The sequence below is a fragment of the Enterobacter cloacae complex sp. P12RS genome, assembly GCF_014895875.1.
Classification (GTDB): Bacteria; Pseudomonadota; Gammaproteobacteria; order Enterobacterales; family Enterobacteriaceae; genus Enterobacter; species Enterobacter bugandensis.
In genome coordinates, this window is the sequence record NZ_JADBQO010000009.1 from 56,536 (window position 1) to 170,798 (window position 114,263).

Sequence of the window (114,263 nt, forward strand, 5' to 3'; positions counted from 1 at the left end):
CGTTTAACCTGCTGGGCGATGGCCTGCGCGACGTACTGGAGCCACAGCATGACTGAACACCGCGTTATCGTCGATGCGCTAAATATCGACTACCCCGCCGCGCGCGTGGTCAACAACCTGAGCTTTCGGCTTGGCAACGAGCGGCTGGCGCTGGTGGGAGAATCCGGCTCCGGTAAGTCGATGTCCGCCCGCGCCCTGATGGGTCTGGTGCGTAAACCCGGTATCGTGAGCGCGAACCGGCTTAACGTGCTTGGCAACGATCTGCTGACCCTGAACGCCCGCCGCTGGCAGGCGCTGCGCGGCAACGGGATTGCGATGGTCCTGCAGGACCCGCGCTACGCCCTAAACCCCGTGAAAAGCGTCGCCGCCCAGCTTGATGAGGCGCTCACGCTGCATCAGCGCCTGACGCGCCCGGAGCGTGCGGCGCGCATTCACGACATCATCCGCGCCGTCGGGCTGAACGAGAACGTGCTGTCACGCTATCCCGGCGAGCTTTCCGGGGGCATGGGCCAGCGGGTGATGATTGCGATTGCGCTGATCAACAACCCGCAGGTACTGATTGCCGACGAACCGACCTCCGCGCTGGACGCCCGCCTGCGCAATCAGATCCTCGAGCTGCTGGTGCAGCAGTGCGAAGAACGCCAGATGGCGATGCTGTTAATCAGCCACGATCTTCCGCTGGTGGCGGAGCACTGCGACCGCGTGCTGGTGATGTATCAGGGTGAAAAGGTCGATGAGATGGCGGCGAACCGGCTCCCGCAGGCGACGCATCCGTACACGCGCACCCTGTGGACCTGTCGTCCAGACGCCCATACTTATGGACAGATGCTGCCGACGCTCGATCGTTCGCAGCCGTGGAAGGAGGCCAGCGATGGCGCTCGTTGAGGTTAACCAGGTGCAGGTCACCTTCGGGGAAAAAACGGCGGTCTCTGCCGCCAGCTTTAGCATAGAGAGAGGCGAGACGTTCAGCCTGATTGGCGAATCCGGCTGCGGCAAATCGACCCTTCTGCGCGTGCTGGCAGGGCTACAGCGCGAGTGGCGCGGCAGTATTGCCCTGCTGGGGGAAACGTTAACGCCAGGGCGCCGCTTTGAAGGCAAGCTTCGCCGCAACGTGCAGATGGTGTTTCAGGATCCGTGGGCCTCGCTGCATCCAAACCACACCATTGCGCGCACCCTGTCGGAGCCGTTAAGCCTACACGGCGAAACGCAGGTTGCGGAAAAGGTGGCGGATGCGCTGCAGCAGGTGGGACTTTCCGCCGACGCGGGCAGGCGCTACCCGCACCAGCTTTCCGGCGGCCAGCGCCAGCGCGTTGCCATTGCCCGGGCGCTGCTGCTGCGCCCGCAGCTTCTGCTGCTGGATGAACCGACCTCGGCGCTGGATATGTCGGTGCAGGCGGAAATCCTGAACCTGCTTAACCGCCTGAAGGCCGAGCATGAGATGACCTATCTGCTGGTGAGCCACGACGCGGACGTGATTGCCCATATGTCCGACCGGGCAGCGTTTATGGCGCACGGGGCGATTCAGAAGGTGTTTGACCGTGAGGCGATGTTACGGGGCGAGCACAGAATGGGTTAAGTTTTGCAAGCCGGGCAAGGCATCGCCGCCACCCGGCATAAAATTACTTCAGCAGCTTAACCGTGGCGTCGATGTCGATTTCATCTTCGGTAAAGATCATCGTCGTGTTCTGGAAGGTGGTGATCGCCAGCTTCTTCACCGTGCGCATTTCGCCCGGCTTCTTGTCGGATTTTGGTTTGATGCTGTTCATCAGCAGACCCACCGACAGCACCGCGTTCTCTTTGTCGATTTTGGTCTCAACGGGCTCTTCTTCGCTGAATACCACGAAGGATTTGATCGAGGTGAGCTTCACGCGCTCGCCCGCGATATAGAGATGCTTGCTCTCCGGGATCACCTTCACCGCATACGCGGAAAGGCCTTTGGTGTTGGTGGTTGGCTCGAAGGTCACCGCAGCGTCTTTTTTAATCAGATCGGGGTTCGCGACCTTAATCACATGAAAATAGCGGTTGTCGCCGTTTTCATCTTTGATAAATCCGAAGCCTTTATCTTTAAACCACGTTGTGATTGTACCGTTCATCGCTGTTACCGCCTGTCAGATCGTAATGACTAAAGTTTTGCAGCGCGCAGTGTAATGCACAATGGCGGAGGAGACAAAAAAAAGCCCCTGCTCGGAGGCAGGGGAAAACTCATGTCAGAGCTTATTAGAATTTAGTTGAACACCATCCCACCATCGATGAGCAGAGACTGGCCGGTCATATAGTCAGAGTCTGGCCCGGCAAGATATGAAACGCAGGCGGCAACATCTTCCGGTTCGGACAGGCGGCCAAGCGTAATGCGTTTGGCAAAGGTCTCGGTCCCGTAGCCGAGCGGTTTACCCGCCGCCTCGGAGACCTGACGGTCGATCTCCGCCCACATCGGCGTTTTAACGATGCCCGGGCAGTAGGCGTTAACGGTGATCCCCAGCGGAGCAAGATCCCGTGCGGCGGTCTGGGTTAAGCCGCGCACCGCAAATTTACTGGAACTGTAGACGGCCAGCTCCGGGTTGCCGGTGTGGCCCGCCTGGGAGCAGGCGTTGATGATTTTGCCGCCGTGCCCCTCTTTGCGGAACGCGTCAATCGCTGCCTGAATGCCCCAGATCACCCCTTTCACGTTGATGTTGTAGACCTTGTCGACAATCTCCGGCGTGATGGATTCGATCGGCGTGGACGGCGCCACCCCGGCGTTGTTGACGATAACGTTGAAGCCGCCCAGTTCGGTGCGGGCTTTCTCCACGGCCGCAAACACCTGCTCGCGGTCAGAGACGTCGACCTTCACGGCGACGGCCTTCCCGCCGCTGCGGATGATTTCATCGGCAACCGCTTTCGCCGTCTCTTCGTTGTAATCGGCGATAGCGACGGCAAAACCATCCTTCACCAGACGAAGCGCGATCGCTTTGCCAATCCCCTGGCCTGAGCCGGTTACGAGAGCCACTTTTTGCATTTCTCTGTCCTTATGTTGATTCACAAAATCTGGCTGAGATGGAGCTGGCCCATCAGCAGCGGGTTATCGCTGTAGTCGACGGGAATGGCCACCACGGCCGGGCCATCGACATCCATTGCGGCACGCAGCGTCGGTTCGAGCGCGTCGGCGCTCTCGACGGCGAAGCCCTTAGCGCCGAACGCGTCGGCATAGGCTTTGAAATCGACCGGGCCGAACTCCACGCCGGAAAGACGCTGGTATTTTTTCTCTTCCTGAATGGCAACCATGTTGTAGGCGTTATCCACCCAGATGATGTGCAGCACGTTGGCGTTGAGGCGCACGGCGGTTTCCAGCTCCATGCTCGACTGCAAAAAGCCGCCGTCGCCGGAGACCGACACCACTTTGCGCCCCGGGTTGACCAGCCACGCGCCAATCGCCCACGGCAGCGCCACGCCCATGGTCTGCTGACCGTTGGAGATCATCACCTGACGCGCGCGGAAGCTATAGAGGTAGCGGGCAATCCAGATGTGGAAGCTGCCCATATCGACGGTAAGCGTCACGTCGTTGTTCACGATGTCCTGCATGGCGCGCACGATGCGAAGCGGATGCAGGGCAAACTGGTTAAGCGATGCGCCGCGGCGGTCGAGGAGGTCCCGCTGATGCTGGCGATCGACCAGAATTTCCGAGGCGCGCTGGCTCAGTTCAAGCTTGTGCTCAATGCGGCTGGCGAGCAGGTTCAGCGTGGCGGCGATATCCCCCACCAGCTCCAGATCGGGAACATACTTGCGCTCCTCATAGGCGGGCAGCACGTCAATGTGCACCAGCGTGGCGTCGCCGCTGTTCCACATAGAAGGCTCGTACTCCACCGGGCTGTAGCCGATGCAGATAATCAGATCCGCCAGATGCAGCAGCCGGTCGCCCGCCTGGTTGTTAAACAGGCCGACGCGTCCGGCAAAGCGGGTGAAGTGCTCCTGATTGACCGCCCCGGCGGCCTGGTAGGTGCTGGTGACCGGGATACGGCTTTTCTCCAGCAGCTTGCGCAGCGCGGCGCTGTTGGCGGGCTGGCTGGCCATCAGGCCGAGTAAGATGACCGGGTTTTTGGCCTTTTCAATAAGCTTCGCCACGTCGTTAATGGCGGATTCCGGTGCCGGCCCCATCAGCGCGGGACCGCTGGCGGGCAAAATCGCCCCCGTGGTGGGCTGGTCGACAATATCCTGCGGCAGGCTGACAAACGCCCCGCCCGGCCTGCCGTGCTCGGCGGCGCGAAACGCGTTGGACACCACCTCGGCAATCGCGTCCGGGGAGTTCACTTCTACGGCGTATTTCGTCACCGGGCTGAACATTGCGACGGTGTCCATGCTCTGATGCACCAGCTTCGCTTTGTCTGCCCGCTTCACCGCCCCGCCCAGCGCGACCACCGGGTCGCCTTCGCTGTTGGCGGTGGCAATACCGGTGATCAGGTTTGAACAGCCCGGTCCGGAGGTGACCAGCGCCACCCCGGCTTTGCCGGTCAGACGCCCCACTGCCGCCGCCATAAACGCCGCGTTGGCCTCGTGGCGTACGGGAATGATCTCGATGGAGGAGTCCAGCAGGGAGTCAAAAACCTTGTCGATTTTTGCCCCCGGGATCCCGAACACCTGCTTCACGCCCTGCGCTTCCAGCTGGCCGACAACCATATCGGCGCCGTGCGCCCACTGACGTGACTGTTTCTCACTGTTCACGGTAGTTCTCCTGTTAGTTTTCGACGGCGCGGATAGCCGCATCAAGGTTGCTGGGGTGCAGGTTGGCCTGTAAAAACGCGCTGTCGGCAGGCAGGTCGATCATCAGCTTGTGAATTTCACCGAAGGTGAGTACGCCGCTCTCCAGCTGGTAATCGAGCAGATGGCCGCCGCCCTGTCGGTCGTCGGTGATGAAGTGTTCGTGATAGCCCGCCACGTTGATGCCCTGCATATGCTGCGGGGTACGGAACCCCACCAGCACGCCCTCGCGCTGGTTAAAGCGGAACACCGGCTGGTCGTCCAGCACGTCGGTCATCGCCCGGTACGGAGGCGTCTGGCGCGGTACGGTGCGGGTGTGCGCGTGGCGGAAGTTGCCGTCGATGCGCAGCGCGCAGAACAGGTTATCGGAGGGGATCTGCTGGTCGATCACGTCGTGGATCTGCTGACGGCTGACCGGCCCGTCGAAGGTTTTGCGGTATTGGGGCTGGAACCAGGTCATCACCGCGAACGGCGTTTTCTGCTCCGGCTTCGCGGCGCGGGCGCTGCCGTCGGCGCGCAACTGGTAGACCTGGCTGCTGAAGGCAATCATTTCGCCGTCCAGCTCGTTAAAGGTGCCGAGGCCAAAATCGCCGTGTGCCAGCAGGTCGGCGATGGTGGTCTCCCCTTCGTAGACGCCGCTCAGCAGGGCGCTCATTAGCGATGTCTGATAGATCACGCTGTCAGGATGTTGAGCCGAGAACCCGCGCAGGGTCTCGCATAAACTCGCCTCACAGTCGCATGCAGATGAATGCATCATCATGCTCGTCCTCTTCAACTTTATTTATAAAGGTTAAATAAATGTTGACCCGATTCAGCAGAGAGTTCCAATATAGAATCCATGCTGGTTTGAGACGTTTTTGATATGGAACTTCGTTATCTGCGCTATTTTGTCGCGGTAGCACGCGAGCGACACTTCACCAGGGCGGCCAACGCGCTGGGTATTTCACAGCCTCCTCTGAGCCAGCAGATCAAACGGCTTGAGGAGGAAGTGGGCACGCCGCTGTTCAGGCGCCTGACGCGGGGCGTGGAGCTGACCGAGGCGGGAGAAGCCTTCTATGAGGACGCCTGTAAAATCCTGGCGCTGAGCGACGCCGCGCTGGAGAAAGCCCGGGGCATCGCGCGCGGGCTGAACGGCAGCCTGTCGATTGGCATTACCAGTTCGGATGCTTTTCATCCCAAAATCTTCGCCCTGATCCGCCAGTTTCAGGTGCAGAACATGGCAGTGCAGGTTCACCAGGTGGAAGCCAACATGTCGTCGCTGACCACGATGCTGGCGGAGGGTGAACTGGATATCGCCTTTGTGCGCCTGCCGTGCGAAAGCAGCAAGGTATTCGAATTAAAAATCCTCGACCGGGAGCCAATGGTGGTGGCGCTGCATCGCGATCATCCTCTGGCGACGTGCGGCGATCTGGCGCTGGAGGAACTTCGGGATACGCCGGTGGTGTTGTTCCCGCAGGAGGTCGCGCCGGGGCTGTATGACCGGGTTTACGGCTGCTGCAAGCGGGCCGGAATAAACGTGCAGCGCGCGCTGCAGTCGTCGCAGCTTTCCTCTTCCCTGAGCATGGTCTCCGCCGGCGGCGGGTTCGCGCTGGTGCCGAAATCCATGGCGGCCATTTCACCGCCGAATGTCACCTACCACGCGCTGCGCTCGCCGGAGCTTTATACCGATATCGCGCTCTGCTGGCGGCGCTTCGAACGTTCGCGGACGGTGAAGCGGTTTCTGGCGATGATGAGCGAGGATTAATGGTGCGGCGGTGCCCGGAAATGCCGTTCTGGAAGCCGCCTCGCAAACCTGCAAGCAACCTTATGTAATTCAGGGTTATCCCTTTTCATCCCTTCTCCGCGGTCGTAAAGTGCCTGCGTTGCGGCACAACCGTAACCGGGCGTAGGAACCCGTTAGCATAACATGACGTTTTTTTAGACAAAGAGGATGCTAAATGGCTACTACCCCAGGATTTTCTTACGCGCTCTCTGAAGAAAGCGCTGTTCATCACCTCATCAACGCTTCAATTTCCGATTCTGCGGATCTTTTTGAACTGGTCGATGCCTGTACCGCGTATGTCAGCGTACTGGTGGAAAATGACGACGCAGTGACCTTTGCCACGCTATGCGAGCGACTGCTGGCTGCGCTGAAACGGCTGCGCGAGTGCTGTGACTCAGAACTTCCACCGTATCTGGTGGAACGGCTCATTGCCGGGGAAAAGATCGCCTCCTGCGTGCCGGAATGCTGGCAAGAAACGGCGCTACAGGTGGATTATGCCGTGGCGTTAACGCTGGCAGTAATGGGCGGGACATTACCTGCGAGCGTGGCGAAAGAACTCACCGGGCTGTTGCATGATATGGTCTGGCTGCTGGCGGAGTTTGTGAAGGAGCCTTATATAACGGCGCACTGAGGCGGGTGATGGGTGGCCGGGGTTCTGCTGGGGTAAAAAGCAGGACTTTGGCCTTACTCAAAGTACAGAGTAGTTTGTTGAATGTCCGTTAAGAGCGAAATGCGGAAGTTAGCGCTTATTCTATTAATCTTAAAGATGGCTGCCAAAGTTGTGGTGTTTCACCTTTGATGAAAGTTTTTCATTCTGGAAAATACCATTGGCTTATGCATTCCTGTGAACGTATGTTGAAAACAACTAAAAGCGTGAATATGAATTCATTTTAAAACATGGAATTAGAGGTCGTGGTGAGAAGACGTTATGTGATTGCAGATGTGTTTACTGATAAACCTTTTTGCGGCAACCCGGTTGCAGTCGTTCTGGATGCCAAGGGACTGACTACTGAGCAAATGCAACTGCTCGCCTTAGAATTTGGCTACAGTGAAACGACCTTCGTCTTACCACCCGAAGATTTATCAAATACAGCCCGGGTACGGATTTTTACCCCATCGCGTGAAATACCTTTCGCCGGTCATCCCAATGTGGGGACGGCTTTTGTCCTGGCAAACCAGGCTGAACTCAATGGCATATCGCTGCCTGAAACGTTACTTTTTGAAGAGGGTGCCGGGCTGGTGCCAGTCAGAATTATTAGAGAAAATAAAATGGTCACAGGAGCAGAGCTTCTGGTGCCAGAAGCATTATCCTGCTACTCCGAGGTCAATCCAGAAAAAGTGGCCACCTGCCTGTCTCTGGAAACTAGTGATATACGTACAGAAATACATATGCCTCTCGTTGCCTCAGTTGGCTTACCATTTTTGATTGTAGAGCTCGCAACGCGGAACGCGCTTCGCAGTTGTGTCCCGAATTTGCAGGGTTTCCGGGCCATTCTGCCACTAGACGGTGCGGTTTCTGTTTATGCCTATACGCTGGAAACTGATCCTGAAAACCAGTGTGATTTGCAGGCCCGTATGTTTACGCCACGAATGACCGAAGATCCAGCAACAGGTAGTGCGACAGCGGCAGTTACTGCCCTGTTGGCACAGCTTCGCAATGAAAAAGAACTTTCGCTCTGTGTAAGCCAGGGCGTAGATATGGGACGGGCCAGCATATTGTTTTCAGGCTACGATGGCACGTCAGAAACACCATCCGTCAGGGTGGGAGGGAAAAGCGTTATTGTCATGGAAGGCTCGTTTACTTTGCCTTGAAGCATGTGCGTTTAGTCCGCTCTGAGCGAGGAGCGGACATTCGCCCCTCTGTCGTATGTCCTTAAAGAGCGCACACCAGATATAAAAGAATTGCGTTAGTGTACCTTCCTATTTTGACGGGATGTTGCATATGTCATCACTACCGCCCCCAGTAGTAACAAACCACTTAAACCAAATGCACTTCTCCATCCCAGACTGTCGAATGCCAGACCTCCAGCCGTTGAACCAAGCGCAATCGATAGCTGGATCACCGCAACCATGAGGCCACCACCCCTCTCTGCATCTTCGGGTAACGCTCGTGCTATCCATGTCCACCATCCTGTTGGCGCAGCCGTCGCAAGTAGCCCCCACAGGCTTAATAATACGGCAACGGCCCAGATGTGGTGTCCGACCAGCAGTAACGCACCAGTAATCGCGGCCATAAGCAACGGGATCATGATTAAGGTCTTGTAAAATTTGGCGTTCAGGAATGTTGAGACGATCATTGTGCCGACAAAACCTGCTATGCCTATTGCAAGCAAAATCAGAGAAAGGTTAGAAGGTCCCACTCTGGTGACGCTCTCCAGAAAGGGGCGCACGTAGGTAAACAAAGCAAACTGTCCCATAAAGAAGAGCCCGCAGGCAAGCATTCCCGTTGGTACGATGGCAACGCTGAACAGACGAAGCACAGACCCCTGTGGTTTTTGTGTTTTATCGCTTTCCATCGAAGGCAGGCTGAACCATTGCCAGATGAACGCAGCTATCGCAAGAGGGACGAGACATAAAAAGGCCCCACGCCAACCGACCGTTGTCCCCAGATAACTACCAAGCGGCGCAGCCACAACGGTGGCCAGCGCGTTACCGCCGTTAAAAATTGCCAGTGCGCGGGGAACCTGGTGCTGTGGCACGAGCCGAATGGCGGTTGCAGCCGACATTGACCAGAACCCTCCGATGACGACGCCAATCAGAGCCCTCCCCAGCATATAAATCGGATAGTCAGGCGCCATGGTGATAACTAACCCTGATATGGCCATTAAGACCGTTAGCCCAAGCAGAAGATATTTACGATTCAGGTCTCCGGCAATATGGGATATAGTCAGACTGGTCAGCACTGCCAGTGCGCCAGAGACGGCAATTCCTTGCCCTGCCAACCCTTCGGTAACGTGCAAATCGCGGGCAATGAGCGTAAGCAGGCTGACTGGCATAAACTCAGAAGCGATCAGCACAAACACGCAAAGCGTCATGGCAAATACGCCGCTCCAGTATGCATGCTTTTTTTCGTATGATGGTTTTAGACTTACAGTGGACATTATTAGCATCCCTTAATATCGAACCAGCCAGATTCAGGCGCAGTCGGGTCAGAAGTTATTCAGGGAATAACGACAAAATAGGTGGGTGAGAATATGGGGCGATGTGACATATTCTGCGTCACACCAGGCAGGTAAAAGCCACCCGTTTATGACAGGTGGCCTGGTAAACCTTTCGGGTTACCTTAAGTTTGCTTTGAAAAATTGCTCAAATTTGCCAAATGGGATCTTACCCGCAACGTTGTCGTACAGATCAACATGGTTTGCCCCAGGGACAATCACTAACTCTTTCTCTTTGCTGCCGATTGCCTTAAAGGCATCTTCAGCAAAATAGCGTGAATGGGCTTTTTCGCCGGTCACGATGAGTGTAGGGATAGTAACTTCATTGGCGTAACTCAGCAGCGGCATATTCATAAATGACAGCGGCATGGTTGCATTCCAGGCACCGGTTGAGTTGACCGAACGCTCATGGAAACCACGCGGCATGCGGTAATAATCAAAGAACTCTTTCAATACTGGGTTAGGATTCGCGGGCAGAGTTTCCGGCAGAATACGATCGGAAGCGGTGACGTTGCCCTTCTCATCAACATAAATGTCATGCCCGCCTGGCGCGAAAGCGCCATTTTCCGCATCCTTCCAGCGCTGCGTGTTCAGATACTGCAATACGGCACGACGATCGGCAGTGGTATAGCGGTCTTTGCCATCGCCCACGCCATGCCCCATCGCACGGCTCATGTCATACATCACGCTGGTCGCCACCGCCTTGACACGCGTGTCCACCGCGGCGTCGTTTAAGGCCATGCCGCCCCATCCGCAGATACCGAGCAGCCCGATACGGTTGCGATCCACCTCTTTTTGCAGGCCTAAGAAATCAACCGCCGCGCTGAAATCCTCGGTGTTGATATCCGGAGATGCGACGTTGCGCGGGTAGCCGCCGCTTTCGCCCGTGTATGAAGGGTCGAAAGCCAGAGTGACAAATCCCTGTTCAGCCAGCGTCTGCGCATACAGGCCGCTGGATTGCTCTTTCACCGCCCCGAAGGGGCCGCTAACAGCAATAGCTGCCAGCTTGCGATCCCCACGATCCTTCGGGATGTAGAGATCCCCGACTAAGGTGATCCCGTATCGGTTCGGAAAGGTCACCTTACGGTGATCAACTTTCGTGCTCTCAGCAAAAGTTTTATCCCATTTCTCGACCAGCGAAACGGGCGCGTTCGGATTGGCTGTATCAGCGTAACTCATATTTGTGACTCCACTTAATGATGCGCATAACAACAGGGCGGGTATCGCAGTTGTCAATTTTTGGGTGAAAGCAGTCATCAAAATCCCCTTCATAAAACGTGCCAGAAACAGGTTTCATACGGACAACGCTGCTGTGCTTTGTTGCAATGCGCACATTATAGTTAGCAGAAATAGTACTGATTAGAGGGTGAAAAATGCTAAGATTGATAACATATTGTTCTGAATTGTGATGCGGCAGCAGGGGAAGGATGATGGCGAAACGGGAAAACTATAACGATCTCTATCTGTTTATGCAGGTCGTGCGAGAAGGGAGTTTTACTGCCGCCGCGCAGAGGCTTGGCCTGGCGCAGTCAGGAATTAGTCGTGCAGTGCGCGAGTTGGAAGAACGACTGGGCGTGCAGCTTCTGGTGCGTACCACGCGCAAGTTATCGCTCACCCATGCCGGCGAGTTGCTCTATCGAACCGTCGAATCTGGATTTGACGCTTTAGATATGGGGCTTGCCACGCTGGCCCATTATCGCCATACCCCATCGGGTACGGTCCGTATTAATGCCAGTCAGCACGCCATTGATAAAGTGCTGCTGCCGAAGCTGGCGGTGTTTAAACAACGCTACCCAGATATTCGGCTGGAGCTCATCAGCGAAAGCCGGTTTGTCGATATTATTGCTGAGCGCTTCGATGCCGGTATACGTCTGGGCTCGGAAGTAGGTAGCGGTATGGTCGCGGTGCGCATTTCGCCCGATATGGAGATGGCCGTTGTCGGCACGCCCGAGCACTTTCGTCGCTACGGATTTCCGCAAACTCCCTCCGATTTAGTGGTTCATCCCTGCATCGCTTACCAGTTTGGAGACGGCAGCCTGTATGCATGGGAACTCAATCAAGACGGTAAAAAGATAACCCATCAACCTCAGGGACAATGGGCCTTTGCTGACAGCTATATGGAAGCCAAAGCCGCCCGGCTAGGCCTGGGACTGGCTTATGTTCCGGAGGAATTGGTTTCTGATGATATAGAACAGGGGGCGCTGATCAGAGTTTTGCAATGCTACAGTCAGCGCCTGGAAGGTTCATATATCTATTATCCGCACCGCAATGTGTCACCCGCTCTAAGAGCGGTTATCGATACATTGAGAATTTAAGGGATAAAGATGAGGTGGTTCGCAGGCCTGGGTAATAGTTGAAAAACAACGTCCGCTCCTGGCACAGGGCTGCTGTTGCAGCCCTGACAACCTTAGACTTCAATCGATTCAGAGATCTCTAACGCATCATCGACTTCGATGCCTAGATAACGGACAGTGCTTTCCAGTTTCTTATGGCCCAACAGAAGTTGGATCACCCGGAGATTCTTGGTTTTCTTGTATATCAGGTAAGGTTTTGTTCTTCTCATGGAATGTGTGCTGTAAAGCGAAGCTTCGAGACCAAGCTTTTCTACCCACCCATGAAAAATTCGGCTGTATTGTCGGGTTGATATGTGCCGGTTAGTTCCGATCCGAGACCGAAACAAGAAGTCTTTACTGTGCAAATTGCCAAGCTTTATCAATGCAGCAACAGCTTCTCTTGTCCCTTTGGTTATCTCAAATTGCACAGGGCTTCCGGTTTTCTGTTGCAGCACCGTTGCTCTGCTTGAAACCGAGCTACCATATGCAACATCAGATACTTTGAGGTTCACCAGATCGCAGCCTCGTAGCTTACTGTCTAAGGCCATATTGAACAGAGCTAAATCACGCGTTTTACCTTCCAGTTCAAGCCGGATTCGGATCCCCCAGATATGAGATATCTGAAGTGGTCTTTTTTGGCCTATGATACGGTCTTTATTCCACGGTGACGTGTTCATACTCAAATCTCCTGCAATGTGGGAGATTTGAGTATGGTTGTCTCTTATGAGCGAAAAGCGGAAGTTAAATGGTTAGACGTTAGCATCGACTTACATAGGTCTAACCCAATGTGGCAGCTTTATATTTGTAAAATGCTCTTCCTCAACGACAAACGCCAGGCTGTAACGAGCTCGGGTAATGGCCACGTACAGCTTGTTTCTAGATTCCTCCGTTTTATCTTTATCGAACACGTCAAGGTCGCCACCCAGATACTTGAGATGTTTCTCCGGTGAAATAATTAGTACGCGGTCAAAACCGAGACCTTTACAGGAGCCGAAAGTGTGACAGGTGATACCTGGTGGCAAATAGCCTTTTCCCATGGGCGATGACCATCGCAAAACTTGAGGCTTGAATATATTGAGATAATCGTTCACCTGAGATGGTTTTATGAGAAAACAGCCGCAGTGATGGGCCATCTCAGCAGGAACTTCTCCCACCTCTGATTGCGTTTGTTCATAAATACCGGGATGAATGGTATCCGCGAGATCGCAGATTTCCTGGATACATCTGCGATTCTTCGCCAGCGAGAACGGACTAAAATTGAGGTCTTTGAAGTATTGAATCTTTTGCTCAGGTGTTTCCGGTGCCTTGTGGCCGAACGTGGTCGTGTAAATAGTTTGACGAAAATCGCCTACACAGCAAATAGAGTTATGCATTGCCTTACTGAGTGCTTTGATAACGTCAAAATCCCATCCAACCAAATCCTGAACCTCATCAAAAAAGATCCTCTGATAAATCTCTTTCAATCTGCTAGCGGGGGCATTCTTTGTTGAAGCGGAGATTTTTGTTGCCAGCTTCGCCAGCAGTCCAGTGTAAGCTTTGGTTTTGCACGGCGTCAGATAATGAAGAGGATTCAGCGCCCCATTAATTTTTTCCCCTCTTTTGGAATGCCATTTCCTCGTACCAGGTATCAGGTGAGGGTTATGCTCGGTGAACATTGTAGAAGTGATTCGATCTGGAAACATGGCCGTTTGATAAGGTCTCACTAAGTCTTCTAGGTAAAATGAAAACAGGCCTTTCACAACAAAATCATCGCTGTGTTTGCCGTACAATTCCACAAAGCGAGAACGGAGCTCTGCCTGGTTGTTCATGGTGTAGGTGACGACCAATACGCGTCCGCCCGCCTTTATGACTTCAATGGCATCCTCAATGACTTTTTGGGTTTTTCCTGATCCTGCACCGGCAATCCAGAATTCATTAGGCAAAGTCGAACACCTCATCGAGGAAAGGTGGATACCTGAAATTCAGAGTGCCATCGAACAGCTTGATAGCTGAATCGACTTTGCGAGCGCCCTTACCGTTTCCCTGGACGCTTCGAAACCAATCGATCAGAAAGTCGCGTCTCTTATCTAAGTCGACTAATTTATCGTAGAGGTTAAACGTCTGTGTCGATAACACCACTTTGGCGAAAGCGTCCAGCGTAACCAAGTCGGTTGCATTGGCATATATCATCGCGGGTTCAAGCGAAAACTCCTCATTTTTGGCAGAGGAGATAAGCTTGATATTGGGATAGGCCGCATAATCGGCACGCACTTTCACGACGTTTTCTTCATAGTCGCCATCGTTATCTCTGAGGACGTTTATTCGGGTACCAATTTCCATACCTACGGAGATGAACGTATCAAACCCGACTCCGCGCACGACGATGATATCAATACCATCCTGCTCGGGCAGGCGGTTGTGCTTGCGGTGGTAAATCTTCTTGAGTACTAACTCGTCTGACGGTCCCTCGACAAGGATGACTTTGTGCGAGAGTGCCACGCGCAATGTGTCATAGCCCGGTAAGCGCTTTAAGGTTTTGACCACTGCAGGGGCAAGCTTATGCAGACGTTTGTATCCCGACTGAACCAGGCAGATTTTATCAATGCTCAGCTTGTTGAGCACATACGAGCTGTGAGTGGTAAGGAAGAGTTGTTTGTCGCCCCGCTGATTTTCAATGTAGTGAACCAGCTTATTGAGGTTAGTGTGAGAAAGGTGATTTTCGGGCTCCTCCATCATCACCAAATCGATATCCTTCGACTTGTTCTGAATCGCGAGCTTGATCTGCACATTACTCTGCTCACCCTTGCCAATGAACTGGAAAGGGACATCATCTACTTCAAGTTGAAGGCTGGTCTGAATAGAGCCCGCTGGTAAAGTGCTTGCGGCAATGGACAGCTTTTTTTCTGTGATCAAGTGGTCCGTATCCAGACCGGTATTGACTGTCCTGACCTCACCTGAGTTGTTAAAAACCTGCTGATTCTCACGATAATTGAGGGTCAGCTTAACCAGTTCCTCTTTCTTTAAAGCGGTATTAAGTATGGTAGAGATGTACTGATTCTTACCCAGAGTGGGGTGGATACGAGTTGGGTCGATGTATAACGCCCGGAATTTCTTCGCTACGGCTTTAACAGGATTCCATCCGAAATCCAGCCATTCCAGCTTGTAGAATTCGATCGGGATACTCGTAATGTGTGGGTTTGTCAGTAAGTGGTCGGCGTAAACGTCCTTGAGCGTGTCATCAAAGCGCACCAGCACCGTGATACCTTGAGCATCGGCTTTAAGGAAATTATTTGTACCCCGGTATTCAGGCACTCCCTCAATGAATGCTTCTATTGCCAAGACAGGCAAGTGCATGGCCGATTTATCAGAAGCCAAAAAAAGCTGCACTGCATCCTTATTAAAAATGTCTGGCGTAAACTCGCTGTTGAAGGGGCGGCCCCGATAGCTGTAATTCAGTACGATTTCCAGGGCTTCCAGAATAGTACTTTTACCGGCGTTGTTATCACCTACAAAGATATTTACGTCATCGTTGAATTCAAAATATTCATCTTTGAATTTCTTGAAATTGGTAAGCTTAATCGATTTAACCCGCACTCTAAGTCCCTCAAGATACTGTCAAATGATACCCCTTAAAGACATTAACTCACCGATATACCTGTGTCCACATGCAGGCTCGTTGTCCCCTTAAATCCTGCAGGCACTGAAGCGGTGGTCGACATAAATAGGCCAAGATATGAGAGCTGTTCTTGGACAACTTAAAGTCTGCTTTTGGCACAAAGTGTTACCAACGGTGCAAAACTGATCCACCCCAGCGGTTGAAAATTGATCCAGGGGTTAATCTGCTCCTCTGAATACAGGGGAGCTTATGATCACTTTTGAGATTCGTATGGAAATTAAAGTCCTGCACAAGCGGGGAATGAGTATCCGGGCCATTGCCAGGGAACTGGGTATTTCGCGCAATACTGTCCGCAGCCACCTGAAAGCCAAATCTGAAAAGCCGCAGTATTCACCACGCCCGACATCATCATCACTGCTCGATGAATACCGCGATTACATATCGAAGCGGATCAGCGATGCGCATCCCTACAAAATCCCGGCTACCGTTATTGCCAGGGAAATCATGGAGCTGGGTTATCGTGGAGGGCTGACTATCCTGAGAGAGTTCATCCGTTCGCAGACACTCCCCGTACAGGCAGAGCCGGTCGTTCGCTTCGAAACCGAGCCCGGACGGCAGATGCAGGTTGACTGGGGGACCATGCGAAACGGCAAGTCCCCCCTGCATGTGTTCGTTGCTGTTCTGGGGTACAGCAGAATGCTTTACATCGAGTTCACCGACAACATGCGCTACGACACGCTGGAAGCCTGTCATCGCAATGCGTTCAGCTTCTTCGGCGGTGTACCGCGGGAAGTTCTGTACGACAATATGAAAACGGTGGTGCTCCAGCGAGATGCTTATCAGACCGGACAGCACCGGTTCCATCCTTCCCTGTGGCAGTTCGGCAAAGAAATGGGCTTCTCTCCCCGGCTGTGCCGCCCCCTTCAGGGCACAGACTAAAGGCAAGGTGGAGCGAATGGTGCAGTACACCCGCAACAGCTTCTACATCCCGCTAATGACGCGCCTGCGCCCGATGGGGATCACCGTCGATGTTGAAACCGCAAACCGTTACGGCCTGCGCTGGCTGTACGATGTGGCCAATCAACGGAAGCATGAAACTATCCAGACCCGCCCCTGTGATCGCTGGGTGGAGGAACAGCAGTCCATGCTGGCACTGCCACCGGAGAAAAAACAGTATGACGTGCAGGTCGACGAAAGCCTGGTGACCTTCGACAGGCAGCCGTTGCATCATCCGCTGTCCATCTATGACACGTATTGCAGAGGAGCCGCATGATGGTCGAACTGCAACATCAACGGCTGATGGTGCTTGCCGAACAACTCCAGCTGGACAGTCTTATCGGCGCAGCACCGGCGCTGTCGCAACAGGCGGTGGAGCAGGAATGGAGCTACGTGGACTTCCTGGAGCACCTGTTACATGAGGAGAAACTGGCCCGGCATCAGCGTAAACAGGCGATGTACACACGGATGGCAGCCTTCCCGGCGGTAAAGACGTTCGAGGAATACGACTTCACCTTCGCCACCGGCGCACCTCAGAAGTAAATCCAGTCGCTGCGTTCCCTGAGCTTCATCGAACGTAACGAAAACATCGTGTTACTGGGCCCCTCGGGCGTGGGAAAAACACATCTGGCGATAGCCATGGGCTACGAAGCAGTACGGGCGGGCATCAAGGTTCGCTTCACAACAGCTGCGGACCTGCTGTTACAGCTGTCGACATCCCAGCGTCAGGGGCGTTACAAAACGACACTCAATCGCGGTGTTATGGCCCCAAAACTGCTCATCATCGACGAAATAGGTTATCTGCCGTTCAGTCAGGAGGAAGCCAAGCTGTTCTTCCAGGTCATCGCCAAACGTTATGAAAAGAGCGCGATGATCCTGACCTCTAACCTGCCGTTCGGGCAGTGGGACCAGACGTTCGCCGGTGATGCAGCCCTGACCTCGGCGATGCTGGATCGGATATTACATCACTCACACGTAGTCCAGATAAAAGGAGAGAGCTATCGGCTGAAGCAGAAACGAAAGGCCGGGGTTATAGCGGAAGCTAATCCTGAGTAAACAAGGTGGATCAATATTAGACCGTTGGTGGTGACGGTAAGTGGATCACTTTTTACCCGTTGTTGACACAAAGCGGACATCCCTCCCTCATGAGCTTTTACTGCCGTCAGTTAACCCAGTCTTCCGGCACCAGACCCGGCACCCGCTCAAACTCCCTCACATTATTCGTCACCAGAATGGCGCCGGCCGCAATGGCATGCCCGGCTATCGCCGTGTCGTTCAGACCGATCGGCGTTCCGGCGAGGCGCAGCGCCACCTTAATCTCCGTGTTCGCGTCCACCGCGGCGCGGTCCCCGGGCAGGATGCCGTCGAGGCGGGCGCAGAACGCGTCAACCAGCTGCACGTGGCGCGGGGAGGCCTTCAGACCGGTGGCGCCGAAGCGCATCTCGGAGTAAGTGGTAGCCGAGATCGCAGACAGCACGCAGTTCTGCGGACAGGTGAATTTCAATGAAATCCCGGGCAATATCAGGTTGCATCTGGAACTGTATGAACGTGCCATAGTGGGGAGCGTTTGCACTGTTTTTTCTTCATCAGCCCTGGCTCTGAAGAATGAGCCAGATATGCCATCACACCCCGGAAAAAGCTAACTTTAGCGGTGAACGAAAGTGCCATCCCTTCCGGGGCCCTGGTCATGCCGGTCTGTGTCTTACTGATCAAATAATGGGCGTAAGCTCAATAAATTCAATGGCATGCATTGTCCCATGAAAATGAAAAATTCAGTTCATCTTTAATTAAAATACCTTGATCGCTAAATAACGGGATAGACGGTTTGATTAATCGAGCCCTTGTAACAGCATCAACATCTACAGCATACAGTTTGAAACCCATTTTTTTGTAAAAAGCAATGGCACCCACGTTCTCATTTGTCGTTGTGAGTTTAATTTGAAACTTTCCCTGAGCCTCGGCATAGCGTTTGACTTCACCGATGAGAATACGACCAATCCCTTTCCGGGGTCTTAATGCATTCAGCGCAACAATTTCAATATATTTTTCGTTTTCTTTAAAAATGCAAAAACCGTGGACCTCATCATCTTTGCAGCACACAAATACAGGAAGCGATGGAAGAAAAAACTCTTCTCCATGCACAACCATTGAATCACCGCCGCAGTGCTCCAGGATGAGAGATGTTAAAGTTGAACATGAATTTCTTTTAAGAAGATGCGTCATTAACATAATCGTAACAACCCCTTAATATTTTAATTATTAATAATTGCGCTTCGAAATCAATAAAAAGCCTTATTGTTCAGTTAGATATAATATTTAAAAATAGCGATTAATTTTTCTTGCAGGAAACCATTACCTTTGCTAAATATTAAATACCTGTTAACAACTTGTTGTGAAACAGGGCGATTATATCAATTTACTTTCAAAAGGAATAGAGCAATGAAAAAAGACTTATGCTAAACCACGCTTAGTTCAAATCCGTCGCTCAGTATCTGCTGGCGGTCATTGATCTAAGAGAGAATAAGGGGTGTCTCCGGACACCCCTTATTTCGCATTGGTTATTCCCATCGATTAATAAAAGGATTTTGTCATGAAAGAGATTTTTTTTGTTATTTCAGACGGGGTTAAGTGGAAAGAAGTAAACGAATCTATCATTATTGAGCCAGATTACGCGCTGAACTCCACGGCGGCATTCGTTTTCAAAAAAATTAATGACGGGCTCAGTAATATGCAGATCGTTGACGCTTTATCACAGGAATATGATGCCGTCGTTTCCGATATAACGTCTGATGTTGAAAGTCTGATCCAGGAGATGCAGGAAGAAAAAATTATTGAAGATGTGACCTTGAGGAACTGAACATGCTCAGTCAAAAGGCCTGTATAAAATACAACGATTTTGTCCAAAAATATCAACGCCATATCTACCCGATGTTAGCGACAAGAATGCAGCGACTGTGCGCCGAATGTGATATCACAAGAGCTCTTGATCTGGGTATCGGTCCTGGCGATCTGAGCGTTTTTTTCGCGAAACAGAATGTCTGTCAGATTGATGGCTTAGATATAAACCCCAGCATGCTCGATCTGGCCAACATTAAAATCGCCTCTCTGGATTTGACCAATCGCGTAAAGTTGGTTCTGGGAGATGTGCATTCACTGCCTTTTCCTGATGCGTGCTTCGACCTGATTTTTTCCTACTCCTGTTTTCACCACTGGCAAGATCCTGTCCAGGCCCTGCGGGAGTGCGACCGCGTACTTATGGATGGCGGGGTGCTTTACTTAGTCGATACCTATCCGGATGTAAAAGCTCTACTTCCCCAATTTGAGCAACAGCTGGATGAATACTCTTACCGGGAAATTGTAAAAAAAGCGGTAGAAGAGAGTATTGAGATCTCGGCTATTGAGCATTTCCTGGCGTGCGCCAGCATGAATGCGTATGAACTTCAGCCTGTCGACTTTAGCGAAGAAGAGTTAGTGGCTGGCATTGACTACATCAATTACGATCATCAGCTCATCATTGACAGTCCACGACCAACATTGTGGGAGTTAATATACAGGAAGCCATATGTTAACCAACAGCGAAAAAAACTATTATAGATACAGTTCATGCTGGTATTTTATGGAAACAGCCAATGCCTATTTTCTGCCGTGGCTCATCGTCTTTTTAGGCGCGGGAATGATGGATAAAACGGCAGATGCGTTTTCAGTATTTTATATCTCCATTGTGATTGGGATTGTTGTGGCGGGATGTATCAGCCATATCATCAGTGCCAGAAGGTTAGCTATTTTTGGGTTTATCCTGCTCTCATTTGCTGTCATTTCACTTATTTTCAGTCCGCCTTCTGAGTTACCTATTTTCAACGTGTATGCGTATAGTCTGTTATTTGGTTTTGGAACGGGTTTTATTAAGCCTACATTGGACAGTATTCTCCCTGATATTAATTCTGGCAGAATAAAAAACATGACAATAAACACAACCACGTTGAACTATTTTTTTGGGCTGACGGGTACACTATTGTCTTACATCCTCATCACTGACAGCACAAAAACCTACCTGAGCATTGCGCTTTTACTCAGTGTGATGGGGCTCATTTTTCTTTTTAAGATCCCAGATAAAGTCAGTTCGGATGCGGTGAAGCCAAAATACATAAAGGTCATGCTGGATGCATTAAGAGAAATCGTTTCCAATAAAACGATATTACTGATGAGCATTACTTATTTTATGATTGGCGTATGTTCGATGGCGGTCTTTGTGGTCGGTGTTGCCCTGCACGTCAAGGAGTTAGATAATAGTAACAATTTTTATATTGCTGGCATGCAAATTGCCTGGTCATTAGGTGGGTTAGCCACCGGATTCTTTGTTTTACGTAAATTGAAGAGCACTAATCATAATAGTCTTTATATCATCGGCTGGTTAATTTGCAGCTGCGGCGTCATTTTCTTCGGCCTCAGTCAGACCCCCTATCTTTGTCTGGCTTCAGGAGTTTTATGGGGTGTAGGGACCAGCATCGGATTCTCAATGACCCGCCTGATTATCCAATCCAACACGGAAGATAAGTATAAAGGGGCGATTTTTTCATGCTTTATTCTTATAAGCTGCCTCGGTGCCGCAGTCGGCGCAAAATTATTAACCATCATTTCAGAGTCATATTCCGCGGGTATCGCGGTCGCGACAGATGGGATGATATTTGCTGTGGTTATGCTCTGCCTGTTTATGATGCTACGCATGGCAGAAAAACCCAATCTGCAGAGGACGTTCAGATGAATAATGTGGTCAGTGACAATGGACTTATATTTGGAGCGGACGGACTTCAGGGCTTTATTGAGAACTGCTGGCCGGATAAGAATTACCACGTGTCGCATGCGCAGTTAGACGACGTGCTCAGTTTTCTCAGCCTTCCCGACTCGTTTACCATTGACACGGTCATGCGGGACTACAAATCTCCGGTCATGTGTTACGGGAAGAAATTACTGGAGAGAACGGAAGGCTTGTCAGACCGCTTAATGGTCAATGCAAACAAGGCCGCGAAACTTTACGCAGAAGGTGCAGCACTGGAGTTCGATTTTGCTGATTTAGCCTATGAAAAATTGTATAGGATTGGAAAAAAACTCAAAAAAAACCTGTTATTACCAGAAAATGTTTTTCATAAGGCTATCATTTACGCCGCGCACAAACAGGGAGGACTCGTCCCCCATTTCGACTCCTACGTTAACTTTGTTTTCCAAATTCAGGGGGAGAAAAAATGGTACTTTATGCCCAATGAAAATGCCCTCCGGCCTCTAGAACATCTTGACTTAAAAGACTACCCCCATCTGTCGGCAGAAATGCGGCAGTACTGGCAGGGAGAGCCCCCGGCAAACTTCTTTGAACAGGCGACGGAAGTCGTCCTCAAACCTGGGAGCGTGTTATTTGTTCCCCGGGGATGGTGGCATGCTACCCGCTCTGACGTGGAGACCCTTGCGGTGAATCTCACGTATTCTGTGCCCTCAAAGGTGGAGGTGATCCTTGATGCTCTTAAAAAAGAAATGATTAAAGATCCAGCCCTACGTGAATATATAACCTGTGAGGATGTATATCATCCAGCGCAAATAAATGAGTCGGTTATACTTGCCATCAAAAATATCGCCACTGATAGTTACCAAAGAAGTCACGCCGATGTGTTTGATAATTATCAGGCTCTTAACTATGCCATCAGAAAATATATGAGTTATCTGTCATGATAGAAAATATTACGCCTGACGATTTTGACCCGCGCAGCGAAGCCATAATCTCTTATGCCGTAATGCTTATTGCGCTTGGCAGAAAATTTTCAATGACACCCGCTGATCTTTCACGGTGGGTTTTGGAAGAAGCAATGGCAAGAGGGTATGATCTTTTCTTATTTAATGGACATGCACCGACCCTTTCGGAATACGCCAGGCATTTTTCAGAGGGACGGAGGCTTCTTTACAGTGAAGTGAAAATGGTAGAAGACTCGCAGTCCATTTCAGTGATTTCTCGTTTATATATGACAGATAAAAAACATATCCCTGATGCTTTTTATCTGTATGACGTCGACATTGATGTCTATTATCGATATGTATCCGATCTTGCCTCTCATCATGCCGCGATATTTGGTATCCACATGGCTATTGAACATCGTGATGGAAAGGAAATTGCCACTTTCTTTAAAGGATAATAGAATATGTGCGGAATCGTAGGGTATTATTCAAAGCACCCCGCCGGGCATGAGCGGGCATTATGGGAGTCGGCACGTAAACTTCAGTTTAGAGGTCCCGATGAAACAACCCATTATAACAATGAGGGGTTCTCTGTTGTTTTCAACCGCCTGGCTATTGTTTCACAACACAACGGATCGCAACCGTTATTGAATCAAAATGGTACCGTAATTTGCTTCGCGAATGCTGAAATATATAATCATCTGGATTTAAGGGACCGTTATTCCGATTATTTTTATCAAAATGATTCTGACTGTGCGGTGATCCCGACGCTCTACCACTACTTTGGGGATCAATTTGCCGGTCACCTGGAAGGTATGTTTTCCATCGTTATTTATGACAAGCAACGAAATGAAATCTCACTGATTCGCGATCCGCTTGGTATCAAACCCCTGTTCTACAGGGTGGATGAAGAGGGTGATATTTTCTTTTCATCTGAAGCAAAGGGAGTATTGCCGTTTTTACCGGACAAGAATATTGATTATGCTGAAATGCTCAATGACCCGTGGTTGCGCGGCGATGTTGGCTATGACGCCTTAAAATACCGTAACGTCTTTGCACGGGTCAAATCAGTCCCTCCGGGAAGCATAGTGAAATACAATGTGTCCACCGGAGGCATTGTGGTTGTCCGTTACTGTGCCGGCACACCGGAGAACATGCCACCGTTGACAACGCCGTCGAGTTTCATAGCCGAATTCTCGAGGGCTTTTGAGGCCAGTTGCCGACAGCAGCTCTCGCCATCCGGCCGGACAGGCATCTTGCTTAGCGGGGGGATCGATTCTATAGGCGTGCTGGCCGCCCTGAAGGATGCCAACGTGGTCGCATATACGCTTGTCTCGCCCGGTACCGAAGAATCAGGAGACGTCAGCGGAGCCATCGCAGCAGCCGAACAGTTCGGTGTTCCGCTACATAAGGTTTATGTCGACTCGCAAATGACGGTTCTGCCGGAGGACTGGAAAACTCTTCTGTGGGCGAGTGAAAGCCCCTACTTTGGCGCAGAACAGATCTATAAGGCTTGCATCTACTCTTACATCAAAGCACATACGCCGGATGTTCGCGTGGTGCTGTCTGGTAACGGCAGCGATGAGTTGTTTGGGGGATATACTCAGTCGTTTGTCTTTGACGAAGAAGATCCATGGCAGAGCGTCGAAGAGTCGCTGCGGTATCTGAAAGAAAAATACGATCTGGAATCACCCGGATGTATGCACCTTAAAGCCTGGCAGGAACTGAGTGACTATAAACTCTTTGACTCGGCGTTCGTCTCATCCGAAAGCCATCTCGGCAATGAAGACTACTGGTCTTTTTATCAAAAATTAAAACGCCGCGACCTTCATGACTATAACTTACATAATGAGGATCGCATCTCTTCCCTCTTTTCACTTGAGAACCGCGTTCCCTTTCTTTCTAAGACCCTGATCACCTTGTCTGAAAGCATTCCTGACGCGTTACGGGCCACTCTGCTGCTGGATAAAACGATTGTGAGAAAAGGTCTCCTGCCCGCTGTAGGTGAATCGCTTGCCAGCCGAAAAAAAGTGCCGTTCTTTCATGGTGAATCTTCGGGCTTCACCGCTGGTATGCTGTACCGGAGCCTTGCTGGCAACGATTTTGCACTGGTGCATGAAGCCTGCAGCGCGACCATCGAGGGACATCGTTTTCTCGAACCTGAGGGGATAATTGCGCAGCTCCAGTCTTTCTATGAAGACGCAGATCTCATTGGCCTGATCAACCTTTCCCGGCTCATCAACATCGGGTTACTCAGCCAGCTCGCGAAGGCAGACCCTGAGCTCAACGGATTTACGTTTGCTTCTGCCTGACGTAACGCGATGTCCGGTTCACCCCGGACGTTGCAGACCTGACAGGCTATGATGCCACAGGCCATCGCCAGGGATGGCCTTTCTCATGCAGCAACATCAGAACTGCATCCGGTCAAGTGGTGGAATCCTAGTAAGCGTCATCTCAGCTCCGTCTGACAGATCCTGAAATTCCTGAGAGGATAGTGCCCACCAAATATGGTGGGCACTATCCATGAAATCATTAAACGCAGTGTGTAAAAATCCCTAAAAGAGCAATGACTTCGGTCCGATACGGTTTTCATCATTTCCTCCTGGCCGACCGGCCTTAATAACTATGTTCAGTATATGCAGATGTAGATACCAGGTATATGGATGTGTAATACATATGATAACTTGTCTCTTTTCACGGTCAGATCCGAAAAAAGGCAAAGTCGGATCATGTCGAAATCTGCAAAAAAGAAAAAACCGTCTTATATGAGGACAATCCGGCTATCTCTTCAGGTTCATAAAGGTGAGTGTCTTAACTGGCGTCAGGACATAATGAAGAGTTAGGGAGGGCCGCTGCTGAAGTTTCTTTTTTGCGCAGTTGCAACAGCACAGTATCAACTGCAGCAGGTCCCGTTATCATTAAGCTGCCTGATTACGAGCTCAGTCTGAAGATCTTTCCTGGAATTTTCTGGTGGAAAGACGGGCGCGGATACGCCGTACAGGAAGGGTGTCCCACAGGTTCAGGACCGTCGCCAGAGCGATATACAATAGATTGACTCCCCACATCCAGACGGCAGGGTCGAGCCTGCCTTTACCTGCACTGGATTTCAGCGTCGTTTGCAGCAGAAAAAAGATCAGGTAGAGCAGCATCGCCGGCAGCATCGAGAGTACGCGTCCCTGACGCGGATTAACGACGCTGAGAGGCACCACCAGTAGCGCCATGATAAATACCGTTATCACAAGCGTTATACGCCAGTGAAGATCTGCACGGGCACGCTCGCTGCCCACATTCCACAGGGTACGTATATCCATCTGTTCGGTGTCGTTCAGATCCGCAGTAACGTTCTTTCTCCCGATAGTTGCCTGATAATTATTGAAATCAGTGATACGGAAGTCACGATGTGTGGCGGTTCCCTCAAAGCGTGTGCCCTTATTCAGCGTTACAATTTGGGAACCATCTTTATGCCGGGAAAGCTGGCCTGAATCGGCCACAACAACGGAAGAGCGAGCATTCCCTTTTGGCCGTAGCTGAGCCAGAAATACGCCCTGGAATTCAGAACCCTCTACGGATTCAATAAACAACACTGAGTTACCATCTGAAGACGGCTGAAACTTCCCCTGAGCCAGTGCGGCCACGCCCGGATTGGCCTTCGCCTCAGCCAGCACAGCATCCTGCTGGCGGGAAGACCACGGCCCCACCCACATTACGTTGACTGCTGCGACGGTATGCTAATCGGCACGATTGCCGCATTGCTGGGTGTGGGTGGCAGCGTAATGACGGTGCCGTTGTTGCGGCGACACGGTCATACGATGCGAGAGTGTATTAGCGCGGCCAACCCGCTTTCCCTGCCGGTGGCGTTGTGCGGTGCGGTGACCTATGCGATAAGCGGTTGGCACAAAATTTCGGCAGGCGGTTTTGTGGGTTTTATCAGCCTGAAGATTCTGGGCATGCTCCTGGTGGCTGGCTGGGCGGGTATAGTATTTAGCCGCCGGGTGTTCCCCGCCGTCCCTGATGTCTGGCACGCGAGAATCTACGTGATGCTGTTGTGCATGGTACTGGTGGCTATGTTGCTTTAAGCAAATCCTGCTTTGCAAATTTAGTTGCTTTTACAGCGGCAATATCTGCATGAACGTCCGTTTCTGGCACAAAGTGGAGGGCCGCAGTCAAGGTCCGCTTAGAGCGAAAAGCGGACATCTTAATTGTTTTTTTTTGCTACTACCTCTATGTAGACATGTTATATGGCTACATTTATACAGAAGTAAGGATTAGTCTTTTCCCGGACCATAATTAAATTTTGTACCTTTGCCAATGGCATAAAACTGTCCACCAGCTACGTAATGGACAGTACGTAATTCATCAGGCGCATCATCAAAAATCCAGTGCCCATTTCTGAAAACGCGGTCATCACTCCATGCTCCGACAATTTCCCCCAAGAACAAGTTGTGCTGCTTTTCATTTTCTTCATTGGGTATGACCTTACATACTAACCAGCCAGCGCAACCTTCAACTAGAGGCAGATCAAACTCTTTCTGATAAAATAGTGGGATTTTACTATTTTTATCTGGTGTGTCGGAATAACTGTGGCCTCCAGCATATAAAACCATTTCCATCTGATTTACTACTGGGATCTGGACAGCGTAATATCCGCTTTTTTCTACAAGCCCGCGAGTAAATGCCTGTGGACCTATAAAAGCCATCACTTTGTTATTGCCTACTAATCCCACCCAGGCCGCTGCCATGACATTTTCAATGCCATCATTTTTAGCCGATATCATCGTGGTTGGCCCGACCTGTAATAAACGATAGGCTTTGTTTAACTCTACTGGTTGAATTGACATAATTTACTCTTTTGAGTTCTGATAAAAAGTAAGACAGGTTACTTATTTGATTGTTCGATTATATGGCTGGAATAGTTGCAAATTAATTGCTATTATCAAAATACATTATTGCAAATTTCACAATAATCATGAACAAACTTGATGCACTAAAATTTTTCATCATCGCCTCTGAGACCTTGAACTTCCGCGAAGCAGCCATCAAACTGTCGGTTTCACCATCAGTAGTAACCCGAACAGTCGCTGAGTTGGAGAAACAACTTGGTGAACCTTTATTCAAACGCAATACTCGTTCGATCTTTCTCACCAGTTTCGGCGAACTATTTTTACCCCAAGCGAAGCGACTGCTGGAAGATTCTGAAAAATTATTTCAGATGGCGAAAGATGATAATGAAATGAAAGGTATTGTTCGCATCACATTACTTCGATTTCCAAATCATGAACAAATCTTGTATGAACTCTTGACTGCACTACGCCCCTATCCTGATTTATTTATTGACTGGCGTTTAGATATGATGAAACTTGATACTATTGAGCATCGTATCGATATAGGTATACGCGTAGGGCGAGAACCTAATCCAAACTTTATCATTAAAAACATCGGACAAGTTGAACATATTTTGGTTGCATCCCCTGAACTTATTGAGCGTCTGGGAGCACCTACTGATTTAGAAGATCTTCGACAGCGTTATCCATTTAGTGGTTTAATTAATCCTGAGACAGGAAAATCATTTGAGTTTATGAGTGACGCAGTGAATACTTTTGTCCCTCGTCATATTGAGTTTTATACTACAGACCCATACGCCGAAATTCAGGCTGCATTGGCCGGAAAAACGGTTGTACAATCCAGCGATTTTATCTGTAGGGAGTACTTAGCAAGCGGCCAACTTGTTCCCCCACTGCCAGAGCTCCGACAGGAGAAATGGCAACTTTATTTATATCGACCTTACCAGCTGATTACTCCCAAAAGGGTGACGGTCGTTTTCTCGCTATTAGAAAAAATATTACGCAAATATTTCACATCAAAATAATATTCTCCTCAACGTCTGCTGCTGGCACAGAGCGGACATTCATATTCATCTCCCTTCCTCTCTATCGGCCCTCCTCCACTCTCAGGTATGAATGCGTTTATCATTTTGTTTAGAAAAGCGATGGGCAGCACGGCCGCCCATTACTTTGCCGAATGGAAAAACAGCGGCCGTTAGCCCGGCCCCTCGCTCCCCGCTGCCAGCAGCGGCACCACCACGTCGCTGATGGGCACCGCAATGCCGTGTTTGCGGCCGTAGCGCTGGATGACGCCGTTGCGGATATCCCACTCCATCGGGCGATCCGCCTGACGGTCGGCCAGGAATGACAGCATAAAAGATCTGCACTGGCAGCTAACCAGACGGCTATATAAGCATCGGAAGTAGGATTTTCTGCTTAACCTCTTTAACCGTTTCAGGCATGTCGCTAGGGATTTGCGGGTATTCTGACGAACCGTTATGAGCTTTTAACCAATCAATAAATCGTTAAATAGATATAAACCTAATAACAACCCAAATATTTATTAGACTTTCAATCAATATTTACTTAATTAATACTTAAGTAAAACCACGGCATTAAACATTAATAAATTTTCCAGTTTCTAACCGTAAGATCCCACATTTTCTTAATTTATATCAACGAAAATGCAGATCATTTCATATCCAAATCGTACAAAAATTGACGACCCATTTTATAAGCGCTAGCGTCACCATGGTTACCTAACCAACTTAACCAAAAGGCTTTTTCAGGATTTTCTTAAATGGAGTTTTATACAAATGGCTATTCCCGCTTATTTATGGCTCAAAGACGACGGTGGTGCCGACATCAAAGGCTCTGTCGATATACATGGTCGTGAAGGAAGTATTGAGTTAATCACACTGAACCACGGCGTAATGCAACCCACGGACAAGCATAACGGCAAAGCAACAAGTCTTCGCGTCCATTCCCCTTATTCTTTCGATAAAGAGATCGACGCCTCCAGCCCCTATTTGTACAAGGCAGTCAGTACAGGCCAGAAGCTAAAATCCGCAGAGGTGAAGTTTTACCGTATCAACGATGCCGGTCAAGAAGTGGAATATTTTTCCACAATTATGGAGGGAGTGACGATCCTCAGCGTCTGTCCAATGATGCTTGACGTCAAAGATCCTGACTATGAGAAACATAACCATCTTGAGCTGGTAGAACTGCTGTATGAAAAAATTACCTGGCGCTATGTCGACGGTAACATCATGCATTCTGATAGCTGGAATGATCGCAAAACGGCATAAGGAGAACGTTATGGGATGGAAATATGAGCAGTCTACCGGCAGGATGTATGAAGACGGTAAATTAATTGAGACCGGATATTCCGGTGCTCTTACGAATAAAAACAACCCGGACCGTCAGCATGTAAAGGGACTGGGGCCACTGCCTCGCGGGACATATAAAATCGCGGGTCATTCGAATTCAAAAGGACCAATTACAATCATCCTTGAGCAAACCTCCGGAGAGAGTTTTGGTCGCTCAGAATTCCGCATTCATGGTGACCACAAGTATGGTCCAGCCGGGTTTGCATCAGAGGGGTGCATCATTCTCTCACTGTCAACGCGACGTAAAATCCTTCGTGACGGCGGTGACCTTGAGGTCGTGCGATGAAATACTCTATCGTACTCCTGCTATGTGCGCTCGCCGTCCCAGCCATTGCAGCCAGCACTGACTGGTCATCAGCACTTAATGGAATCGCCTCTGGTGATGCACACTGGATTGAGCAAGCTCCTACCCTGTCTGCTACGGCTGACGTCAAGCAGGCGCAACAGCTGGAGGACGCCTTAGCCGCAGCGCTCATAACAAACACGAACGCAACGCTGAAAGCGCTCCGCGCCATTGACGCCGGAAAGTGGCCGCACATGATAGGCAGCGATATTGTCTGCACGCCGCCTTTAGAGAAATCCCCCGAAGAAATCGACGCGTTCTATCAGCGTACCCGCCGGGCGCTGCTGGAGACGGTTGAGGGTGCTCAGTGCCTCTGGATCCTGGAGGCAACCATGGAAGAATTGAAAGCAGAGAAAGCCCGTCAGGCTAAGTAAGAGACTTACCCGGCATACCACGGCCGGGTTTTGTTTCTCTCCGACCGAATTTCACCCCGGCCCCTCGCTCCCCGCCGCCAGCAGCGGCACCACTACATCGCTGATGGGCACCGCAATGCCGTGTTTGCGGCCGTAGCGCTGGATGACGCCGTTACGGATATCCCACTCCATCGGGCGATCCGCCTGACGGTCAGCGAGAATCGACGTACCCAAATCCACGGGCGCGCGTTGGAAGTTCGCCAGGATATCCTGCGCCACGTCATCGTTCAGCTTCGCCCCTTCAGCGCGGGCGACGGTCAGCCCTTCGCGCAGGTAGGCCAGCGCCAGCTCGCTGACATCCTCTCGCCTGAACATCCCGGCGCGGCGGTTGGCCAGCACCATAAGCCCGGCGACCGCGTTTTGCAGCAGCTTGCGCCAGGCGACGGTGGGGAAATCAGCCGAGAGTTGAACTTCACAGCGCGTACCGCGAAGCGCCTTCACCACCCGCTGTGCCTGGTGCACGTCCGGCAGCGTCAGGCGCGGTTTGGCGCGCAGCCAGACGGAGGCATCCGGCTCGCGCTGCGCCGGGAACCAGACCACCGACGGCAGCACCGTTGCGCCACTGACCAATGGCTCAAGCTGCGCCTTCTGCTCTACGCCGTTTTGCAGCGCGCAGACCACGGTGTTTTCATCGCACAGCGCGCGCAGCCACCCGGCGCTGTCGGAATTTTGCGTCGTTTTTACCGCCACAAAAACAAGATCTGCGGGGCGAGTAATTACGGACGGATCGGTGAATACCGGACCGGGCACAACCGTTTCCCCCTCGTCGTAACGCAAGCGTAATTCCGGATGCGCGGTGCGTCCGCAGAGCAGCGGCGTGCGGCCCGCGTCATGCAGCACCGCGGCAATGGTGGTGCCAATCGCACCGGGACCAATCAGCGCAATAACTGGATTCTCAGACATGGTTAACCCCTCTTTTCGCTAAGCCTGCTAACAGTTATACCACCCTGAAAAGTGAGCGCCACGTCGTTGTCTATACTCAACACACAACAGACAACGGAGTGCGCCATGCCTTTACCTGATTTCAAATCCTCTGAACCGTTCACCCTCGGCATCGAACTCGAACTGCAGGTGGTTAACCCGCCGGGCTACGATCTGAGCCAGGACTCCTCTGCCCTCATCGCCGCCGTCAAAGACGACATCAAAGGCGGTGAAGTCAAACACGATATCACCGAAAGCATGCTCGAAATCGCCACCGGCGTGTGCCAGAACATTGACCAGGCGGCGGCGCAGTTCTCGGTGATGCAGCAGAGCATCCTGCGCGCGGCGGCGGAGCAGCACATCCAGATCTGCGGCGGCGGGACGCACCCGTTCCAGAAATGGCAGCGTCAGGAGGTGTGCGACGACGAGCGCTATAACGTCACGCTGGAGCGCTTTGGCTACCTGATTTTGCAGGCAACGGTGTTCGGACAGCACGTGCACGTCGGCTGCCGGACCGGGGATGACGCCATTTATCTCCTGCACGGCCTGTCGCGCTTCGTGCCGCACTTTATCGCCCTGGCGGCCGCCTCGCCGTACATGCAGGGCACCGACACGAAGTTCTCCTCGTCGCGGCTCAATATCTTTTCGGGGTTCCCGGATAACGGCCAGATGCCGTGGGTTAACAGCTGGCAGGAGTTCGAGGGGCTGTTCCGCCGCCTGAGCGCTACCAGCATGATCGACAGCATTAAAGATCTGCACTGGGACATCCGCCCCAGCCCGCATTTTGGCACCGTGGAGGTACGGGTGATGGATACCCCACTGACGCTCGGCCACGCGATTAATATCGCCGGGCTGATCCAGGCCACGTCTCACTGGCTGCTGACCACGCGGCCGTATAAGCACCAGGAGCGGGATTTTCTGCTGTACCGCTTTAACCGTTTTCAGGCGTGTCGCTACGGGCTGGAGGGGGTTCTGACGGACGTGCATACCGGCGAGCACAAAACCGTGGCGGAGGATATCGCCTGGCTGCTGGAGCAGGTTGCGCCGTCGGCCGAGAAGCTCGGCGCAACGAGCGCAATTAATGAAATTGCCCTGCTGTTAAAGCAGGGCAAGAGCGAGGCGCAGCGCATGCGGGACTTCATCGCCGACGGCGGCTCGCTTATTTCTCTGGTGCAGAAGCACTGCGAGCTGTGGGCGACGAGTCCGTAAGGCCGTGGCCCCACTCGCGCAGGCGCTGGAACAGCACGAACAGCGCGGGGATAAACACAATCCCTACCACGGTTGCCACCAGCATGCCGCTGAACACCGTGGTGCCAATGATGCGGCGGCTCTGGGCACCCGCCCCGGTCGCCAGCATCATCGGCAGGACGCCGATGATGAACGACACGGCGGTCATCATCACCGCGCGGAAGCGGCGCGATGCCCCTTCCCGCGCGGCATCGACAATCGCCATCCCGTCCATCCGCCGCGCGCGGGCGAACTCCACGATAAGAATCGCGTTTTTCGCCGCTAAGGCGATCAGCAAGACCAGTCCGATCTGCACGTACACGTCGTTGGCGTAGCCCGCCAGCCACAGCCAGACCAGCGCCCCGCCGATGGCGAACAGCACCGAAAGCATCACGCTCGCCGGCAGCGTCCAGCTCTCGTACTGGGCGACGAGGAACAGCCACGCCATCACCACCGCCGCCAGCACAATCCATACCGCCTGGTTGCCGGTCTGCTGCTCCTGATACGACATGCCGCTCCAGGCGTAGTCGTACCCGGCAGGCAGGCTCTGCGCCAGAATTTCGCCCATCGCCGCCATCGCGGTACTGCTGCTTACCCCTTCCGCTGCCGAACCGCTTACCGATACCGACGGGAATTGGTTGTACTGCTGAATAAATGGCGCGCCGACGGTCGGCGTGATGGTGACGAGGTTGCTCAGACGCACCCGCTCGCCGCTGTTGCTGCGTACGAACAGCTCGCTGATTTGCTCCGCGCGCTCGCGCCACTGCATCTCATTCTGCATCACCACGTGGTAGACGCGGTTGTTGACGCTGAAATCCCCGGCGCGGGTGCCGCCGAAGGCGGTTTGCAGACTGCTGAAGATGCGCGACACCGGCACGTCGAGGCGAGCCGCACGCTCGCGGTCAACGGTCAGCGTTAGCTGCGGCACGTTGCTGCTCCAGGTGGTGAACACGCGGCTCAGCTGCGGATGCTGGTTGGCTTTTGCCAGCACCTCACGCGTGACGCGCTCCAGCTCCGCCGGGCTCTGCCCTGCCTGCGCCTGAATGCGCAGGTCGAAGCCAGAGGCGTTGCCCAGCCCCGGCAGCGTCGGCGGCGCGAAGGTCATGATGGTCGCTTCCGGCAGGGCCAGCAGCTGGCGCTGAAGGGTGCCCATCACCTCGTCCAGCGGCGGGCGCTCGCTCCAGTCCTTCAGCATGATGGAGATAAACCCGCCGTTGGAGGCGCTGGTGCCGTTGAGGATGTTAAACCCGGAGACCTGAATGACGTCTTCCACCGCCGGGTTTTTAGCGATCAGCGCGCGCGCGGTAGCCATCACCGCTTCGGTGCGCTCCAGCGAGGCCGCCTCCGGCAGCTGGACGCTGGCGAAGAAGTAGCCCTGATCTTCCTGCGGAAGGAAGCCCTTTGGCATCGACATAAAGCTGAACGCCACTACTGCCGCCGCGCCTGCGGTGGCCAGCAGCGCCAGCCACGGACGCCGGTTGAATACGCTCACTATCCGGGTGTAAAGCGTGCGCGTGGCGTCCAGCCCACGGTTGAACCCACGAAAAATGGCGGCAGGCTTCGCCGGACGCGGGCGCAGCAGCATGGCACAGAGCGCGGGCGTCAGGGTCAGCGCCACCAGGCTTGAGAGCGTGACGGCGGTGGAGAGCGTCACCGCGAACTGGCGGTACAGCTCGCCCACAATTCCCGGCAGGAGCGCCACCGGCACAAACACCGCCAGCAGCACCAGCGTGGTAGCAATCACCGGCCCGGCGATCTGGCGCAGCGCCAGCGCGGTCGCCGCCGTGCGGCTCTGCCCTTCCGCCATCAGGGTTTCGACGCTCTCAACCACCACGATGGCATCATCCACCACCATGGTCAGCGCCAGAATAATGGCGAACAGGCTCAGCGTGTTGGCGGAGTAGCCAAGCGCGTAGAGTACCGCAAAGGTGCCCACCAGCGACACCGGAATGGCGAGGGCGACAATCAGCGTCGCGCGCCAGCTTTGCAGGAACAGGGAAACGACCACCACAACCGCCAGCATGGTCAGCGCCAGCGAGACGCCAATCTCTTTAATGGTGGCGGCAACGAAGGTGGTGGTGTCGAATTTTACCTCGTAGACCAGGTCGTCCGGGAAGCGCGTCGAGAGACGCTCCAGCTCCGCGCGCACCGCGTCGGCCACGCGCAGGGCGTTGGCGGACGGCGTTGGGTAGATGCCAAGGTAAGCAGAGTCATGCCCGTTCAGCTGGGCGCCCGAGCTGTAGCTGCGCGAGCCGAGCTCGATGGTGGCGACGTCCTTCATGCGCACCAGCTGGCCCATCTCCCCGGCGCGAATAATGATGTCGGCAAAGTCTTCGGCCTGGCTTAAGCGCCCCAGCCCGTTGATGGTCAGCGTCTGCTGCTGACCGTTGAATACCGGTGGCGTACCGATCTGGCCCGCCGCCCCCTGCACGTTCTGCTCGCGCAGCGCCTGCGCCACGTCATCGGTGGTCACGTTCAGGGCGTTCATGCGGTCCGGACGCAGCCAGATGCGCATGCTGTAGTCCCGCGCGCCAAACATCTGCACCTGTCCCACGCCCGGCAGACGCGACAGCGCCTCGCGCACCTGCGTGCTGGCGTAGTTGCTGACAAACAGCGGCGTGTGGGTGTTGTTCGGTGAGAAAAGGCTTACACCCATCATCAGGTTGGTGGCGCGCTTGCGCACTTGCACGCCGTTTTGCTGTGCCTCGGTCGGCAGCTGCGCCACGGCCTGCGCCACGCGGTTTTGCACGTCGATGGCGGCGAGGTCCGGATCGGTCCCCGCCGCAAAGGTGATATTCAGGCTGTAGGTGCCTTCATCCGAACTGGTGGACTCCATATAGAGCATGTGATCCACCCCGTTAAGCTGCGTCTCCAGCGGCGTGGCGATGGCCTCCGCCACGTCAGCCGAGCTGGCGCCCGGCCAGCTGGCAGAGACATTCACCACCGGCGGGGTGATCTGCGGGTACTGCTCTACCGGAATAATCCTCAGCGCGATGGCCCCCAGCAGGGTGATGACCAGCGCAATCACCATCGCGAAGCGCGGGCGTTTGATGAAAAACGTCAGCATGATGGCTCCTTAATTGAGTATCTGGACGGCAGCGCCGGGCTGCACGCGCTGCGCGCCGTCGGTAATCGCTCGCTCACCGGGCTTCACGCCGGAGGCAATCTGAAACTGCTGGCCGATCTGGCCGGCCACATTCAGCGGGCGCCTTTCGGCGTTGCCGTCGGCGTTAACCACCCAGGCGAAGAACCCGTCGCCGTTCTGCTGGACCGCGGCGGCAGGCAGCGTCAGCACCGGCTGCTCGCTCGCCGGACGCAGATAAACATTCACGTTGCCGCCGGGCAGCAGCTGATGGCGCGGGTTGGCGAACTCGGCGCGCAGCATCACGCTGGCGGTGCGCGGGTCGATGCGGTTGTCCACGGAGGTGAGTTCCCCGCCGACGCGCTGACCGTTGCTGTCGATCAGCGCCTGCCAGGCCTGCTTCATGGCGCTGATATCTGCGTGCTGTCCGGCTTTGGTGGCAAACGCCCCCTCCTCCAGCGCAAAGGCGATGCGGATGGGATCGAGCTGCACCACCTCCACCAGCACGCCGCTGGCAGGATTCACCAGGCTGCCCACATGGAACTGGCTGTGGCCCACGCGACCGTCAATCGGCGAGGTGATGCGGGTGTAGTTCAGGGTGACGCTGCGGGTGTCGAGCCGGGCTTTCGCCTGCTCCAGCGCGGCGCTCGCCACGTCGCGCTGCATGCGGGCATTATCCACGTCGTGACGGCTGATGGCGTTGCTGCTGCCCAGGCTTTCGAAGCGGGAAAGCTGCTGCTGCGCCTGACGCAGCGTGGCTTCAGCGCTTCTCACTTCAGCCTGCGCCAGACGCAGGGCAGCGCGCGGCTCGGCGTCGTCCAGCTCGAACAGCACGTCGCCTTTTTTCACGTACTGCCCGTCGCGGAAGTTGATTTTCGTTATCACGCCTTCCGTACGCGCGCGCAGCTCAACGGTGTGAATGGCTTCGATGCGGCCCGGGATCTGGCGCTCGGCGGCATGGGCGGTCTGCTCCACGGTGGCGACGCGAACGGGGACCGCGGCGGCGAAGACGGGTTGCAGGGTACTGACAAGAAGGGCGAACAGGAGTGGAAGTTTCATGGGAGTACCTCAGCGTTGTTTCTCCCCTCACCCCGGCCCTCTCTCCAAAGGGGCGAGGGTTAGGGTGAGGGGTAAGATTTTCGTTATGCAGCCTTACGGAACCTGCGGGTCAGTCGCTTCTCGATTTCGACGACGAAGAACATCACCCCAGCCACCGCCAGCGTCACGAACCAGTAGCGCAGCGGCAGCGCTTCGGTGCCGAACAGCATCTGCATAAACGGCAGGTAGATAATGGCCGCCTGGAGCAGGAACAGTACGCCCGTCACCAGCCAGATCCCTTTGTTCGCCAGCAGGCCGCGGTTGAGGGAGAACCCTTCGGTGTTGCGGCAGTTAATCATGTACACCCACTGGGCGCAGACCAGCATCTGCAGCAGCACGGTGCGGATGAACTCCGCGCTGTGGCCGCGCGGGGCCAGCCAGGCTTCAAGCGCAAAGGCGGCGATGGCAATCATGGTGCCGACGAAGGCCACGCGCCACACGGCGTAGGCGTCCATTACGTGCTGCCCGGTCTGGCGCGGCGGGCGGCGCATGATGTTGCGCTCGGCGGCCTCAAAGGCCAGGCCGAAGGAGAGCGTGGCGGAGGTCGCCATGTTCATCCACAAAATCAGCACCGGCGTTAGCGGAATGATGTTCCCCGCCAGCAGCGCAATCACAATCAGCAGCCCCTGCGCCAGGTTGGTCGGCATGATGAACAGGATGGTTTTCTTCAGGTTGTCGTAAACGCGACGCCCCTCTTTCACCGCGCTGGCGATGGTGGCGAAGTTATCGTCCGTCAGGACCATGTCCGCCGCCTCTTTGGTGACTTCCGTGCCTTTGATGCCCATCGCGATGCCGACGTCCGCCTGGCGCAGCGCCGGGGCATCGTTTACGCCGTCGCCGGTCATGCCGACGATTTCGCCTTTATCCTGCAACGCTTTCACCAGGCGCAGCTTATGCTCCGGGCTGGTACGGGCGAAGATGTCATACTTCACCGCCGCTTCCGCCAGCTCGGCATCGTCCATTTTCTCCAACTGATAGCCGGTGACCGCCTGCTCGCTGTTACTGATCCCCAGCATCTGGCCGATGCTCATCGCCGTCTGCGGGTGATCCCCGGTGATCATCTTGACGCGGATCCCCGCCTGCTGGCAGGCGTTAATCGCATCAATCGCTTCCGGGCGCGGCGGATCCATCATTCCGGCAATGCCGAGGAAGATCAGGCCGTGGCTCAGGTCGTCGTGCGTCAGCTCCTGCCCACCGTTCGCCGGTTTGAACGCCGCGGCAACCATGCGCAGCCCCTGACGCGCATAGCGCTCCATCTCCGTTTCCCAGTACGCACGGTTGAACGCTTGAGCACCGTTACGCGTCTGCTGCTGGTTGCACAGGGCGAAAATGACGTCCGGCGCGCCGGTAATCAAAATCTGCTCCTCACCGCCAATCTGGTAGTGGGTGCTCATGTACTTGTACTGCGAGTCGAAGGGGATCTTGTTAACCAGCGTGGTCGCTACCGGCTCAAGGCTGGCCTTGGCCGCCATCACCTTCAGCGCGCCCTCGGTTGGCCCGCCGGTGATGCCCCACAGGCCACGCTCGTCCTGAATCAGCTGGCTGTCGTTGCACAGGTCAACGGTGCGCAGGTACTGCTCCAGGACGGTGCCCGGCTGGATGTGAACCGGCTCGTCGCTGCCTTCCAGGTAGATATTGCCTACCGGCTCGTAGCTGTTACCGTCCACGCGGTAGCAGACGTCGGCGGTGATGATGGCTTTTACCGTCATCTCGTTCATGGTCAGGGTCCCGGTTTTATCCGAGCAGACCACGGTCATCGCGCCCAGGGTTTCAACCGTCGGCAGCTTGCGGATAATCGCCCGCTTGCGCGCCATCGCCTGCACGCCCAGGGAGAGGATGATGGAGATAATCGCCGGCAGGCCTTCCGGTACGGAGGCGACCGCCAGGCTGATCAGGGAGAGCAGCAACTCGCCCATCGGGATCTCGCGGAACATCAGGCTGAAGACGAACAGCGCGGCCATCATCACCAGAATAATGACGAAGATGGCTTTACCCAGCTTGTCCATCTGCACCAGCAGCGGGGTACGGTGCTTTTCAATGCCCGCCATCATCTGGTTGATGTGGCCGAGTTCCGTATCCTTACCGGTCGCGGTGACCACGCCGACGCCGCCGCCTGCGCTCACGGTCGTCCCGGAAAAGACCATATTGGTGCGGTCGCCCAGCGGTAATTCGCCGCTCAGCGGATTCGTGTGTTTATCCACCACGGTGGACTCACCGGTCAGAATCGCCTCCTCCACGCGTAAATTATGCGCCTCGATTAAACGCATATCCGCCGGAATACGATCCCCCGCGCGCAATACAATAATATCGCCCGGAACTATTTCCGTCGTTGGTATGGTTTCATGGTTGCCGTTGCGAATAACGCGTGCCTCGCTGGAAAGCATATTGCGAATACTCTTCAGCGATTTTTCCGCGTTGCTTTCCTGAATGTGGCCAATTAGCGCATTGATGACCGCCACGCCCAAAATTACCAGCGTATCGACCCAGTGACCCATTACCGCCGTTAATACCGCGGCGGCCAGCAGAACGTAAATCAGCACATCGTTAAAATGGGCCAAAAAACGCAGCCAGGCGGGTTTACCTTTTTTCTCCGGCAGCGCGTTCGGCCCTGTTTTTTGCAGACGCGCCTGCGCCTCTGCACGATCCAGACCGCTGGCCTGGCTCTGCACGTGGGTAAGCACCTGCTCTGCGGTCTGCTGGTATGCCAGCCCGCCGGAAGGCGGCACGTTTGGGGAGTATTTTTTTTCAGTCATCATATTTTTCCTTCAATATCCGGTGAACAGAAGCCTGAATTCCTTTCTGGCTTAAATAAATTGATTTTAAAGTCTTGCGGGTAAAATTGATCTACCGCAATATATTTACCACTGGGTTATTCAAAATTGATTAAAATTATTTCGACGAGCTGATTTTTACAAAATATTTCTAAACCAATCCTAAACGAGGGGGAACCATGTTTGGTATTTATCGCGGACGGCGCCTGGCGTTATACATTGTCGCAGCCATTGTTATTGCGACGTTAATTGGATATAGCACCTATATGTTTGTAAAATTATTTTCGTGATGCAGACATTTATTTACATAGCGCGATATTAATTTAATCATCAGGATTAAATTATTCTCCTTCCACGCATTATTCTTCGGGGGAAGGAATTATTTAATTAAAAAAGGGCCGACGGGTTGATATTGCTTTACGTTAAAGGATGCCGGACAATGACATTTTTAACTGACGATTAACATTACGATGAAACACCCGTTGGAATCGCTGCTGACTGCGGGGGGCATTTTATTGATGGCCCTGATCTCTTGCTTACTGCTACCCGCGCCGTCGCTGGGTCTGGTGCTGGCGCAGAAGCTGGTTCAAACCTTTCATATGGTCGATCTGAACCAGCTCTACACCATTTTGTTCTGCGTGTGGTTTTTACTGCTCGGCGCTATCGAATTCTTCATCCTGCGTTTCGTCTGGCGCCGCTGGTTTTCACTGGCGTCGTAGGCCAATAAAAAAGCCGGGTAGCAGCGATGCCTTACCCGGCCTTTGTTTCGTCAATTTCAATGCGCCCGACTATGGTTCTCTTTGCGGTAAGCCCCGGGCGGCTGATGGAAGGTGCGGGTAAAGATGCGTGTAAACGTCTGCTGCGATTCAAAGCCGTAGCGCAGGCAGATTTCGTACACGCGCTCGTCAGATTCACGCAGATCCCGCGCCGCCAGCAGCAGCTTGCGCTCGCGGATGTAGCGCCCCAGGCTTTCGCCTTTGTACTGCATAAACAGCCGCTGTAAATGCCACTTGGAGTAACCCGCGTGGCGGGCGATCTCTTCGATGCGTAGCGGCTGGTGTAGGTTGTCATCGATCCATTCGACAATCGTATCAATGACCTGAGCGGAAATCGTCATGCTGCTCTCCCCCTCTGTTTCTTGGTTCAACATTATTCCCACCACTCACGAAATTGTTGCGTGCTATCGCTCACCCGGACCGGCTCACCCAGCTCCGGCGTCAGCAGCCGATAGTTTTTGTCCTTGCTGGCCCGCGCCAACTGGATCAGCGGATCGTTCCAGGTGTGTTTCGCCAGCACGAAGCGTCCGTTATGCCCCGGCACCACCGCTTTCGCATTGAGGTCCGCCGAGGCCTGCGCCGTTTCATCCGGCAGCATGTGGATGTACTTCCAGTCCTGGTCGTACTGGCCGTTTTCCATGATGGCTAAATCCACTTCACCAAACTGCTCGCCGATGGCCTTAAAGTGCGGGCCATAACCGGAATCGCCGCTGTAGTAGACCTTCTGCTCTGGCGTGACAAACATGAAGCTGCCCCACAGGGTCTGGTCACGCTTAATGCCGCGCCCCGAGAAGTGGCGCGCGGGCAGGATATGAACCGTCAGCGCATCGCTGATGTGCACCGACTGGTTCCAGTCCCGTTCGTCGATAATTTCAGGCTTCATTCCCCAGTAGCGCAGGTGGGATCCCACGCCGAGCGGCGTAACGACGCGCTTCACCTTCGGCAGCAGCGCCCGGATGGTGGCGTAGTCCAGATGGTCGTAGTGATCGTGCGAGATAATCAGCAGGTCGATTTCCGGCATGCTCTCCGCACGCCACGGATACTCTCCCGCAAACGCTTTATTGAGGAACGAGAACGGCGCGGCGTAGTTGCCGAGGATCGGGTCGATCAGAATGCGTTTTCCCGCCAGCTGCATATACCACGAGGAGTGGCCGAGCCACACCAGCGTATCCTGCTCCAGAGGCAGGCTCGCCAGATCGGTTTTCACCAGCGGCAGCGGCTGCGCCGGACGAGCGTTTTCGGTTTTACGGGTCAGGAACTGCCACCACGCCACCAGCATGTTTTGCTGCCCGGTAAAGCCAGGCGTCGGGAGCGCGTTGTGGAACTTCCCGTCGCGATAGTGCGGAGAAGCCTCCACTTCGGTGAGCTGCGCACCCTGCGGCGGCTGGCCAAATCCGGCATTCAGAACAAACGGTAAACTCGCAGCTGAAGCAATAATCATGAGGAACACCACGCAGATGAAGAGAGGCTTTTTCATATCCTGACCCGAAAACGCGCGCCATCCGATGGTTTACGCGAGGGAAACTTGATTATGAGTGAGTAAGCACTCATTATAGATATGATGATAAAGTCGTCAAGACGTTTTCGATCTTTGACATTCCGCGTTGCAGCGTGTCAAAGCACGTGTTTCAATCAGGGTTTTTATAATTGAAAGGGGGAAAAATTTAGTGGCACGTCCGAAGAGTGAAGATAAAAAACAGGCCTTACTGGAAGCCGCGACGGTGGCATTTGCACAGTCAGGTATTGCCGCCTCAACGGCGTTAATTGCCCGTAATGCGGGCGTCGCTGAAGGCACGCTGTTTCGCTACTTTGCTACTAAAGACGATCTGCTGAATGCCCTTTACCTGCACCTCAAGCAGGATCTCTGCCAGACCATGCTGGCGAACCTTGATCGCACCCTCACGCTTCCTAAAGAGCATACCCGCAATATATGGAACAGCTACGTGGACTGGGGGATTCGTAACCCCGTTGCGCATGCGGCGATCCGCCAGATTGGCGTGAGTGAAAAGCTAAGCGCTGAAACGGAACAGGCGGTGAAAGAGATGTTCCCGGAACTTCACGAGCTATGCCGCCGTTCGGTGCGCCCGGTGTTTATGTCCGATGAATTCAAAACGTTTGGCGATGCGCTTTTCTTATCGCTGGCGGAAACCACCATGGAGTTTGCCACCCGCGATCCGTCCCGCGCCACCGATTTTAAAGCGCTGGGTTTCGAAGCCATGTGGCGCGGGCTGGCTCAGGAGGATAACGATGGACAGTAAATCCCTGCAGGCGCACGCAAAACGCGTCGCGCTGGAGATGCCTTTCACCGAACACTGCTGGCCGTTTGGCCCCGAGTACGACGTGTTTAAGGTGGGCGGGAAAATTTTTATGCTGATGGCCACCGCGCACGGACGCCCCCACGTTAGCCTGAAATCCGACCCGGAAAAATCCCTGTTAAATCAGCAGATTTACCGTGGCGTTGAGCCGGGCTACCACCTCAATAAAAAACACTGGATTTCGCTCTACGGCACCGAGGACATCACGCCAGAACTGGTCGCCGACCTGATCGAGGATTCGTGGAACCTGGTCGTCGATAAGCTGCCGAAAAAAGACCAGAAATGGATACGCCCTGCCTGATTGTTCGTCTGTGCCGAACAGTATAACCGCTCGAATCGCACTTATCTTTTGCCGCTTCGCGCGGTAATCTGCTCTCCTTTCGCGCCCGCGCACGGGCGAATTTCATTACCAGGAGTAGTTATGGATATCATTTCTGTCGCCCTGAAACGCCACTCTACTAAGGCGTTCGACCCAACCAAAAAACTGACCGCTGAAGAAGCAGAGAAAATCAAAACCCTGCTGCAGTACAGCCCGTCCAGCACCAACTCCCAGCCGTGGCACTTCATTGTGGCCAGCACCGAGGAAGGAAAAGCCCGCGTGGCAAAATCCGCCGCGGGCACTTACGTGTTCAACGAACGCAAAATGCTGGACGCCTCTCACGTGGTGGTGTTCTGCGCGAAAACCGCGATGGACGACGCCTGGCTGGAACGCGTTGTCGACCAGGAAGAGGCCGATGGCCGTTTCAACACGCCGGAAGCCAAAGCCGCGAACCATAAGGGCCGCACCTACTTCGCCGATATGCACCGCGTGGATCTGAAAGATGACGACCAGTGGATGGCGAAACAGGTTTACCTGAACGTCGGTAACTTCCTGCTAGGCGTGGGCGCGATGGGTCTGGACGCGGTGCCGATTGAAGGCTTTGACGCGGCGATTCTGGATGAAGAGTTTGGCCTGAAAGAGAAAGGCTTCACCAGCCTGGTGGTGGTCCCGGTCGGGCACCACAGCGTGGAAGATTTTAACGCCACGCTGCCGAAGTCTCGTCTGCCGCTGAGCACGATTGTGACTGAGTGCTGATTCAAACGGGTCGCAGCACGCGGCCCGTTACGTTTTACTGATGACCAGCCTGCGGTGTGGATGCACATCGCGATCGCTTCCCCAGGCAAAGGCAATCCAGCGCTCTTCCAGCTCGGCGTAAGAGTTTACGGGCGTTAACGTCCATTCTTCTCCCACTGTACCGTCTGCCACGCTAATGCGATAGTTCATGGTGAACGCCCAGTCGATCATGCGCAGCCAGAACCGTTGCCCGTCCCCCGTTTGCTCGCTGTCGGAGACTACGATGTCGTATTCGCTGAGCACCCACTGGAAAAATAATTGCGGTAATCCGCTTATTACGCGCTGGTGGACGGCGCGCGGGGTGCGCCACACCATCACCTGCGTGGCGGCACCGTGGGGAAAGGTAATTTCTTTATGAAATGTAAGCTTCACGGCATACGCCGTATAAGGCTTACCGTCATCGGTAGTCACGAGACGATATTCATCACCATAACGCGATTTTAAAAGCCGGTATCCGACAGGCAGCAAGAACCCCGGCAGATGAAAATCCGCAGTACCCCGCGCCAGAAATGCTTCGGTATGTTCGACGTTTCGGGAGATAAGCCCGAGTTTTTGGCTGAACTCTGCGGAATCAATCATTAGTTGTTTCTCATCGCATAAGTATAGTCAACTTAACTTCCAATAGAAATCGCGTAAATTCAGTAAGTTGATTAAGCGTCAATAAAGCGTAATCTGCGGATGCTTTATCCCGCACACCAGCGCATAACGCGTTAATGTATCGAGACTTGCCCGGGTAATATTCGCTTCCATTCTTGATACCGTTGGTGCGCTGACGCCCATCCGCTCCGCCACCTGGGCGCGCGTCAGGCCAGCATGATTGCGCCATTGCGCCAGCATCTCCCGCAAACGCTCCTTGCGCTCTTCTGCATCAAAGGAAGCCTGAACCTCTGAATCGCTTAACAGTTCAGCCCTGAGTTCATCCCAGTCAATAATCTTCTTGCTCATCCAACATCTCCTGTTGTCGCTTCAGTGCCAGACGAAGTTCAGCAGAGGGCGTTTTTTGCGTCTTCTTAACAAACACGCGCAAAAGAAAAATCGTCTTTTCCCGCTGGTAAACATAGATACCTCGGGTATGGATCAGCCCAACGGTCCTTATTTCAAACAGGCCATGCGGCAATGGTTTGCTGTCAGGTTCCCGAAGAGCCGTCGGGTTTAAACGCAATTTATCAAGCTGGCGAATCAGCTTCGCCTTCACCCCAGCAGGTAGTAAGAGAATCTCTTCCCTTACCGCCTCATGAACGATAAGTCTGAACACGATATTTCATCCCTGATGATATTAGCATATAAGGCAATTTGCATTAAAGGCTAATTTAGCTTTTCGTGTCCCACCTTACCCATTTTTAACAGGAAGAACCGGAGCCGCTTTGATTACCTGAAAGCGCCTCGCAAAAAACTTACTTCCCCTGCGCCGCCAGCCATTCCATCGCCCTTTCCCCCGCCTCATCCACCGGGAGATACACCAGTAGCCGCGATCCGTTTCGCGGCGCGGAGTACCAGTACATCTGCTGCAGCGTAAAATCTCCCAGTTCTGGATGGGTAAACAGCTTGAGCTGGTTCTCCACGCCGCGCACGTCGTTGCGCTGGTGCCACAGGGTTTTGAACTCTTCGGACACCGCGAAGAAGCGCGCCAGTTTGGCCTCCCACAGCGGGTCGCCCCGGTGTTCGGCCATCGCCGCGCGGAAATAGGAGACGAAAATCGGCAGCACGTCGTCGCGTCTGCCGAGACGAGCGCGCCACGCCGGATGGGTAAGGAACAGGTAAATACAGTTGCGGTCTTCCGGCGGGATGGCGTTGAAATCGACGCCCATGAGATGCCCGAAGCTGTCATTCCACGCGACGATGTCGAAGTTGGGCTTCTGAATGCTGGCGGGTTTAGGCATCAGGGTATCGAGCAGACGGCGCGTGCCTTCGCTGATACCCTCGCAGCAGACCGCCTGCGGGGCTTCACCCGGCGGCAAGCCGGCGAGCACGAAAAGATGCCGGGCCTCGGTCGGGGTGCACTGCAGCGCTTTTGCGATGGCGGCCATCACTGCGCTGGAGGGGTTGACGTCCCTGCCCTGCTCAAGCCAGGTGTACCAGGTCACGCCCACGTCAGCGAGCATCGCCACCTCCTCCCGGCGCAGGCCCGGCGTGCGCCGTCGACCGCTGCGCGGCAGGCCGAGACGCTGGGGATCGAGGCTTTCCCGCCGGGCACGTAAAAATGCCCCCAGCTGTTTTCGGGTGTCATCCTGAAGTGAGGTGACGGGTTCAGACATCAAGGCCATAAATCCCCCTGCATGGTAGTGCCAGTACCAGTATAAGCAAGAACTGGTACCCGTTTATCAGATGGTTGATGCTACGACCATCTGATGAATGACGCAATGGAGTTACCATGAATACGTCAGTTGTTTCACCGGGTCGCGCAGGCCTGATATTGCTGTTAACCGGCCAGATGCTGCCGATGATTGATACCTCAATCACCAACGTGGCGCTGGACGCCATCACCCACTCGCTGCATGCCACCGCCACCGAGCTGGAGCTCATTGTCGCTCTCTACGGCGTGGCCTTTGCCGTCTGCCTTGCGCTCGGCAGCAAGCTGGGGGATAACCTTGGCCGCCGTCGCCTGTTTATGTGGGGCGTGGCAGTTTTTGGGCTGGCCTCGCTGCTGTGCGGGATGGCGGGAAATATTGAACAACTGCTGGCCGCACGCATCGTTCAGGGCGCGGGGGCAGCGCTCATCATGCCGCAGATCCTCGCCACGCTGCACGTCACGCTAAAAGGTAGCGCCCACGCGAAAGCCATTAGCCTGTTTGGCGGCATTGGCGGGATTGCGTTTATCGTCGGGCAGATGGGCGGCGGCTGGCTGGTGTCGGCGGATATCGCCGGGCTGGGCTGGCGTAACGCCTTCTTTATCAACGTGCCGATTTGTCTGGTGGTGCTGGCGTTAAGCCGCCGCTACGTGCCGGAAACCCGTCGTGAAACGCCGTCGCGCATCGACTGGACAGGCACCGTGCTGCTGGCCCTCATTCTTTGCTGCCTGCTGTTCCCGATGGCGCTCGGTCCGCAGTGGCACTGGCCGTGGTCGCTGAAGGTTATGCTTCTTGCCATTATTCCGCTGGCCTGGCTGATGGCGCGGAACGCGCGCAAAAAGGAGAGAGAGAATGCCCATCCGCTGATCCCGCCACGCCTGCTTCAGCTTCGCAGCGTTCGCTTTGGCATCGTGATTGCGCTGCTCTTTTTCAGCGTCTGGTCCGGGTTTATGTTCTGTATGGCGCTGACCATGCAGACCGGTCTGGGGATGGCGCCGTGGCAGTCCGGGAACAGCTTTATCGCCCTGGGCGTGACCTATTTTATCTCTGCCTGGTTCGCGCCGCGGTTGATTGCCCGCTACAGTACCAGCACGATTCTGCTGACGGGTCTGGCAATTCAGATAATCGGCCTGCTGGCGCTCATCGCGACGTTCCGCCTTTGGGGCGTGAACAACACCGCGCTGACGCTGGCCCCTGCCACCGGGCTGGTGGGCTACGGTCAGGCGCTGATTGTAAACAGCTTCTACCGCATCGGGATGCGCGATATCCAGCCTGACGACGCAGGGGCCGCAAGCGCCATTCTCAGCACGCTGCAGCAGGCCGCGCTGGGTCTGGGACCGGCCATTTTCGGGGCGATTTTGCTGCACGGGCTGCAGAATTACCACGAGGATTACGCGCAGGCGATTACCCTTTTCCTGGCGGTAGAAACCGGCCTGATGGTTATCCTGGCGCTGGCGACGCTGCGCATGCGTCATCGTCTCTGCCTGCCGGTAGTGAAGGTCTGTGAGGCCGCCAAATAATCCTGTGAATTTGCATAATAGATCCGCAGCCGCCATTATGGGGCTGCATCAATACAGGAGACGTTATGCAGGAATTAATTGCTCAGGTTGAAGAGTTAGGGATTGAAATTAATCACACCACCTCTTTAGTGATTATCTTTGGTATTATTTTTCTCACCGCCATCATTGTTCATTTTATTTTGCACAAACTGGTGCTGCGCGCATTCGAGAAACGCGCGCAGGCCAGTAGCCATTTATGGCTGCAAATTATTACCCAGAATAAATTATTTCACCGTCTGGCCTTTACTCTGCAGGGGATAATCGTCAACGTTCAGGCAGTACTGTGGCTGCAAAAAGGCAGCGAAGCGGCGGAAATACTCACCACCTGCGCGAAGCTGTGGGTGATGGTGTATGCCCTGCTCTCCTTCTTCTCGCTGCTGGACGTGATATTTAATCTGTCGCAAAAGATGGCGACCGCCTCGCAGCTGCCGCTGAAGGGGATCTTCCAGGGCATCAAGCTGGTGAGCGCTATCCTGGTGGGGATATTGATTATCTCCCTGCTGATCGGCCAGTCCCCGGCGATTCTGATCAGCGGTCTGGGTGCGATGGCCGCCGTCCTGATGCTGGTGTTTAAAGACCCGATACTCGGCCTTGTGGCGGGTATTCAGCTTTCCGCCAACGACATGCTCAAGCTCGGCGACTGGCTGGAGATGCCGAAGTACGGCGCTAATGGTACGGTGACGGACATCGGCCTGACGACCGTTAAAGTACGCAACTTCGATAACACCATCACCACCATTCCGACGTGGGCGCTGGTCTCCGACGCCTTTATCAACTGGAGTGGGATGTCCGCCTCCGGCGGGCGACGCATCAAGCGCAGCCTGAATATCGATACCACCAGCATTCATTTTCTCGACGAGCAGGAGCAGCAGAAGCTGATTCAGGCGAAACTGCTGAAGCCTTATCTGGCCGCGCGGCATGAGGAAATTAGCCTGTGGAATCAGCAGAACGGCGAAGGGGAATCGGTATTAAACCTGCGCAAGATGACCAATATCGGCACCTTCCGCGCTTACCTGAATGAATATCTGCGTAACCATCCGCATATTCGTAACGATATGACGCTGATGGTGCGCCAGCTGGCGCCGGATGCCAACGGGCTGCCGATTGAAATATATGCCTTTACCAATACGGTAATCTGGGCGGAATACGAAGATATTCAGGCCGATATCTTCGACCATATTTTCGCGGTAGTGGATGAGTTTGGCCTGCGTATTCACCAGTCGCCTACCGGGAACGATATTCGCTCCCTGGCAGGCGTTATTGCCAGATAATCAGGTGCTGGCGCGGGAAATAAAGCGCCAGTCCATCATTACCCTTTCCGTGGGCGCATCCGGGTTGTCGATTTTGTTTAAGAGAAGATTGACCGCCTTGCGCCCGATATCCCGCGACGGCTGTTCGATGGTGGTAAGTGAAATCATGTCCGCCAGCTCCGTACCGTCAAAGCCGACCACGGCAATATCCTCTGGCACTCGCAGACCTGCCTGCTGAATGGCGCGCAACGCGCCCGCCGCCAGCGTATCGGAAACGGCAAATACTGCATCCGGCGGATTATCTTTTAACAGGTTTTGCATCGCCGCCATGCCCGCCCCGGAGCTGAGATCGCTGGCATACTCCACCGCCTGATAGTCCAGATCCCGCAGGTGGAGCACGCTCTTGTAGCCGCGTTCGCGCAGGCGGGCATATTTGTAGCTGAGATCGTGGTTGATCATCGCGATACGCTTGCGACCGCCGTCGGCCAGCTGGCTGACGGCATGCTGTGAAGCGTCCACATCATTGATGCCGACGCAGGAGACCGCGCCCGCATCGGCGTATTCGGCGCACTGCACCCACGGTGCAGAACCAATCAGCGCGGCAAGTTCCGGCAGCTTCGAGAAGGCGTCCATGGTGATAATGCCGTCGACGATTTTGCCGGAGAGCAGGCTCAAGCCCGAGCGGGAGCGCTCGATGTCCGAGCCGGAGTTGCACAGCAGAATGCGGTAGCCGTTTTTCTCCGCCTCGGCTTCGATGCCCTTCACCACTTCGGCGCAGAACGGGTTGGCGATGTTGGACACCATCACCAGGATCATATAGCTGCGGGCGGTGCGCAACTGACGGGCGAGCAGGTTTGGCTGGTAGTTGCTCTCCTGAATCGCCTGCAGAACGCGCTCGCGGTTTTTCGCCTTCACGGTGTCGCTGTTATTCAGCACGCGGGAGACCGTTGCCACGGAAACCCCGGCCAGCTGAGCGATTTTCTGAATTGACATAGCGACGATACATCCTGCGGTTAGCGTTTTGTGCAGGCTACCATAAATTTGTTGCCCGGCGAACCGGGCAATGCGTCAGCATTCCACGCGCACCCAGCGCTGCTGCTGATGGCTTTTCACTATGGCATCAATGATATACATCACGTTTGCGCCATCGTGAAACGTCGCAAACTGCGGCGTCTCCGGCATTGCGCCCGCCTGCACGGCGCGGTAGAACTGCGCCATCATATTTTTGAAGGCGTCAGGCCAGCCTTCAATGTGCCCGCCGGGGAAATGGGCGCTGTCGGCAACGTCAGGGTTCATCAGCCCCGGATCGTCGGTGAGCGTCTGGTTTGCCTGCGCGCGATGGCCGATCCACAGCTGCTGCGGCACCTCCTGGTCCCACGCCAGCGAGCGCTCGCTGCCGTTGATCTCAAAGGTCAGGCGGTTTTTACGCCCGGCGCTCACCTGCGAGACGCTAAAGCAGCCCTTGCTGCCGTCGTCAAAGCGGAACAGCACCGAGCCGAAGTCTTCGGTCGTGACTGGTTTGTCTTCATACTCCGCCTGTTCGTCATGGGAGAAGGTTTGATTCCCGCCCTTGCTGGCCCTGCGCGTCGGCCAGACGATGGAGAGATCCGCCATCACCTCGGTAATGCGCCGCCCGGTGACGAACTGCACCGTGTCGCACCAGTGGGAGCCGATATCCGCCACCGCGCGCGATGCGCCGCCGAGCGCGGCATCCACCCGCCAGTTGTAGTCGGTTTCCAGCAGCATCCAGTCCTGTAGGTAGCTGCCGTGTGAGGCAAAAATCCGCCCGAGGCTGCTTGCGCGCAGCATGCTCGCCGCCTGACGCACCATCGCAAACTGGCGATAGACGAAGCTCACGCCATGCACCACGCCCGCCTGCTCCGCCAGCGCCACCAGCTCGCGCGCCTCCTCAGGCGTCATGCACAGCGGCTTTTCGGAAAACACGTGCTTGCCCGCGCGCAGGATCTGGCGGTTAATCTGTGCGTGCAGGTGGTTCGGCGTGCAGTTGTGCACCACGTGCAAATCAGGGTGCGCGAGCAGCTCCTCAACGCTGCCGTACGCGTGCGGTACGTTTAGCAGGCGCGCCTTTTCCTGCGCCTTAACGAGCGAGCCGTCACACAGCGCGACCACCTGAACAAACCCGAGGCGCCTGAGCGCCTCGATATGTGCCGGGCCAATAAACCCGCTGCCGACGATCCCGACGTTAATCATGACTGCCCCCTGCGGCGAAATCGTCAAACGCCCGTCTGGAAACGGGAATGATATGGCGGCGGATAAATTCGCTGCCTTCGCGCGCGCCGGTATCGCCATCCTTCAGGCAGCACTCCCACTCCAGCACTGCCCAGCCGTCGTAGTCGTACTGGGTCAGCTTGCTGAAAATGCCCTTAAAGTCGATCTGCCCGTCACCGGGCGAACGGAAGCGACCGGCGCGGTTGATCCACGGTTGGTAGCCGCCGTACACGCCGCTGCGCCCGCTGGGGCGGAACTCGGCATCCTTCACGTGGAACGCCTTGATGCGCGCATGGAAGATGTCGATAAAGGCCAGATAGTCCATCTGCTGGAGCAGCATATGGCTCGGATCAAAGAGGATGTTGCAGCGCGGATGGTTATCCACCAGCGCCAGAAAACGCTCGAAGGTCACGCCGTCGTGCAGATCTTCCCCGGGATGCAGCTCAAAGCAGACGTCCACCCCCTGCTCGCCAAAGGTATCCAGTATTGGCCGCCAGCGGGTTGCCAGCTCCTCGAACGCTTCCTGAAAACGCTGCTCGTTATGCGGCGGCCACGGATAGAAAAACGGCCACGCCAGCGAGCCGGAGAAGGTGGCGTGCGCTTTCAGACCTAATCTTGCCGAGGCGACCGCCGCCTGCTTCAGCTTCTCCGTGGCCCACGCCCGACGGGCCGCATCGTTACCGCGCACGGCGGCGGGCGCGAAGTGGTCAAACGCGTCGCTGTAGGCGGGGTTCACCGCCACGAGCTGCCCTTCCAGATGGGTAGACAGTTCGCTAATGACCAGCCCGTGCGCGGCCAGCGTAGCGGCGATGTCATCGCAGTAGGCCTGGCTCTCCGCCGCTTTCTCGACGTCAAAGATGTGCGGATGGTTGCAGGGGATCTGCACCGCCTTATAACCTTTACCTGCCGCCCATTCAGCCAGCCCGTCGAGCGAATTAAACGGCGCTTCTGCGCCAATAAACTGCGACAGAAAAATGCCGGGTCCTTTCATCGTCCTCATACCACCTCCTGAACGTTACGCCTTGTCATCGTCATACTTAAACGTGAGAAGGAAAATCAGCGCGATCGCCGCGGCCGCTACCGCCGGGATCCACCAGAATGTCACCCACGCCTGCGGCACGGTCTGCCCTGCCACCAGGCGGTTATAGAGCGCGCCGGAAATCTGCGAGCCAAGCAGCATGCCGATGCCGTAGGTGAACATCACGATCATGCTCTGGGCCTGGCCTTTGACCTTTTCGCCTGCCACCCGGTCGGTGTAGATAAAGCCGACGACAAAGAAGAAATCGTAGCAGACGCCGTGGAGCAGAATGCCGAGATACAGCAGAATGCGCCCCTCCTCGCTGACGCCCAGCGCGAACATGGCGTAGCGCACAAACCACGCCAGCATGCCGATCAGCAGCATGACCTTCACCCCCAGGCGGCGGAACAGCAGCGGAATGACCAGCATGAAGAAGATCTCGGACATCTGCCCGAAGGACATGGCGGTGCTGACGTCGGCAATTCCTGCATCCGCCAGATACGAGGCGGTGTAGGCGTAATAGGTGCCGAGCGGGACGGAGATCAGCATCGCGCAGACGGAGAAGACGAAAAAGTGGCGGGTTTTGAGCAACGCAAAGGCATCCGCGCAGAAGAGATCGCGCACCTTCACCGGCAGGCCTTTCGCGGGCGCAGGCGTGTGCGGCAGCGTCAGGCTGTAAAGCGCCAGCAGCACGGAGCTGGCCGCCGCTACCTTAAAGATGGTAACGCTGGACGCCACGCCGGTGACGCCGATGAAAATGCCCGCCACGATCCAGCCGATGGTGCCGAACACGCGCACCACCGGGAAGGTTTTATCCACGTTCGCCAGGCTATGGAACGCGATGTTGTTGGTCAGCGCCAGCGTCGGCATGTAGCAGAGCGTGTAGCCAAACAGCAGGCCAATCAGCAGCGCGCCGTTCTCGGCAATCAGCGCCCCCGGCACGAACCAGAGGATCGCCGCGCCCGCGAGGTGCATCACCGCCATCACCTTCTGCGAAGCGAAGAAGCGGTCCACCAGCATCCCGAGCACGAACGGCGAAAGAATCGAGGCGATGGGCCCGGCGGAGAAGGCATCGCCAATCAGCAGAGACATGTTGTGCTGGGTCATCACCAGGCCAAGCGTGACCGACCAGCTACCCCAGATAAAAAATTGCAGAAACATCATCAGCGACAGCCGCGGCACCAGTAGCCGGTGCTGCACTATCGCCTTTTCACTACTTTCAGTTGACACCATGATAAGCCTCACCCGGAAAAAGTAATCGATTACAAAACAACTCAAATGAAAAGTAATCGATTACAAAATAAAGATCCTGTGGATCGTAGAAGATTTGGGAGGGGGGTCACGATAAAGATGAAGCAGTGTTTTGTAGGCCCGGTAAGCGCAGCGCCACCGGGCGTGAAGGCAGGTGCGGTCTGGTTTGGTGCGGTCTGTTGCCCTCATCCCAGCCCACTCCCTGTGGGAGAGGGAGAAAAACGGGCTACTTTTTGCGTGAGAGCTTAAACGCGATAAACAGGAACACCACCCATACCGGCAGCAGCATTGCTGAAAGCCGCATCTCATCCATGGTGCACATCAGCACCAGAATCAACGCCAGGAACGCGATACAGAGGTAGTTCCCCGCCGGATAGAGCAGCGCTTTGAACTGCGTCTCGCGCCCCTTGCGGCGCATCGCCGCGCGGAAACGCAGGTGCGCGAGGCAGATCATGATCCAGTTCAGCAGCAGCGTCGCCACAACCAGCGCCATCAGCAGGCCAAAGGCCTGTTTCGGCAGCAGGTAGTTAATTAGCACTACCAGAGACGTAATCGCGCCGGAAAGGAACAGCGAATTGACCGGCACGCCGCGGCGGCTGACGCGGGTAAGGAACTTCGGTGCGTTGCCCTGTACGGAGAGGCCAAACAGCATACGGCTGTTGGAGTAGACCCCGCTATTGTACACCGACAAAGAGGCCACCAGAATGACGAAGTTCAGTGCCGAAGCCACCACGTTGCTGTTCAGATCGTGGAAAATCATTACGAACGGACTGCTGTCGGATTTCACTTCCACCCACGGGTAAAGCGCCAGCAGCACCACCAGCGAGCCGATATAGAACAGCAGAATACGGTACACCACCTGGTTGACCGCTTTCGGAATGCTTTTGTGCGGATCGCGCGCTTCGGCCGCGGTAATGCCAATCAGCTCCAGACCGCCGAAGGAGAACATAATCACCGCCAGCGAGAGGATGAGCCCTTTCCAGCCGGTCGCCAGGAAGCCGCCGTGCTGCCACAGGTTGTCGATAGTGGCACGCTCGCCGCCGTGGCCGGAGAACAGCAGCCACAGGCCAAAGCCGATCATGCCGATAATCGCCAGCACCTTGATCAGCGCAAACCAGAACTCGGTTTCACCATACAGGCGCACGTTGACGAGGTTAACGGCGTTAATGATGATGAAGAAGGCCGCCGCCCAGATCCACGTGGGCACGTCCGGCAGCCAGTACTGCATGTAGATGCCGGCGGCGGTCAGCTCCGCCATCCCCACCAGCACAAACATCACCCAGTAGTTCCAGCCGGAGAGGAAGCCTGCGAACGGGCCCCAGTATTTATAGGCAAAGTGCGCGAAGGAGCCTGACACCGGCTCTTCAACGACCATCTCGCCGAGCTGGCGCATGATCAGGAAGGCGATAATCCCGGCGATAGCGTAACCCAGCAGAACCGCCGGGCCGGCCATCTGAATGGCGGGGCCGATGCCGAGAAACAGCCCGGTACCGATTGCGCCGCCGAGGGCAATTAACTGAATATGTCGATTTTGCAAACCACGTTGCAGCGTCGGATTCTGATCCGACGAGGCTTCAGCGCGACCATGGCCTGAAGCGGATGACGCGTCTTTCACGCCCTACCCCTGTCTCTTTTTTAGAAGGGGCACGTTTTAACACTTCATGCTGGTGGTAGCAAGCTTAACGCCGGGCCAGCGCGTGCGCCCGGCGGATAAACGTCACGACCCGATAATTCCGCCGTCCGCTTTCACGATCACCACCGTGGACGATCGCGGGCGTCCGTTCGGGCTGGCGTCCGGCCAGTTAGAGACGGCGCGCGGATTGGCCGGGTCGGTAATATCATCCCCGCCCTCCCCTGGGTGCTGAATGTTTATAAACAGCGTGCGGTTATCCGGCGTAAACGCAATGCCGGTGATCTCACACCCGCGCGGCCCGGTCAGGAAACGGCGATACTCGTTGGTGCCCGGAATGGTCGCCACCATCTGGTTATTGCCCATTCCCTCGTACGCTTTCTTATTGATGGTGCTGGAGGAGACGTCGGTCTGGATCCACAGGACGCCCTGATGATCGAAAGAGAGTCCGTCCGGACTGCCGAATGCCGCGCCCTGCATGGAGCCTTTGGCCTTCGGATCGTCGCCGTCGGTGCGTCCGGCCATGACCAGAATATCCCACTTAAAGCGTGCGGCAGCAGGGTCCGCGCCGTCTTCGTGCCAGTGCATGATATGCCCAAACACGTTGTTGGCGCGCGGGTTGGCGGCATCCACCGGCGCTTTCCCCTCTTTCCCGCGATCGCTGTTGTTGGTGAGCGTACAGTAGACGCTGCCGCTGGCGTGCGGATCGACGGCTATCCATTCGGGGCGATCCATTTTGGTCGCCCCCACCGCGTCGGCCGCCAGGCGGGTTTTAATCAGCAGATCGCCCTGGCTTTCAAACCCTTTACTCTTATCCAGGCCATTTTGCCCGAAGATCAGCGGCAGCCAGTCTCCGCTCCCGTCCTCGTTGAACCTGGCGACGTACAGCGTGCCGGAGGTCAGCAGCTGCATATTGGCTTCACGGTTCGCGGGATCGTATTTTTTGTCCGAGACAAACTTATAGATGTACTCAAACTTCTGATCGTCCCCCATGTAGACCACCACGCGGTTATCGGCGGCGAGCGTGACGGCTGCCCCCTCATGCTTAAAGCGGCCCAGGGCGGTGTGCTTGCGCGGTGTGGAGGTGGGGTCGTAGGGATCGATCTCCACGACCCAGCCGAAACGGTTGGGTTCGTTAGGAGTTTTATCGACGCTGAACCGCTCGTCCACCTCGTTCCAGCGGTAGGATTCATCGCTGTCGCTGATGCCGTAGCGTTTTTCCAGCGGATTGAGATCGGCTTTTTTGACAAAAATATCCGACCAGTTCTCCTCGCAGGTGAGATAGGTGCCCCACGGCGTGTGGCCGTTGGCGCAGTTTTGCATGGTGCCCAGCACGCGCTCCCCCTGCGGGTCGGCGGGGGTTTTCATTAAGTCCTGATGCCGCGCCGGGCCGGTAAGCTGCATCGGCGTATTGACGGTGATGCGGCGGGCATATGAAGACGGGCGTACCACCTGCCAGTCTCTGCCCGCTTTTTTCACTTCCACCACCGAGACGCCCATCGCGTTCTGCCCCTTGCGGGCCTTGTCGAGGCTCCAGTTCGCCGTACCGTCGGTAAACAGCATCCCGTTGTCGATGTATTCATGGTTCATCGCCAGCAGGCCATGCTCCGGGTTTTGCTCCCCCTGCGGCAGGCTAAACCACGCCATGCCGTCGTGGTGCATGCCCGCCTGCACGGCCTGTTCGTCCGTGGTGTTGCTGGCGTCCGGCTTAAAGGCCGGCATGTTGTTTTTGATCCCCGTCGGGTCACCCCAGCGATAGAACGGGCGGGCAATATAGCCTTCCGGCACCCTGACCGTATCTTCGGTGGAGACGTCGATGCTGGTAAAGCCCAGGGAAACCGCTTTTGCCAGCGCGGAAGGCTTCGATACCGCGGCAATGGCGTTCTCAGGTTTGATCAGAAACGGGAATGATACGGCGGCCCCCGCAACGGCCCCCATCTGGAGAAAACGGCGGCGGGAGAGGAACACCTCCGCCACCTCGGAGAATACCGGGTTTGCGCTGCGGTTAGCGATGTCGTCGCGATGTTCTTTTTTAAAAACGGATTTGAGGGGTCTGCCCATAGCGGCTTCCTGTCATTGGCCAAGAGGTAAAGAGTTGGCGACCAGTGTAAGAAGCTTTTATTACAATTTTATAACACGATGACGGAAGGATGGGGGCATCCGTGCCCCGGATAACGAGGTGGAACGCTTAGAACTCGTAGCCAACCGAGACCTTAAAGGTACGCGGTTCGCCCTGAGTGATGTAGGTGCCGGAATCGTCCACGCTGGCCCAGTAGTTCTCATTGGTCACGTTGTCGATGCCCGCGCGCACGGTCATCTGGTTTGCGTTGTGGTTCACCGCGAAGCGATAGCGCATGCCCAGATCCAGCGTGGTGTAGCTGTCGAGCTTTTTGGTGTTCGCGAGGTCGGCATACTGCGTGCCGGAGTGGTTCACGCGCGCGGTCGCTGTCAGGCCGTCAACCGGCTTGATGTCGTACTCCGCACCCAGCACGGCGTAGAAGTTCGGAATACCAATTGCATCGTTGCCCTGGTTCACGCCGTTTTTAGTTTTGGTTAGCTCCGCCTGCAGCCAGGTGGCGCTGGCGTTCAGACGCATCCCGAGCATCGGCTCGCCGAAGACGTTCAGCTCCACGCCACGGTTGCGCTGTTCAGCGTCCAGGCCGTAGTGATTGTTAGCATCGAGGATCGCCGAGGGCATTTTAATCTCAAACAGCGCCAGAGAGCCGCCCACGCGCCCGAAGTCCGCCTTCACGCCCACTTCGTTCTGCTTAGAGTGAACGATGCCGGTGCTCTGGCCGTAGTTGGTGGCGGTGTTAGGTGCGGTTTTGCCCGGCTGCAGCGCTTCGGTGTGGTTGGCGTAGAGGGAAATTTCTTCCCACGGTTTGTAAACCACACCGTAGGTTGGCATCCAGCGGCTGCCGTCGAAACCGTCCGCGTCGTTCTCTGCGCCGGTAATTTTGTTATACCCGCGAACGACCACCTTCTGATGGCGTGCGCCGGCGGTGAACAGCAGCTTGTCATCAAACACGCCCAGGGTATCGCTCAGCAGCCAGCCCTGGGTGCGGGTGCGCCCGCTGGTCAGCGGATCGCTGTATTTACCGCCGGAGCCGTTGAAGTTGGTGCTGTCCGGCATATCCACGCCGGTGTTGTGGTAGATGTTGGTGGTCGGGTTATCCTTCGCCGCCGACATTTTCCAGGCGATTTTTTCGTTTTTGGTCATTGCGGAGTACCCCACGTTGACCTTGTGCGAGACGAAGCCGGTGTTGAAGTTGCCGCGAATGCCCGCCATCCCGCTGACGGAATCGCTGATGCGGTTGGTATCCAGACGGCTGACCGTTGCGTTACCGCTCTTGTCCACCAGCTTCGGCGCGCTGTAGATCCCTTCTTCATGCGCGTGCTGCGCGCCCAGGCCGGTATAGGCGGTCCAGCTGTCGGTGATGTCATACTCGCTGCGCCACATCCCGAACTCGTTTTCGATATCGCTGTAGGCCCACTTCTGCGAGAAGTTACGATCGTTTTTCGGCGGTTCAGGCACAAAATCCACCGCCGAGATGTTGACGCTGGTCGGGCTGCCGTGGAAGGTTTTTTTCTGATAGCCCAGATCCAGCGAGGTGCGGAAGCGGTCGCCTTTGTAGTCCAGGCCGGTGGAGAGCAGCGTGGTGCGGCGGCGGTCGTTCGGTACGCCGGTTTCCCCTTCACGATGCAAGAGGTTCACGCGCGCGCCAAACTGGTCGTTATCGCCAAAGCGACGCCCCGCATCCAGCGTGGTGCCAATCTGGGAATCCGAGGTGTAGTCCACGCCCACTTTCGCCTGCGGCGTTTCCCCGGCATGCTTTGGCTCAAGGTTAATCATCCCGCCCACGCCCGAGCTTGCCGCGCCGTTCATCAGGGAGTTGGCCCCTTTGAAGATCTCAATGCGGTCAACCATCTGGGCATCCACCACCTGACGCGGCAGCACGCCGGAGAGGCCACCGAAGGTCATGTCGTCGCCGTCAAACTTCAGGCCGCGAATGCGGAAGGTTTCCGCGCTGTTGCCGTAACCCTGCACAAACTGCACGCCCGCGTCGTTGGCGACCACGTCAGCAATGGTTTTCGCCTGCTGATCTTCCACCAGCTTTGAGGTGTAGCTGATGATGTTGAACGGCACGTCCATGGCGTTCTGCTGGCCGAGCATCCCCATTCGCCCGCCGTTGGCCACCTGCCCGTCAAGGAAGGCCGGCACCAGCTGGTCGCCACCGGGTTTAAAGTCACCGGCAGGTGCTGACTGCACAACGATGGTGTCTTCTTTTTTATCCTCTGCCGCCCAGGCGGAATGTGTAACCGCGCCAATGGCGAGCGCCAGCAGCGTTTTGTGCATTTTGGTGTTGTTCATCGTTAACTCGTTTGAAAGTGCGCGCAAAAATAGCCCGTGGACGGGCCTTAGAATATATTGGTTGCAATGCAAATGAGAACTATACGCATTATCTATGCTTTGGCAAGCGCAAATCTCTGCAGGATCCTGCTCAAATTAATGCGTGATAAAAGGGGATGCTCACCTTGCGCTGAACCCTTTGAGCTCACATGCACGGAAAATTGAGGCCATTTTGGCAACCATGACGCAAATACGACACAAGGAGAAAATCAGGCTGGTTTGAAACTGGCTTAAGTGCCTGTTTCTAAATGGCACGCCCTGTAGGATTCGAACCTACGACCTACGGCTTAGAAGGCCGTTGCTCTATCCAACTGAGCTAAGGGCGCACTGAGAAGAGTGAACTTCGCGGTGGTGAAACGCGAAGAATTATACGGTCAATGTCAGGTGAGTCAATGCCTTTTCCGTTTTCGGGGGCAATTACCGCTAGCCGATTGTAAATACGGCTATTTTCTCAACATTTCTCGCTGTTTCACCGTAAAATTTAGCGCTGCGAAAAGGCTTAGTTGCATTTAAGTAACGCCTGCTGTTTTCCTGCTCGTCGGCTCGTCACACTAGAGCGAGGTTTCCCGGCCGCCTGGAGGCTGACAGACAACAGGACAATGGAGTGACAGCGCACAACCCGTTCGATACGCCCCCCCGGTTACAGTTTATTTCTCAGGACATCGTCGGCATCAAACTGGAGCCTGTCGTCGCCCTCACCTCTCAGCGTCAGGTTGGCGTGGAGGTGCTTAGCATTCTGTCCGAAACGCAGCACAGCGAGGATTTTTTCCGCCATCAGTCGGCAGGCTGGTCAATGACGCTGCTTGAAGCGCAGCTTGCTGCACTAAAAAAGACGCCGCACGGTAAAAATCTTTTTATTAATCTGCCGATAACCGTTCTGACAGAGCCAGCGTCCTTTCAGCGGCTCATCAATCTGAAAAACACGCCGCTGAATATCGAGATTGTTGATCTCTCTGCCTTTCTGGCTTTCTCTGCCGCACAGAAGCAGCGCGTCATTCAAAACCTGTCGAAACTCCGGGAACAGGGGCACAGTATATGGCTGGATGACATCGACGAAACGGTCATTCAGCCGTTTTTATTTTGTCGATTACCGTTGAACGGCATCAAAATTGATAAGGGCGCATTCTGGCGTTTACGCGCCACACCCGCGCTGAGGCAGCTGGTTTCACGTTGCTTTCAGCTGGCCGGGAGCGTGCTCATCGAAGGTATTGAGACTGAACGCGATCGCACCTGGGCACTGCAGGCAGGCGCAGATCTCGGCCAGGGATATTACTGGCCGTCCTGGACATGGCCGGAGGATTAAAGAGCCATTTCCAGGAGGGAGACCATGCGAATGACAGTGCGCCGTTACCGGCGGCGGCGTACAGGAAGTGATGCACTGGGATTTACGCGCTCACCTTTTGCTCCCCCCTTTTTCGACCGGCTCGAGTTTTTGAGCCAGTCCATCAGCCAGCCCCGAAAAACCGACGCTCCGTTTATCATTCTGGTCACGGAGGATCATTTTCTGCGCACCGGTTTTCTCAATGGACAGTTTCCCCTGAGCAGCTGTTGCGACTATATCTCACTGGATGATGCGCTCGGCGCTCAGGCACAATGGCCTTCAGCGCGTCTGGTGGTGGATGTAGAAAGCCGTTCCACCGGGCTGATTGATCAACTGGATCAGTTAAGAAGGCATAGCCTGTATCCCCCCTTCCTGACGCCGTGGCTACTGGTCCGGGCAGATAATTATGATACCCGCCTCTTCTGCAAAGCGGCGGGGCCTTTTCACGTGCTGGAACGTCAGATGAACGCGGCAGGGCTTCAACACAGCCTGATGGATGCCCGCCCACCGCAGGGGTCCGATAAAGACTGGTTTTCCCGCAATGAATGGCCCATTTTGCAGGAGCTTGCCCGCGGTAAGACGCTGCGTCAGATTGCCCTTCTGCAGAATCGCCCCTATAGCCGCATTATCTATCGTCTTAGCTGCATCCTGCTTAAGCTGGGGCTGAGCCATCGCCAGGAATTGTTACACCTTCTTAATAACCTCTCTGACTGCACGTTTTAACTTACGCACTAACTTCTTATTTCCTAAAGCGCTTTAGGAATTTACTTACCACGCATGTTATGAAATGGTTAAATTTTAACAAAGTATTCGATTTTATAACTATTCCTAATTTATGGTTCGGAACCATGTGAAATGTCACAGAATGAACCAAAGGCAGCACTTTCCTCCATCCGTTAAGTGAATGCAGAAGGCGTTAATAAGATGATAATGATGTAAAAACAAGCAGCTTCGCTTCACTCTCCAGGAGCGGAAAGCAAAGTGAATAGCATGTTCTCCTGCGCGATGATGGCGTGACGTTGATGCGCCTTAAGCACTTTCAGATGAAGGTTTGACACCTTGCGAGGGCACTTTTTCGCCTCTTTTACCCTGGGTCGCCATCCGAATCGACGGCCTTTTTTATTAACAATTACGCAACATAAAGAGACATCTGTTATTTTTTGTTATTACATAAAGATGAAAAGATGCGGTAAATGGGATAACAGGATATTTCCGCTAAATTTAAAAACATAGCCATTAAGATCCAGAAGATAATACAAACCAATAAGCGGAGACTAATTTACAGGGTTTTCGGAAAAAACTTACTCTGTATAATAAGATGCGTACCAAATCTGAATAAGAAAAATCTTTTTGCCAACACCAGCCAAATGAGATGACCGCGCTGAGGCACTGTTCTTTTCATTACGTAAACAAGGATGCTTTCGCTCTTTCCAGGGAAATACTACGGTATAGGGATCTGCACTTTATATCCTTCCGGCATTTCGAGAGTTTTACAAAACTCTGCATAACGCTTTTAACAATCTGAGGCATTAAAAATGAAACCGGCATCCGTTATCATTATGGACGAACATCCTATCGTCAGAATGTCGATAGAGGTCCTGCTACAGAAAAATAAAAATATCACAGTCAAGCTTAAGTCTGGCGATAGCCATGAAGTTCTTGACTGTATTCGCAATCATCCTATCGATTTGGTGATCCTTGACATCGAACTTACGGGCACAGACGCCTTCGCTTTACTGAAGAGAATCAGAAACTTAAACAAAGACATCAAGATTCTGTTCCTCTCCTCTAAATCAGAGTTATTTTACGCGGGTCGTGCGATTCGCGCCGGGGCCAACGGCTTCGTCAGTAAACGAAAAGATTTGGGTGAGATCTACAACGCCGTAGAGATGATTCTGATGGGTTATTCTTTTTTCCCGTCGGAAACGCTGAATTTTATAAACCATATGGGTTCGGGAAAAGGGATGGCAGCGGATATGCCATTATCGAATCGCGAGGTCACGGTATTACGTTATCTGGCGAATGGATTATCCAATAAGGAGATTGCTGAACAGTTACTGTTAAGCAATAAGACCATCAGTGCGCACAAATCCAATATTTATTCCAAGCTTGGCGTACAAAGCATCGTGGAATTAATAGATTACGCCAAAGCACACGAGCTGCTATAACCTGAATTCACTCCCTGCAGTTTATCCGAGCTGCAGGGAGTGCGGTCAGTGCTAATTATAATTAATCATGAAGGTAGCATCCGCATCAGCCCGTCCGGGCTGAGGGTTATCGGCCGTAGCAATATAATTGGCATAAAATGATAGGGTCGCATTCCCCTGTGCATCAACCGTCACCGGCTGGCTGGCCTGCTGAAGCGCCAGACGCGTTTTATCCGCATCCCTGATCTCGACGGCGACGTGGCTCGCTGTACTGGCATCATTCAGCGCCAGCAACCCGCTATTGCTCCCGTCAGCCTTACCCGAGAACGTAATGGACGCCGCCCCGGGCGGACAGCCGGTCAGCTTCAGCGTGAAGGGCATAGGCTGCGTGCGGCTCCCCGTGGTGTTGAGCTGCTTCGTGGGCCAGGTGCCCAGCGTGACCGTTTTGTCGCTATCGTTACCCTCTGCCACGCAGGTGAAATCGACAATATTGCCGTAGAGCCGAATATTAATTTCGCCCAATGCGGTTTCCGCCTGAGCCTGGGTGCAAAGCGCAAAGAGCGCCACGGTGATAAAACGGATCCCGTTTCGCATGTCTGCTCCTTAGTCGTAATCCACACGCAAATATCCGCGCGAGGTAAAGCGCCCTTCCGCTGGCTTGTTGCCCGTCACGCTCACCGGCCAGACCCGGATCCCCACCTGCGCCTGCGCGCTGTCGTCCAGGCGGAACGGAATTTTGCTCGTCAGGTTGTTAGGCGTGAGCGGCGCACCGCTCTCGTTGGCAATGATAAACCCCACATCCGGGTTATCCGACACCACCACATTATTGGAGACCTTTTCAGCCTCGACGCGCATCGTCAGCATAGCGTTTGCCTCCACGTTGGTGCATTTAATCGCGATGGTTTTGCTTTGCGATGAGACGCCCTCCGGCTTGTTACCCACGCCCGCCTTGCTGAACAGGGAGGCGCCAATGTCGCCGAAATCAAATTCAACCACATTGCCGGCGTTGATGGCGCAGCTCTGCGGCACCTGAATGGTTCCGCTGTAGCTGATGGTGTAGACCGGCGTGGTCAACGGATCGGAGGAGGTGGTAGTGACGTAAACGCGGAACATGGTGGCACGCGGGATCACCACCATATTGATAAAGCGTCGGGTCACCTTAAGACGGAAAATAAGGCTGGAATCCTGCACGCCAAACGGTTTGTTTTTTGAAACGTTCGGATGGCTCCCCATCTGGATATAGTTTTTGGGTGGATAAAACGCGCCAGCATAGCTATCCGTGATCTTCATCGCCCCGTCCAGATAGTCGTTAAGCTTCAGATACTGATAGCCATCGCTGGTCCCGGTGATCGGGTAATCCGTCACGTAGCTGCGCTTGGTGGTATTCCCGACGGTGCCCTTCGGGCAGACGGCGTTTACCCCCACCCACTGCGATTTCTCGCTGAGGGTGACAACCTGCCCAACCTGGTTATTCGAGCTGTTGAATTTATCCGTCAGGTCGTAATGCACCTCCGTCGGCACGCCCTTTTCATTGACGCACACGGTGGCTAACGCGTTTGTCGCGGGCAGGAGTGCCAGAAGCGACAAGGCAAAGATATGGATTTTAATCACAGCGGATCCCCTTAAGTGTGATCGCCTGTTGCAGGCTCTTTTCAGGCAAGCTGTAAGGCGCACGGCACTGGGACTGCGCCCCGTTACCCCACTGGACCAGCAGTTCGCCTTCCAACGGCAGCCCACTCAGGTAAATTTGCCCGTCATCCCCCACCATGCTGGTCACGCCGCTCTGGGTTTCGCGCACCACGGCGCCGAACGGCACCGGCTGGTTGCCGTGCGTTACCGTCAGCAGGGCGCGCACGCCAATGCGGGTATCAAAGCTGGCGCGGACCAGCGCGCCTTTGGTCGGCACCACGCTGCTCACGTTGTTTTCGATGTCGGTGTTGTTGCTCATAGTATTGGTATCCAGCGCCACGCGGTTGTAGCGGTAGACGGTGGCATACGGCATGACCGCGTAGCCTCGCCAGTCGGTCTTCACGCCGGTCTGGTTTTCCACGCTGACGCCTGATGCCCCCGGCGCCTTAATCAGCACGTTGGTATCGCCCAGCGGCTGGCTGAAGGTCACGCCGTCTGAATGGCCAACCACCCCGCCGGAGAGCTGCCAGTTGAGATCGTGCTGATCGCGGGAATAGTTGTAGCCCACGCCCAGCGTGCCGTAGGTTGCCTGCCAGTTGGCGCTGGCGCTTCCGCTTGAGCCGTTGGTGCTGGCGTGTCCCTGGGTCACGCTGTAGTTCAGGTTGCGGTCCTCAAGCAGCGTGCCGCTGACGCCGGTTTGCCAGCTCGTGTCGCCATCGCTGTTTCGGCTGGCGGATGCGGTGGCATAGGCGCGATCGATCGCGCTGTCCCGGCGATAGCCCTGGCGGGTAAAGAGGCTAAACGGCACGGAGACGTTAAACGACGCGATCCGGTCGGTACCGTCGATCCCGACGGATTTGTTCCACGACCATGACAGGGAGTAATTGATCCCCTTCACGCCCCCCGCGTAGCCCAACTGATACCAGAGGTTCGTTTCGTCCGTCCCCCAGTAGGTTTGCTCGCTCCCGGAGATATAGACCGAGCCGTAATCCCCCAGCGACTGGGAAATGTTGAGCTGGAAGCGGCCTTTTTTATTCCACGTCAGGTTGTGATAGCTCTGCACGTCCGGCACATCGTTATCGTCCTGGCTATCGGCATACTGGTAGCCCTCCATTGAGCGCCAGGCGACGTCGTCCAGGGTGTAAAACCCCTTCGTTGAGTAGCGGTAGCCCAGCAGCTGGAAGTTGGTGCCAAACCCGTTCAGCGATTTTGCATACAGAAAACGCAGGGACTGACCTTCATGTTTGCTGTCGTCCGCGAGCTGGCTGCGGGCGTGGGTGATATCGACGGAGACTGCGCCCCAGTCACCGAGGTTTTTCCCGGCACCGACGGCCACTGCGGTATAGCGTGACGCCAGCTGGGTGCCGCCATAGAGCGTAAAGCCGTTAGCAAGGCCGGTAATCAGGGTGCCCTGGGCGAAGAACGGTGTATCCTGGTCGCTGTTACCGCTGCGGTAATCCCCCGCCACGAGGTCATATTTCCAGCGCCCTTCACGCTGCAGGAGCGGCACGGTGGAGTACGGCACGGTGTAGCGCTGCTGGCTGCCGTCTTTCTCTTCCACCGTGACGTCAAGGTCACCGCTGGAGGAGGTCGGGTTAAGATCGGTAATGGCGAACGCGCCGGGCTGGACGTAGCTTTGATAGATAACGTAGCCGTTCTGGCGAACCACCACTTTGGCAGGCGTACGGGCAATACCGCGCACGGTCGGCGCGTAACCCTGCAGGCTGTCGGGGTACATGCTGTCAGACGAATAGAGCCGCCCGCCGCGAAAACCGACGCTGTCGAAAACGTCATTCCCGGTGTTGCTGTCGCCCAGCACCAGCTCACTTTTCAGTGGGATAACGGTGCGCTGCGCCCAGGTGCCAATATTCTGCCACTCGCTGCGCCGCTTCCCGTTATTTTGCGTGTAGCGCCATGCGCCGTTGTTGCGTAAACGCCAGGCGCCATAGTTCAGCCCGCTCTGCAGGTTCAGGTAATAGCTGTCGTCTTCGCTTCCCCGGTTGCCCGTAAAGCTGTAGTTCACCAGCGCGGCGGGAATGCCTTCATCCCACTGTTCAGGCGGAATATAGCCGCGCGCGCTGTTTTGCATTGCCACCTGCGGCAGGCTGACGTTCAGGCGCTGTGAAGCAAAGTTAAATACCGTTTCGCTGCCGGGAATGGCCGTGGTCAATGGAACGCACGTTTCACCCTGCACCTTCGCCAGCTCGGGAAATGCGGCAACGTTGACGCCAAAGCGATCGAGCATCGCGCGCGTAATGCACGGTGACAGGCCGCCCGCCACCGGCGGCGTGTTCTCGGCCTGTTCAAAACGCACGTCCTGGGTGCCGATAAACTCATCGTTACGCCAGATATCCACGCGATAGATGCCGGGTGCCTGCTGGTGCCCCTGTTCAAAACGCGACAAATCCGCCACGCTGGCGGTGTCGTCGGATAAGAAGGCCGGGTTGAAGTAGCTTTCGCTCCAGCCAGCCTGCGGCCAGAGCGCGGCCATCAGCGCCAGTGCAACCGGGCAGTAACGTCCCTGGTGGTTTTTCATCGCCCTGACTCTGCTCACAGGTTGACGCTGCGCGCCGGTGTAATGGCGCCGTAGTCATTCACGCTCTGCCAGGAGAGCGTACCGCCGGCCCCGGCGGGCAGCACCTGCTGAGCCGAGTTTTTCGGCGCGACCATCAGGTTTTCCAGCGTCTGACCGCCCAGCTTCAGGTTGACCAGAGTGATGTAATAGGGCGAGGCGTTGCTGACTTTGAGATGGTTCCCCACGCGCTCAAAGCGCAGCTGGGAAAGCGCCTCATCCGGCTGCATCGCCAGGTTATTCGGGCGCACAAACAGCTTGATGCGCGAAAGGATCGCCAGCTGCAGCACGTTATTGTTTTCTGTTTTCGCTTTGTTCACTGACGGGATCGCCTTCACGTTCATGTAAAAGAGCGATTCGCGATCGGCGGGCAGCGCGGGCCCGGCGTAAATAATACGCAGCGTGTTTTCGCTGTCCGGCTCGCTAACGAACAGCGGCGGCGTGACGGCAAAGGTTTTTTCCTTTTGCCCGCTGGCATTTTCGATCCACGCGTTAATTAAGTAGCGTTCTTGTTTATTGCTGTTGGTGATCGCCAGCGACGTTTGCTTCGCATCCGCCGGATAAATAACGCGCGTGGCCCCCAGCGCAATACCGCCGGAAGCATTCGCGCAAGCAGAAACCATCATTAAAATAAACGATAAAAGCAGTCCTGGTTTAATTAGCATATTCATCAAAACCGTACCTTTAATAATGTGTTCGCAGGTGTTATGGATAAATCAACGTAAACCAGACATCCGACTGAATATTGCCTGGCACGAGGTGTTCGGAAATAGCGCGATAGCGGGCGCTAAAATGAAATGCGAGCTCGCTGGTATTCACGGGCAACCAGCTGACGGCCGTCGCATTCGGGATAATCTGACGCTGCTGCTCATCAAAAAGCGCCAGCCCTACGCCGCTGCTGACAGGCGTTTCACCTGGCCGCGATGTCGCCAGAAAAACCTGCGGATCTTCCGCGGGCGTCACGCCCTGAAACTGGATCCCCACGATGCGGGAGACATCCACGCTGCAGTCCAGCAGCCGCACGGTGAACGGCACATTAACCGTTGAAAAGCTGCCCACACCGGAAAATGAATTGGTTCGGTACTGCCCCATGTCGATGCGCATATTCTGGCTGTCGGGCGCCACGGCGCAGCCGCCGTTTACCAACTCCCCACGAAGATGCACCTTACCGCCTTCGATCACCACGGTATGCGCCGATGCCGGGCAGGCCATCGCAAGGGTTAACAGCAGTAGTGTTCCAGTCCTTGTCATCCTTCGTTCCTGGCAGTAGCGTATGACGGGCCTCGTCCCTGAGGCCTGAACATCCCTGTGCGAGGGTATTATTCGTATTTCATTACGAAGGTGGCGTCAGCGTTCGCCTGGCCTGGCTCGGTGGTTGCAGCCGTTGATTTGTAGCGCGCGGTGAATTGCAGGGTGTTAGTCCCTTTAATCAGGTCTTTCGCGGCAGAGAAGGTGGCACCGTCCGGGGTCAGCACGCTAGATTTGCTGTCGAGGATCTCGATACCCACGCCTTTCGCGGTGTTGTCGTTGTTACCGGACGTCACGGCCAGCAGGGTTTTGTCGGTCGCGTCGATCTGGCCGGTGAAAGCAACGGCAGCGGTTTTCGCAACCAGCGGATCGCAGTCATTCAGTTCAATGTTGAACGGAATATTAGAGGTGGTGTCGCCCACTTTGGTGAATTTCGCGGTACGATACTGACCGAGATTAACCGTCTGCTCGGAAGAATCGGTATTTACTGAACAAGCAGCATTAACCAGTTCACCTTTAAAATGCACGGTACCGCCATTTACGGTAACCGGCGTAACGGGATCGGCTGCATTAGCGGCACCCGCGACCAGGGCCAGTGTTGCAATAACAGAAGAAGCAATGTTGCTGAGTTTCATGTCTATTCCTTTAAAATGTAAATAACCCTTCCCGCGAAAAATCGGGAATAAGAAATACGTTCAATTGCATAATTGAAAACTTATTTCGGAGGAGACAAAGTAGCTCAGGATGTAATTTTTAAATATGTCAAAACACTGCCATTTCGCCAGGTCACATCCTAATCCCGTCTAAGAAATTGACCATCCCTTAAGAAGGGTTTTTGCGCCTCACGGATGAAAACTCGTAAAGGGTGACTGACAGCGGCGCTCGCTTCTGACAAAATACAGGCAATCCCCCCTTTCAAACGTTACAGACGGAATCTTCTCTCTGATGGCAGCAAAGATTATTGACGGTAAAACGATTGCGCAGCAGGTGCGCTCTGAGGTCGCGGAAAAAGTGAAGGCGCGTAAAGCCGCCGGAAAACGCGCTCCCGGGCTGGCCGTTGTGCTGGTTGGCAGCAACCCGGCATCACAGATTTATGTCGGCAGCAAACGCAAAGCGTGTGAAGAGGTGGGGTTCGTCTCCCGCTCTTACGATTTGCCGGAAACCACCAGCGAAGCGGAACTGCTGGAACTTATTGACACCCTGAATGCCGATAAAGAGATCGACGGCATTCTGGTTCAGCTGCCGCTGCCTGCGGGCATCGACAACGTGAAGGTACTGGAGCGTATCGCGCCGGATAAAGACGTCGACGGTTTCCATCCGTACAACGTGGGCCGCCTGTGCCAGCGCGCGCCGCGTCTGCGCCCGTGCACCCCGCGCGGCATCGTGACGCTGTTGGAGCGTTATAACATCGACACCTATGGCCTGAACGCCGTGGTCATCGGCGCGTCCAATATCGTGGGCCGTCCGATGAGCATGGAGCTGCTGCTGGCCGGCTGCACCACCACCGTGACCCACCGCTTTACCAAAAACCTGCGTCACCACGTTGAAAACGCCGATCTGCTGATCGTCGCGGTCGGCAAGCCGGGCTTTATTCCAGGCGAGTGGATCAAAGAGGGCGCGATTGTCGTGGACGTCGGGATTAACCGTCTGGAAAACGGCAAAGTGGTCGGCGACGTGGTGTACGAAGATGCAGCGGCTCGCGCCTCTTACATTACACCAGTGCCGGGCGGCGTTGGCCCGATGACTGTAGCAACACTGATTCAGAATACTTTGCAGGCATGCGAAGAGTACCACGATGTAGAGGAAGCATAAGATGGCCACATTTTCATTAGGCAAACACCCGCACGTTGAGCTGTGCGATCTGCTCAAGCTGGAAGGCTGGAGCGAAAGCGGCGCGCAGGCGAAAATCGTTATCGCCGACGGGCGGGTTTTAGTCGACGGCGTGGTGGAAACCCGCAAGCGCTGCAAAATTGTCGCCGGCCAGACCGTGAGCTTTGAAGGGCAGAGCGTGACCGTGACGGCCTGAGTCCTCCTCACCCTCTCCCCAAAGGGGAGAGGGGATCAAAAATCCCCCCATATCCATCACGGTTATTTATCGATCAACTTCAAATAATCACTATTTCATCTGTTGAAAGGTGAGATTTCAGTTGCGCGTTTTTCACTCTTTCCCCACGATAAGTAGAACGTTCTACTAAAACGTTCTACTTACAATAACAGCGCTTAAAAAGCGCTACTCGGGGGAAATCAGCATGAGTCTGATATCAGGGTTTGTTAAATCGCTGTCTAAGTTATCGATGATTGGTCGCGCCTTAATGCTGCCAATTTCACTGCTTCCCGCTGCGGGCCTGCTGCTGGCCTTCGGCGATAAGTTCCACCTGCCGCTAATGATGAACGCCGGCGGGGTTATCTTTGATAACCTGCCGATGCTGTTTGCCATCGGCTCTGCTGTCGGTCTGGCCTCGGAATCCGGTATTGCAGCACTCTCGGCGGCGGTGTCGGTGTTTGTCACTAACATCACCATCAGTACCGTATTAAGCATTACGCCGGAAATGGCCTCACAGGGCGGAAAATATGCCATGGTGGTCGGCATCCCGACGCTGCAGATGGGCGTCTTCGGCGGGCTTATCTGCGGCATTCTCGCAGCCTGGTGCTACAACCGCTTCCACACCATGCAGCTGCCGGAGTTCCTCGGCTTCTTCTCCGGGAAGCGCTTTGTGGCGATCGCCACGGCGTTCCTCTCTTTCCTGATGGGGCTGCTGCTGCCGTACGTCTGGCAGCATATTCAGGCCGGTATCGACGCACTCTCCGTGATCCTAAACGGTGATAACCAGGCGGCATCAACCTTTATCTTCGGGCTGGTGGAGCGCGCGCTGATCCCGCTCGGCCTGCACCACATCTGGTATCCGTCCTTCTGGTATTCGTTCGGGGATTACACCACCCAGGCGGGCCAGGTGATCCACGGTGACCAGACCATCTGGTTCAAGATGCTCGAAGAGGGGGTGAAATCCTTCAGCAGCGACACCTACCAGAACGCCGGTAAGTTCATGCAGGGCGAGTTCCCGCTGATGCTGTTCGCGCTGCCTGCTGCATGCCTGGCGATGTACCACGAAGCGCATACGAAGAATAAGAAAATCGCGGCCGGTATTCTCTTCTCCGCTGCCCTCACCTGCTTCCTGACGGGGATCACCGAGCCGGTAGAGTTCACCTTTATCTTCGTGGCGCCGATTCTGTACGTCTTCAACGCCATCATGGCGGGCCTGGCGTACATGACCATGTACCTGCTGCACGCGCATATCGCCAAATCGTTCTCGGCGGGCTTTATCGACTACCTGTCGTTCGGGATCCTGCCGTCGTTTAACGGCTATCAGACCAACTTCCTGAGTGCCATTATCATCGGCATTCCGATGGCGCTGATTTACTACTTCACGTTCCGCTTCGTGATCCGTCGTTTCGACGTGAAAACGCCGGGCCGTACGGAGGTGACCGCCAGCGCGAATGACAAGTCCGATTCCGAACTTGCCACCGAAATCATCGGCTTGCTGGGCGGCGCGCAGAACATTGACTCCGTGGGCTCCTGCATCACCCGCCTGCGTCTGGAAGTGGCGAAGAGCGATGCGGTGGACAGGGACGGACTGAACGGGCTCGGCGCGCGCGGCGTGGTCTTCGTCGGCGACAACGGGATCCAGGTGATTTTCGGTGCCAGAGCACAGTTTATCGCCCAGACCATGTCCACCATGATCGGCAAATAATAAGATGCCTGAACGACACGTCTCCTGTACGCTGGGAGACGTGTTTTATCCGGCTGATAATCGGTAAATTTCAGGGAGCGGTTTTGAAGAAAGTCAGCATCATTGATGTCGCAAAGCACGCGGGCGTCTCGGTCTCTACCGTGTCGCTGGTGCTACGTCAGAAAGGGAAAATCTCAGAGGCGACGATCGAGAAGGTCAATGCCGCCATCACGACGCTGGGCTATGTTCATAACGTTGCCGCTGCCAACCTCCGCGCCAACACCTCCAATCTTATCGGCCTGATCCTGCGTGACTTCAGCGACAGCTTTTCCATCAAGGTGATGGCGAGCATCGTTCAGGAGCTGGAGAAGCAGGGTTATATGGTGTTTCTCGGCCAGCCGCTGAACGACCAGGAACATCTGGAACGGACCCTGCTGTCGTTTAAGCAGCAGGGCGTCGCGGGCGTTATTTATCTGGCGTCTGACACCCGTAACGCCGCTTTACCGGAGCAGATCCGCCAGTGCCCGCTGCCGCTGGTGGCGGTCTCGCAGTCTCTGCTGGACGAAAAATGCAATCTGGTCATGCGCGATAATCGCCAGGCAGCGAACCTTGCCGCACGCTATCTTATCGAACGCGGACACCGCACGATCGCCTACATTGGCGGGCGCGAGGGCTGTCTTATCCGCGAGCAGCGCCTGCTCGGCTTTCGCAGCGCGATGACGCAAAACGGGCTGGTCTGGCGCGATGATTATTCACCGGCCTGCAGCGACGACACCCAGGCCGCCGCGATGGCAACGCGCCAGCTGCTGGAGAAAAACAGCTCCATCACCGCCCTGCTTTGCCACTCCCCGGATGCGATGATCGGCTCCATTTCCGGCATTCACCAGGTGGGCCGCACCGTGGGGAAAGACGTGTTCCTGACCCAGCAGGTGGCGCTGATCGGTTTTGAAGATATGCTCCACGTCAACCTCACCTCCCCTTCCTTCACCTATGTCTCTTCGGCCAGCGATGAAACAGGACGACAGGCGGCGGGGCTGATTATCCGCAAGCTGAAGGAGCCGGATCTGCAAACCCAGCGCATTACGCTGTCCGGGCAGCTTATCGCCCGCGAGTCGGCGTAAAATCAGAATTTGACACAGGTTTGCTGCAGCGGATTCGCTGCTATATTGCCGTGATTTGCCATGGATAATTGCAATGCCTACCGTTATCACTCACGCTGCTGTTCCCCTTTGCCTGGGCTTAGGTCTGGGAACGAAAGTCATCCCTCCCCGCCTGCTGTTTGCCGGGATCGTGCTCGCCATGCTGCCGGACGCCGACGTGCTGGCGTTCAAATTCGGCGTCGCCTACGGGAATATTTTCGGCCACCGCGGCTTTACCCATTCGCTGCTGTTTGCCTTTGCGGTACCGATACTCTGCGTGCTGATTGGCCGACGATGGTTCCGGGCCAGCCTGACGCGCTGCTGGCTGTTCTTAACCGTTTCACTGCTGTCGCACAGCCTGCTGGATTCCGTTACCACCGGCGGAAAAGGCGTCGGCTGGCTGTGGCCGTGGTCAGACGAGCGCTTCTTTGCGCCGTGGCAGGTGATTAAGGTCGCGCCGTTTGCGCTGTCGCGCTACGCCACGCCGTACGGGCATGAGGTCATTATCTCGGAACTGCTGTGGGTGTGGCTGCCGGGGGTGGTGCTGATGGGGATGTTGTGGTGGAAAAGAAGGTAAAAGTAGGCCCGGTAAGCGTTAGCGCCACCGGGCGTTACAGACTTACTTACGACGCCAGGTCGTCCCCTGCGGGCCGTCTTCCAGAATGATGCCCATCTCGGTCAGACGGTTACGCGCCGCATCCGCCGCCGCCCAGTCTTTGGCCTGACGCGCTTCCAGACGCGCCTTGATCAGCGCTTCAATTTCCGCCACTTCACCGTCATCCGCCTGCGCGCCGCTCTGCAGGAACGCGTCCGGCTCCTGCTCCAGCAGGCCGAGCACGGAAGAGAGCTTACGCAGATGGGACGCCAGCGCATTCGCCGCTGCCATGTCCTCTGACTTCAGTCGGTTCACCTCACGCGCCATGTCGAACAGTACGGAGTAGGCTTCCGGGGTGTTGAAGTCGTCGTTCATCACCTCAACGAAGCGCGCTTCGAATGCCTCGCCGCCCGCCGCAGGCACAGATTTGTCGGTGCCGCGCAGCGCGGTGTACAGACGCTCCAGCGCCGAGCGCGCCTGCTTCAGGTTCTCTTCGCTGTAGTTCAGCTGGCTACGATAGTGGCCAGACATCAGGAAGTAGCGCACGGTTTCCGCATCGTAATACTTCAGCACGTCGCGCACGGTGAAGAAGTTGCCCAGCGATTTCGACATCTTCTCGCGGTCAACCATCACCATCCCGGAGTGCATCCAGTAGTTAACGTACTCGCCGCCGTGGGCACAGGTGGACTGCGCAATTTCGTTTTCGTGGTGCGGGAACATCAGATCCGAACCGCCGCCGTGAATGTCGAAATGGTTGCCCAGCTGCTTGCAGTTCATCGCTGAACATTCAATGTGCCAGCCCGGACGGCCTTCGCCCCACGGGGATGGCCAGCTTGGTTCACCCTCTTTGGACATCTTCCATAGCACGAAGTCCATCGGGTTACGCTTCACGTCAACCACGTCCACGCGCGCGCCGGCCTGCAGCTGGTCCAGGTCCTGACGGGAAAGCGCGCCGTAGGTTGGGTCCGTCGGGACGGAGAACATCACGTCGCCGTTGTCTGCCACATAGGCGTGACCGCGTTCGATCAGCTTTTCGGTGATCTCGATAATTTCGTGGATATGGTGGGTCGCACGCGGCTCGCTGTCCGGACGCAGAATATTGAGGGCATCAAAATCTTTGTGCATCTCAACAATCATGCGATCCACCAGCGCAACAAAGCTTTCGCCGTTTTCATTAGCGCGCTTGATGATTTTGTCGTCGATGTCGGTGATGTTACGCACGTACTTCAGGTTATAGCCCAGGAAGCGCAGGTAGCGAGAGACCACGTCGAACGCGACAAAAGTACGGCCATGGCCGATATGACAGAGATCGTAAACCGTAATACCACACACGTACATGCCGACTTCCCCGGCATGGATAGGTTTAAATTCCTCTTTCTGGCGCGTCATTGTATTAAAGATTTTTAACATCGAAGATTCCATGTAAACACGTGTGTGAGTTGTTTGTTCCATATAATACCCATAATTCGGAATAGGATCAGCACACAATGCAAGGTGATCGCGTCCTGTGGTTATGCTATAACAAGCCCCTATATATGACCCGAAGGCGGGTCGACGTACCACAATAACGGAACAGGATGCAAAAATGGTTACTTTCCACACTAATCATGGCGATATCGTAATCAAGACCTTTGATGACAAAGCGCCTGAAACAGTTAAAAACTTCCTGGACTACTGCCGCGAAGGTTTCTACAACAACACTATTTTCCACCGCGTGATCAACGGCTTTATGATCCAGGGCGGCGGTTTCGAGCCTGGCATGCGCCAGAAAGAGACCAAAGAGGCGATCAAAAACGAAGCGAACAACGGCCTGAAAAACACCCGCGGTACGCTGGCAATGGCCCGTACTCAGGCGCCTCACTCTGCCACCGCGCAGTTCTTCATCAACGTAGCGGACAACGACTTCCTGAACTTCTCCGGCGAAAGCCTGCAGGGTTGGGGCTACTGCGTGTTCGCAGAAGTGGTTGAAGGTATGGACGTGGTCGATAAGATCAAAGCCGTCTCTACCGGCCGCAGCGGCATGCACCAGGACGTTCCTAAAGAAGACGTTGTGATTACAAGCGTGACCGTCAGCGAGTAATTCGTGGCGACACTCTTTATTGCGGACCTGCATCTGCAAACAGAAGAACCGGCGATAACCGCCGGTTTTCTGCGTTTTTTACGCGGTGAAGCGAAAAGCGCCGACGCGCTGTACATCCTGGGCGATCTCTTTGAAGCCTGGATTGGCGACGACGATCCTAACCCGCTGCACCGTGAAATGGCTGCCGCCATTAAAACGCTGGTAGATTCCGGCGTCCCCTGCTACTTCATTCACGGCAATCGTGATTTCCTGCTCGGCAAGCGCTATGCCCGCGAAAGCGGTATGACGCTGCTGCCGGAAGAGCAGGTGCTCGATCTCTATGGCCGCAAGGTGCTGATCATGCACGGCGACACGCTCTGCACCGACGATACCGGCTACCTGGCGTTTCGCGCTAAGGTCCACACCCCGTGGATCCAGAAGATGTTCCTTGCCCTGCCGCTGTTTATCCGCAACCGCATCGCCGCCAGAATGCGTGCGGGCAGCAAAGCCGCCAACAGCAGTAAATCCCTGACCATCATGGACGTCAACCCGCAAGCTGTGGTGAGCGTGATGGAAAAGCATGGCGTTCAGTGGCTGATCCACGGTCATACCCATCGCCCTGACGTGCATTCTCTGAGCGCCAACGGTGAACCGGCCCATCGCGTGGTATTGGGCGCATGGCACACTGAGGGTTCGATGGTCAAAGTCACCCCGGAAGGTGTCGAACTGATCGCTTTTCCGTTTTAACGTTTTCTCGTCGTTTCGCTTATTTCTCAGCCACGCAACCGTTTTCCTTGCCCGTATAACATGCTATTCTCTGTGCCCTCGAAAGCAGTGTGTTTCGCACCACAGGAGTTTTAAGACGCATGTCTTCCCGCAATAATCCGGCGCGTGTCGCCATCGTGATGGGGTCCAAAAGCGACTGGGCTACCATGCAGTTCGCCGCCGAAATCTTTGAAATCCTGAATGTTCCGCACCACGTTGAAGTGGTTTCCGCACACCGTACGCCGGACAAACTGTTCAGCTTCGCCGAAAGCGCCGAAGAGAACGGGTATGAGGTGATTATTGCCGGTGCGGGCGGCGCAGCACATCTGCCGGGCATGATTGCCGCCAAAACCCTGGTGCCGGTTTTGGGCGTCCCGGTACAAAGCGCCGCGTTAAGCGGTGTCGATAGCCTCTACTCCATCGTCCAGATGCCGCGCGGTATTCCTGTCGGCACGCTGGCAATTGGCAAAGCGGGCGCGGCGAACGCCGCCCTGCTGGCCGCGCAAATTCTTGCAACGCACGACAAAGATTTACACCAGCGCCTGGCGGAGTGGCGTAAAGCCCAGACCGACGAGGTGCTGGATAACCCGGACCCGCGGGGTGCGGCATGAAGCAGGTTTGCGTCCTCGGCAACGGCCAGCTGGGCCGCATGCTGCGTCAGGCTGGCGAACCGTTGGGGATTGCCGTCTGGCCCGTCGGGCTGGACGCCGAGCCGGAAGCGGTGCCGTTCCATCAGAGCGTGATCACCGCCGAAATTGAACGCTGGCCGGAAACCGCCCTGACCCGCGAGCTGGCGCGCCATAACGCCTTTGTGAACCGCGACGTGTTCCCGATCATTGCCGACCGTCTGACGCAGAAGCAGCTGTTCGACAAGCTGGGCCTCGCAACCGCCCCGTGGCAGCTGTTGTCTGATAAAAGCGAGTGGAATGACGTCTTCGCCATGCTGGGCGAACTGGCGATTGTGAAGCGCCGCGTGGGTGGCTACGACGGTCGCGGCCAGTGGCGCCTGCGCGCAGGCGACACCGCCGAGCTGCCGGACGACTGCTACGGCGAGTGCATCGTTGAGCAGGGTATCAACTTTAGCGGCGAAGTGTCGCTGGTAGGCGCCCGCGGGCACGATGGCCGCACGGTGTTTTACCCGCTGACGCATAACCTGCATCAGGACGGCATTCTGCGCACCAGCGTCGCCTTCCCGCAGGCCAATGCCGACCAGCAGGCGCAGGCGGAAGAGATGCTTTCTGCCATCATGCACGAGCTGGGCTACGTAGGCGTGATGGCGATGGAGTGCTTCGTCACGCCGTCGGGCCTGCTGATCAACGAGCTGGCGCCGCGCGTGCACAACAGCGGCCACTGGACGCAAAACGGCGCCTCCATCAGCCAGTTCGAACTGCACCTGCGTGCCATCACCGACCTGCCGCTGCCACAGCCCGTCGTTAACAGCCCGTCGGTGATGATCAACCTGATCGGGACCGATCTGAACTACGACTGGCTGAAGCTGCCGCTGGTGCATCTGCACTGGTATGACAAAGAGGTTCGCGCGGGTCGTAAAGTGGGTCATCTCAACCTGAACGACAGCGATACCGACCGCCTGAGCGCCACCCTGGAGGCGATCGTTCCTCTCCTGCCGCCAGAATACGCGAGCGGAATTGTCTGGGCACAGTCAAAGCTCAAGTAAGACATCTGCGCCGGGGAGTTGACCTTCCCCTTCCCCGGCGTACAATCCCCGCCCATTGCTGCTGAGTTTTCTTCTGGAATCACCATGAACGATGGAACGGACTATCGCGCGATCCTCGCGTCTGATACCCCTTTAATCGACGTTCGCGCGCCGATCGAATTTGCCCAGGGTGCGATGCCCGCCGCACTCAACCTGCCCTTAATGAACGACGACGAGCGTGCCGCCGTGGGTACCTGCTATAAGCGCCAGGGACCCGACGCCGCGCTGGCGCTCGGCCATAGCCTGGTGAGCGGCGAGACGCGGGAGGCGCGCATTAACGCCTGGCGCGAAGCCAGCCTTGCGCACCCCGAGGGCTATCTATGCTGCGCGCGCGGCGGTCAGCGCTCGCATATCTCTCAGGCCTGGCTGAAAGAGGCTGGCATTGACTACCCGCTGATCCGCGGCGGCTATAAGGCCCTGCGCCAGACGGCGATTCAGGTCACCATTGAGCAGTCGCAAAAGCCGATGGTGCTTATTGGCGGCTGTACCGGCAACGGTAAAACGCTGCTGGTGAAGCAGCACGCGCAGGGCATCGATCTGGAAGGGCTGGCGCACCATCGCGGCTCGTCGTTTGGCCGCACGCTTACGCCGCAGCTTTCCCAGGCGAGCTTCGAGAATCACCTTGCGGTTGAGCTATTGAAAAAAGACGCCGCGCGCTGGGTGCTGGAGGACGAGGGCCGGATGATTGGCTCCAACCACCTGCCGGAGTGCCTGCGCGACCGCATGGTTGACGCCCCTATCGTTGTCGTCGAAGACCCGTTTGAAACCCGACTTGAGCGCCTGCGTGAAGAGTATTTTGACCACATGTGGGCGGATTTTTCTGCCGCGTACGGTGAGAAGGCGGGCTGGAAGGAGTACAGCGAGTACCTGCACCACGGCCTGTTTGCCATTCGCCGTCGGCTTGGGCTACAGCGTTTTGCGGAATTTACGGCGCTGCTGGACGCGGCCCTTGCCGAACAACAGCGAACGGGCAGCACCGACGCGCACTTCAGCTGGCTTGTACCGCTGCTGAAGGACTATTACGACCCGATGTACGGCTATCAGCTGGAGAAGAAAGCGGAGAAGATTGTCTATCGCGGGACGTTCGCAGAAATTGCCGAGTGGCTTAATCGCTAAAAAAAGCCGGGTGGCGAGGTAAAAGCAAAACGGCAACCTGGATTGCCGTTTTTAATGTTTTTTCCCTCTCCCACGGGGAGAGGGTCAGGGTGAGGGCATCAGGCCGCACCCTACATGACACCTTAGAAGTCGTAACGCAGACGCACCAGGTTCATGTCGCCCAGGTTGTCGGTGCTGGAGGTGAACACGTGTTCGTAATCCACGCGGAAACCGTAATCCAGCTGGAAGCTGATACCCACGCCGTTGTCGATGCGCTGGTAGTTACGGCCGTTCACGTACTCGATGCGGTCACCCATGAAGTAAGGCTGGATGGATTTCACCGCGTACTGACCGATTGGGAATTTGTACCCTGCGAAGTATTCAATACCCCACGCGTCGCCCGCAAAGTAGTCGTTAACAGACACTTTTTTGGTGGTCAGGAAGTTCTGGTACCAGCCGCCGCCAGCGGAGAAGGTCCAGTTGTCCGGCGTCCAGCTCAGCGCAGTACCGACAATATTCTGGTCGTAGGATTTGCTGTCGCCGTTGTCCGGGTTACGCATGTCCGCGCGGGTGTAGTTCCACGCAGCGCCCCAGGTCAGATCGGTGGTCAGGTGGTAATCGATACCCAGTGAGCCGCCGCCTTTACGCTTGTAGCGCAGACCGTTGCCCGGCAGGTATTCGCTGTCTTCAAACAGGTAGGATGCATAGATGTCCGCATCGCCCACGGTTTTCTTATATTTCAGCATCTGGCGTGAACGGTAAGAGCCGTCGTAGTCGCCGTTGATCCCGTTACCCGGCGCCTGGCCGATCATGTCGTAGTCCCAGATATCGGTTTTCGCGCCCACCACATCGTAGTACACGCTGTTCTGCTGGCCGAAGGTCAGCGTACCCCAGGTATCGCTCTTCAGGCCGGTGTAAAGCATACGGCGTGAGGTGTCGTGCGCGCCGTCGGCGTAGTGGTTATCCCAGTTAAACTGCGCCGGAATGTTCACCCCCAGCTCGTAGTAGCTGATCCAGCTGATGTCGTCAAACAGGTAGTAATCAGCCGCGAAACGGAAGCGGGTACCGCCGTCAAAGCCGTTACGCTTGTAGCCGTTTTTACCGTCATCGCCGGTCATGTTCTGGAACTGAGGACGAATACTGCCGCCAACGGTGAAGTTCAGGCGGCTCAGCGGGTTACCCGCCTGAGGATCCTGCTTAAGTACGGTGATTTCTGCCTGAGATGCAAAAGTAGTCAATGCCACTGCCGCGCCGATCGTTGCCGCCAGCGCTGATTTTTTTATAGTCATTATTTTTCCTTAATAGACACGCTGCTAAATATTTAGCTGGTGAATATTAACCGGAAATTTTCGGGCTGTGTGGGCGGGTTTTTAATGTTTTGTGCTACTAAATGCGTTGGCATTATCACTTTGTGCTATTTAAGCATTACGCACCGGCATAAAAACCGGTGCGTAATTATTACCATGCCAAATCAATTCACAAACTGCCGGAACAGAGCCTTGCCCTTTAACAATCGCGCCCCGAGCCAGCCCCCGCAGAGGGAGAGCAGCACCGCGCCGCAGAGAGGGAGTACTAGCCAGAGACGCCAGTCAGGCTCCCACGGGAAGTCGAAGACCTTTGTCTGCAGCACCGCCAACGCCGTCTCCGCGCCAATCGCCGCGACCAGACCCGCCACCAGCCCAAGCAGCGCAAACTCGCTCCAGAGCGTCGCCCGCAGCAGCCGCTTACCCGCGCCGAGCGTGCGGTAGACTATCAGTTCCTGATGACGCTGGCGCATGCCCACCTGCACCTGCGCCAGCAGCAGCAATATGCCGCAGATTGTCACCAGCACCACCATCACCTCCAGCGCCCGGCTCACCTGCTCCAGCACCTGCCCGACCTGTTTGAGGATCGCGCCAATATCCAGCAGGCTCACCGTCGGGAACTCCCGGTTAAGCTGCGTCAGCATGCCGTTGCCGTTTTCCCAGCGGAAGCTGGTCAGCCAGCTCTGCGGCTGCCCGTCCAGCGCGCCCGGCGGGAAGATGAAGAAGAAGTTTGGCCGCAGGCTTTCCCAGTCCACTTTACGGAGGCTGGTGACTTTGGCGGTAAAATCCTGGGTATCACCGGTGAAGGTCACGCTGTCCCCGAGCTTCACGTTCAGGCGCGTCGCCAGCCCCTCTTCCATCGACACCTCTCCCGCTTTCGGCGGCCAGGAACCGGCGGTAATGGGGTTATGGTCGGGACGTTTCTCCTGCCAGGTCAGGTTGAGTTCGCGGTTAAGCGACTCGTCCTTGTTCCCCTCAGTTGACTGGCCGTTGATCTGCGTCAGACGCGCGCGGACGATGGGATAGAACGACTCGGGGATAATGTGATGCTCCGACAGGAAGCCCTTCAGCGGCGTTACCTGTTCCGGTGCGATGTTGATCAGGAAATAGTTCGGGCTTTCCGGCGGAAGCTGCTGCTGCCAGCGATCCAGCAGATCCCCGCGAAGCACGAGAAGCAGCGCCAGCAGCATAAACGACAGCGAAAAGGCCGACAGCTGGCTGAGCGTTGACCAGGGCTGATGCAGCAGGCGGTTGACCGCCAGCCGCACCGGCAGGGATTTTACCGTCAGCCTTTTCAGGACGTTGAGCAGTATCCAGCCCAGCACGCCGCACAGCAGCGCCAGTACCACCGCGCCGGCCAGCACGGCCCACAGCAGGGTGCTGCCGCCCATCAGCCAGGCCAGCAGCCCGACCGCAACAGCAATAATCGCCGGAAGATAGAACTTCAGCGGCCAGACGTTCGCCACCACATCATTGCGCAGCACCCGCAGCGGCTGCGTCGCGAGCAGCAGGCGGTACGGGCGCAGCCCCACCAGCACCGAGATCACCGTCATCGCGCCCATCGCCCACAGCCACGGCCAGAGGCTTGCCGGGGGCAACGCGGCCGGCAGCACCGGTTTCAGCATCACCATCAGCAGTTTTTCAAACAGCAGGCCTATTATTCCGCCGGTGAGCGCAGAGATGGCCAGCAGCATCAGCCACTGGCCGACGATCAGCTTGCGCAGCTGCGCCCGCCCCGCGCCGAGGGTTTTAAGGATCGCCACCAGGTCGTAGCGGCTGCGGCAGTAGTGCCCCATCGCCACGGCAACCGCCGCCACCGCCAGCAGCAGGGTTAACAGCGCCGACAGCAGCAGGAACTGTTGGGAACGTTCGAGGGATTTGCCGAGCGCCCCTTCGTCCTGCTCCAGCCCGTACCAGCGGTGTTCCGGCTTGAGCTGCGGCAGAAGCCATTTTTCATACGCCTCCAGCTGCGCGGGCGTGCCGCCAAACTTGTAGCGCCAGGTGACGCGGCTTCCCGGCTGGACGGCGCTGGTTTTCGCGACATCGGCGGTGTTCATCAGCAGGCGCGGCGCGAGCTGGAACGGGTTAAAGCCGGAGTCGGGCTCCTGCACCACTTCCCCGGCGATTTTCAGCGTGGCATCGCCAACGTCAATACTGTCGCCGGGTTTCAGGTTGAGAAGTGCCATCAGGCGCGATGCCAGCAGCACCGTCCCGGGCGTCGGCTTTAGCCCCGGCGGGCTGGTTTGTAATTTCCCGTACATCGGGTAGATGTCGTCCACGGCCTTGACGCTGGCGAGCTGCGGGGTGTCCCCCGCGAAGGTCATGGTCTGGAAGGTGAGCTGCTCCCCCACCTTTAGCCCTTCCTTGCGCGCTTCCTCAATCCAGCCAGGCGGCACAGGACGTGAGCTTTGCAGCGCCCGGTCCCCGGCCATAAATTCGCGGCTCTGCTGGCTGAGCCCTTTTTCCATACGGTCGCTGACGCTGCCGAGCGCCAGCACGCAGGCCACCGCCAGGCTTAACGCCAGCCAGACAATCAGAAGCGAGGGCGAGCGCCATTCGCGCCAGAACCAGCGGGCGATCATGCTTCCTCCTGAAGAATACCGTTCACCAGCCGCAGGCGGCGGTCGCAGCGGGCGGCCAGCTGCGGATCGTGGGTCACGAGGATCAGCGTGGTGCCATGTTCGCGGTTAAGCGAAAACAGCAGGTCAGCAATTTTGTCGCCGGTTTTACGGTCAAGGTTGCCGGTGGGTTCATCGGCAAACAGCACTTCCGGGCGGCCGTTAAACGCCCGCGCCAGTGCCACGCGCTGCTGCTCGCCGCCGGAAAGCTGTGCCGGAAGATGGTCGAGGCGCTTGCCCAGGCCGAGCTGTTCCAGCAGCGCTTTGGCGTGATCGCGGCTTTCGCGACTCTTTTCGCCGCGCAGCAGCGCCGGGAGCTCGACGTTTTCCAGCGCGTTCAGGGTCGGGATCAGCATAAAGGACTGAAAGACAAAACCGATATGCCGCGCGCGCAGCGCGGCTCGCGCCTCTTCATCAAGCTGGTGCAGCGGTTGCCCGACCAGGTGGACTTCGCCGCTGCTGCCGTCGTCCAGACCGGCCAGAATCGCCAGCAGCGTAGACTTGCCGGAACCGGATTCGCCAATCAGCGCGATGGTTTCGGCGCGTTTGACAACGAGTTCAACTCCGGTAAGGATTGAAAGCTCCTGCTCCCCCTGACCGACGGACTTCTTAAGACGATGAACTTCAACACTGTTTTCCGCTGGCATTTGCCCTTCCTGTTTTTGATGCTGATGACCTTCCGCGCGGCGGCAGCGGACACGTTACTGATTCTTGGCGACAGCCTGAGCGCGGGCTACCGCATGGCGGCCAGCGCGGCCTGGCCGGCTCTGCTCAATGACAAATGGCAAAGCAAGACGACCGTTATCAACGGCAGCATCAGCGGCGATACCTCGCAGCAGGGTCTGTCGCGCCTGCCTGCGCTGCTCAAGCAGCATCAGCCGCGCTGGGTGCTGGTTGAGCTTGGCGGTAATGACGGCCTGCGTGGCTTCCAGCCGCAGCAAACCGAGCAAACGCTGCGTACCATTTTGCGGGACATCAAGGCGGCAAACGCCCAGCCGCTGCTGATGCAAATTCGCCTGCCCGCCAACTACGGTCGTCGGTATAATGAGGCCTTTAGCGCGATCTACCCTAAGCTTGCCAAAGAGTTTGATATTCCGCTCCTGCCATTTTTCATGGAAGAGGTCTATCTCAAACCTCAATGGATGCAGGACGACGGTATCCACCCCAATCGCGATGCGCAGCCGTTTATTGCCGACTGGATGGCAACGCGGCTGGCTCCTTTAGTTAAACATGACTCGTAATTCAGCGGAGTTCCTGACAGGTAAAGTTATGCAAAAATCGGTCTTAATTACAGGATGTTCCAGCGGAATCGGCCTTGAAAGCGCGCTTGAACTAAAGCGCCAGGGATTCAGGGTGCTGGCAGCGTGCCGCAAGCCTGACGATGTCGAGCGCATGAACGGGCTGGGCTTTACCGGCATACAGCTGGATATGGACTCGCCGGAGAGCGTTGAAGGCGCCGCCGACGAGGTGATAGCCCTGACCGAAGGCCGTCTGTACGGTCTCTTTAATAATGCCGGTTACGGCGTGTATGGCCCGCTGGATACGCTCTCGCGCGAAACGCTGGAGAAGCAGTTTTCAACCAATTTCTTTGGCGTCCATCAGCTCACCATGCGTCTGCTCCCGGCCATGCTGCCGCACGGCGAAGGGCGCATCGTGATGACATCGTCAGTGATGGGGCTGATTTCCACCCCGGGCCGCGGCGCCTACGCCGCCAGCAAATATGCCCTGGAAGCCTGGTCCGACGCCCTGCGCATGGAGCTGCGCCACAGCGGCATCAAGGTCAGCCTGATTGAACCCGGCCCGATCCGCACCCGCTTTACCGAAAACGTGAACCAGACCCAGGCGGACAAGCCGGTCGAAAACCCCGGCATCGCCGCACGTTTTACCCTCGGGCCAGAGGCGGTGGTTGCCAAAGTGCGCCATGCTTTTGAGAGCGAGCATCCCAAAATGCGCTATCCGGTGACGCTGGTCACCCATGCCGTCGGCTGGTTAAAGCGCCTGCTGCCGGGCAGGATAATGGACAAAATTTTGCACGGCTGAGTTGAAGCGACGACGCTCATCCCCATGTAAAGAGTAAACCGACAAAAGAGAAAGCCGCATGTCCGTACAGAATATCGTCAATATTACAGAAGCAAACCTGCAACAGGTCCTCGAACAGTCGATGGCTAAACCGGTGCTGTTCTACTTCTGGTCTGAGCGCAGCCAGCACTGTCTGCAGCTGACGCCGGTGCTGGAAAGCCTTGCCGCGCAGTACAACGGTCAGTTCATTCTGGCGAAACTGGACTGTGACGCCGAGCCGATGGTGGCGTCGCAGTTTGGTCTGCGCGCCATTCCAACCGTTTATCTGTTCCAGAACGGCCAGCCTGTCGATGGCTTCCAGGGCCCCCAGCCGGAAGAGGCGATTCGCGCTCTGTTGGATAAAGTGCTGCCGCGCGAAGAAGAGCTGAAAGCGCAGGAAGCGATGGCGCTGATGCAGGAAGGCAAATACGACGAGGCGCTGCCGCTGCTGAAAGAGGCGTGGCAGCTGTCGAACCAGAACAGCCAGATCGGCCTGCTGCTGGCGGAAACGCAGATCGCCCTGCACCGTTCAGAAGACGCGGAAGCCGTGCTCAAGACGGTTCCAATGCAGGATCAGGACACCCGCTATCAGGGGCTGGTGGCGCAGATTGAGCTGCTGAAGCAGGCAGCGGACACCCCGGAAATTCAGCAGCTGCAGCAGCAGGTGGCCGACAACCCGGCGGATGCCGCGCTGGCAAGCCAGCTGGCGCTCCAGCTGCATCAGGTGGGACGTAACGAAGAGGCGCTGGAGCTGCTGTTCAGCCACCTGCAGAAAGATCTGGCTGCCGCAGACGGTCAGGCGCGCAAGATGTTCCAGGAGATCCTGGCCGCGCTGGGCACCGGAGACGCGCTGGCGTCGAAGTATCGTCGTCAGTTGTACGCGCTGCTCTACTAACAAAAAATGCCCGGTGGCGCTAACGCTTACCGGGCCTACAAAAACCGATATTACCCCGTCTTTTTCAACTGCGTCACCACCAGCTGGTGGCGCGGGTTGTAGAACTTCCGATAGGTCAGGTAGCAGGCAATGATGGTGGACAGGCTCGCCGTGGAAAGCAGCATAAACGTCACCATGATCTGATACTTAATCGCTTTTACCGGATCGATACCGGCAAAGATCAGCCCCGACATCATGCCCGGCAGGCTCACCAGCCCCACCGTTTTGGCAGAATCCACGGTCGGGATCAGCGATGAGCGAATGCTCTCACGAATCAGCCGCGCTGAAGCCACTTTTGGCGTCGCCCCCAGGCTTAACTTCTCCTGCAGCTGCTGCTGTTCACTGCTGAAACGCTGGCCGAGGTTGTTGTAGCACAGGCCAACGGCCACCATGGCGTTTCCCGCAATCATCCCGGAGATAGGGATCACCTGCATCGGCGTAAACTCAATCGAGCCAGAGAGCACCAGCACCGCCAGGGTGAGCGCCGTCCCGGTGGTAATCGCGATAAATGACGAGATAAACGCCTTATCAATATATTTACTGCGTTTCTGCGCGTTCCACGCCGCGTTAAAGCAGATGAAGAGCACCATCAGCAGCGTCAGCACCGCGTGGTTGACGTTGAAAATATACTTCAGCACATAGCCGACGATGACGAGCTGTACCACCGCGCGGCAGATACTCCAGACAATATCTTTTTCCAGGCCCAGCTTTTCCCGGTAGCTGACGACGATAGCAATCAGCACCAGCACCATCGAAAACGCCAGAGATTCATTGGTAATGTTATGCTCACCCACGGTTGGCCTCCTGCATTTTCCCGCCGTGCGGCTGGAGCGTAATCACGTCATCCGCATGGGTAATTTCGTTTGAGTCGTGCGTCACCCACAGCACGGCAATATTCTGCTCGCGGGCGTAACGATGAATAATCTCGTTGACGTTGCGTTTGTTGGCATCATCGAGCGCGCTGGTGATCTCATCCAGCAGCAATACCTTCGGTAAGAACTGCAGATTTCGGATCAGCGAGACGCGCTGCTTTTCTCCGCCCGAGAGCTCACTGATGGATTTGGTCAGCGTCTCCTCCGCCAGGCCAAAACGGGCCAGATCGTCGATGAATTTTTCCGGCTCCGGCGTTTTATTGCGGATTTGCCACGGAAAAATCAGGTTATCAAAAACCGTGTCGCCAAAAAGCACGGGCGTTTGGACGCAATAAGAGACCTGCTGGCGATAGCTTTCCGGGGAAAGTGACGCAATATCCTGCCCTTCAAACAGAATGGTTCCCTCCGTTGGGCTCAGCAGTGAGGCCACGATCTTCAGTAAGGTGCTTTTACCGCAGCCTGACGGCCCCGTTATCAGCTTGAACTCTCCGGGAAAAAGGTTAAACCCGACGTGCTGAAGGATCGTGTTATTTGCGACACGAAAGCCGACGTCCTTTATCTGCAAAACTGCATTTTCGTTGTTCATATTTTTTCCAGTAACTCCTGAGCGTTATTAGCATAATCCGTGCCGCACGTTCGTCACAACGCGTTTTAGCGCCCCCTTTCGCCACCAAGACTTCCGATTGTGTTTACCGTGCATTCATTAGACATGCTTTACACTTTCGCTTTACAGTTTACGCCGTGACCTTAGCGACACTTCCGTATCCCTGGTTTAGAACATTCGTTAAAGTGGTGTTAAGCTCTGCCCGCAACACAATAAGGAAGTACAAGAATGTCTAATATTCACACTTTTTATGAGTTTTCTGAACTTGAACCCGGCGTGAAAACCATCGATCAGCTTCTTGCCGCCATTGCTTCAGAATCCGTTACGGCTTATGTGTTCGGGGGAGAGCTTGTCCGGTTCGTTAAGGGCCTGCTGAAGATGAAGCCGGTCATTCAGCTGAAGAATTGCCGCTTTGCGTTTGATAACGGCACTCGCTTCGTTGAAATCGACGGCAGAGGGAATGTCAAAGAGTTCGAGCCGGGCAAGGTTCCGGCCTGGTTCCAGTCTCCCGGTGAGTTTGCCCGCGGCCAGTGGCTGGTCAACCATGATTTTGCGGACCTGATGACGCCGGAATTTATCCGCGCGTTTATCGAACGCTTCCCGGACGTAAGCAAACGACGCGAACACGCGAACCTGCTGTTCGATCTGCAGCTCAATAAGCTGGCGCCCGCGCAGCCCGCGGCGAAAAAGACAGGCAACGTTCAGGGCAAAACGACCAAACCCAAAGTCACCGATCTGCAGTCTTTCGAACTCTTCAGCCAGTTTTATGCGCGTATGAAAACGGCAGTCTGTGCAGACCAGTTCCCGACGCTGCAAATTCTGACGGGACACGACGCCGTCAACGACGCACCCACCTCTCTGAAGGGCGCGGTTCGCACCTGGTTCAAAGGGATCACCGGTCAGCTTCCGCCGAACAACAAGCGCGTGGGCGCGGGCAATGCGGAACTGTTCTGCGCGCCGATCCGCGAGCAGCTGCGCCAGGTCGAAGAGATTGGGCTGGAGACCTTCTATCACGGCCTGTCGAAAGCCATCGCCGATGCGGGTGACGATGCGCTGATCGCTGACTTTACCTACAGCTACCACTAACGCTCTGCCCCGCCCGTCGGACGGGGCGAATTTTAGCCCATTAGCCGATATACTTACGAATAGCAAACACGCGCTTTTCCTCATCAAAGCATGCAAAACAGGAGGTTTTTATGCTCATCGTTGTTCCCGTCCTTATATTCGTTGCGCTGGTTATCGTGGGCGCAGGTGTCAAAATTGTCCCTCAGGGTTACCAGTGGACCGTAGAGCGCTTCGGCCGCTATACCAACACGCTGCAGCCCGGCCTAAGCCTGATTGTTCCGTTCATGGATCGGATTGGTCGCAAGATCAACATGATGGAGCAGGTGCTGGATATCCCCTCTCAGGAAGTGATCTCCAAAGATAACGCCAACGTTACCATTGATGCCGTCTGCTTTATTCAGGTGATTGATGCGCCGAAAGCGGCCTATGAGGTGAGCAACCTGGAGCTGGCGATCGTCAACCTGACGATGACCAATATCCGTACCGTGCTCGGCTCGATGGAGCTGGACGAAATGCTCTCCCAGCGCGACAGCATCAATACCCGCCTGCTGCACATTGTTGACGAGGCAACGAACCCGTGGGGGATCAAAGTCACCCGTATTGAGATCCGCGACGTGCGCCCACCGGCAGAGCTGATCGCCTCCATGAACGCGCAGATGAAGGCCGAGCGTACCAAGCGTGCCTATATTCTGGAAGCCGAAGGGGTCCGTCAGGCGGAGATCCTCAAAGCGGAAGGGGAAAAACAGTCGCAGATCCTGAAAGCCGAAGGCGACCGTCAGTCCGCGTTCTTACAGGCGGAAGCGCGTGAACGTTCCGCAGAAGCGGAAGCCCGCGCAACGCAGATGGTCTCCGAGGCGATTGCCGCCGGTGATATCCAGGCCGTGAACTACTTCGTGGCGCAAAAATATACCGATGCGCTGAAAGAGATCGGCTCCGCGAACAACAGCAAAGTGGTGATGATGCCCCTGGACGCCAGCAGCCTGATGGGCTCTATCGCAGGGATCGCCGAACTGATCAAAGACAGCGGAAACGAGCGTAAAAAATGATTGAGCTCATCGTTGCACATCCTCATGCCTTCTGGCTAAGCCTCGGTGGCTTATTGCTGGCGGCGGAGATGCTTGGCGGCAACGGCTACCTGCTCTGGAGCGGTGTTGCCGCTGTCATTACGGGCCTGCTGGTCTGGATCCTTCCTCTGGGCTGGGCGTGGCAGGGCGCGCTGTTTGCCGTGCTGACGCTGGTTGCCGCCTGGCTGTGGTGGCGCTGGCTTAACCGTCAGGTCAAAGAGCAGAAACCGCTGTCCGCGCATCTCAACCAGCGCGGACAGCAGATTGTCGGCAAGCGCTTTACGCTCGACGCCGCGCTGGTGAACGGGCGCGGGCACATGCGGGTGGGCGACAGCTCGTGGCCGGTGGTGGCCGACGACGACCTCAGCGCCGGAACGCAGGTTGAGGTCATTGCGGTGGAAGGGATTACGCTGCGGGTAAAAGCCTGCTAGACGTGGGTTTTGCGATGGCAGCAGCCGGCAAGATTATCAATAATCGGGCAGTCGGCGCTGTCATCACCCGGACAGGATTCCGCCAGCTGCAGCAGCTGTTCGCGCATCGCCTGTAGCTCGATGATGTGGCGCTCGATCTCCGCCACTTTTTCCAGCGTGCGTTTTTTCACGTCCGCGCTGTGGCGCTTCGGATCGTTAAACAGGTTAACCAGCTCGCCGCACTCTTCCAGGTTAAACCCAACCTGTCTTGCCTGGCGCAGCAGCGTCAGCTCATCGAGATGCAGTTGCGTGTAGCTGCGGTAGCCGTTTTCACTGCGCAGCGGTGGCGTTACCAGCCCCTTCTCTTCATAAAAGCGGATCGCCTTGCTGGTTAAGCCGGTTTTTTTTGCCACGTCACTGATATTCACATTTCCCCCTTGACCTTCCCCTTGATGGAAGGTTTAACCTTCATAACAGTTAGCGAAAAGCGTTACTCCGGTCAACAACTGACCAATATATTATACGGGAGTTTTGTTATGTCTCACACTATCGACCTGACGCTGGACGGCCTCTCCTGCGGCCACTGCGTCAAACGCGTTAAAGAAAGCCTGGAACAGCGTCCTGACGTTGAAAGCGCTGAAGTGACTATCGACCATGCCGCCGTGACCGGCAGCGCCAGCGCGGACGCGCTGATTGATACCATTAAACAGGCCGGTTATGGGGCGGAGTTAAGCCACCCAAAGGCTAACCCGCTGGCAGAGTCATCATCCCCGTCGGAAGCACTGACAGCGGCCACTCCTGAGCTTCCGGCAGCGGATGATATTGATGACAGCCAACAGCTGCTGATCAACGGCATGAGCTGCGCCAGCTGCGTCTCCCGCGTGCAGAACGCCCTGCAGGCGGTACCGGGCGTCGCACAGGCACGGGTCAACCTTGCGGAGCGTACTGCGCTGGTGATGGGCAGTGCCTCCGCCGCAGATTTAGTGCAGGCCGTGGAAAAAGCGGGCTACGGGGCGGAGGCCATCGAAGATGATGCCGAGCGCCGCGAACGCCAGCAGGAAACGGCTATTGCCACCATGAAGCGCTTCCGCTGGCAGGCGATCGTCGCCCTGCTGGTCGGTATTCCGGTGATGGTGTGGGGCATGATGGGTGACAACATGATGGTCACCGCAGACAACCGCACGCTGTGGCTGGTGATTGGTTTAATTACCCTTGCGGTCATGGTCTTTACAGGTGGGCATTTTTATACCAGCGCCTGGAAGAGCCTGAAAAACCGCACGGCGACGATGGATACGCTGGTTGCGCTCGGTACCGGCGCGGCGTGGCTGTACTCCATGAGCGTGAACGTCTGGCCCCAGTGGTTCCCGATGGAAGCCCGCCATCTCTATTATGAAGCCAGCGCCATGATTATCGGCCTGATTAACCTGGGCCACATGCTGGAAGCGCGTGCCCGTCAGCGCTCCTCGAAAGCGCTGGAACGCTTGCTCGATTTAACCCCGCCGACGGCCCGCGTGGTCACGGACGATGGGGAAAAAAGCGTCCCGCTGGCGGAGGTACAGCCGGGCATGACGCTGCGCCTGACCACCGGCGACCGGGTGCCCGTCGACGGTGAAATCACCCAGGGCGACGCCTGGCTGGATGAAGCGATGTTGACCGGGGAGCCCATCCCCCAGCAAAAATCACAGGGCGATGCGGTTCATGCCGGTACGGTAGTGCAGGACGGCAGCGTGCTGTTCCGCGCCAGTGCCGTCGGTAGCCACACCACGCTGTCGCGTATTATCCGCATGGTCCGCCAGGCCCAGAGCAGCAAGCCGGAGATTGGCCAGCTTGCTGACAAAATCTCGGCCATTTTTGTGCCGGTAGTGGTCGGCATTGCTCTGCTGAGCGCGGCGATCTGGTATTTCTTCGGCCCGGCACCGCAGATTGTCTACACCCTGGTCATTGCCACTACGGTGCTGATCATCGCCTGTCCGTGCGCTCTTGGCCTGGCGACGCCGATGTCAATTATCTCCGGCGTGGGCCGTGCCGCCGAGTTTGGCGTGCTGGTCCGTGATGCGGATGCCCTGCAGCGGGCGAGCACCCTGGATACGATTGTCTTTGATAAAACCGGTACGCTGACCGAAGGCAAACCGCAGGTAGTGGCCGTGAGCACCGCAGGCATTGCGCAAGAGGACGCGCTGCGCCTTGCCGCCGCGCTGGAGCAGGGTTCCAGCCACCCGCTGGCCCGCGCCATTCTCGATAAGGCGAATGCTTCTGCCCTGCCGCAGGTCAGCAATTTCCGTACCCTGCGCGGGCTCGGCGTCAGCGGTGAAGCCGACGGCCACGCGCTGCTGCTGGGTAACCAGGCATTGCTGAATGAAAACGGTGTTGATACGTCCGCGCTGGAAGAAGAGCTGAAAGCACAGGCGTCTCGGGGCGCCACCCCGGTTCTGCTGGCGGTGGATGGCAAAGCCGCCGCGCTGCTGGCCGTGCGCGATCCGCTTCGCCAGGACAGCGTGGATGCCTTACAGCGCCTGCACCGCGCGGGCTATCGCCTGGTGATGCTGACCGGGGATAACCCGACCACCGCCAACGCCATCGCGAAAGAGGCCGGTATTGATGAGGTGATTGCGGGCGTGCTGCCGGACGGCAAAGCGGACGCCATCAAGAACCTGCAAAGTCAGGGTCGCCAGGTGGCGATGGTGGGCGACGGCATCAACGACGCCCCGGCGCTGGCCCAGGCGGACGTAGGAATAGCTATGGGTGGCGGGAGCGATGTCGCCATCGAAACCGCGGCCATCACGCTGATGCGCCACAGCCTGATGGGCGTGGCCGACGCCCTGGCCATTTCGAAAGCCACGTTGCGCAACATGAAGCAGAACCTGCTGGGGGCGTTCATCTATAACTCGCTCGGTATTCCGGTTGCTGCGGGCATTTTGTGGCCGCTGACCGGTACCCTGCTGAACCCGGTGGTTGCGGGTGCGGCGATGGCACTCTCCTCCATTACCGTGGTGAGCAACGCCAACCGTCTGCTGCGGTTTAAACCGAAGGATTGAACCTTGTTCTCGTACGCGCTAGCATGACCCTTTCCGGTCATGGAGCGCGTATGAGTCTGTTTAATCGTATAAAAGCATCGTTTCGCGCCCTCTTCCCCCGACGCTATGCCTGGCCCGGCCTGGATATCTCGCTTCCCGGCGGGCAACACCTGCACCTGGTCGGCAGCATCCATATGGGCACGCAGGGAATGTCTCCTCTGCCATCCGGTCTGATAAAACGCCTGAAGCGCGCCGACGCGCTGGTCGTCGAGGCGGACATTTCCGGCCACGAGTCGCCGTTTGCCGGGCTTGAAAGCGATCTCCCGCTGGCGGAGCGCCTGAACGACGACCAGCTCGCGGAGCTGAGGCGCGTGGCGGCAGAAACCGGCGTGTCGCTCTCCATGATTGACACCCTGCCGCTGTGGCAAATTGCGATGGTGCTGCAGGCCACGCAGGCGCAGCGTCTGGGCCTGCGCGGTGACTATGGCATTGATTACCAGTTGCTGAACGTGGCGCGGGCGCGCCGTATGCCCATCATCGAGCTGGAAGGGACGGACAGCCAGATTGCGCTCCTGCGCCAGCTTCCTGACGACGGTCTGATGCTGCTGGATGATACCCTGACCCACTGGCACACCAACGCGCGTCTGCTGCAAACCATGATTGGCTGGTGGCTGGATGCGCCGCCCGCGGACGGTAAGCTGGCGCTACCGTCGACGTTCAGTGAATCGCTTTATGATGTGCTGATGAATGCACGCAACAAAGCGTGGCGAGATACGCTGCATGCTTTACCTGCGGGGGAGTACGTGGTCGCGGTCGGGGCGTTGCATTTATACGGCGAAGGGAATTTGCCGTCGCTGTTGAAATAAAAAAATGGCCAATATCTCTATTGGCCCGTCAAAGAGGAATTTCATCGTTTTTATTATACCGAAGTGACCTTCGGCTGAGCCGATTGTCGCTCAAAGTGACCATCACTGCCAACACTATTGCGCAAGATGGTGCTATTTTTTAGACAAACGTCAGGCGTATGCTGGCTGCATGAATTGTCTGACGTAAGAAGGATAGCTATGACTCCCGCCGTTAAATTACTCGAAAAAAACAATATTTCTTTCCGGATCCATACCTACGATCACGATCCGAACGAAACCAACTTTGGTGATGAAGTGGTGCGCAAGCTGGGGCTGAACGCTGACCAGGTCTATAAAACGCTGCTGGTGGCGGTGAATGGCGATATGAAGCACCTCGCCGTGGCGGTAACGCCCGTTGCCGGACAGCTCGATCTCAAAAAGGTAGCGAAAGCGCTGGGGGCGAAAAAGGTGGATATGGCGGACCCGATGGTTGCGCAACGCACCACGGGCTATCTGGTGGGCGGGATCAGCCCGCTCGGACAGAAAAAACGCCTGCCGACGCTGATCGATGCGCCTTCGCAGGAATTTGAGACGATCTATATTTCGGGCGGTAAACGCGGGCTGGATATTGAACTGGCCGCGGGCGATCTGGCGAAAATGCTGGACGCGAAGTTTGCGGATATTGCCCGCCGGGAGTAAAAAAAGCCGGGTGGCGGCTACGAGGTAAAAGCAAAACGGTAACAGACGTTACCGTTTTTTGTGTCCGCGCCCTCTCCCGGTGGGAGAGGGTTGGAGTGAGGGCATCAGGCCGCACAACACTACTGCCAGCTCACCTCACCTTTCGGCTCATAGGCATTCACGTCAATCGGCGAATTCTGCTCGATGTACTGCTTCAGCACTTCCGCATCAATAAAACCGGTGTTTACGTAGCCCGGTTTATTATCGATGTGCGGATAGCCGTCGCCGCCGGTGGCGTTAAAGCTTAACGTCGCCAGACGGTAGGTTTTCGCCGGATCGACCGGCTCGCCTTTGATTTTGAGATCGTTGAGCTTGCCGTCCTTTGCCACAAAGCTGACGTTGGCAAACTGCGGATAGGCACCCGAGTCCGGCTTCATCTGCGCCACGGCGGTCAGGTAGTCAACGACCTCTTTCCCGCTCATATCCGCATACACCACCACGTTGCCGAACGGCTGCACCTTCAGCACGTCTTTATAGGTGATGTTTCCGCCTTCGATGGAGTCACGAATGCCGCCGCCGCTCATCACGCCGAAGTCCGCATTCGTGCGCGCCATCTGCGCCGCCAGCACCAGATGGCCCATGTTGGTCTGCACGAAGCGGACTTTACTGCGGTCCCCTTCCAGACGACCGTTCAGCGTGCCGATTTTCACGTCCAGCTGCGCCTTGCCCTTGTTCTGGAACGGCGTCAGCAGGGAGAGCATCTGCTGGTTTTCAGCAATCTCTGGCGTGTAAAGTACGCGCTCGCTTTTCCCGTCCGGGTAGGTGACTTTCTTCTTCAGGTTCACCGGGATGAGCTGATAGCGCACCAGCTTCATCTCACCGTTACGAAACTCAAAGTCCGCCCGACCCACGTATTTACCCCACTCGTGGGCCTGCACAATCCAGATCCCGTTCTGACGATCTGGCGCACACGGCGTGCCCGGCACGTAGTCCACCTGCTTTTTGTTCTCCGACGCCATGCACACCGGATCCTGCGAGTGACCGCCCACAATCATCGCCAGCGAGCCCGCTGGCAGGCTGCGCGCCATCTCCACGTCGCCGGGCGCATTGGAGCCGTGCTCGCCGTTATCGTAGTGTCCCATGTGGGTAGTGGCGATAATCACGTCCGGCTTTTCGTTCTGCTGCAGCTCCTGAATCACCAGCTTCGCTTCGTCTGCCGGTTTGCGGAATTCGATATCGGTGAAGAACTCAGGGTTACCGATTTTTGCCGTATCGTCGGTGGTTAAGCCGATGACCGCGATTTTGAGATCCTGACGCTTAAACAGCGCCCACGGTTTAAACAGACGTTCGCCGGTGCTTTTCTGGTAAATATTGGCGGAGAGGAACGGGAATTTGGACCATTTCTCCTGCTGGCGCAGCACGCTCAGCGGATTATCAAACTCGTGGTTGCCGACGGCCATCGCGTCGTAACCGATTAAATTCATGCCGCGGAAATCGGGTTCAGCATCCTGTAAATCCGATTCCGGCACGCCGGTATTAATATCCCCGCCCGACAGCAGCAACACGCTGCCGCCCTGGGCCGCCACCTCTTTGCGAATGCCGTCCACCAGCGTTTTTTGCGCCGACAGACCATACTCGCCGTATTCACTGCGCCAGAAATGACCGTGATGATCGTTGGTATGCAGGATGGTGATTTTATAGGTTTTATCTTTTTCATACGCCTGCGCGGGCAGGCTTGCCAGGCCCCATGCGGCAATAAGCGCCAGCGCGACGCCCCGCTTCATTAACTTCATCTTCTCTCTCCCTGACCAATAGACAAAGGCAAAAATTACAGTGACTAACAAGAATAGACAAATAAGTTTTCAGAATTGCGACTTTCTTCAAATGTCACGGACGAGTATGTTAGTCGGATAATAATTACTCCCTGCATCTCTAATAACAAATTGAGGTGGTATTTATGGCAATCAGTGAATCAACCCAGCCCGCTCCGGGCGCGCCGGCGTCGCGCACCTCTTTTAAAGTTTTAGGCGCAATCAGCCTCTCGCACCTGCTCAACGACATGATCCAGTCGTTGATTCTGGCGATCTACCCGCTGCTGCAGTCCGAGTTTTCGTTAACCTTCGTACAGATCGGGATGATCACCCTGACCTTCCAGCTGGCCTCGTCGCTGCTGCAGCCGGTGGTGGGTTACTGGACGGATAAATACCCGATGCCGTGGTCGCTGCCGATAGGCATGTGCTTTACCTTAAGCGGGCTGGTGCTGCTGGCCATGGCAGGCAGTTTTGAAGCGGTTCTGCTCGCCGCCGCGCTGGTGGGAACCGGCTCGTCCGTCTTCCATCCGGAATCGTCCCGCGTGGCGCGTATGGCCTCCGGTGGCCGTCACGGGCTGGCGCAGTCACTCTTCCAGGTAGGGGGCAACTTCGGTAGCTCCCTCGGCCCGCTGCTGGCGGCGGTGATTATCGCCCCGTATGGCAAAGGCAATGTGGCCTGGTTTGTGCTGGCCGCCCTGCTCGCCATTGTCGTGCTGGCACAGATCAGCCGCTGGTACGCCGCCCAGCATCGCGTGAACAAGGGGAAACCTAAAGCGAAGGTTATCAATCCCCTGCCTCGTAATAAGGTCATTCTTGCGGTCTCCGTGCTGCTGGTGCTGATTTTCTCGAAATACTTCTATATGGCGAGCATCAGCAGCTATTACACCTTTTATCTGATGCAAAAATTCGGATTATCGGTACAAAACGCGCAGTTTCACCTGTTTGCTTTCCTCTTCGCGGTGGCCGCAGGAACGGTCATTGGCGGGCCGGTGGGGGATAAAATTGGCCGTAAATATGTCATTTGGGGCTCTATCCTCGGGGTGGCGCCGTTTACCCTCATTTTGCCGTACGCCAGCCTTGAATGGACGGGGATTTTGACCGTGATTATTGGTTTTATCCTCGCCTCCGCGTTTTCCGCCATTCTGGTCTATGCCCAGGAGCTGCTGCCGGGTCGTATCGGTATGGTTTCCGGACTTTTTTTCGGTTTCGCCTTCGGCATGGGCGGGCTGGGTGCAGCGGTATTAGGGATGGTTGCGGATCACACCAGCATCTTCCTGGTTTATAAAATCTGCGCTTTCCTGCCACTTCTTGGGATGTTGACCATATTCCTGCCTGATAACCGTCATAAAGCATGAATTACCGGTAGCCAAAGTTTTACTTTGGCTACCCGCTTGCCTTACACCATAAGGGTTTCCTCTTTCTCCCCCTCCTGAATTTAGCAAAATGCGCTTTTTTACACCCATATTGCCGTTTTATTCAAACTTCAACCATTATTCATAAACATAACGGTAAAAATTGTCATAAACTATTACCTGGCTTTTTGGTATTCACGCCAAAAATGGAACACTCACCACGAAAGGAGACGGAATGCACCACGCCACACCGCTTATTACCACCATTGTTGGTGGACTTGTGCTCGCTTTTATCCTTGGCATGATTGCCAATAAGCTGCGTATTTCTCCTCTTGTCGGCTATTTGTTAGCGGGTGTACTGGCGGGGCCTTTCACGCCAGGCTTCGTGGCGGATACCAAACTGGCGCCAGAACTGGCGGAACTGGGCGTGATCCTGCTGATGTTTGGTGTCGGTCTGCATTTTTCGCTGAAGGACCTGATGGCGGTAAAGTCGATCGCCATACCCGGAGCGATCGCCCAGATAGGGGTGGCGACGCTGCTGGGCATGGCGCTTTCGGCAGTGCTGGGCTGGTCGCTGATGACCGGCATCGTCTTTGGGCTGTGCCTCTCCACCGCCAGTACCGTGGTGCTGCTGCGCGCGCTTGAAGAGAGGCAGCTGATAGACAGCCAGCGCGGGCAGATCGCGATCGGCTGGCTGATTGTAGAAGATCTGGTGATGGTGTTGACGCTGGTGCTGCTGCCCGCCGTCGCCGGGATGATGGAAAAAGAGAACATTGGCTTCGCCTCGCTGGCGCTGGATATGAGCATCACCATCGGTAAGGTGGTGGCCTTTATCGCCATCATGATGCTGGTGGGCCGCCGTCTGGTGCCGTGGATCATGTCCCGCAGCGCGGCGACCGGCTCCCGCGAGCTGTTTACCCTCTCCGTCCTTGCGCTGGCGCTGGGCATCGCCTTCGGTGCCGTTGAGCTGTTTGATGTCTCCTTTGCCCTGGGGGCGTTCTTCGCCGGGATGGTGCTGAACGAATCCGAGCTGAGCCACCGTGCGGCGCACGACACGCTGCCGCTGCGCGATGCGTTTGCCGTGTTGTTCTTCGTCTCCGTCGGGATGCTGTTCGACCCGCTGGTGCTGATCCAGCAGCCGCTGGCCGTGCTGGGCACGCTGGCGATCATTATTTTTGGTAAGTCGCTCGCGGCTTTCTTCCTGGTGCGAATGTTCGGCCACTCCCCGCGCACGGCGCTGACCATTGCCGCCAGCCTGGCACAGATCGGCGAGTTCGCCTTTATTCTGGCCGGTCTGGGCATGGCCCTGAACCTGCTGCCGCAGGCGGGGCAAAATCTGGTGCTGGCGGGGGCAATCCTCTCCATCATGCTAAACCCGGTATTGTTTGCCCTGCTGGAAAAATACCTCGAGAAGACCGAAACCCTCGAAGAGCAGACGCTGGAAGAGGCAACGGAAGAAGAGAAGCAGATCCCGGTGGATATTTGTAATCACGCCCTGCTGGTGGGCTTTGGCCGCGTGGGTAGCCTGCTCGGCGAGAAGCTGATGGCGCAGGGCATTCCGCTGGTGGTGATTGAGACGTCACGCACCCGCGTGGATGAGCTTCGCGAGCGCGGGATTCGTGCGGTGCTGGGCAATGCGGCAAACGAAGAGATCATGGAGCTGGCGCATCTGGACTGTGCCCGCTGGCTGCTGCTGACCATTCCAAACGGTTATGAAGCGGGTGAGATTGTGGCCTCCGCGCGTGAGAAGTGCCCCGGTATTGAGATCATTGCCCGAGCGCACTATGACGACGAGGTAGAGTACATCACCGAGCGCGGCGCGAATCAGGTGGTGATGGGCGAGCGTGAGATTGCGAACACCATGCTGACGCTGCTGACGAAGCCGCCAGTTGAAGAGGCGGTTACGGGGTAAGTTTGCTGCGGCCTGATGCCCTCACCCTGGCCCTCTCCCACGGGGAGAGGGAACAAATACTAAAAACGGCAACCACAGGTTGCCGTTTTGCTTTTACCTGTCCCAGTACGCCTCTTCAAGGCTGTCTTCTCGTTCCGGCAGTCCACGCGTTAAGCGTGGAGAATGCTGGTTCAGCACCTGGTAGCTCACGCGGTTCGCGTACTTGCACACCTGCGCCAGCGACGAATAGGTCAGCCAGCTGAACTTGTGCTTGCTGGAGTTCGGCACGTTAGTTTTGTGATAGGCGTTCGCGGTAATGTCATGCAGCAGCGCGGCAAGCGCGCCGTCGCCCGCGCCGTTAGTGTTCATGATCTTCTCCGGCCCGCCCATATACGGCGCAATGTGGGAGTAGATACGCAGCGGATTCACGCAGTCTTTGTGGCGCATGCCGCGGCTGAACTCGTACTGGTTGAACTCCGCAATCGCCCCCGGCAGCAGCGGGTGCTGGGTTTTGCGTTTGCTCTCTTCTTCGGTGAAGCCCGCCATATACAGCCCAACCGGACCCGCGGTGCAGAGCACCAGATCCACCCAGTCCAGCGCTTTGTCGGACGCCAGCAGCGGATCGCTCTCGCCGGTCAGCGCCTCGGCCTCTTCTTCGTTCATCGCCAGAATGGAGACGTGCTCTTTCAGGAAGGTCTGCCACCACTCCGGGTTATCGGCAATCACGAATTTGGTGCCCAGGGTTAACACTACCGGCACATCGTACTTTTTGGCGTACTCAATCGCCTTCATGGTCGCTTCCGGCATCGGCTCGCCCGGCTTGCAGCGCACCAGGTAGGAGGTCAGCACCAGCGCAGACGCGCCCGCGATCACCTCTTCGGGAATGCTTTCCGCGCGCAGCTTGTTCATGTGGCCCGGGCTGATGGCAAAGGTACGCTCGCCGGATTCGCCGATCAGCGTAAAGCAGCGGCCAATCGGCCCGTCTACGCCCTGGAGATAGTTCAGATCGGTGCGGCTGGAGGTGTTGCACAGGTAGCGGTAGGCGTAGCCACCGATTTCGATATTGCTGCACATCACGCCGAGCAGCACCGAGCGGTCATCTGCCAGCACCGAGTAATTATGCATGGTGTTGCCGATGGTGCCGCCAGCGAACTGATGGGTAATCAGATTTTCGCGCACCAGCTCCTGATACAGCGCTTCGGCAACGTCGTCCTCAATCACCAGAGAGTGACCGGCGCTCAGACCGTAACGGGCGACAAACTCATCATCCACTTTCGCTTCAATGTCCACCAGCGTCTGGTCGATACCGACAACCCAGGCCGCGCTGGTTTCATTTTCAGGCTGGATTTGCTGCAGGAGCGGATCGCGGGCATCGACGGGAAAGTAGTGTTTGGATTTGCGTTTACCGGGAAATTTCATGGTCTGAACTGTACGAAGAATATGGGCCGGGAATGGTAGCACAAACCCGGCCCGGAGTGCGATCAGCGGCTGTTCGTCACCAGCGAGACCATCATGTCGATATGCTCAGGTGAGTCGTTAAGCGCCGGAATGTACTCATACTTTTCGCCGCCGGCCTCAAGGAAAAATTCCCGGTTTTGCACCGCGATCTCCTCCAGCGTTTCAAGGCAGTCCGCCGAGAAGCCCGGCGACATCACCTGAATGTGCTTTACGCCCTTCTCGCCGAGCATTTTGAGGGTTTCATCGGTGTACGGCGTCAGCCACGGCTCGCGGCCAAAGCGCGACTGGAAGGTCATCATCACCTTCTCCGGCGGCAGGCCAAGGGCGGAGACCAGCTCGCGGGTGGTATCGCGGCAGCGCTGGGGGTAATCATCCCCTTCGTTGGCGAAACGCTGCGGAATACCGTGATAGGAGAGCAGCAGCAGATCCGGCTCGCCGTGTTTCTCAAACGATGCTCGGGCGCTGTTGGCAAGCGCCTTGATGTAGAGGTCGTTATCGGCGTAATCGCGAATAAAGGTCACGCCCGGAATGCGGCGACGCGTCTTCAGAATACGTGCCAGCTCGTCCCAGACGGCGGCCACCGTCGAGCAGGAGTACTGCGGATACAAGGCCAGCACGACGATATGATCAACGCCCTGTGCCAGCAACGCGTCGACGGCACTTTCCAGCGAAGGTTTACCGTAGCTCATGCCGAGTGCGACGGGCATATCCGGCAGACGGGCGGCCAGCGCTTTTTCCTGACGACGGCTGTACACCATCAGCGGCGAGCCCTCTTCCATCCAGACGGACTGATAAAGTTTGGCGACGCGCGGAGAGCGAATCGGCAGAATGACGCCACGCAGCAGCGGCCACCACAGCAGTCTCGGAAAATCCACGACGCGCGTGTCGCTTAAAAATTGTCGCAGGTAGCGTTTTACCGCCGCTGGAGTGGGTGCTTCTGGGGTGCCCAGATTGGCAAGCAGGATGCCGGTTTTCGCCTGACTCATTCACGCCTCTTAACCATTTGATAGGTTGTCAATTGTAGCGGAAATGCGTTTAAACGAAACCCATTGCTGTAATAGGTAAGATGAGAATATTTCTCACCCGGAAGCCCGGGTGAGAGGCGCGTGATTAGCCGAGGATTTTTTCCAGCTCTGCACGTACGTCAGCCACGGCTTTGGTGCCGTCAACTTTGGCGTATTTGGTGTTACCCGCCTGCGCTTCTTTGGTGTAGTAGCCAATCAGCGGCGCGGTCATCTGATGGTATTCCACCAGGCGTTTACGCACGGTCTCTTCCTGATCGTCTTTACGGGTGGTCAGCTCTTCGCCGGTCACGTCGTCTTTGCCTTCAACCTTAGGCGGGTTGAATTTGATGTGGTAAACGCGGCCAGAGGCAGCGTGTACGCGACGGCCAACGATACGGTCAACGATCAGCTCGTCCGGTACGTCGAACTCCAGAACGTAGTCCACGTTGATGCCCGCTTCTTTCATGGCGTCAGCCTGAGGAATGGTGCGCGGGAAGCCGTCCAGCAGGAAACCGTTACGGCAGTCTTCCTGCGCAATGCGCTCTTTAACCAGCGCGATAACCAGCTCGTCGGTTACCAGCTTGCCTGCGTCCATGATGTCTTTCGCTTGTTTACCCAGCTCGGAGCCAGATTTTACAGCGGCGCGCAGCATGTCACCGGTGGAGATTTGCGGAATACCGTATTTCTCCATGATGAACTGAGCCTGAGTTCCTTTACCCGCGCCCGGAGCGCCAAGCAGAATAATACGCATTGCGAAAATCCCCTCAAATGTCGTTTCAATTTTTCAAAAGCGCTAAACAATACCACCAGAACGGGCGTGGCTCAAGGAAGGCGGGAAGGCTGAAACGGTTAATGGGGGGAGATAATTTGGGAGAGTGCGGTCTGGTGCCCTCACCCCGGCCCTCTCCCACGGGGAGAGGGAGAAGACCAGGGGAGACGTGGTCAGTTACGCCAGCAGCAGCGCATTCACACGTTTAATGAACAGGTTAGGATCTTCCAGGGTGCCGCGCTCGGCCAGCAGGGACTGATCCAGCAGGAGTTCAACCCACTCGGCAAAGCGAGCTTCATCCTGGGTATCCGCCGCGCGTTTCACCAGCGGATGATCCGGATTAAGCTCAAAGATATATTTCACTTCCGGCACGGCCTGGCCCGCCGCGGCGAACAGCTTCGCCATCTGGGTGCTCATTTCGTCGGCATCGGTGGTGACAATCGCCGGAGTATCGGTCAGACGGTGCGTGAAGCGTACCTCTTTCACGCGGTCGCCCAGCAGGGTTTTGACACGCTCAACGAACGGCTCCAGCGCCTTCTCGGCTTCTTTCGCGCTTTCGTCCACTTCATCCGCCAGCTTGTCGATGGACTCGTCGGCTTTGGCAACGGACTGGAACGCCTTACCGTCGAACTCGGTCAGGTAGTTCATCATCCACTCGTCGATGCGGTCAGAAAGCAACAGCACTTCGATGCCTTTCTTACGCAGCAGCTCCAGGTGCGGGCTGCTCTTCGCTGCCGCATAGCTGTCAGCGGTGATGTAGTAGATCTTCTCCTGCCCTTCTTTCATGCGGGAGACGTACTCTTCCAGCGACACGGTCTGGGCGGAGGAGTCGGTGTGCGTAGAGGCGAAGCGCAGCAGTTTAGCGATGGTTTCAACGTTCGCCATGTCTTCCGCTGGACCTTCTTTCAGCACCAGGCCGAACTGTTTCCAGAAGGTCTGGTATTTTTCCGCGTCGTCTTTCGCCAGTTTTTCCAGCATCTGCAACGCACGTTTGGTCAGGGCGTTACGCAGATTACGGGTGACGGTGCTGTCCTGGAGGATTTCGCGGGAGACGTTCAGCGGCAGATCGTTGGAGTCTATCAGGCCACGAACAAAGCGCAGGTAGTTCGGCATGAACTGCTCGGCGTCGTCCATGATGAAGACGCGCTGCACGTACAGCTTCAGGCCGTGCTTGTGATCGCGGTTCCACATGTCCCACGGCGCCTGTGCCGGGATATACAGCAGGCTGGTGTACTCCTGCTTCCCTTCCACGCGGTTGTGGCTCCAGGTCAGCGGGTCGGTAAAGTCGTGGGCGATATGCTTGTAGAATTCGTTGTACTCGTCGTCTTTGATTTCAGCCTTGTTACGCGTCCACAGCGCCTGCGCCTTGTTGATTTTCTCCCAGGAAACCACGGTTTCACCGTCTTTCTCTTCCTGTTTTTCAATCTCTACCGGCAGCGCAATGTGGTCGGAATATTTGCTGATGATGGAGCGTACGCGCCAGTCGTTCAGGAAATCGTCTTCCCCTTCGCGCAGGTGGAGGGTGATTTCGGTGCCGCGATCCGCTTTAGTGATGTCATCAACGGTGTATTCGCCTTCCCCTTTGGATTCCCACAGCACGCCGTTCTCGGCGCTGTCGCCCGCGGCACGGGTGCGCACGGTGACTTTGTCCGCCACGATAAACGCCGAGTAGAAGCCCACGCCGAACTGACCGATCAGCTGGCTGTCTTTCGCCTGGTCAGAGCCCATGGACTCCAGGAACGCTTTGGTGCCGGATTTAGCGATGGTGCCAAGGTGGTCGATCACCTCGTCGCGGTTCATCCCGATGCCGTTATCAGCGATGGTCAGGGTGCGGTTCTCTTTGTTGAAAGAGACGCGCACGCGCAGTTCGCCGTCGCCTTCATACAGATCCGGATTGGACAGCGCGCGGAAGCGCAGCTTGTCCGCCGCATCGGAGGCGTTGGAAATCAGCTCACGCAGGAAAATTTCTTTGTTGGAATACAGGGAATGGATCATCAGGTGCAGAAGCTGTTTTACTTCTGACTGGAAACCACGGGTTTCTTGTCCTTTCATCTAAGTCGACCTCAACAATGCCATTTAATGGGGTTGTAAAACGTTGAGTGAGAGATGGGGATAAGGGGGGAAATTTTCAAGCGGAGGCCGCGCGCGCGGCCTCCGTTTGGTCAGAAAATAATCTTGTGTCGTCCGGCCAGCGAGTGCGACAGCGTGGTGCCGTCGACCATCTCCAGCTCGCCGCCGACCGGCACGCCGTGGGCGATGCGGCTGGCGTCAACGCCGTACTGCGTGCACAGCTCGGCGATATAGTTGGCGGTTGCCTCCCCTTCCACCGTCGGGTTGGTGGCGAGGATCACCTCTTTGATGGTTTCGGACTCAAGACGCTGTTCAAGGCGGTCAAGACCGATATCGTCCGGGCCAATGCCGTCCAGCGGGGAGAGATGCCCCATCAGCACAAAGTAGCGGCCGGAAAACTGCCCGGTTTGTTCGATGGCGTAGATGTCCGCCGGACTCTCCACCACGCAAATCTGACCGTTTTCCTGACGACGCGGGTTCGTACAGATGTTACACACGTCCTGCTCGGTAAAGGTCCGGCAATCCGCACAGTGACCAATTTCTGACATGGCGCGGGTCAGAGCCTGCGCCAGGCGCATCCCGCCGCTGCGGTCGCGCTGCAATAGCGTAAACGCCATGCGCTGCGCCGACTTCGGGCCAACGCCCGGCAGGCAGCGCAGTGCTTCCATTAACTGCGTGAGCAGCGGACTGGTTTGCATCAGAATGGCATCTTAAAGCCCGGCGGCAGCTGCATACCGCTGGAAACAGAGGCCATTTTCTCTTTCTGGGTTTCATCGATACGGCGAGCGGCATCGTTAAACGCGGCTGCAACCAGATCTTCCAGCATTTCTTTGTCGTCTTCGAGCAGGCTCGGGTCGATTTCAACGCGACGGCAGTTGTGCGCACCGTTGATGGTCACCTTGACCAGACCGGCACCGGATTCACCCGTGACTTCCAACTGAGCGATCTCTTCCTGCATCTTCTGCATTTTTTCCTGCATCTGCTGAGCCTGCTTCATCAGGCCACCCAGACCGCCTTTTCCACCAAACATAGGCTTCTCTCTTCTTTCACGTTAAGGATTACAACCGTAAGTCAGACTCACGATCAAATGGGGCGAATACTCTCTTCATCCAGATCGGCGTCGAAGAACCGGCGCAGGGTCTGGATGTTGTTATCCGCAATAATTGCCTCGCGCGCCTGCGCGAGCTTCTCTTCATAAATGGCCTGGCGCCACTCGAGCGGCGTTTTCACTGCCGGATTATCATCTTCAATGATAGTCAATTCAACCGGTGAACCCTGTAAAGCAGCAAGCGCCTCGGCCAGCGCCTTTTGCGCGCCAGGGGAATTGAGGTGCCGCTGGCCCGGACGCAGGTGCAGACGCACCTGATTGCCGTCCTGCTCTTTCCAGGCGTTTAGCGCGACCTGCTCCACCAGCTTCGGCAGCTGGAGTTGGCTGACCTCAGCGGCCCAGGCGTCGCGCGCGATGGACTCTTCGGCGAGCTTCGCGGAAAGCTCCGGCGTTTTTTCATGCTCCAGCGCCTTTTTCAGCGCTTTCGGCGTGGCGACCACTTCCTTGACCGTTTCAACAACGGTGGTCGCCTTCCAGCGGTAAGCCTCTTCTTTCACCGGGGCTTTCTGCTCGAGCGCGGACGGTGCCGGGCGCGACTGTACGCGCTCCGTTACCGAGGCCAGTCGTTCAAGCGCGGCGTTGTTCACCGGCCGCGCTCTTCCTGGCGCTGCCGGTTCACTCTTTTTTGGTTTGGTTACTCCCTGCGCACGCTGCAGCTGGCTGCGTGCGGCAAGCACCGAACTGGTGGCATCCGACAGCGGCACATTTTGCTGTGGCGGCGGCGTCGGCTGCGGCGGCACCTGCTGCGGTGACATCACCGCCGTAGGGGCGACCGGGGCAAAAGACTGCCGCGGCGCTTCCGGCTCCGGCAACGGCATGCGCGGGTGGAACGCCAGCGCGCGCAGCAGCGTCATTTCGACGCCCATCCTGGGGTCCGGCGCGAACGGTAACTCTTTGCGGCCAATCAGCAACGTCTGGTAATACAGCTGCACGTCGGCAGGCGGCACGGTGCGGGCAAGTTCACGCATCCGCTGTTCAATGGCGGCCATGTCCGCACCGATGGCCGACGGAGACAGCTGCAGCATCGCCACGCGGTGCAGCAGGCTGAGCATCTCGACCAGCAGCGCTTCCCACTCAATACCGCGGGCAGCGGCCGCGTTCACCAGCGACATCACGCGCTCGCCGTTGGCGGCAATCATCGCTTCGATGAGCGACAGCGCCTGATCGTCATCCAGCGTGCCGAGCATGGTGCTGACCGCTTCGGTCGAGAGCTTGCCGTCACCGCTGGCAATCGCCTGGTCGGTCAGGCTTAGCGCATCACGCAGGCTGCCGTCAGCCGCGCGGGCCAGCAGCTGCAGGGCGCGCGGCTCGTGAACGATCTTCTCTTCGTCAAGGATGTGCTCAAGCTGAGCGCGGATCTGCTCAACGTCCAGCGCCTTCAGGTGGAACTGCAGGCAGCGCGACAGGATGGTAACCGGCAGCTTTTGCGGATCGGTGGTCGCCAGCAGGAATTTAACGTGCGCGGGCGGCTCTTCCAGCGTTTTCAGCAGGGCGTTAAAGCTGTGGCGCGACAGCATGTGCACTTCATCGATCAGGTAGACCTTGAAGCGGCCGCGCGCCGGGGCGTACTGCACGTTGTCGAGCAGATCGCGGGTGTCTTCCACCTTGGTGCGCGAGGCGGCGTCGATCTCGATCAGATCGACAAAACGCCCCTGCTCGATCTCGCGGCAGTTGTCACATACGCCGCACGGGGTGGCGGTGATCCCGGTTTCGCAGTTGAGACCTTTCGCCAGCAGACGGGCAATAGAAGTCTTACCGACGCCGCGGGTGCCGGAAAAAAGATAGGCGTGATGGATGCGACCTAGCGACAAGCCGTTCGCCAGGGCCGTCAGCACATGTTCCTGACCGACAACGTCAGCAAAGGTTTGTGGTCGCCATTTACGGGCTAACACCTGATAACTCATGGGCAGGCTCTGCAACGCTGGAAGGTGAATTTATGGAGGGGAATGCTATCACAACCTCACTCATTGAGCGAGGTTGTGAAAACCGGGATTAATGACCCGGGAAAGGCACCAGGCTATAGCTGGTAATGCCCTGTTTTTCCAGGCGCTGTTCACCGCCAAGATCGAACAGGTTGATGATGAAGGCCGCGTCGGTCACTTCACCACCCAGACGGCGGATCAGCTTGACGGTCGCTTCAATGGTGCCGCCGGTTGCCAGCAGATCGTCCACCACCAGCACTTTGTCGCCAGGCTTGATCGCGTCAACGTGGATCTCCAGCTGATCGGTGCCGTACTCCAGCTCGTAGCTCTCCGCGATGGTTTCACGCGGCAGTTTGCGCGGCTTACGCACCGGCACAAAACCCACGCCCATCGCCAGCGCAACCGGTGCGCCAAACAGGAAGCCGCGGGCTTCGGTACCTACTACTTTGGTGATCCCGGCGTTTTTATAACGCTCCACCAGCAGTTCAATGCTGAGCGCGTACGCTTTCGGGTCTTCCAGCAAGCTGGTGACATCACGGAAAAGAATGCCAGGCTTTGGATAGTCCTGGATGCTTTTGATGCTATTTTTCAGATATTCAAGCTGCTGTGCAGTTGCGGTCATCGGTTTGTGCCTAAATGAAACAGTGTTACTCACGGCGCGCGACGAGTCGGTCAAAGTAACAGTTGTTTAACCTTTGACCAGGCGCACCTGTGCTCGAAAACGGTCGAATTTACTGGCTGCGCGCCATAATTGCAACCGCCATGATGAGGCTTCAGTGCTTTTGTTGCTTTTCATCAACCACGGGGATCCGCCACATGAAGATCAGCAGGCAGGCCAGGATCGCCAGCAGCAGAATACGCACCCACATCATGTTCACCAGCCATAACGAAACGGCGAAGGTGATCAGGATAAAGGCAATGGCGCGCGGCTTGGCCCCGGGCGGCATGGCCCGGTGTTTTTGCCAGTGCCGCAGGTAGCCGCCAAACCACGAGCGGAACAGGAGCCAGTGGTGAAAACGCGGCGACGAGCGGGCGAAGCACCAGGCGGCCAGCAGGATAAACGGGGTGGTCGGCAGCAAGGGCAAAACCACACCTAGCGTACCCAGCACTACCGCGAGCCAGCCAATGATGATTAAAATAGTACGCTGCATAATGCGAATCGTTATCAAACTGAACGGCTACTTTACCACTGGAGAGCGCATTGAAAACAGCACTGCTTCTTGAGAAGCTGCAAAATCAGCTGATCGCTCTGCGGGCGCAGGCCACGCCGCTGATGGGACACGCCACGCTGAAACCGCGCTTTGACCGGCAGCTTTTCCGCACCCGCAGCACCGTCATTCAGGATTACCTTGCTGAGATGCAGACCAACCTCGATGAGCTTCGCCACGCGGTTGAGAGTGAACAGCAGGAACAGGTGGTGTGGCTTGCGGAGCATCTTACCGAGCAGATCACCGCCCTGCACCGCGAAATCGCCGCCTGGCCGCTACGGGCGTGGGACAGCGCCTCGCCTGGGCTGGGAAAATGGCAGCGCAAGCGGCTGGAGAACCAGGAGTTTGAGCGGCGTCTGTTTGAGATGAAGCGCGAGCGCGAAGCCCGCCTGAACAACAGCGAAACGCTGGAAGAGCAGCAGCTATTGATGCGCGAGATTAGCGCGCTGGAAGGCCGCATAGTCCGCTGCCGTCAGGCGCTGGATGAGATTGAACGCGTGATTGAACGCCTGACCCGTTAACTGGAGCCACATCTATGTCACTGGAAAATGCACCCGACGAGGTCAAGCTGGCCGTCGATTTGATTATGCTGCTGGAGAATCATGAGATCCCGGCCGAGACGGTGCTTAAAGCGCTGGAGATTGTGCGGCGGGATTTTGAGGGGAAACTTCCCCCTCACCCTAACCCTCTCCCTGTGGGAGAGGGAAAATAGATTAAGCCGGAGTCGGGTCGTCGCCCTTAATGTCGCGCTTCACTTCCGTATGCTCATCACCTTTCTCATTATGCAGGTGAACCTCAAGCTGGTTGAAGGCGATGTTAATGTTGTTTTCACGGCACAGGCGGTCGATCGCGCGGTTCAGTTCATCAACGGTGTAGCTGCGATCGCGCAGTTCACGCACGTATAAACGCAGCTCGTGATCCAGCGTGCTTGGCCCGAAGGTGGTGAAGAAGACATCTGGCGCAGGATCGTGCATGACTTTTGGATGCGATTTAGCAGCTTTAAGCAATACCTCTTTCACTTTATCCAGATCGGAACCGTAGGCAACGCCGAGGCGAATCACCACGCGCGTGGTGGTATCCGAGAGCGACCAGTTGATCAGACGCTCGGTCACGAACGCTTTGTTCGGGATGATCACCTCTTTACGATCGAAGTCAGTGATGGTGGTCGCACGAATTCGGATCTTGCTGACGGTACCGGAGAACGTACCGATGGTGACGGTATCGCCGATACGCACCGGACGTTCGAAGAGGATAATCAGGCCGGAGACAAAGTTACCGAAGATCTCCTGCAGGCCAAAACCAAGACCGACCGAGAGGGCCGCCGCCAGCCACTGCAGTTTATCCCACGAGACGCCCAGCGAGCCGAATACCGTCATCGCCCCGACGATAATGATGACGTAATTCAGAATGGTGGTGATGGCGTAAGACGCCCCCTGACGCAGGTTCAGCCTTGAGAGCACCAGCACTTCCAGCAGACCCGGCAGGTTACGAATCAGCGCCCAGGCCACCACCGACGACACCAGCGCAAACAGCAGGCTGCCCATGGTGACGCTTTTCATCACCGCCGCGCCGGCTTCGGTACCGTTGTACTGCCAGAGGGTAATACTGTCGAGATAAGCGAAGACGGTAATTAAATCAGACCAGATCGCCCAGAACATCACCGCAAACAGCGCGATCATCACCAGCATGGTGATACGCAGCGTCTGCTGGTTAACCTGCTCCAGCGCGATGGTCGGCTCTTCCTGCGGCTCCGCGCCTTCAGCCCCCTCTTTCACCTGATGCTGACGACGCGCAATGGCACGACGGTAAGCAATGCGGCGGGCCGCGACGCTTAAGCCGCGCAGCACGGTCTGATAGAGCAGGTTCCAGACGATCACCAGATAGACCGTCTCGATCCAGCGCCCGGACAGGCGCAGCGTGGTGTAGAAGTAGCCCGTTGCCGTAAGCACCATCAGCGCCAGCGGAATGATCGCCAGCACCGTCACGGTGGCCAGACGGATATTGTGGGACTCTTTATCACGCCAGCTGTCGCGGCACATCGGCCACATCAGGATCGCAATCAGCAGCAGGTTGAGCAGAATGACCAGTTGACCCAGCACATCATCCATCAGATGCAGCGGGGAAAGCTCGGAGACTACCGACCAGAAGTGCAGCGGCAGGAGCGCCAGGCTGACGCGCACAATCTGGCGACGCCAGTGGCTGGTCAGCTGCGCAGGCATGTTGAAGTGACGCACCGCCACGCCGTCTTTTTCGAGCACCTTCCAGCACACGCCAAATACCAGCCAGAACAGTGCCAGTTTTTTACTGAACGCCCAGAGCAGATCGCTGACGTTAAGCTGCATCGTGAGCAGGATCAGGCCCACGGCCAGAATAATCAGGCACACCGGCAGCGCGCGAATGAGATCGATCAGAATCGCTTTTGGCGTATGGAGCTGGCTGTCGTTACGCAGTTGCCCTACTTCCGAGGCCAGCTTCGCCTGGTACTGTTTCAGCCATTTCAAACGCCAGCGGATCAGACCGGCAATCAGCAGCAGCGGTAAGCCCGCCAGGAAAGCAATCATTACCGCAGGCCAGGCTTTCTCCCAGTTCACGGTGATTTTCATGCTCTTAATCTGCGTTTTCAGCGTCTCCGGGAAGGACTTAATCCAGTCCCAGTCCATCGGCTTGTTGCTGTTCACCCAGAAAATCTGCTGCGTCAAAATCTCCTGCAGGCTTTTTGACACGCTGACCAGCTGCTGCTGGTTGATCTGCAGGTTAATTGCCATCATCAACTGGTTGCCCAGCTGTTTATTGAGCTGGTCCAGCAGTTCACGGCGCATATCCACCACCTGGAGCAGCGCGTCATGCACTTCCGGGTTTACGTCACTGGAGTGCCCCTCTTCAATTTTGGCGACGAAGGCATCACTCTGGAAAAGGGCATCGCGCTGCTGGTTGACGTCAAACTGCTCCAGACGTAAATCCGCAATGCGGTTGGTCATGTCCTCCAGCTCGTCGGCAGACGGCAGCGTCTGCTGCTGCTGGTAGAGAATACGCGACAGCAGGAGGCTGCCCTTCAGAACCGCGATCTGCTCTTTGATGTTACGCTCCGCCTGCAGCGCGCGATCCAGCCAGTTCTTCACTTTAATATTTTGCTGAACCAGCGAGTTGCCGCTTTCCGTCGCCAGTATCAGGCGCTGGCTGAGCTGGTGGTTAGCCTCAAGCTCCTGCTTCACCAGCGGGTTGGCCTGAATGCGGGCAGTTTCGTCCGGCGAGACGGCTTCCTGAGCGGTTTTTTCCGTCAGGGTCAGGCGTTTGCTGTTTACCGCCTCCTGCAACAGCTGAAGCTGATGCTCCAGACGATTAATATTCGCCGTCACGTAATCACGCTGTTTCTGGAGCGTGTCCTGCAGCACCGTATTCCCTTCCAGGCTTTTACGCTGCTGTTCGATTTGCGCATTGAGCAGCGACTGCTGAACCAGCAGCAGGGTTTGCTGGGTCGGGCGCAGCGTGCCCTCCCCTACCGTCGTGCCGTTCAGGCGGTTGCGGATCTGCTGCAGCTGCTGAGACGCGGCGTACATCGCGTTTTGCACGCGCTCGGGCTGGGTTTGCAGGGAGACGAGCTGACTGTTGTAAGTCGCGAGGTCAGACTGTGCGGTTTGCAGATCGTCGAGCAATTGCGCGACGCGCGATTCCAGCTGGCGTAAGGAGAGCGTGGCGAGCGTTTTGCGCGTTTCATCGTCGTTATCGACGTCGCTCAGCGCGCTCAGCGCTTCCGTGGCCTTACGCATGTTCTCCGGCGCCTGCGCCACCTTCTGACGAAGCTGGGTGGTTTCAGCTTTAACGCGCTCAATCTTATCAATGTTTTCCAGCGTTTCCGTCAGATCCTGCTGGGTGAGTTTCTCCTGAGGAGAGAGCTCTTTTTGTTTGTTCAGGGTGTCGAGCTGCGACTGAATTTCACTGCGCGAGGGAATATCAGTGCTGTTGTCTGCGCGGGCCCAGGTAAGCGGCGCGGTGGAGAAGAAAAACAGCATAGCAAAGAGCAATGCAAATACAGGATGTTGCGAGCGATTGATGGGCAGCATAGTTGTGAATGATGTCAGCAGATGACCGAAAATAGTCCGGCGTGAAGAATATCACGCTCGTCGGAAGCAGAATAGCGAGAACGTAAGCCTCTGAGATAAATCCTGGAAGGGCTCAGGCCGTGAGCGAAGGCGCGTCGCTGCGCAGCGTCGGGCAGAGCTGTAGCATTTCCAGTAAAATCGCCACGTAGCTGCGGGCTTCCTCTTTGAGATCAAAGGATTGCGGCGCAAAAAGCCAGTTTTCCATCAGACCTGAAATGTAGCTGCGCATCAGGATGGCCGCCCGGCGGGTGAGTAAATTGGCCGGTAACAGCTTTGCCTGCATACACAGGTTCAGGTTCTGTTCGATACGATCGTAGCTCTCCAGGCTGAGGCTGCGCTGCGCCTGTTGCACCACCGCCATTTCGCCCACGAACTCACATTTATGAAAGATAATTTCCATCATTAATCTGCGACGCTCTTCAACTACCGTTGCTTCAAGGATATATACTAATATTTCTCTTAATACTGAGAGTGGATCGTCAGGGAATTTTGCCCGATACTCACTCTCGAGATCGCTAATGCTGGACTCTGAAAGCTCCCAGATTTCACTGAACAGATCTGACTTGTCTTTAAAATGCCAGTAAATCGCTCCCCGCGTCACACCGGCAGCCTGAGCAATTTGCGCCAGCGAGGTAGAAGAAACACCCTGCTGAGAGAACAAACGTATTGCCACATCCAGAATGTGTTGTCGGGTTTCCAGCGCTTGTTGTTTAGTTTTTCGTGCCATAGGTAGGTGAATTTACAGGAGTCAGATTTACATACATTTGTGAATGTATGTACCATAGCATGACGATAATATAAACGCAGCAATGGGTTTTTAGACTCAGGACCCTTGATCAATTTGAAATCGGACACTCGAGGTTTACATATGAACAAAAACAGAGGGTTAACGC

General features: G+C 56.1%; 105 protein-coding genes, 1 tRNA gene, 7 pseudogenes and 1 other annotated feature (2 of these 114 only partly in view). Of the genes and pseudogenes, 56 read left to right on the forward strand and 57 right to left on the reverse strand.

Translation table 11 applies throughout. From position 1 onward, the window contains the following. The 3 genes in view from IM284_RS06905 to IM284_RS06915 are tightly spaced (each overlapping or abutting the next) and all read left to right on the forward strand, a layout consistent with a single transcriptional unit that may run on beyond the window. On the forward strand, positions 1-56 hold the 3' end of the coding sequence (locus IM284_RS06905) for an ABC transporter permease (protein WP_193053037.1). The gene continues 778 nt to the left of window position 1, outside the view; 56 of the gene's 834 nt are visible here — the last part of the coding sequence; its start codon lies off the left edge, out of view; it ends in the stop codon at positions 54-56. Beyond that, positions 49-885 carry an ABC transporter ATP-binding protein gene (locus IM284_RS06910; RefSeq protein ID WP_047367679.1) on the forward strand — a complete coding sequence of 279 codons (837 nt, stop codon included), beginning with the start codon at positions 49-51 and terminating at the stop codon, positions 883-885. Before IM284_RS06905 ends, IM284_RS06910 begins: the two co-directional genes overlap by 8 nt. Continuing rightward, positions 872-1,576 carry an ABC transporter ATP-binding protein gene (locus tag IM284_RS06915; protein ID WP_047367678.1) on the forward strand — a complete coding sequence of 235 codons (705 nt, stop codon included), beginning with the start codon at positions 872-874 and terminating at the stop codon, positions 1,574-1,576. Before IM284_RS06910 ends, IM284_RS06915 begins: the two co-directional genes overlap by 14 nt. A gap of 43 nt (positions 1,577-1,619) precedes the next feature. Here IM284_RS06915 and IM284_RS06920 read toward each other — a convergent pair whose 3' ends face one another. The 4 genes from IM284_RS06920 to budA all read right to left on the reverse strand — a co-directional run bounded on the left by IM284_RS06920 (position 1,620) and on the right by budA (position 5,488). Beyond that, positions 1,620-2,093: a cold-shock protein gene (locus IM284_RS06920; protein WP_045260739.1), complete on the reverse strand. Its 474-nt coding sequence runs from the start codon at positions 2,091-2,093 to the stop codon at positions 1,620-1,622. Positions 2,094-2,224: 131 nt separating this feature from the next. After that, positions 2,225-2,995: a (S)-acetoin forming diacetyl reductase gene (locus IM284_RS06925; RefSeq protein WP_041910982.1), complete on the reverse strand. Its 771-nt coding sequence runs from the start codon at positions 2,993-2,995 to the stop codon at positions 2,225-2,227. 20 nt (positions 2,996-3,015) lie between these two features. Then, the gene (gene alsS, locus IM284_RS06930) at positions 3,016-4,695 is read right to left on the reverse strand and encodes an acetolactate synthase AlsS (protein ID WP_028012264.1); all 1,680 of its coding nucleotides are present in this window, start codon (positions 4,693-4,695) and stop codon (positions 3,016-3,018) included. A gap of 13 nt (positions 4,696-4,708) precedes the next feature. Further along, a complete protein-coding gene (budA, locus tag IM284_RS06935; protein ID WP_028012263.1) occupies positions 4,709-5,488 on the reverse strand; it encodes an acetolactate decarboxylase in 780 nt (259 codons plus the stop codon). Between the two features lie 105 nt (positions 5,489-5,593). Between budA and IM284_RS06940 the strand changes: the two genes are divergently transcribed. The 3 genes from IM284_RS06940 (at position 5,594) to IM284_RS06950 (ending at position 8,305) form a co-directional block, all read left to right on the forward strand. Next, on the forward strand, positions 5,594-6,475 hold the full coding sequence (locus IM284_RS06940) for a LysR family transcriptional regulator (protein WP_047367677.1): 882 nt from the start codon (positions 5,594-5,596) through the stop codon (positions 6,473-6,475). Positions 6,476-6,668: 193 nt separating this feature from the next. Continuing rightward, positions 6,669-7,124 carry a hypothetical protein gene (locus IM284_RS06945; RefSeq protein ID WP_047367676.1) on the forward strand — a complete coding sequence of 152 codons (456 nt, stop codon included), beginning with the start codon at positions 6,669-6,671 and terminating at the stop codon, positions 7,122-7,124. Between the two features lie 284 nt (positions 7,125-7,408). Continuing rightward, a complete protein-coding gene (locus tag IM284_RS06950; protein ID WP_047367772.1) occupies positions 7,409-8,305 on the forward strand; it encodes a PhzF family phenazine biosynthesis protein in 897 nt (298 codons plus the stop codon). A 95-nt stretch (positions 8,306-8,400) separates the two neighbouring features. Here IM284_RS06950 and IM284_RS06955 read toward each other — a convergent pair whose 3' ends face one another. Together IM284_RS06955 and IM284_RS06960 are read right to left on the reverse strand one after the other, a co-directional pair. Beyond that, positions 8,401-9,594, reverse strand: a complete 1,194-nt coding sequence (locus IM284_RS06955) for an MFS transporter (RefSeq protein WP_047367675.1) — start codon at positions 9,592-9,594, stop codon at positions 8,401-8,403. Positions 9,595-9,771: 177 nt separating this feature from the next. Next, entirely contained in the window at positions 9,772-10,908 is a 1,137-nt protein-coding gene (locus tag IM284_RS06960; protein WP_072058737.1) for an alpha/beta hydrolase, read from the reverse strand. 173 nt (positions 10,909-11,081) lie between these two features. On the opposite strand from IM284_RS06960, the gene IM284_RS06965 reads away from it, so the two are divergent. Then, positions 11,082-11,966 (forward strand): LysR family transcriptional regulator, encoded by an 885-nt coding sequence (locus IM284_RS06965; protein WP_047367673.1) that lies wholly within the window; start codon positions 11,082-11,084, stop codon positions 11,964-11,966. 92 nt (positions 11,967-12,058) lie between these two features. On the opposite strand, the gene IM284_RS06970 is transcribed toward IM284_RS06965, so the two are convergent. From IM284_RS06970 to IM284_RS06980, 3 genes are all read right to left on the reverse strand, one after another. Beyond that, positions 12,059-12,661, reverse strand: coding sequence for a site-specific integrase (locus tag IM284_RS06970; RefSeq protein WP_023320086.1), 603 nt, complete (start codon positions 12,659-12,661; stop codon positions 12,059-12,061). Between the two features lie 90 nt (positions 12,662-12,751). Then, positions 12,752-13,906 (reverse strand): UvrD-helicase domain-containing protein, encoded by a 1,155-nt coding sequence (locus IM284_RS06975; RefSeq protein ID WP_047367672.1) that lies wholly within the window; start codon positions 13,904-13,906, stop codon positions 12,752-12,754. Continuing rightward, positions 13,899-15,557: an ATP-dependent endonuclease gene (locus IM284_RS06980; protein ID WP_047367671.1), complete on the reverse strand. Its 1,659-nt coding sequence runs from the start codon at positions 15,555-15,557 to the stop codon at positions 13,899-13,901. The genes IM284_RS06975 and IM284_RS06980 overlap by 8 nt, the downstream gene beginning before the upstream one ends. A gap of 271 nt (positions 15,558-15,828) precedes the next feature. Here IM284_RS06980 and istA point away from each other — a divergent pair. Together istA and istB are read left to right on the forward strand one after the other, a co-directional pair. Further along, positions 15,829-16,852: pseudogene (gene istA / locus IM284_RS06985) on the forward strand (IS21 family transposase). Beyond that, positions 16,849-17,631: pseudogene (istB, locus tag IM284_RS06990) on the forward strand (IS21-like element ISSen3 family helper ATPase IstB). The pseudogenes istA and istB overlap by 4 nt, the downstream one beginning before the upstream one ends. Positions 17,632-17,737: 106 nt before the next feature. On the opposite strand, the gene IM284_RS23310 reads toward istB, so the two are convergent. Further along, positions 17,738-18,079: a PIN domain-containing protein gene (locus tag IM284_RS23310; protein WP_370552117.1), complete on the reverse strand. Its 342-nt coding sequence runs from the start codon at positions 18,077-18,079 to the stop codon at positions 17,738-17,740. A gap of 233 nt (positions 18,080-18,312) precedes the next feature. Next, complete coding sequence (locus IM284_RS07005) at positions 18,313-18,804, reverse strand: GNAT family N-acetyltransferase (protein ID WP_082131801.1); 492 nt, start codon at positions 18,802-18,804, stop codon at positions 18,313-18,315. Positions 18,805-19,165: 361 nt separating this feature from the next. Between IM284_RS07005 and IM284_RS07010 the strand changes: the two genes are divergently transcribed. The 7 genes and pseudogenes from IM284_RS07010 to IM284_RS23315 form a co-directional block, all read left to right on the forward strand. Then, complete coding sequence (locus IM284_RS07010) at positions 19,166-19,432, forward strand: PqqD family protein (RefSeq protein ID WP_047367664.1); 267 nt, start codon at positions 19,166-19,168, stop codon at positions 19,430-19,432. Positions 19,433-19,434: 2 nt separating this feature from the next. Then, positions 19,435-20,169: a class I SAM-dependent methyltransferase gene (locus tag IM284_RS07015; RefSeq protein WP_052954312.1), complete on the forward strand. Its 735-nt coding sequence runs from the start codon at positions 19,435-19,437 to the stop codon at positions 20,167-20,169. Next, positions 20,138-21,337, forward strand: coding sequence for an MFS transporter (locus tag IM284_RS07020; protein ID WP_082131800.1), 1,200 nt, complete (start codon positions 20,138-20,140; stop codon positions 21,335-21,337). The genes IM284_RS07015 and IM284_RS07020 overlap by 32 nt, the downstream gene beginning before the upstream one ends. Then, complete coding sequence (locus IM284_RS07025) at positions 21,334-22,293, forward strand: JmjC domain-containing protein (protein WP_052954311.1); 960 nt, start codon at positions 21,334-21,336, stop codon at positions 22,291-22,293. Before IM284_RS07020 ends, IM284_RS07025 begins: the two co-directional genes overlap by 4 nt. Further along, positions 22,290-22,751: a hypothetical protein gene (locus IM284_RS07030; protein WP_047367662.1), complete on the forward strand. Its 462-nt coding sequence runs from the start codon at positions 22,290-22,292 to the stop codon at positions 22,749-22,751. Before IM284_RS07025 ends, IM284_RS07030 begins: the two co-directional genes overlap by 4 nt. 6 nt (positions 22,752-22,757) lie before the next feature. Next, positions 22,758-24,605 (forward strand): asparagine synthetase B, encoded by a 1,848-nt coding sequence (locus tag IM284_RS07035; protein ID WP_047367661.1) that lies wholly within the window; start codon positions 22,758-22,760, stop codon positions 24,603-24,605. Between the two features lie 279 nt (positions 24,606-24,884). Next, positions 24,885-25,023 (forward strand): annotated as a pseudogene (locus tag IM284_RS23315) (hypothetical protein); the annotation flags it as partial. Positions 25,024-25,232: 209 nt separating this feature from the next. Here IM284_RS23315 and lptF read toward each other — a convergent pair. Then, positions 25,233-26,015, reverse strand: a pseudogene (lptF, locus tag IM284_RS07040) (LPS export ABC transporter permease LptF); the annotation flags it as partial. Here lptF and IM284_RS07045 point away from each other — a divergent pair. Continuing rightward, positions 26,016-26,369 (forward strand): annotated as a pseudogene (locus IM284_RS07045) (TSUP family transporter); the annotation flags it as partial. Between the two features lie 189 nt (positions 26,370-26,558). On the opposite strand, the gene IM284_RS07050 reads toward IM284_RS07045, so the two are convergent. Further along, on the reverse strand, positions 26,559-27,131 hold the full coding sequence (locus IM284_RS07050; protein WP_028012260.1) for a flavin reductase family protein: 573 nt from the start codon (positions 27,129-27,131) through the stop codon (positions 26,559-26,561). 128 nt (positions 27,132-27,259) lie between these two features. Between IM284_RS07050 and IM284_RS07055 the strand changes: the two genes are divergently transcribed. Then, positions 27,260-28,159, forward strand: coding sequence for a LysR family transcriptional regulator (locus tag IM284_RS07055; RefSeq protein ID WP_047367767.1), 900 nt, complete (start codon positions 27,260-27,262; stop codon positions 28,157-28,159). A 170-nt stretch (positions 28,160-28,329) separates the two neighbouring features. On the opposite strand, the pseudogene IM284_RS07060 reads toward IM284_RS07055, so the two are convergent. Next, positions 28,330-28,482 (reverse strand): annotated as a pseudogene (locus IM284_RS07060) (ketopantoate reductase C-terminal domain-containing protein); the annotation flags it as partial. A 448-nt stretch (positions 28,483-28,930) separates the two neighbouring features. On the opposite strand from IM284_RS07060, the gene IM284_RS07065 reads away from it, so the two are divergent. The 3 genes from IM284_RS07065 to IM284_RS07075 are packed head-to-tail and all read left to right on the forward strand — an operon-like array spanning position 28,931 to position 30,220. Further along, positions 28,931-29,422: an Hcp family type VI secretion system effector gene (locus IM284_RS07065; RefSeq protein ID WP_047367659.1), complete on the forward strand. Its 492-nt coding sequence runs from the start codon at positions 28,931-28,933 to the stop codon at positions 29,420-29,422. Between the two features lie 10 nt (positions 29,423-29,432). After that, the gene (locus IM284_RS07070; protein WP_047367658.1) at positions 29,433-29,789 is read left to right on the forward strand and encodes a tlde1 domain-containing protein; all 357 of its coding nucleotides are present in this window, start codon (positions 29,433-29,435) and stop codon (positions 29,787-29,789) included. Further along, entirely contained in the window at positions 29,786-30,220 is a 435-nt protein-coding gene (locus IM284_RS07075; protein WP_047367657.1) for a hypothetical protein, read from the forward strand. The genes IM284_RS07070 and IM284_RS07075 overlap by 4 nt, the downstream gene beginning before the upstream one ends. 51 nt (positions 30,221-30,271) lie before the next feature. Here IM284_RS07075 and IM284_RS07080 read toward each other — a convergent pair whose 3' ends face one another. Next, a complete protein-coding gene (locus tag IM284_RS07080; protein WP_047367656.1) occupies positions 30,272-31,162 on the reverse strand; it encodes an oxidoreductase in 891 nt (296 codons plus the stop codon). A 105-nt stretch (positions 31,163-31,267) separates the two neighbouring features. Here IM284_RS07080 and IM284_RS07085 point away from each other — a divergent pair, with 105 nt between their 5' ends. Next, entirely contained in the window at positions 31,268-32,389 is a 1,122-nt protein-coding gene (locus IM284_RS07085; RefSeq protein ID WP_047367655.1) for a YbdK family carboxylate-amine ligase, read from the forward strand. Here the strand turns inward: IM284_RS07085 and IM284_RS07090 are convergent. The 3 genes from IM284_RS07090 to IM284_RS07100 all read right to left on the reverse strand — a co-directional run bounded on the left by IM284_RS07090 (position 32,340) and on the right by IM284_RS07100 (position 39,340). Next, the gene (locus IM284_RS07090) at positions 32,340-35,474 is read right to left on the reverse strand and encodes an efflux RND transporter permease subunit (protein WP_047367654.1); all 3,135 of its coding nucleotides are present in this window, start codon (positions 35,472-35,474) and stop codon (positions 32,340-32,342) included. The two genes, IM284_RS07085 and IM284_RS07090, sit on opposite strands and share 50 nt — an antisense overlap. 9 nt (positions 35,475-35,483) lie before the next feature. Then, positions 35,484-36,548: an efflux RND transporter periplasmic adaptor subunit gene (locus IM284_RS07095; protein WP_047367653.1), complete on the reverse strand. Its 1,065-nt coding sequence runs from the start codon at positions 36,546-36,548 to the stop codon at positions 35,484-35,486. Between the two features lie 83 nt (positions 36,549-36,631). Beyond that, on the reverse strand, positions 36,632-39,340 hold the full coding sequence (locus tag IM284_RS07100) for a cation-transporting P-type ATPase (RefSeq protein ID WP_047367652.1): 2,709 nt from the start codon (positions 39,338-39,340) through the stop codon (positions 36,632-36,634). 488 nt (positions 39,341-39,828) lie between these two features. On the opposite strand from IM284_RS07100, the gene IM284_RS07105 reads away from it, so the two are divergent. Beyond that, a complete protein-coding gene (locus IM284_RS07105) occupies positions 39,829-40,077 on the forward strand; it encodes a DUF1158 domain-containing protein (protein WP_041910998.1) in 249 nt (82 codons plus the stop codon). A 56-nt stretch (positions 40,078-40,133) separates the two neighbouring features. Here the strand turns inward: IM284_RS07105 and IM284_RS07110 are convergent, their stop codons facing one another. Together IM284_RS07110 and IM284_RS07115 are read right to left on the reverse strand one after the other, a co-directional pair. After that, positions 40,134-40,475 carry a RamA family antibiotic efflux transcriptional regulator gene (locus tag IM284_RS07110; protein ID WP_028012253.1) on the reverse strand — a complete coding sequence of 114 codons (342 nt, stop codon included), beginning with the start codon at positions 40,473-40,475 and terminating at the stop codon, positions 40,134-40,136. 32 nt (positions 40,476-40,507) lie between these two features. Then, complete coding sequence (locus IM284_RS07115) at positions 40,508-41,611, reverse strand: RomA family MBL fold metallo-hydrolase (RefSeq protein WP_047367651.1); 1,104 nt, start codon at positions 41,609-41,611, stop codon at positions 40,508-40,510. 190 nt (positions 41,612-41,801) lie between these two features. On the opposite strand from IM284_RS07115, the gene IM284_RS07120 reads away from it, so the two are divergent. The 3 genes from IM284_RS07120 (at position 41,802) to nfsB (ending at position 43,524) form a co-directional block, all read left to right on the forward strand. Then, complete coding sequence (locus IM284_RS07120; RefSeq protein ID WP_028012251.1) at positions 41,802-42,392, forward strand: TetR/AcrR family transcriptional regulator; 591 nt, start codon at positions 41,802-41,804, stop codon at positions 42,390-42,392. Continuing rightward, entirely contained in the window at positions 42,382-42,750 is a 369-nt protein-coding gene (locus IM284_RS07125) for an MmcQ/YjbR family DNA-binding protein (protein ID WP_028012250.1), read from the forward strand. Before IM284_RS07120 ends, IM284_RS07125 begins: the two co-directional genes overlap by 11 nt. A gap of 120 nt (positions 42,751-42,870) precedes the next feature. Then, positions 42,871-43,524: an oxygen-insensitive NAD(P)H nitroreductase gene (gene nfsB / locus IM284_RS07130; RefSeq protein ID WP_047367650.1), complete on the forward strand. Its 654-nt coding sequence runs from the start codon at positions 42,871-42,873 to the stop codon at positions 43,522-43,524. Between the two features lie 27 nt (positions 43,525-43,551). Here the strand turns inward: nfsB and IM284_RS07135 are convergent, their stop codons facing one another. The 4 genes from IM284_RS07135 to IM284_RS07150 form a co-directional block, all read right to left on the reverse strand. Then, complete coding sequence (locus IM284_RS07135; RefSeq protein ID WP_047367649.1) at positions 43,552-44,142, reverse strand: hypothetical protein; 591 nt, start codon at positions 44,140-44,142, stop codon at positions 43,552-43,554. Positions 44,143-44,220: 78 nt separating this feature from the next. Then, a complete protein-coding gene (locus IM284_RS07140) occupies positions 44,221-44,508 on the reverse strand; it encodes a helix-turn-helix domain-containing protein (protein WP_028012247.1) in 288 nt (95 codons plus the stop codon). Then, complete coding sequence (locus IM284_RS07145) at positions 44,489-44,818, reverse strand: type II toxin-antitoxin system RelE/ParE family toxin (RefSeq protein WP_028012246.1); 330 nt, start codon at positions 44,816-44,818, stop codon at positions 44,489-44,491. The genes IM284_RS07140 and IM284_RS07145 overlap by 20 nt, the downstream gene beginning before the upstream one ends. Before the next feature lie 139 nt (positions 44,819-44,957). Beyond that, positions 44,958-45,827, reverse strand: coding sequence for a helix-turn-helix transcriptional regulator (locus IM284_RS07150; protein WP_047367648.1), 870 nt, complete (start codon positions 45,825-45,827; stop codon positions 44,958-44,960). A 107-nt stretch (positions 45,828-45,934) separates the two neighbouring features. Here IM284_RS07150 and IM284_RS07155 point away from each other — a divergent pair, with 107 nt between their 5' ends. Both IM284_RS07155 and IM284_RS07160 read left to right on the forward strand, forming a co-directional pair. Further along, positions 45,935-47,371: an MFS transporter gene (locus tag IM284_RS07155; RefSeq protein ID WP_047367647.1), complete on the forward strand. Its 1,437-nt coding sequence runs from the start codon at positions 45,935-45,937 to the stop codon at positions 47,369-47,371. A 65-nt stretch (positions 47,372-47,436) separates the two neighbouring features. Continuing rightward, a complete protein-coding gene (locus IM284_RS07160; protein ID WP_047367646.1) occupies positions 47,437-48,681 on the forward strand; it encodes a mechanosensitive ion channel family protein in 1,245 nt (414 codons plus the stop codon). Here the strand turns inward: IM284_RS07160 and IM284_RS07165 are convergent, their stop codons facing one another. The 7 genes from IM284_RS07165 to IM284_RS07195 form a co-directional block, all read right to left on the reverse strand. Next, positions 48,682-49,653 (reverse strand): LacI family DNA-binding transcriptional regulator, encoded by a 972-nt coding sequence (locus IM284_RS07165; protein ID WP_047367645.1) that lies wholly within the window; start codon positions 49,651-49,653, stop codon positions 48,682-48,684. Positions 49,654-49,728: 75 nt separating this feature from the next. Next, complete coding sequence (locus IM284_RS07170; RefSeq protein ID WP_047367644.1) at positions 49,729-50,871, reverse strand: Gfo/Idh/MocA family protein; 1,143 nt, start codon at positions 50,869-50,871, stop codon at positions 49,729-49,731. Further along, the gene (locus tag IM284_RS07175) at positions 50,864-51,889 is read right to left on the reverse strand and encodes a sugar phosphate isomerase/epimerase (protein WP_047367643.1); all 1,026 of its coding nucleotides are present in this window, start codon (positions 51,887-51,889) and stop codon (positions 50,864-50,866) included. The genes IM284_RS07170 and IM284_RS07175 overlap by 8 nt, the downstream gene beginning before the upstream one ends. Before the next feature lie 15 nt (positions 51,890-51,904). Beyond that, positions 51,905-53,140, reverse strand: a complete 1,236-nt coding sequence (locus IM284_RS07180; RefSeq protein WP_059357452.1) for an MFS transporter — start codon at positions 53,138-53,140, stop codon at positions 51,905-51,907. Between the two features lie 244 nt (positions 53,141-53,384). Further along, positions 53,385-54,773, reverse strand: a complete 1,389-nt coding sequence (gene pheP / locus IM284_RS07185) for a phenylalanine transporter (RefSeq protein ID WP_047367642.1) — start codon at positions 54,771-54,773, stop codon at positions 53,385-53,387. Positions 54,774-54,875: 102 nt separating this feature from the next. Further along, on the reverse strand, positions 54,876-56,849 hold the full coding sequence (locus tag IM284_RS07190; protein WP_047367641.1) for a PhoX family phosphatase: 1,974 nt from the start codon (positions 56,847-56,849) through the stop codon (positions 54,876-54,878). A gap of 127 nt (positions 56,850-56,976) precedes the next feature. Beyond that, on the reverse strand, positions 56,977-59,160 hold the full coding sequence (locus IM284_RS07195) for a TonB-dependent siderophore receptor (protein WP_047367640.1): 2,184 nt from the start codon (positions 59,158-59,160) through the stop codon (positions 56,977-56,979). Positions 59,161-59,314: 154 nt separating this feature from the next. Between IM284_RS07195 and IM284_RS23320 the strand changes: the two are divergent. Next, positions 59,315-59,433, forward strand: a pseudogene (locus IM284_RS23320) (hypothetical protein); the annotation flags it as partial. Positions 59,434-59,448: 15 nt separating this feature from the next. On the opposite strand, the gene IM284_RS07200 reads toward IM284_RS23320, so the two are convergent. Continuing rightward, a tRNA-Arg gene (locus IM284_RS07200) sits at positions 59,449-59,525 on the reverse strand. Positions 59,526-59,803: 278 nt separating this feature from the next. Between IM284_RS07200 and IM284_RS07205 the strand changes: the two genes are divergently transcribed. From IM284_RS07205 to fimZ, 3 genes are all read left to right on the forward strand, one after another. Then, positions 59,804-60,502 carry an EAL domain-containing protein gene (locus IM284_RS07205; protein WP_047367639.1) on the forward strand — a complete coding sequence of 233 codons (699 nt, stop codon included), beginning with the start codon at positions 59,804-59,806 and terminating at the stop codon, positions 60,500-60,502. Between the two features lie 24 nt (positions 60,503-60,526). Beyond that, positions 60,527-61,243: a response regulator transcription factor gene (locus IM284_RS07210; RefSeq protein WP_028012233.1), complete on the forward strand. Its 717-nt coding sequence runs from the start codon at positions 60,527-60,529 to the stop codon at positions 61,241-61,243. Between the two features lie 812 nt (positions 61,244-62,055). Continuing rightward, positions 62,056-62,688: a fimbria biosynthesis transcriptional regulator FimZ gene (gene fimZ / locus IM284_RS07215; RefSeq protein WP_028012232.1), complete on the forward strand. Its 633-nt coding sequence runs from the start codon at positions 62,056-62,058 to the stop codon at positions 62,686-62,688. Positions 62,689-62,739: 51 nt separating this feature from the next. On the opposite strand, the gene sfmF is transcribed toward fimZ, so the two are convergent. From sfmF to fimA, 6 genes are all read right to left on the reverse strand, one after another. Then, the gene (sfmF, locus tag IM284_RS23325) at positions 62,740-63,261 is read right to left on the reverse strand and encodes a fimbria assembly protein (RefSeq protein ID WP_028012231.1); all 522 of its coding nucleotides are present in this window, start codon (positions 63,259-63,261) and stop codon (positions 62,740-62,742) included. A 9-nt stretch (positions 63,262-63,270) separates the two neighbouring features. Then, positions 63,271-64,278, reverse strand: coding sequence for a type 1 fimbria D-mannose specific adhesin FimH (gene fimH, locus IM284_RS23330; RefSeq protein ID WP_041911033.1), 1,008 nt, complete (start codon positions 64,276-64,278; stop codon positions 63,271-63,273). Then, complete coding sequence (locus IM284_RS07225) at positions 64,271-66,832, reverse strand: fimbrial biogenesis usher protein (RefSeq protein ID WP_047367638.1); 2,562 nt, start codon at positions 66,830-66,832, stop codon at positions 64,271-64,273. The genes fimH and IM284_RS07225 overlap by 8 nt, the downstream gene beginning before the upstream one ends. A gap of 14 nt (positions 66,833-66,846) precedes the next feature. Beyond that, complete coding sequence (gene fimC / locus IM284_RS07230) at positions 66,847-67,539, reverse strand: type 1 fimbria chaperone FimC (protein ID WP_028012228.1); 693 nt, start codon at positions 67,537-67,539, stop codon at positions 66,847-66,849. Between the two features lie 34 nt (positions 67,540-67,573). Beyond that, complete coding sequence (fimI, locus tag IM284_RS07235; RefSeq protein WP_028012227.1) at positions 67,574-68,119, reverse strand: type 1 fimbrial protein subunit FimI; 546 nt, start codon at positions 68,117-68,119, stop codon at positions 67,574-67,576. A 68-nt stretch (positions 68,120-68,187) separates the two neighbouring features. Beyond that, positions 68,188-68,751: a type 1 fimbrial major subunit FimA gene (fimA, locus tag IM284_RS07240; protein WP_028012226.1), complete on the reverse strand. Its 564-nt coding sequence runs from the start codon at positions 68,749-68,751 to the stop codon at positions 68,188-68,190. Positions 68,752-69,061: 310 nt separating this feature from the next. Here fimA and folD point away from each other — a divergent pair, with 310 nt between their 5' ends. The 5 genes from folD to IM284_RS07265 all read left to right on the forward strand — a co-directional run bounded on the left by folD (position 69,062) and on the right by IM284_RS07265 (position 73,560). Continuing rightward, positions 69,062-69,928, forward strand: a complete 867-nt coding sequence (gene folD, locus IM284_RS07245) for a bifunctional methylenetetrahydrofolate dehydrogenase/methenyltetrahydrofolate cyclohydrolase FolD (RefSeq protein WP_028012225.1) — start codon at positions 69,062-69,064, stop codon at positions 69,926-69,928. Between the two features lies 1 nt (position 69,929). After that, positions 69,930-70,142: a ribosome-associated protein YbcJ gene (gene ybcJ, locus IM284_RS07250; RefSeq protein WP_045356450.1), complete on the forward strand. Its 213-nt coding sequence runs from the start codon at positions 69,930-69,932 to the stop codon at positions 70,140-70,142. 223 nt (positions 70,143-70,365) lie between these two features. After that, positions 70,366-71,865: a PTS transporter subunit EIIC gene (locus tag IM284_RS07255; RefSeq protein WP_193055760.1), complete on the forward strand. Its 1,500-nt coding sequence runs from the start codon at positions 70,366-70,368 to the stop codon at positions 71,863-71,865. An 83-nt stretch (positions 71,866-71,948) separates the two neighbouring features. Further along, a complete protein-coding gene (malI, locus tag IM284_RS07260; protein WP_028012222.1) occupies positions 71,949-72,965 on the forward strand; it encodes a Mal regulon transcriptional regulator MalI in 1,017 nt (338 codons plus the stop codon). Between the two features lie 73 nt (positions 72,966-73,038). Then, entirely contained in the window at positions 73,039-73,560 is a 522-nt protein-coding gene (locus IM284_RS07265) for a metal-dependent hydrolase (RefSeq protein WP_028012221.1), read from the forward strand. 42 nt (positions 73,561-73,602) lie between these two features. On the opposite strand, the gene cysS is transcribed toward IM284_RS07265, so the two are convergent. After that, complete coding sequence (gene cysS, locus IM284_RS07270) at positions 73,603-74,988, reverse strand: cysteine--tRNA ligase (protein WP_045260709.1); 1,386 nt, start codon at positions 74,986-74,988, stop codon at positions 73,603-73,605. A gap of 175 nt (positions 74,989-75,163) precedes the next feature. Here cysS and ppiB point away from each other — a divergent pair, with 175 nt between their 5' ends. The 5 genes from ppiB (at position 75,164) to mnmH (ending at position 79,232) form a co-directional block, all read left to right on the forward strand. Then, complete coding sequence (gene ppiB, locus IM284_RS07275) at positions 75,164-75,658, forward strand: peptidylprolyl isomerase B (RefSeq protein ID WP_000256009.1); 495 nt, start codon at positions 75,164-75,166, stop codon at positions 75,656-75,658. 3 nt (positions 75,659-75,661) lie between these two features. Continuing rightward, positions 75,662-76,384, forward strand: a complete 723-nt coding sequence (lpxH, locus tag IM284_RS07280; RefSeq protein ID WP_047367637.1) for a UDP-2,3-diacylglucosamine diphosphatase — start codon at positions 75,662-75,664, stop codon at positions 76,382-76,384. A gap of 119 nt (positions 76,385-76,503) precedes the next feature. Continuing rightward, entirely contained in the window at positions 76,504-77,013 is a 510-nt protein-coding gene (purE, locus tag IM284_RS07285) for a 5-(carboxyamino)imidazole ribonucleotide mutase (RefSeq protein ID WP_006809824.1), read from the forward strand. After that, positions 77,010-78,077, forward strand: a complete 1,068-nt coding sequence (gene purK / locus IM284_RS07290; RefSeq protein WP_047367636.1) for a 5-(carboxyamino)imidazole ribonucleotide synthase — start codon at positions 77,010-77,012, stop codon at positions 78,075-78,077. The genes purE and purK overlap by 4 nt, the downstream gene beginning before the upstream one ends. 84 nt (positions 78,078-78,161) lie before the next feature. Beyond that, a complete protein-coding gene (gene mnmH, locus IM284_RS07295; protein ID WP_047367635.1) occupies positions 78,162-79,232 on the forward strand; it encodes a tRNA 2-selenouridine(34) synthase MnmH in 1,071 nt (356 codons plus the stop codon). A 122-nt stretch (positions 79,233-79,354) separates the two neighbouring features. Here mnmH and IM284_RS07300 read toward each other — a convergent pair whose 3' ends face one another. The 3 genes from IM284_RS07300 to ybbA all read right to left on the reverse strand — a co-directional run bounded on the left by IM284_RS07300 (position 79,355) and on the right by ybbA (position 83,780). Then, positions 79,355-80,500: a porin gene (locus tag IM284_RS07300; protein ID WP_047367634.1), complete on the reverse strand. Its 1,146-nt coding sequence runs from the start codon at positions 80,498-80,500 to the stop codon at positions 79,355-79,357. 182 nt (positions 80,501-80,682) lie between these two features. Continuing rightward, on the reverse strand, positions 80,683-83,097 hold the full coding sequence (gene ybbP, locus IM284_RS07305; RefSeq protein WP_047367633.1) for a putative ABC transporter permease subunit YbbP: 2,415 nt from the start codon (positions 83,095-83,097) through the stop codon (positions 80,683-80,685). Beyond that, entirely contained in the window at positions 83,094-83,780 is a 687-nt protein-coding gene (gene ybbA, locus IM284_RS07310; protein WP_047367632.1) for a putative ABC transporter ATP-binding protein YbbA, read from the reverse strand. Before ybbA ends, ybbP begins: the two co-directional genes overlap by 4 nt. Between ybbA and tesA the strand changes: the two genes are divergently transcribed. From tesA to IM284_RS07325, 3 genes are read left to right on the forward strand one after another with little or no spacing between them, the layout of a single operon-like run. Next, a complete protein-coding gene (gene tesA / locus IM284_RS07315) occupies positions 83,751-84,374 on the forward strand; it encodes a multifunctional acyl-CoA thioesterase I/protease I/lysophospholipase L1 (protein WP_028012213.1) in 624 nt (207 codons plus the stop codon). The two genes, ybbA and tesA, sit on opposite strands and share 30 nt — an antisense overlap. Continuing rightward, a complete protein-coding gene (locus IM284_RS07320; protein WP_120247342.1) occupies positions 84,364-85,173 on the forward strand; it encodes an SDR family oxidoreductase in 810 nt (269 codons plus the stop codon). Before tesA ends, IM284_RS07320 begins: the two co-directional genes overlap by 11 nt. Before the next feature lie 58 nt (positions 85,174-85,231). Next, positions 85,232-86,086, forward strand: a complete 855-nt coding sequence (locus IM284_RS07325; protein ID WP_028012211.1) for a co-chaperone YbbN — start codon at positions 85,232-85,234, stop codon at positions 86,084-86,086. 50 nt (positions 86,087-86,136) lie between these two features. Here the strand turns inward: IM284_RS07325 and fetB are convergent, their stop codons facing one another. Then, positions 86,137-86,919 carry an iron export ABC transporter permease subunit FetB gene (fetB, locus tag IM284_RS07330; protein WP_047367630.1) on the reverse strand — a complete coding sequence of 261 codons (783 nt, stop codon included), beginning with the start codon at positions 86,917-86,919 and terminating at the stop codon, positions 86,137-86,139. Further along, positions 86,912-87,583 carry an iron ABC transporter ATP-binding protein FetA gene (fetA, locus tag IM284_RS07335; RefSeq protein WP_047367629.1) on the reverse strand — a complete coding sequence of 224 codons (672 nt, stop codon included), beginning with the start codon at positions 87,581-87,583 and terminating at the stop codon, positions 86,912-86,914. The genes fetB and fetA overlap by 8 nt, the downstream gene beginning before the upstream one ends. Before the next feature lie 246 nt (positions 87,584-87,829). On the opposite strand from fetA, the gene IM284_RS07340 reads away from it, so the two are divergent. From IM284_RS07340 to IM284_RS07350, 3 genes are all read left to right on the forward strand, one after another. Beyond that, entirely contained in the window at positions 87,830-88,687 is an 858-nt protein-coding gene (locus IM284_RS07340) for a hypothetical protein (protein WP_041911048.1), read from the forward strand. A gap of 110 nt (positions 88,688-88,797) precedes the next feature. Then, positions 88,798-89,712 (forward strand): SPFH domain-containing protein, encoded by a 915-nt coding sequence (locus IM284_RS07345; RefSeq protein WP_008499312.1) that lies wholly within the window; start codon positions 88,798-88,800, stop codon positions 89,710-89,712. Beyond that, complete coding sequence (locus tag IM284_RS07350) at positions 89,709-90,161, forward strand: NfeD family protein (protein ID WP_047367628.1); 453 nt, start codon at positions 89,709-89,711, stop codon at positions 90,159-90,161. The genes IM284_RS07345 and IM284_RS07350 overlap by 4 nt, the downstream gene beginning before the upstream one ends. On the opposite strand, the gene cueR is transcribed toward IM284_RS07350, so the two are convergent. Next, positions 90,158-90,568, reverse strand: coding sequence for a Cu(I)-responsive transcriptional regulator (gene cueR / locus IM284_RS07355; RefSeq protein WP_028012206.1), 411 nt, complete (start codon positions 90,566-90,568; stop codon positions 90,158-90,160). The two genes, IM284_RS07350 and cueR, sit on opposite strands and share 4 nt — an antisense overlap. A 108-nt stretch (positions 90,569-90,676) precedes the next feature. On the opposite strand from cueR, the gene copA reads away from it, so the two are divergent. From copA to ybaK, 3 genes are all read left to right on the forward strand, one after another. Beyond that, entirely contained in the window at positions 90,677-93,175 is a 2,499-nt protein-coding gene (copA, locus tag IM284_RS07360; RefSeq protein ID WP_047367627.1) for a copper-exporting P-type ATPase CopA, read from the forward strand. Positions 93,176-93,225: 50 nt separating this feature from the next. Further along, positions 93,226-94,020, forward strand: a complete 795-nt coding sequence (locus IM284_RS07365) for a TraB/GumN family protein (protein WP_047367626.1) — start codon at positions 93,226-93,228, stop codon at positions 94,018-94,020. Between the two features lie 198 nt (positions 94,021-94,218). Next, a complete protein-coding gene (gene ybaK, locus IM284_RS07370) occupies positions 94,219-94,698 on the forward strand; it encodes a Cys-tRNA(Pro)/Cys-tRNA(Cys) deacylase YbaK (protein WP_008499307.1) in 480 nt (159 codons plus the stop codon). 119 nt (positions 94,699-94,817) lie between these two features. On the opposite strand, the gene ushA is transcribed toward ybaK, so the two are convergent. Then, entirely contained in the window at positions 94,818-96,470 is a 1,653-nt protein-coding gene (gene ushA / locus IM284_RS07375; RefSeq protein ID WP_028012202.1) for a bifunctional UDP-sugar hydrolase/5'-nucleotidase UshA, read from the reverse strand. A gap of 164 nt (positions 96,471-96,634) precedes the next feature. Here ushA and IM284_RS07380 point away from each other — a divergent pair, with 164 nt between their 5' ends. Beyond that, positions 96,635-97,843: an MFS transporter gene (locus tag IM284_RS07380; protein WP_028012201.1), complete on the forward strand. Its 1,209-nt coding sequence runs from the start codon at positions 96,635-96,637 to the stop codon at positions 97,841-97,843. 232 nt (positions 97,844-98,075) lie between these two features. Continuing rightward, the gene (ybaL, locus tag IM284_RS07385; RefSeq protein WP_041911052.1) at positions 98,076-99,752 is read left to right on the forward strand and encodes a YbaL family putative K(+) efflux transporter; all 1,677 of its coding nucleotides are present in this window, start codon (positions 98,076-98,078) and stop codon (positions 99,750-99,752) included. Between the two features lie 93 nt (positions 99,753-99,845). Here ybaL and IM284_RS07390 read toward each other — a convergent pair whose 3' ends face one another. The 9 genes from IM284_RS07390 to IM284_RS07430 all read right to left on the reverse strand — a co-directional run bounded on the left by IM284_RS07390 (position 99,846) and on the right by IM284_RS07430 (position 109,213). Next, the gene (locus tag IM284_RS07390; protein ID WP_045260696.1) at positions 99,846-101,150 is read right to left on the reverse strand and encodes an inosine/guanosine kinase; all 1,305 of its coding nucleotides are present in this window, start codon (positions 101,148-101,150) and stop codon (positions 99,846-99,848) included. 62 nt (positions 101,151-101,212) lie between these two features. Beyond that, complete coding sequence (hemH, locus tag IM284_RS07395) at positions 101,213-102,175, reverse strand: ferrochelatase (RefSeq protein ID WP_041911054.1); 963 nt, start codon at positions 102,173-102,175, stop codon at positions 101,213-101,215. A 124-nt stretch (positions 102,176-102,299) separates the two neighbouring features. After that, positions 102,300-102,944, reverse strand: coding sequence for an adenylate kinase (adk, locus tag IM284_RS07400; protein WP_006809841.1), 645 nt, complete (start codon positions 102,942-102,944; stop codon positions 102,300-102,302). 195 nt (positions 102,945-103,139) lie between these two features. Continuing rightward, positions 103,140-105,014 (reverse strand): molecular chaperone HtpG, encoded by a 1,875-nt coding sequence (gene htpG, locus IM284_RS07405; RefSeq protein ID WP_045259919.1) that lies wholly within the window; start codon positions 105,012-105,014, stop codon positions 103,140-103,142. A gap of 110 nt (positions 105,015-105,124) precedes the next feature. Then, positions 105,125-105,730 carry a recombination mediator RecR gene (gene recR, locus IM284_RS07410; RefSeq protein WP_047367625.1) on the reverse strand — a complete coding sequence of 202 codons (606 nt, stop codon included), beginning with the start codon at positions 105,728-105,730 and terminating at the stop codon, positions 105,125-105,127. After that, positions 105,730-106,062, reverse strand: coding sequence for a YbaB/EbfC family nucleoid-associated protein (locus tag IM284_RS07415; RefSeq protein WP_003858972.1), 333 nt, complete (start codon positions 106,060-106,062; stop codon positions 105,730-105,732). Before IM284_RS07415 ends, recR begins: the two co-directional genes overlap by 1 nt. Before the next feature lie 53 nt (positions 106,063-106,115). Further along, on the reverse strand, positions 106,116-108,044 hold the full coding sequence (dnaX, locus tag IM284_RS07420) for a DNA polymerase III subunit gamma/tau (protein ID WP_047367624.1): 1,929 nt from the start codon (positions 108,042-108,044) through the stop codon (positions 106,116-106,118). Continuing rightward, positions 106,722-106,786 (reverse strand) — a sequence feature (DnaX frameshifting element). Its footprint overlaps the gene before it by 65 nt. 88 nt (positions 108,045-108,132) lie before the next feature. Next, positions 108,133-108,684 (reverse strand): adenine phosphoribosyltransferase, encoded by a 552-nt coding sequence (apt, locus tag IM284_RS07425; protein WP_000127359.1) that lies wholly within the window; start codon positions 108,682-108,684, stop codon positions 108,133-108,135. 151 nt (positions 108,685-108,835) lie between these two features. Further along, complete coding sequence (locus tag IM284_RS07430) at positions 108,836-109,213, reverse strand: DUF454 family protein (RefSeq protein WP_047367623.1); 378 nt, start codon at positions 109,211-109,213, stop codon at positions 108,836-108,838. A gap of 50 nt (positions 109,214-109,263) precedes the next feature. Here IM284_RS07430 and priC point away from each other — a divergent pair, with 50 nt between their 5' ends. Further along, a complete protein-coding gene (priC, locus tag IM284_RS07435) occupies positions 109,264-109,791 on the forward strand; it encodes a primosomal replication protein N'' (RefSeq protein ID WP_047367622.1) in 528 nt (175 codons plus the stop codon). Between the two features lie 14 nt (positions 109,792-109,805). Next, the gene (rsmS, locus tag IM284_RS07440; RefSeq protein WP_045631461.1) at positions 109,806-109,982 is read left to right on the forward strand and encodes a pleiotropic regulatory protein RsmS; all 177 of its coding nucleotides are present in this window, start codon (positions 109,806-109,808) and stop codon (positions 109,980-109,982) included. 1 nt (position 109,983) lies between these two features. On the opposite strand, the gene mscK is transcribed toward rsmS, so the two are convergent. Beyond that, positions 109,984-113,331 carry a mechanosensitive channel MscK gene (gene mscK / locus IM284_RS07445; RefSeq protein WP_047367621.1) on the reverse strand — a complete coding sequence of 1,116 codons (3,348 nt, stop codon included), beginning with the start codon at positions 113,329-113,331 and terminating at the stop codon, positions 109,984-109,986. 112 nt (positions 113,332-113,443) lie between these two features. Continuing rightward, positions 113,444-114,097: a multidrug efflux transporter transcriptional repressor AcrR gene (gene acrR, locus IM284_RS07450; RefSeq protein ID WP_023310602.1), complete on the reverse strand. Its 654-nt coding sequence runs from the start codon at positions 114,095-114,097 to the stop codon at positions 113,444-113,446. Positions 114,098-114,238: 141 nt separating this feature from the next. Between acrR and acrA the strand changes: the two genes are divergently transcribed. After that, positions 114,239-114,263, forward strand: the start of a protein-coding gene (gene acrA / locus IM284_RS07455) for a multidrug efflux RND transporter periplasmic adaptor subunit AcrA (RefSeq protein WP_028012190.1). Its footprint extends 1,169 nt past the window's final position; 25 of the gene's 1,194 nt are visible here — the first part of the coding sequence; its start codon is at positions 114,239-114,241; its stop codon lies off the right edge, out of view.

Coding starts and splice junctions, on each gene's coding strand:
- IM284_RS06910 (WP_047367679.1), top strand. CDS start 49: ATGACTGAACACCGCGTTATCGTCGATGCGCTAAATATCGACTACCCC.
- IM284_RS06915 (WP_047367678.1), top strand. CDS start 872: ATGGCGCTCGTTGAGGTTAACCAGGTGCAGGTCACCTTCGGGGAAAAA.
- IM284_RS06920 (WP_045260739.1), bottom strand. CDS start 2,093: ATGAACGGTACAATCACAACGTGGTTTAAAGATAAAGGCTTCGGATTT.
- IM284_RS06925 (WP_041910982.1), bottom strand. CDS start 2,995: ATGCAAAAAGTGGCTCTCGTAACCGGCTCAGGCCAGGGGATTGGCAAA.
- budA (WP_028012263.1), bottom strand. CDS start 5,488: ATGATGCATTCATCTGCATGCGACTGTGAGGCGAGTTTATGCGAGACC.
- IM284_RS06940 (WP_047367677.1), top strand. CDS start 5,594: ATGGAACTTCGTTATCTGCGCTATTTTGTCGCGGTAGCACGCGAGCGA.
- IM284_RS06945 (WP_047367676.1), top strand. CDS start 6,669: ATGGCTACTACCCCAGGATTTTCTTACGCGCTCTCTGAAGAAAGCGCT.
- IM284_RS06955 (WP_047367675.1), bottom strand. CDS start 9,594: ATGTCCACTGTAAGTCTAAAACCATCATACGAAAAAAAGCATGCATAC.
- IM284_RS06960 (WP_072058737.1), bottom strand. CDS start 10,908: ATGACTGCTTTCACCCAAAAATTGACAACTGCGATACCCGCCCTGTTG.
- IM284_RS06965 (WP_047367673.1), top strand. CDS start 11,082: ATGGCGAAACGGGAAAACTATAACGATCTCTATCTGTTTATGCAGGTC.
- IM284_RS06970 (WP_023320086.1), bottom strand. CDS start 12,661: ATGAACACGTCACCGTGGAATAAAGACCGTATCATAGGCCAAAAAAGA.
- IM284_RS07005 (WP_082131801.1), bottom strand. CDS start 18,804: ATGTTAATGACGCATCTTCTTAAAAGAAATTCATGTTCAACTTTAACA.
- IM284_RS07010 (WP_047367664.1), top strand. CDS start 19,166: ATGAAAGAGATTTTTTTTGTTATTTCAGACGGGGTTAAGTGGAAAGAA.
- IM284_RS07015 (WP_052954312.1), top strand. CDS start 19,435: ATGCTCAGTCAAAAGGCCTGTATAAAATACAACGATTTTGTCCAAAAA.
- IM284_RS07020 (WP_082131800.1), top strand. CDS start 20,138: ATGTTAACCAACAGCGAAAAAAACTATTATAGATACAGTTCATGCTGG.
- IM284_RS07025 (WP_052954311.1), top strand. CDS start 21,334: ATGAATAATGTGGTCAGTGACAATGGACTTATATTTGGAGCGGACGGA.
- IM284_RS07030 (WP_047367662.1), top strand. CDS start 22,290: ATGATAGAAAATATTACGCCTGACGATTTTGACCCGCGCAGCGAAGCC.
- IM284_RS07035 (WP_047367661.1), top strand. CDS start 22,758: ATGTGCGGAATCGTAGGGTATTATTCAAAGCACCCCGCCGGGCATGAG.
- IM284_RS07050 (WP_028012260.1), bottom strand. CDS start 27,131: ATGTCAATTCAACCAGTAGAGTTAAACAAAGCCTATCGTTTATTACAG.
- IM284_RS07055 (WP_047367767.1), top strand. CDS start 27,260: ATGAACAAACTTGATGCACTAAAATTTTTCATCATCGCCTCTGAGACC.
- IM284_RS07065 (WP_047367659.1), top strand. CDS start 28,931: ATGGCTATTCCCGCTTATTTATGGCTCAAAGACGACGGTGGTGCCGAC.
- IM284_RS07070 (WP_047367658.1), top strand. CDS start 29,433: ATGGGATGGAAATATGAGCAGTCTACCGGCAGGATGTATGAAGACGGT.
- IM284_RS07075 (WP_047367657.1), top strand. CDS start 29,786: ATGAAATACTCTATCGTACTCCTGCTATGTGCGCTCGCCGTCCCAGCC.
- IM284_RS07080 (WP_047367656.1), bottom strand. CDS start 31,162: ATGTCTGAGAATCCAGTTATTGCGCTGATTGGTCCCGGTGCGATTGGC.
- IM284_RS07085 (WP_047367655.1), top strand. CDS start 31,268: ATGCCTTTACCTGATTTCAAATCCTCTGAACCGTTCACCCTCGGCATC.
- IM284_RS07090 (WP_047367654.1), bottom strand. CDS start 35,474: ATGCTGACGTTTTTCATCAAACGCCCGCGCTTCGCGATGGTGATTGCG.
- IM284_RS07095 (WP_047367653.1), bottom strand. CDS start 36,548: ATGAAACTTCCACTCCTGTTCGCCCTTCTTGTCAGTACCCTGCAACCC.
- IM284_RS07100 (WP_047367652.1), bottom strand. CDS start 39,340: ATGACTGAAAAAAAATACTCCCCAAACGTGCCGCCTTCCGGCGGGCTG.
- IM284_RS07105 (WP_041910998.1), top strand. CDS start 39,829: ATGAAACACCCGTTGGAATCGCTGCTGACTGCGGGGGGCATTTTATTG.
- IM284_RS07110 (WP_028012253.1), bottom strand. CDS start 40,475: ATGACGATTTCCGCTCAGGTCATTGATACGATTGTCGAATGGATCGAT.
- IM284_RS07115 (WP_047367651.1), bottom strand. CDS start 41,611: ATGAAAAAGCCTCTCTTCATCTGCGTGGTGTTCCTCATGATTATTGCT.
- IM284_RS07125 (WP_028012250.1), top strand. CDS start 42,382: ATGGACAGTAAATCCCTGCAGGCGCACGCAAAACGCGTCGCGCTGGAG.
- nfsB (WP_047367650.1), top strand. CDS start 42,871: ATGGATATCATTTCTGTCGCCCTGAAACGCCACTCTACTAAGGCGTTC.
- IM284_RS07135 (WP_047367649.1), bottom strand. CDS start 44,142: ATGATTGATTCCGCAGAGTTCAGCCAAAAACTCGGGCTTATCTCCCGA.
- IM284_RS07140 (WP_028012247.1), bottom strand. CDS start 44,508: ATGAGCAAGAAGATTATTGACTGGGATGAACTCAGGGCTGAACTGTTA.
- IM284_RS07150 (WP_047367648.1), bottom strand. CDS start 45,827: ATGGCCTTGATGTCTGAACCCGTCACCTCACTTCAGGATGACACCCGA.
- IM284_RS07155 (WP_047367647.1), top strand. CDS start 45,935: ATGAATACGTCAGTTGTTTCACCGGGTCGCGCAGGCCTGATATTGCTG.
- IM284_RS07160 (WP_047367646.1), top strand. CDS start 47,437: ATGCAGGAATTAATTGCTCAGGTTGAAGAGTTAGGGATTGAAATTAAT.
- IM284_RS07165 (WP_047367645.1), bottom strand. CDS start 49,653: ATGTCAATTCAGAAAATCGCTCAGCTGGCCGGGGTTTCCGTGGCAACG.
- IM284_RS07170 (WP_047367644.1), bottom strand. CDS start 50,871: ATGATTAACGTCGGGATCGTCGGCAGCGGGTTTATTGGCCCGGCACAT.
- IM284_RS07175 (WP_047367643.1), bottom strand. CDS start 51,889: ATGAGGACGATGAAAGGACCCGGCATTTTTCTGTCGCAGTTTATTGGC.
- IM284_RS07180 (WP_059357452.1), bottom strand. CDS start 53,140: ATGGTGTCAACTGAAAGTAGTGAAAAGGCGATAGTGCAGCACCGGCTA.
- IM284_RS07190 (WP_047367641.1), bottom strand. CDS start 56,849: ATGGGCAGACCCCTCAAATCCGTTTTTAAAAAAGAACATCGCGACGAC.
- IM284_RS07195 (WP_047367640.1), bottom strand. CDS start 59,160: ATGAACAACACCAAAATGCACAAAACGCTGCTGGCGCTCGCCATTGGC.
- IM284_RS07210 (WP_028012233.1), top strand. CDS start 60,527: ATGCGAATGACAGTGCGCCGTTACCGGCGGCGGCGTACAGGAAGTGAT.
- fimZ (WP_028012232.1), top strand. CDS start 62,056: ATGAAACCGGCATCCGTTATCATTATGGACGAACATCCTATCGTCAGA.
- sfmF (WP_028012231.1), bottom strand. CDS start 63,261: ATGCGAAACGGGATCCGTTTTATCACCGTGGCGCTCTTTGCGCTTTGC.
- IM284_RS07225 (WP_047367638.1), bottom strand. CDS start 66,832: ATGAAAAACCACCAGGGACGTTACTGCCCGGTTGCACTGGCGCTGATG.
- fimC (WP_028012228.1), bottom strand. CDS start 67,539: ATGAATATGCTAATTAAACCAGGACTGCTTTTATCGTTTATTTTAATG.
- fimI (WP_028012227.1), bottom strand. CDS start 68,119: ATGACAAGGACTGGAACACTACTGCTGTTAACCCTTGCGATGGCCTGC.
- fimA (WP_028012226.1), bottom strand. CDS start 68,751: ATGAAACTCAGCAACATTGCTTCTTCTGTTATTGCAACACTGGCCCTG.
- folD (WP_028012225.1), top strand. CDS start 69,062: ATGGCAGCAAAGATTATTGACGGTAAAACGATTGCGCAGCAGGTGCGC.
- ybcJ (WP_045356450.1), top strand. CDS start 69,930: ATGGCCACATTTTCATTAGGCAAACACCCGCACGTTGAGCTGTGCGAT.
- IM284_RS07255 (WP_193055760.1), top strand. CDS start 70,366: ATGAGTCTGATATCAGGGTTTGTTAAATCGCTGTCTAAGTTATCGATG.
- IM284_RS07265 (WP_028012221.1), top strand. CDS start 73,039: ATGCCTACCGTTATCACTCACGCTGCTGTTCCCCTTTGCCTGGGCTTA.
- cysS (WP_045260709.1), bottom strand. CDS start 74,988: ATGTTAAAAATCTTTAATACAATGACGCGCCAGAAAGAGGAATTTAAA.
- ppiB (WP_000256009.1), top strand. CDS start 75,164: ATGGTTACTTTCCACACTAATCATGGCGATATCGTAATCAAGACCTTT.
- purE (WP_006809824.1), top strand. CDS start 76,504: ATGTCTTCCCGCAATAATCCGGCGCGTGTCGCCATCGTGATGGGGTCC.
- purK (WP_047367636.1), top strand. CDS start 77,010: ATGAAGCAGGTTTGCGTCCTCGGCAACGGCCAGCTGGGCCGCATGCTG.
- mnmH (WP_047367635.1), top strand. CDS start 78,162: ATGAACGATGGAACGGACTATCGCGCGATCCTCGCGTCTGATACCCCT.
- IM284_RS07300 (WP_047367634.1), bottom strand. CDS start 80,500: ATGACTATAAAAAAATCAGCGCTGGCGGCAACGATCGGCGCGGCAGTG.
- ybbP (WP_047367633.1), bottom strand. CDS start 83,097: ATGATCGCCCGCTGGTTCTGGCGCGAATGGCGCTCGCCCTCGCTTCTG.
- tesA (WP_028012213.1), top strand. CDS start 83,751: ATGAACTTCAACACTGTTTTCCGCTGGCATTTGCCCTTCCTGTTTTTG.
- ybbA (WP_047367632.1), bottom strand. CDS start 83,780: ATGCCAGCGGAAAACAGTGTTGAAGTTCATCGTCTTAAGAAGTCCGTC.
- IM284_RS07320 (WP_120247342.1), top strand. CDS start 84,364: ATGACTCGTAATTCAGCGGAGTTCCTGACAGGTAAAGTTATGCAAAAA.
- IM284_RS07325 (WP_028012211.1), top strand. CDS start 85,232: ATGTCCGTACAGAATATCGTCAATATTACAGAAGCAAACCTGCAACAG.
- fetA (WP_047367629.1), bottom strand. CDS start 87,583: ATGAACAACGAAAATGCAGTTTTGCAGATAAAGGACGTCGGCTTTCGT.
- IM284_RS07340 (WP_041911048.1), top strand. CDS start 87,830: ATGTCTAATATTCACACTTTTTATGAGTTTTCTGAACTTGAACCCGGC.
- IM284_RS07345 (WP_008499312.1), top strand. CDS start 88,798: ATGCTCATCGTTGTTCCCGTCCTTATATTCGTTGCGCTGGTTATCGTG.
- IM284_RS07350 (WP_047367628.1), top strand. CDS start 89,709: ATGATTGAGCTCATCGTTGCACATCCTCATGCCTTCTGGCTAAGCCTC.
- copA (WP_047367627.1), top strand. CDS start 90,677: ATGTCTCACACTATCGACCTGACGCTGGACGGCCTCTCCTGCGGCCAC.
- IM284_RS07365 (WP_047367626.1), top strand. CDS start 93,226: ATGAGTCTGTTTAATCGTATAAAAGCATCGTTTCGCGCCCTCTTCCCC.
- ybaK (WP_008499307.1), top strand. CDS start 94,219: ATGACTCCCGCCGTTAAATTACTCGAAAAAAACAATATTTCTTTCCGG.
- ushA (WP_028012202.1), bottom strand. CDS start 96,470: ATGAAGTTAATGAAGCGGGGCGTCGCGCTGGCGCTTATTGCCGCATGG.
- IM284_RS07380 (WP_028012201.1), top strand. CDS start 96,635: ATGGCAATCAGTGAATCAACCCAGCCCGCTCCGGGCGCGCCGGCGTCG.
- ybaL (WP_041911052.1), top strand. CDS start 98,076: ATGCACCACGCCACACCGCTTATTACCACCATTGTTGGTGGACTTGTG.
- IM284_RS07390 (WP_045260696.1), bottom strand. CDS start 101,150: ATGAAATTTCCCGGTAAACGCAAATCCAAACACTACTTTCCCGTCGAT.
- hemH (WP_041911054.1), bottom strand. CDS start 102,175: ATGAGTCAGGCGAAAACCGGCATCCTGCTTGCCAATCTGGGCACCCCA.
- adk (WP_006809841.1), bottom strand. CDS start 102,944: ATGCGTATTATTCTGCTTGGCGCTCCGGGCGCGGGTAAAGGAACTCAG.
- htpG (WP_045259919.1), bottom strand. CDS start 105,014: ATGAAAGGACAAGAAACCCGTGGTTTCCAGTCAGAAGTAAAACAGCTT.
- recR (WP_047367625.1), bottom strand. CDS start 105,730: ATGCAAACCAGTCCGCTGCTCACGCAGTTAATGGAAGCACTGCGCTGC.
- IM284_RS07415 (WP_003858972.1), bottom strand. CDS start 106,062: ATGTTTGGTGGAAAAGGCGGTCTGGGTGGCCTGATGAAGCAGGCTCAG.
- dnaX (WP_047367624.1), bottom strand. CDS start 108,044: ATGAGTTATCAGGTGTTAGCCCGTAAATGGCGACCACAAACCTTTGCT.
- apt (WP_000127359.1), bottom strand. CDS start 108,684: ATGACCGCAACTGCACAGCAGCTTGAATATCTGAAAAATAGCATCAAA.
- IM284_RS07430 (WP_047367623.1), bottom strand. CDS start 109,213: ATGCAGCGTACTATTTTAATCATCATTGGCTGGCTCGCGGTAGTGCTG.
- rsmS (WP_045631461.1), top strand. CDS start 109,806: ATGTCACTGGAAAATGCACCCGACGAGGTCAAGCTGGCCGTCGATTTG.
- mscK (WP_047367621.1), bottom strand. CDS start 113,331: ATGCTGCCCATCAATCGCTCGCAACATCCTGTATTTGCATTGCTCTTT.
- acrR (WP_023310602.1), bottom strand. CDS start 114,097: ATGGCACGAAAAACTAAACAACAAGCGCTGGAAACCCGACAACACATT.